The 90,629-nt window shown below is 73.3% G+C and carries 61 protein-coding genes (1 of these 61 cut by a window edge); 30 read left to right on the forward strand and 31 right to left on the reverse strand.

Annotation, left to right across the window (positions count from 1 at the left end; translation table 11 throughout):
* The 10 genes in view from ACZ6JT_RS03125 to ACZ6JT_RS03170 are tightly spaced (at most 58 nt apart) and all read right to left on the reverse strand, a layout consistent with a single transcriptional unit that may run on beyond the window.
* Nucleotides 1-1,373: the 5' portion of an HAD-IIIC family phosphatase gene (locus tag ACZ6JT_RS03125; protein WP_469206597.1), read on the reverse strand. 706 nt of this gene lie to the left of the window's left edge; only the first 1,373 of its 2,079 coding nucleotides appear in the window; the start codon lies at nucleotides 1,371-1,373; its stop codon lies off the left edge, out of view.
* A 2-nt stretch (nucleotides 1,374-1,375) separates the two neighbouring features.
* Entirely contained in the window at nucleotides 1,376-2,362 is a 987-nt protein-coding gene (locus tag ACZ6JT_RS03130) for a 3-oxoacyl-[acyl-carrier-protein] synthase III C-terminal domain-containing protein (RefSeq protein ID WP_469206599.1), read from the reverse strand.
* The gene (locus ACZ6JT_RS03135; RefSeq protein ID WP_469206601.1) at nucleotides 2,359-3,468 is read right to left on the reverse strand and encodes an acyl-CoA dehydrogenase family protein; all 1,110 of its coding nucleotides are present in this window, start codon (nucleotides 3,466-3,468) and stop codon (nucleotides 2,359-2,361) included. The genes ACZ6JT_RS03130 and ACZ6JT_RS03135 overlap by 4 nt, the downstream gene beginning before the upstream one ends.
* Complete coding sequence (locus ACZ6JT_RS03140) at nucleotides 3,465-3,764, reverse strand: acyl carrier protein (RefSeq protein ID WP_469206603.1); 300 nt, start codon at nucleotides 3,762-3,764, stop codon at nucleotides 3,465-3,467. The genes ACZ6JT_RS03135 and ACZ6JT_RS03140 overlap by 4 nt, the downstream gene beginning before the upstream one ends.
* A gap of 49 nt (nucleotides 3,765-3,813) precedes the next feature.
* The gene (locus ACZ6JT_RS03145; RefSeq protein WP_469206605.1) at nucleotides 3,814-4,686 is read right to left on the reverse strand and encodes a 3-hydroxyacyl-CoA dehydrogenase family protein; all 873 of its coding nucleotides are present in this window, start codon (nucleotides 4,684-4,686) and stop codon (nucleotides 3,814-3,816) included.
* Entirely contained in the window at nucleotides 4,679-8,188 is a 3,510-nt protein-coding gene (locus tag ACZ6JT_RS03150) for a thioester reductase domain-containing protein (protein WP_469206607.1), read from the reverse strand. The genes ACZ6JT_RS03145 and ACZ6JT_RS03150 overlap by 8 nt, the downstream gene beginning before the upstream one ends.
* A complete protein-coding gene (locus ACZ6JT_RS03155) occupies nucleotides 8,185-8,508 on the reverse strand; it encodes an acyl carrier protein (RefSeq protein ID WP_030716811.1) in 324 nt (107 codons plus the stop codon). Before ACZ6JT_RS03155 ends, ACZ6JT_RS03150 begins: the two co-directional genes overlap by 4 nt.
* Entirely contained in the window at nucleotides 8,505-13,133 is a 4,629-nt protein-coding gene (locus tag ACZ6JT_RS03160) for an amino acid adenylation domain-containing protein (protein WP_469206610.1), read from the reverse strand. The genes ACZ6JT_RS03155 and ACZ6JT_RS03160 overlap by 4 nt, the downstream gene beginning before the upstream one ends.
* Nucleotides 13,126-15,000, reverse strand: a complete 1,875-nt coding sequence (locus ACZ6JT_RS03165) for a non-ribosomal peptide synthetase (protein WP_469206612.1) — start codon at nucleotides 14,998-15,000, stop codon at nucleotides 13,126-13,128. The genes ACZ6JT_RS03160 and ACZ6JT_RS03165 overlap by 8 nt, the downstream gene beginning before the upstream one ends.
* A 58-nt stretch (nucleotides 15,001-15,058) precedes the next feature.
* Nucleotides 15,059-17,350, reverse strand: coding sequence for an FAD/NAD(P)-binding protein (locus tag ACZ6JT_RS03170; protein WP_469206614.1), 2,292 nt, complete (start codon nucleotides 17,348-17,350; stop codon nucleotides 15,059-15,061).
* A 1,212-nt stretch (nucleotides 17,351-18,562) separates the two neighbouring features.
* Between ACZ6JT_RS03170 and ACZ6JT_RS03175 the strand changes: the two genes are divergently transcribed.
* The 3 genes from ACZ6JT_RS03175 (at nucleotide 18,563) to ACZ6JT_RS03185 (ending at nucleotide 22,856) form a co-directional block, all read left to right on the forward strand.
* Nucleotides 18,563-19,042: a nuclear transport factor 2 family protein gene (locus ACZ6JT_RS03175; protein ID WP_469206616.1), complete on the forward strand. Its 480-nt coding sequence runs from the start codon at nucleotides 18,563-18,565 to the stop codon at nucleotides 19,040-19,042.
* A 242-nt stretch (nucleotides 19,043-19,284) separates the two neighbouring features.
* Nucleotides 19,285-22,359, forward strand: a complete 3,075-nt coding sequence (locus ACZ6JT_RS03180; protein ID WP_469206618.1) for an amino acid adenylation domain-containing protein — start codon at nucleotides 19,285-19,287, stop codon at nucleotides 22,357-22,359.
* A gap of 182 nt (nucleotides 22,360-22,541) precedes the next feature.
* Entirely contained in the window at nucleotides 22,542-22,856 is a 315-nt protein-coding gene (locus tag ACZ6JT_RS03185) for a hypothetical protein (protein WP_469206620.1), read from the forward strand.
* Between the two features lie 50 nt (nucleotides 22,857-22,906).
* On the opposite strand, the gene ACZ6JT_RS03190 is transcribed toward ACZ6JT_RS03185, so the two are convergent.
* Both ACZ6JT_RS03190 and ACZ6JT_RS03195 read right to left on the reverse strand, forming a co-directional pair.
* The gene (locus ACZ6JT_RS03190; RefSeq protein ID WP_469206622.1) at nucleotides 22,907-23,884 is read right to left on the reverse strand and encodes a helix-turn-helix domain-containing protein; all 978 of its coding nucleotides are present in this window, start codon (nucleotides 23,882-23,884) and stop codon (nucleotides 22,907-22,909) included.
* A 244-nt stretch (nucleotides 23,885-24,128) separates the two neighbouring features.
* Nucleotides 24,129-26,603: a SpoIIE family protein phosphatase gene (locus ACZ6JT_RS03195; protein ID WP_469206625.1), complete on the reverse strand. Its 2,475-nt coding sequence runs from the start codon at nucleotides 26,601-26,603 to the stop codon at nucleotides 24,129-24,131.
* 255 nt (nucleotides 26,604-26,858) lie between these two features.
* Here ACZ6JT_RS03195 and ACZ6JT_RS03200 point away from each other — a divergent pair, with 255 nt between their 5' ends.
* Together ACZ6JT_RS03200 and ACZ6JT_RS03205 are read left to right on the forward strand one after the other, a co-directional pair.
* Nucleotides 26,859-27,443, forward strand: a complete 585-nt coding sequence (locus ACZ6JT_RS03200) for a dihydrofolate reductase family protein (RefSeq protein ID WP_469206627.1) — start codon at nucleotides 26,859-26,861, stop codon at nucleotides 27,441-27,443.
* Nucleotides 27,444-27,531: 88 nt separating this feature from the next.
* Nucleotides 27,532-27,726 (forward strand): hypothetical protein, encoded by a 195-nt coding sequence (locus tag ACZ6JT_RS03205; protein ID WP_469206629.1) that lies wholly within the window; start codon nucleotides 27,532-27,534, stop codon nucleotides 27,724-27,726.
* On the opposite strand, the gene ACZ6JT_RS03210 is transcribed toward ACZ6JT_RS03205, so the two are convergent.
* Nucleotides 27,710-31,054, reverse strand: a complete 3,345-nt coding sequence (locus ACZ6JT_RS03210; protein WP_469206631.1) for an AfsR/SARP family transcriptional regulator — start codon at nucleotides 31,052-31,054, stop codon at nucleotides 27,710-27,712. The two genes, ACZ6JT_RS03205 and ACZ6JT_RS03210, sit on opposite strands and share 17 nt — an antisense overlap.
* A gap of 161 nt (nucleotides 31,055-31,215) precedes the next feature.
* Nucleotides 31,216-32,193: a LuxR C-terminal-related transcriptional regulator gene (locus ACZ6JT_RS03215; RefSeq protein WP_469206633.1), complete on the reverse strand. Its 978-nt coding sequence runs from the start codon at nucleotides 32,191-32,193 to the stop codon at nucleotides 31,216-31,218.
* A gap of 263 nt (nucleotides 32,194-32,456) precedes the next feature.
* Here ACZ6JT_RS03215 and ACZ6JT_RS03220 point away from each other — a divergent pair, with 263 nt between their 5' ends.
* The 19 genes from ACZ6JT_RS03220 (at nucleotide 32,457) to ACZ6JT_RS03310 (ending at nucleotide 65,549) form a co-directional block, all read left to right on the forward strand.
* Entirely contained in the window at nucleotides 32,457-32,660 is a 204-nt protein-coding gene (locus tag ACZ6JT_RS03220) for a hypothetical protein (protein WP_469206635.1), read from the forward strand.
* A gap of 8 nt (nucleotides 32,661-32,668) precedes the next feature.
* Nucleotides 32,669-32,941 carry a hypothetical protein gene (locus tag ACZ6JT_RS03225; RefSeq protein ID WP_469206637.1) on the forward strand — a complete coding sequence of 91 codons (273 nt, stop codon included), beginning with the start codon at nucleotides 32,669-32,671 and terminating at the stop codon, nucleotides 32,939-32,941.
* A gap of 247 nt (nucleotides 32,942-33,188) precedes the next feature.
* The gene (locus ACZ6JT_RS03230; RefSeq protein WP_469206640.1) at nucleotides 33,189-33,401 is read left to right on the forward strand and encodes an MbtH family protein; all 213 of its coding nucleotides are present in this window, start codon (nucleotides 33,189-33,191) and stop codon (nucleotides 33,399-33,401) included.
* Nucleotides 33,402-33,405: 4 nt separating this feature from the next.
* Nucleotides 33,406-34,254 carry a dimethylargininase gene (gene ddaH, locus ACZ6JT_RS03235; protein WP_469206642.1) on the forward strand — a complete coding sequence of 283 codons (849 nt, stop codon included), beginning with the start codon at nucleotides 33,406-33,408 and terminating at the stop codon, nucleotides 34,252-34,254.
* Complete coding sequence (locus tag ACZ6JT_RS03240) at nucleotides 34,251-35,372, forward strand: TauD/TfdA family dioxygenase (protein ID WP_469206644.1); 1,122 nt, start codon at nucleotides 34,251-34,253, stop codon at nucleotides 35,370-35,372. Before ddaH ends, ACZ6JT_RS03240 begins: the two co-directional genes overlap by 4 nt.
* A complete protein-coding gene (locus ACZ6JT_RS03245) occupies nucleotides 35,365-37,155 on the forward strand; it encodes a non-ribosomal peptide synthetase (RefSeq protein WP_469206646.1) in 1,791 nt (596 codons plus the stop codon). The genes ACZ6JT_RS03240 and ACZ6JT_RS03245 overlap by 8 nt, the downstream gene beginning before the upstream one ends.
* On the forward strand, nucleotides 37,152-37,970 hold the full coding sequence (locus ACZ6JT_RS03250) for a thioesterase II family protein (RefSeq protein WP_469206648.1): 819 nt from the start codon (nucleotides 37,152-37,154) through the stop codon (nucleotides 37,968-37,970). Before ACZ6JT_RS03245 ends, ACZ6JT_RS03250 begins: the two co-directional genes overlap by 4 nt.
* Nucleotides 37,967-39,049 carry a 4-hydroxyphenylpyruvate dioxygenase gene (gene hppD / locus ACZ6JT_RS03255; RefSeq protein ID WP_469206650.1) on the forward strand — a complete coding sequence of 361 codons (1,083 nt, stop codon included), beginning with the start codon at nucleotides 37,967-37,969 and terminating at the stop codon, nucleotides 39,047-39,049. The genes ACZ6JT_RS03250 and hppD overlap by 4 nt, the downstream gene beginning before the upstream one ends.
* On the forward strand, nucleotides 39,046-40,152 hold the full coding sequence (locus tag ACZ6JT_RS03260) for an alpha-hydroxy acid oxidase (RefSeq protein WP_469206652.1): 1,107 nt from the start codon (nucleotides 39,046-39,048) through the stop codon (nucleotides 40,150-40,152). The genes hppD and ACZ6JT_RS03260 overlap by 4 nt, the downstream gene beginning before the upstream one ends.
* Nucleotides 40,149-41,462, forward strand: coding sequence for an aminotransferase-like domain-containing protein (locus ACZ6JT_RS03265; protein ID WP_469206654.1), 1,314 nt, complete (start codon nucleotides 40,149-40,151; stop codon nucleotides 41,460-41,462). Before ACZ6JT_RS03260 ends, ACZ6JT_RS03265 begins: the two co-directional genes overlap by 4 nt.
* 61 nt (nucleotides 41,463-41,523) lie before the next feature.
* A complete protein-coding gene (locus tag ACZ6JT_RS03270; RefSeq protein WP_469206656.1) occupies nucleotides 41,524-43,050 on the forward strand; it encodes an AMP-binding protein in 1,527 nt (508 codons plus the stop codon).
* Nucleotides 43,051-43,102: 52 nt separating this feature from the next.
* Complete coding sequence (locus ACZ6JT_RS03275) at nucleotides 43,103-44,902, forward strand: condensation domain-containing protein (protein ID WP_469206658.1); 1,800 nt, start codon at nucleotides 43,103-43,105, stop codon at nucleotides 44,900-44,902.
* Nucleotides 44,903-44,969: 67 nt separating this feature from the next.
* The gene (locus ACZ6JT_RS03280) at nucleotides 44,970-52,835 is read left to right on the forward strand and encodes an amino acid adenylation domain-containing protein (protein ID WP_469206660.1); all 7,866 of its coding nucleotides are present in this window, start codon (nucleotides 44,970-44,972) and stop codon (nucleotides 52,833-52,835) included.
* A gap of 58 nt (nucleotides 52,836-52,893) precedes the next feature.
* The gene (locus tag ACZ6JT_RS03285; protein WP_469206662.1) at nucleotides 52,894-60,045 is read left to right on the forward strand and encodes an amino acid adenylation domain-containing protein; all 7,152 of its coding nucleotides are present in this window, start codon (nucleotides 52,894-52,896) and stop codon (nucleotides 60,043-60,045) included.
* Nucleotides 60,042-61,322, forward strand: a complete 1,281-nt coding sequence (locus ACZ6JT_RS03290; protein WP_469206664.1) for an MFS transporter — start codon at nucleotides 60,042-60,044, stop codon at nucleotides 61,320-61,322. Before ACZ6JT_RS03285 ends, ACZ6JT_RS03290 begins: the two co-directional genes overlap by 4 nt.
* Before the next feature lie 274 nt (nucleotides 61,323-61,596).
* Nucleotides 61,597-62,967, forward strand: coding sequence for a lipase family protein (locus ACZ6JT_RS03295; protein WP_469206666.1), 1,371 nt, complete (start codon nucleotides 61,597-61,599; stop codon nucleotides 62,965-62,967).
* A gap of 158 nt (nucleotides 62,968-63,125) precedes the next feature.
* Nucleotides 63,126-63,776, forward strand: a complete 651-nt coding sequence (locus ACZ6JT_RS03300; protein WP_469206668.1) for a hypothetical protein — start codon at nucleotides 63,126-63,128, stop codon at nucleotides 63,774-63,776.
* A 154-nt stretch (nucleotides 63,777-63,930) separates the two neighbouring features.
* Nucleotides 63,931-64,074 carry a hypothetical protein gene (locus tag ACZ6JT_RS03305; protein WP_469206670.1) on the forward strand — a complete coding sequence of 48 codons (144 nt, stop codon included), beginning with the start codon at nucleotides 63,931-63,933 and terminating at the stop codon, nucleotides 64,072-64,074.
* 185 nt (nucleotides 64,075-64,259) lie between these two features.
* On the forward strand, nucleotides 64,260-65,549 hold the full coding sequence (locus ACZ6JT_RS03310) for a YhgE/Pip domain-containing protein (protein ID WP_469206672.1): 1,290 nt from the start codon (nucleotides 64,260-64,262) through the stop codon (nucleotides 65,547-65,549).
* Between the two features lie 80 nt (nucleotides 65,550-65,629).
* Here the strand turns inward: ACZ6JT_RS03310 and ACZ6JT_RS03315 are convergent, their stop codons facing one another.
* Nucleotides 65,630-66,583: a hypothetical protein gene (locus ACZ6JT_RS03315; protein ID WP_469206674.1), complete on the reverse strand. Its 954-nt coding sequence runs from the start codon at nucleotides 66,581-66,583 to the stop codon at nucleotides 65,630-65,632.
* Nucleotides 66,584-66,862: 279 nt separating this feature from the next.
* The gene (locus ACZ6JT_RS03320) at nucleotides 66,863-67,558 is read right to left on the reverse strand and encodes a DUF6308 family protein (RefSeq protein ID WP_469206676.1); all 696 of its coding nucleotides are present in this window, start codon (nucleotides 67,556-67,558) and stop codon (nucleotides 66,863-66,865) included.
* 368 nt (nucleotides 67,559-67,926) lie between these two features.
* Between ACZ6JT_RS03320 and ACZ6JT_RS03325 the strand changes: the two genes are divergently transcribed.
* From ACZ6JT_RS03325 to ACZ6JT_RS03340, 4 genes are all read left to right on the forward strand, one after another.
* Complete coding sequence (locus ACZ6JT_RS03325) at nucleotides 67,927-69,375, forward strand: vanadium-dependent haloperoxidase (RefSeq protein WP_469206678.1); 1,449 nt, start codon at nucleotides 67,927-67,929, stop codon at nucleotides 69,373-69,375.
* Between the two features lie 187 nt (nucleotides 69,376-69,562).
* Nucleotides 69,563-70,129: a DM13 domain-containing protein gene (locus tag ACZ6JT_RS03330; protein ID WP_469206680.1), complete on the forward strand. Its 567-nt coding sequence runs from the start codon at nucleotides 69,563-69,565 to the stop codon at nucleotides 70,127-70,129.
* 306 nt (nucleotides 70,130-70,435) lie between these two features.
* Nucleotides 70,436-71,398, forward strand: coding sequence for a polyphosphate kinase 2 family protein (locus ACZ6JT_RS03335; protein WP_469206682.1), 963 nt, complete (start codon nucleotides 70,436-70,438; stop codon nucleotides 71,396-71,398).
* A 127-nt stretch (nucleotides 71,399-71,525) separates the two neighbouring features.
* Nucleotides 71,526-72,776, forward strand: a complete 1,251-nt coding sequence (locus ACZ6JT_RS03340) for a cation:proton antiporter (RefSeq protein ID WP_469206684.1) — start codon at nucleotides 71,526-71,528, stop codon at nucleotides 72,774-72,776.
* Between the two features lie 97 nt (nucleotides 72,777-72,873).
* On the opposite strand, the gene ACZ6JT_RS03345 is transcribed toward ACZ6JT_RS03340, so the two are convergent.
* From ACZ6JT_RS03345 to ACZ6JT_RS03370, 6 genes are all read right to left on the reverse strand, one after another.
* Entirely contained in the window at nucleotides 72,874-73,191 is a 318-nt protein-coding gene (locus ACZ6JT_RS03345; RefSeq protein ID WP_469206686.1) for a hypothetical protein, read from the reverse strand.
* 88 nt (nucleotides 73,192-73,279) lie between these two features.
* Nucleotides 73,280-73,546, reverse strand: a complete 267-nt coding sequence (locus ACZ6JT_RS03350; protein ID WP_469206688.1) for a DUF4235 domain-containing protein — start codon at nucleotides 73,544-73,546, stop codon at nucleotides 73,280-73,282.
* Entirely contained in the window at nucleotides 73,543-74,049 is a 507-nt protein-coding gene (locus ACZ6JT_RS03355) for a DUF3618 domain-containing protein (RefSeq protein WP_469206690.1), read from the reverse strand. Before ACZ6JT_RS03355 ends, ACZ6JT_RS03350 begins: the two co-directional genes overlap by 4 nt.
* A complete protein-coding gene (locus ACZ6JT_RS03360; protein ID WP_469206692.1) occupies nucleotides 74,046-74,459 on the reverse strand; it encodes a phage holin family protein in 414 nt (137 codons plus the stop codon). Before ACZ6JT_RS03360 ends, ACZ6JT_RS03355 begins: the two co-directional genes overlap by 4 nt.
* Nucleotides 74,460-74,701: 242 nt before the next feature.
* Nucleotides 74,702-75,748 (reverse strand): YihY/virulence factor BrkB family protein, encoded by a 1,047-nt coding sequence (locus ACZ6JT_RS03365; RefSeq protein WP_469206694.1) that lies wholly within the window; start codon nucleotides 75,746-75,748, stop codon nucleotides 74,702-74,704.
* A 144-nt stretch (nucleotides 75,749-75,892) separates the two neighbouring features.
* Nucleotides 75,893-76,891, reverse strand: coding sequence for a magnesium and cobalt transport protein CorA (locus tag ACZ6JT_RS03370; RefSeq protein ID WP_469206696.1), 999 nt, complete (start codon nucleotides 76,889-76,891; stop codon nucleotides 75,893-75,895).
* A 177-nt stretch (nucleotides 76,892-77,068) separates the two neighbouring features.
* On the opposite strand from ACZ6JT_RS03370, the gene ACZ6JT_RS03375 reads away from it, so the two are divergent.
* The gene (locus ACZ6JT_RS03375; RefSeq protein ID WP_469206698.1) at nucleotides 77,069-77,572 is read left to right on the forward strand and encodes a hypothetical protein; all 504 of its coding nucleotides are present in this window, start codon (nucleotides 77,069-77,071) and stop codon (nucleotides 77,570-77,572) included.
* An 82-nt stretch (nucleotides 77,573-77,654) separates the two neighbouring features.
* On the opposite strand, the gene ACZ6JT_RS03380 is transcribed toward ACZ6JT_RS03375, so the two are convergent.
* The 9 genes from ACZ6JT_RS03380 to ACZ6JT_RS03420 form a co-directional block, all read right to left on the reverse strand.
* On the reverse strand, nucleotides 77,655-79,895 hold the full coding sequence (locus ACZ6JT_RS03380; protein ID WP_469206700.1) for a catalase: 2,241 nt from the start codon (nucleotides 79,893-79,895) through the stop codon (nucleotides 77,655-77,657).
* Nucleotides 79,896-79,990: 95 nt separating this feature from the next.
* Nucleotides 79,991-81,175 (reverse strand): zinc-dependent alcohol dehydrogenase, encoded by a 1,185-nt coding sequence (locus ACZ6JT_RS03385; RefSeq protein WP_469206702.1) that lies wholly within the window; start codon nucleotides 81,173-81,175, stop codon nucleotides 79,991-79,993.
* A gap of 221 nt (nucleotides 81,176-81,396) precedes the next feature.
* Nucleotides 81,397-81,627, reverse strand: a complete 231-nt coding sequence (locus ACZ6JT_RS03390) for a hypothetical protein (RefSeq protein WP_469206704.1) — start codon at nucleotides 81,625-81,627, stop codon at nucleotides 81,397-81,399.
* A gap of 93 nt (nucleotides 81,628-81,720) precedes the next feature.
* A complete protein-coding gene (locus tag ACZ6JT_RS03395; protein ID WP_469206706.1) occupies nucleotides 81,721-83,187 on the reverse strand; it encodes an aminotransferase class I/II-fold pyridoxal phosphate-dependent enzyme in 1,467 nt (488 codons plus the stop codon).
* Between the two features lie 42 nt (nucleotides 83,188-83,229).
* Nucleotides 83,230-85,266: a S9 family peptidase gene (locus ACZ6JT_RS03400; RefSeq protein ID WP_469206708.1), complete on the reverse strand. Its 2,037-nt coding sequence runs from the start codon at nucleotides 85,264-85,266 to the stop codon at nucleotides 83,230-83,232.
* 166 nt (nucleotides 85,267-85,432) lie between these two features.
* Nucleotides 85,433-87,214, reverse strand: a complete 1,782-nt coding sequence (locus ACZ6JT_RS03405; RefSeq protein WP_469206710.1) for an N-acetylglutaminylglutamine amidotransferase — start codon at nucleotides 87,212-87,214, stop codon at nucleotides 85,433-85,435.
* A 409-nt stretch (nucleotides 87,215-87,623) separates the two neighbouring features.
* Nucleotides 87,624-88,019, reverse strand: a complete 396-nt coding sequence (locus tag ACZ6JT_RS03410) for an ATP-binding protein (protein ID WP_469206712.1) — start codon at nucleotides 88,017-88,019, stop codon at nucleotides 87,624-87,626.
* A 225-nt stretch (nucleotides 88,020-88,244) separates the two neighbouring features.
* Nucleotides 88,245-88,508, reverse strand: coding sequence for a DUF5133 domain-containing protein (locus ACZ6JT_RS03415; protein ID WP_469208158.1), 264 nt, complete (start codon nucleotides 88,506-88,508; stop codon nucleotides 88,245-88,247).
* A 114-nt stretch (nucleotides 88,509-88,622) separates the two neighbouring features.
* A complete protein-coding gene (locus ACZ6JT_RS03420) occupies nucleotides 88,623-89,894 on the reverse strand; it encodes a PP2C family protein-serine/threonine phosphatase (RefSeq protein WP_469208160.1) in 1,272 nt (423 codons plus the stop codon).
* A gap of 341 nt (nucleotides 89,895-90,235) precedes the next feature.
* Here ACZ6JT_RS03420 and ACZ6JT_RS03425 point away from each other — a divergent pair, with 341 nt between their 5' ends.
* On the forward strand, nucleotides 90,236-90,514 hold the full coding sequence (locus ACZ6JT_RS03425) for a GlsB/YeaQ/YmgE family stress response membrane protein (RefSeq protein WP_469206714.1): 279 nt from the start codon (nucleotides 90,236-90,238) through the stop codon (nucleotides 90,512-90,514).
* Nucleotides 90,515-90,629: the final 115 nt, after the last annotated feature.

Raw genomic sequence — 90,629 nt, forward strand, 5'->3', positions numbered from 1 at the left:
ACGCAGCGGGAGCTGACCGTGTCGATCACGATGGGGTCGCCCGTCATCACGTCGAGGTTGTGCGGCGGGTTGACGGCTTCGCCGGCGGGACCGTCCTGCACCGAGAAACCGAGCCGCACGGTGCGGTTGTGGGCCCCGGTCAGGGCGTCGTCGGCCACGGCCGGGCCGAAGAAGTCCCGTACCACGCCGCTCGCGGCGACGTCGTACGAGCATTCCACGCGGTAGCCGTAGCACTCGTGCACGGAGTGGATCCGCTCCGCGCCGAGCGTCGGGGCAGTGACCCGCATGGTGGTCGAGACGTCCTGCGCGGTGGGGACGAGGTGGAGCCGCTGGATGCCGGCTTGCGCGCCGTCGGCCGTGTCGGATCCGGCTGCCGGTCCGCAGTCCGGGCACGGCTGCTGGGTGAACCCGGCGAACCGGTAGGCCACTTCCATGATCCGGTTGCGGTCGGTGGCGCGGAAGTCGGCGGTCAGGTGCACGCCGGCGCGGTGTGCCTGTGCCATGAGCCAGCGCAGGATCGTCGCGCCGGTGCCGAAGGAGACCACGCGGCAGGACGTGGCCAGGAGCTTGAGGCGCCAGCTCTCCCGGCCGCGCTCCAGCAGCATGACGCCGACGGCGCCGTGGCTGCCGAAGCGGTCGGTCAGGCTCATGACGAGGACGTCGTGGTCCGGGTCGGCGAGCAGGGCGCGCAGGTCGGCGTCCGAGTAGTGCACGCCGGTCGCGTTCATCTGGCTCGTGCGCAGCGTCAGCTCTTCGACCCGTGCCAGATGCTCGTCGCCCGCGTGCTCGATGACCAGGCGCAGGTCGAGGGACTTGAGGAACTCCTCGCTGGAGCCGACGTGTTCCTGCTCGGCCCGCTCGCGCTGGAAGCCCGCCTGGTACATCGCACGGCGGTTCGCCGCGTCCTGGGTGACATGGGCGGGGCTGAACTCGGGCAGCCGCGTCAGCTCCGTGGCGCGCTCCGCCGCGTAGGTCCGCACGGCGGGCAGCTCATGGGTCACCTCGGCGCGCTCGGTCGGCTGGTCGTCGATGAAGGCGACGACGGACTCGGCGAACTGGAGCCGGCTCGCGATGGTGCGGACGGAGTCCGACTTGCGGCCCCAGCCGATCTGCGGGAGGACGAAGTACTCGGCCATCCCGAGCTTCTCCAGCCGCTCCCAGGCGAGGTCGTGGTCGTTGCGGCTGGCGACGGACTGCAGGATGCCCCGCGCGTCCAGCTCCACCACGGTGCGCCGGATCTCCTCGGGCAGCTCGACCTCTTCGTCTTCGAGGATCGTGCCGCGCCACAGGGTGTTGTCCAGGTCCCAGACCAGACACTTGACCAGGGGCTGGTCGGCTTCGGCCGGCGTCGGCCCGGCTGCGGATTGCGACATGGTCAGATCTCCCAGAGTGTGGCGGCCCAGGCGGCGACCGGGCTGTTGTTCAGGACGAGCACGTGATCGCCGTGCCGCAGTCCGCCCTCGGCGAGCAGCAGTTGCAGGTTGAGCACGACGTCCATCGCCCCCAGGTGGCCGAACTCCGTGAGATGGCGTCGGCAGACGGGGTGGATGGGGAGGCCGAGCAGGGTCTCGTAGAAGTCGAACGCCCCCGAGGTGACGTTCTGCATCAGCGTCGCGGCGACGTCCTGCTTGCCGATCCCCGCGTCGGCGAGCACTTCGTCGACCAGGCGGCCCAGGCGCTGCCGGCTGTGCAGGGCCAGCTCGAACCGGTAGCGGTCCGCCGACTGGCACTCCTCCCGCCACTCGTACCAGGGGGCGGACTTGTAGTCGACGCGGAAGAGGTCGTGGAAGGTGCCGTCGCTCTCCATGCGGTGGGCCCGCAGGACCGGACGGCCACCGCGCACCATGGTCATGGCGTACGCGCCATCCCCGATGACGGTGACCGGGTAGCGCACCCGGTCGGCCCCCGTGGGGCGGCTGGCGTGGGCGATCACCGCGCTGTCGCGGCCCGGGTCCGCCGCGATCAGGTCGCGGGCCAGCGCCCACGCCGCGCTGGACCCGGTGCAGCCGAGGCCGTCCACGGTGAAGGAGAAGGTACCGGTCAGACCGGCCTCCGCCTGCACCTGGCCGACGTCCGAACCGAGCAGCACGTCCGGGGAGCGGGGGCTGACCAGGATGAGCAGATCCGGGTGGTCGGTTTCGGCCAGGCCGAGCCCGCGCACGGCCTCGGCCGCGAGGCCCGCGGTGGCGCGCCCCTCGAACACGCCTACGGTCTCCACGCCCGAGCCGCGGGCGAACTCGGCCTCCTCGTGGCCGAGCAGACCCGTCTCGGGCAGGTCGGCCACCTTGGTCCGTTCGTCCGGCAGCAGGCAGTGGATGGCACCCAGGCCGATCTCGTCGCCGTAACCGTCACGCTTCGTCATGCCCACACCGTCATTGCCTCGTCAGCCAGGAGCAGCTGGCTGATCTCGTTGCTTCCTTCGATGATTTCCATCAGCTTGGCGTCCCGGAACGCGCGGGCCACCACGTGCGAGGAGCTGGCTCCCGCCGACGCGAGCACCTGCACGGCGCTGGCCGCGCCGCGCGCCGCGTGCCCGGCGGCCACGTGCTTGGCGAGCACGGCCGCCGACGTGTGCTGCGGCCGCCTGGCGTCCCAGTCCGCGCTGGCGCGCTCACAGGCGTGGGTCGCGGTGCGCTCGCCCACGTGCAGCTCGGCGATGTGACGCCGGATCAGCTGGTGCTGCGCGAGCGGGCTGCCGAAGGTCTCCCGCCGGGCGCTGTGTCGTACGACCTCGCGCAGGCAGGCCCGCAGCATGCCGACGCAACCCCAGGCCACGGAGATGCGCCCGTGGGTCAGCGGCGAGGTCGCCAGCATGGTCACCGGCATCCCCGCACCGCCGAGCAGGTACTCCGCGGGCAGCCGCACGCCGCTGAGGCGCACGGTGGAGTGCCCGGCGGCACGGCAGCCGAGCGGGTCGGGGACGCGCTCGACGCTCACCCCGGGGGCGTCGGCCGGGACCACGGCCATGGCCGCCCCGTTGCCGTACCGGCCGAAGACCACGAGCAGGGACGCGTAGTGGGCGCCCGTCACCCAGGTCTTCACGCCGTCGACGACGATCGAATCGCCGTCCCGGGTGATCTCGGTGGCCATCGCGGCCAGGTCGCTGCCGGCCCCCGGCTCGCTGAAGGCCACTCCCGCGCTCTCGCCGGAGGTGAGGCGCGGCAGGAAGTCCGCCTGCTGCTCGGCCGATCCGAACCGGGACACGGTCCAGGCGGCGATGCCCTGCGAGGTCATGATGCTGCGCAGGGAACTGCACGCCTCGCCCGTGGCGGCGATCAGCCGCCCGTTGTCGAGACTGCTCAGGCCGAGGCCGCCGAAGTGCTCGGGGACGTCGGCGCAGAGCACGCCCTTGGCGCCCAGCTCACGGATCACCTCGCGAGGCAGTTCGGCGCGGCGGTCCCACTCCTCGGCCTCGCCCTCGGCGAGCCCGGTGGCGAGGACGGCCGCCTGCTCCATCGCCTCGTTCACGAACGGGCCCCGTCCCGTAGCCGCTCGACGAGCGCCACCATGGCCCGCACGCTCCGGAAGTTGTCCATGCGCAGCTCGTCCCCCTGGACCGCCACGCCGTACGCCGTCTCCACGTGGACGACCAGTTCGAGGGAGAACAGGGAGGTGATCGCCCCGGAGGCGAACAGGTCGGTGTCGGGGGCCACCGGCACCTTCACGCGGCCCTCCAGGAAGGAGAGCAGCGCGGCCTCGATCTCGGCGGCGGTCGGCTGGGCGGAAGAGGTGGTGGACACGGTGATCAGGGGCCTCTCGGTCATGGGTCCCGAAGGGACGGCGGTGGTCGGGTCGGGGTCCGGACGGGTCGGGTCAGGGTGTGTACGCATAGAAGCCACGCCCCGTCTTGCGTCCGAAGTCACCCGCGGCGACCTTGCTGAGCAGCAGGTCGCACGGCGCGTACCCGGCGTCGCCGGTGCGCTCGTGGAGTACCCGCAGACTGTCGACGACGTTGTCGAGGCCGATCAGGTCCGCGGTGGCGAGCGGGCCCGTCGTGTGGCCGAGGCAGCCCTGGAACAGGGAGTCGACGCCTTCGTGGGAGGCGATGCCCTCCTCGACGATCCGGGCGGACTCGTTGATCATCCGCTGGAGGATCCGGTTGATCACGAAGCCGGGGCCGTCTCCCACCACGATCGACTCCCGGTCGAGGGCGGTGAGCAGTGCCAGGGCCCGGCCGAGCGCCTCCTCGGAGGTGCGCGGCCCTCGGATCACCTCGACGGTGCGGATCAGGTACGGCGGGTTCATGAAGTGCGCGCCGAGGACGTCGGCCGGGCGGGCGGTGTGCCCGGCGAGCTCGTCGACCGGGATGCCGGAGGTGTTGGTCACCACCGGCGTGCCGGGAGCCACCAGTGCGGACACCTCGCCGAGGACCTTGGCCTTGACCTCCGGGAGTTCCACCACGGCCTCCACCACGACGGTGGCGTCCCTCACCTCGTCGAGGGAGGTGGTGGTCACCAGGCGGGGGTGCGTCGTGTCACGCGGCAGCTTGCCGAGGAGCTGCCCCTGGCGGATGCGCAGCGGCACCTCCCGGGCGGCCCGTTCCAGCGCGGCGGCGTCCACGTCGACGAGGACCACCGGAATGCCGTGGCCGAGGGCCAGCGCGGCGATTCCCACGCCCATGACCCCCGCGCCCAGCACGGCGAGCAGGTCGGTCTGCTGTCGTTCCGTCACGTCTTCCTCACTCATTTCGATCGGGTCCGGGTGCGCCACGGCTCCCGAGTAGTTCCAGATAGGCCGGGTCCTTGCCGGCGAGGTGCCGCAGGGCCGTGCGCAGCAGCTCCCCGCTGGGCTCCGGGCTGTGGCCGCTCTCGGCCAGCCAGGGGCGCCAGGCCACGGCTTCGACGGCGCTGTCGCCGCTCTCGTGTCCTGCGAGGTCGTAGAGCGCCATGCTGCTCAGCACCTCGTTGTCGCAGGCGCGGGCGCGCTCGACCACCGCGGAGAGCCAGTCGGACCGGCTCAGCGGCTCGGTGGGCAGTCCGCTCTCGCCGAGCAGGGCGAACAGCCGCTGCGCGCTGACCCCTTCGGGCGCCACGAGGTGGAAGGCCCGCCCCGCCGCACCGGGCGTGAACGCGAGGTCGACGACGGCCCGCGAGACGAGGTCGACGGGGGCCATCGGCATCGGCCGGTCGTCCAGCGGATGCGCGCCCGTGGCGAGGCCGGCGGCCAGCATGCGCCAGAGCATGTCCTTCGGGTTGCAGGCGCCGGTGACGGTCGAGCCGAGGATGAGGCCGGGCCGGAACACGCGTACGCGCATGCCGTCCGTCTCGGCGCGCTCCAGGAGCCGCTCGCAGACCCACTTGCCGACGCCGTAGCCGCCCGCTGCCGGGTCGAGCGGCTGCTCCCTCGTCTCCAGGGTCCGCCCGTCGGCGCCCAGCGCGGCTCCCGTCGCCGCCAGCGAGGAGACGAAGTTGAACTCCCGTACGCCGTGGCGCCGCGCCCAGCGCAGCAGACCGAGGGTGGGGAGGACGTTGTCGTCGCGCAGTTCGCTGTAGGGCTCGGTGAAGACCACCCGGGCGGCGCAGTGCACGATGTGCCCGACCCGGCGCGTCAGTTCGCCGTCGCGGTACTCGTCACAGACCTTTTCGACGTCGCGCAGGTCGCCGGTCACCACCCGTACCCGCTCCGGGTCGGGTTCGGGCAGCCCGTACGAGGCCGCGGCCTCCCGCAGGCGGCGTGCGCCGTCGGCTTCGCCGTCCGCACGCACCAGGCAGTACACGCGGCGCTGCGTCGCGGCGAGGTGCTGGTGCAGGAGGAACGCGCCGAGGAAGCCGGTGGCTCCGGTGAGGAAGACGTCGGTTCCCGGGGCGGTGGCGGATGACGCCTCTCCCAGGGACAGCCCGAGGTCGGCGTCGACGAGTGCGCCCTCGCCGTCCGCGATCTCCCCGTCGGTGTCCTCCCCGTCGGCGGGCGTCGCGTCCTTGGCCTTCAGCCCGGCGCGCACGGTGGCCGCGAGCTTGCGCACGGTGGCCCGGCTGCCCCCGACGCGGTGCAGGTTGACCAGGACGCCGAGGCGCGCGTGGACCTCCAGCCCCATCTTCACCGACAGCAGGGAGGTCCCGCCCAGCGTGCCGAACTCGTCGTCGAGGCCGATGTCCGGGGTGCCGAACAGCTCGGCCCAGATGGCGAGGAGCGTCTGCTCCGTCACGTCGGCGTCCGTCGCACGGCCTTCGGCCGCCGGTGCGCCGGTGCCCGCCGCGGTGGCGGGGGCGGAGACGGCCCGTACGTCGATGCGGTCGAGGGCCCAGTAGCGGCGCCGCTCGTAGGGGTAGGTGGGCAGGGCGAGCCGCCGTCCGCGGGCGCCCCGCGCGAGGTACGCCCAGTCGACCTCGGCGCCGTGCAGCCACGCCGTGGTGACGGCCTCGTCGAGGGCGTCCGGGTCCGGCACGCCCTGCGGGCCGAGCACGAGCAGGTGGGCGCCGGCCGGGGCGTCATCGGCGGACAGCCACAGGACGTGGGTGTGCGGCGCCGGATCGGCGGGCGCCTGCCTGACCACGTCGGCCCGGCCGTTGAAGGCCTTCACCAAGTGGTCGAGGAGCGCCTTGGCCGGTACGGCCTCCCCGCGCTCCGGCGCGACCAGGACGACCTTGCCCGGCGTGGCCCGCACGGTCCGCGCATGCGGCGGACGGGGCAGCCGCAGGGCGGCGGCGAGCCGGTCCGGGGCGGCCGTCACGACCCGGCGCTCGGCGAAGGAGCGGCGGCCGACCCGCAGGGTGTGGGCCACGTCTCCGGCGGGGGCGCCGGCGTCCAGGCTGTCGGCCAGCAGGCGTGACAGCGCGTCCAGTTCGGTGCGCGTGCGCGCGGACAGGACCAGACGCGTCCGGTCGGCGGGCTCGGCCGCGGGGCGGGTGGGAGCGGGCGGCGGGGCGAGCACCACGGTGGCGTTGGTGCCGCCGAGGCCCATCGAGTTGACCAGGACGTGCCAGCCGTCGGCTTCGCCGTCGTCGATCGGCGACGGCTCCCTCGGGATCCGGAAGGGGCTGTCGGCGAGGACGCCCGGGTCCCGGGGGTGCTCGAAGGACGGGTGCGGCGGTACGACACCGGTGTGCGCGACCTGTACGGCCTTGATGAACCCGGCGATTCCCGCGGCCCAGCCGGCATGCCCGATGTTGGCCTTCACGGAGCCGAGGGCGCACCCGCCGGGGCTCGGCTGCGGGGTGCCCGCGCTCTCGGCGGCGGTACGGAACCCCTCGGTGAGGCCGCGGAGTTCGAGGCTGTCGCCCAGCTGGGTACCGGAGCCGTGGGCTTCGACGTACCGCACCGTGTGCGGAGCCGTGTCCGCCACCGCGAGCGCCCCGGCGACGACCCCGGCGAGCCCCGTGGAGCTGGGCGCCGTGAAGCCGGAGCGCTGGGACCCGTCGTTGCCGACCGCGCTGCCGCGCACCACGGCGAGCACGGTGTCGCCGTCGGCGAGCGCGTCGTCGAGGCGGCGGAGCACCACGGCTCCCGCCCCCGCGCCCGCGGCGGTGCCGGTGGAGCGGGCGTCGAACGGGCGGCAGTGCCCGTCCTCGGACATCACGCCGCCGGGCTGGTAGTGGTAGCCGACCAGCGGGTCGCTGACGGCCGCGCCGCCGACGACGGCCAGGTCGCACTCGCCGGACAGCAGGCTGAGGACGGCGTAGTGCACTCCGGTGAGGGAGGACGAGCACGCCGTCTGGACGCCGACCGAGGGGCCGCGCAGGCCCAGCTTGTACGCGACGCGCGAGGCCAGGAAGTCAGGTGCCCCGCCGAGGGTGAGGTCCAGGTCGTCGACCGCGGCCGCGAGGCCGCCCTCACGCAGCTTGGCCGCCTGCAGGGCCACGGTGTAGGGGCTCGGGCCGCCGCTGGCGAAGACGCCGACGACCGGTCCCGTACCGGACTCGCCGGGTGCGTGCCCCGCGGACTCCAGGGCCTCCCAGCAGACTTCGAGGAAGAGCCGCTGGCCGGGGTCGATGCTTTCGGCTTCGGCCGGGGAGTAGCCGAAGAACTCGGCGGCGAACAGTTCCACGTCGGGGACGGTCGCGGCCACCGGGACGAAGTTCGGGTCGTTCAGCTCGGCGTCGGACAGGCCGGTGGCCCGCAGTCTCTCCTCGGACTGGGCTCGCGTGGACACGACCCCCGACATCAGGTTGTTCCAGTACGCCCCGGTGTCGGGGCCGTCGGGGAATCGGCAGCCCAGCCCGACCACCGCGATGTCCGTCGTACGGCTCATGCCCGGTCCTCCACGGTCTCGGAACGGTTGCGGCCGAGCAGCTGGGACCGGGCGCGCGCGCCGAGGCCCGCGTCGACCGCGGCGCCGGCGGCGGCGTCGGGTCCCGCGGCGAGCAGGGCGGCCTGTGCACGGATGGTGGGATGGTCGAAGAGGTCTTCAAGGGCGATCTCGCGCATCGCCAGTTCCTCCAAGTGCTCCTGGAGTACCATGACGAGCAGTGAATGGCCGCCCGCGTCGAAGAAGTTGACGTCGGTGTCCTGGACCTCGGTGCCCAGCACCGTGCTCCAGATCCGTCGTATGTCCTCCGTCGGGTCCGTCACGGCTGTATTTCTCCAGTCTCCGGACCCTGTTCGGGCCGGTCGGCGTGCGCGCCCTGGGGCGCCGGGGTCAAATCGTTCAGGACTCGGAAGTCCGGATGCGTGGCCAGCAGGTCGGCGGCACGCGCCAGGTCGCCCAGCAGGGCTTCCACGGTCGTGCGGTCGAACAGGGCCGTGGAATAGGACAGTTCGAGCTCGATGTGGTCGTCGGTGTCCCGCAGCATCAGTTCCAGCTCGTACTTGATGCGCAGTCCGGGCGGCGTCGCCTGCCGGGCCTCCGTCCCCGGCCCGAGGTCGGGCACGGCGGCCGGACCCGACGCGGCGGTCACGAGGACCGGGGTGACGGGCGGGCGGCCGAGGCCGCGGCCGGGGTCGAGGCCGGCGACGATCTCCTCGAAGGGGACGTCCGCGTACTGGTAGCTCGCCAGGCTCTCCTTCCGTACGGAGGCCAGGAGTTGACGCCAGGTCGGGTCGTCCGTCAGGTCGACCCGCAGCACCAGCGTCCTGATCAGCATGGCGACCGCCTCGGTTGCCGCGGCGCTCTCGCGCCCGGCCCAGGGGAAGGCGAAGAGGAAGTCACGCTGGCCGCCGGGCCGCGCGAGTGCCGCGGCCAGCAGGGCGGGCGCCGCCATCGACGTGGTGACGCCCGCGCCGGCGAGGACCTCGCGCAGCCGGGCGCTGGTGGCCCCGGACAGCCGGACGGCGCAGCTGTCCGCCGCGGTGTCCTGCACGGACGGGCGCTCGCGGTCGCGCGGGAGCTCGATGTCGGTGGGCGCTCCGCGCAGCCGTTCCAGCAACGCCTCGACACGGGCCGCGCGTTGGTCGGCGCCGAGTGCGGCCCAGCCGTCGGGCAGCGTGGCGGGGTGGACCGCCGGGGGCAGGTCGGGCCTGACACCGGCCAGGGCCGCCCGGTACGCCTCGCCCAGCTGCCGCATCAGGAGCTGCTGGGCCCAGCCGTCGGCGACGATGTGGTGGCACACCAGGACCAGGACGGTCCGGTCGCCGAGCGCGGCGATCTCCGCGCGGGCCGGAGCGTCCGTGGCGAGGTCGAACGGCGTCCAGCACATCTCCTTCAGGTGCTCCGCGAACCGTTCGTCGCCGCACCCGGTCCAGTCGCTCAGGCGGACCTCGGGGGCGTCGGCGTCGGTCGTGTAGAAGACCTGCCTGCTGTCGCGGTCCAGGGCGAACCTGGAGCGCAGCGCCGGGTGGTGCCCGAGGACGTGGGTCAGGGCCTGGGCCAGGGCCCGGCGGTCGACCGGGCCGGTGAACTCCACGACGGTGGGCGCCAGATAGGCGGTGCGCTGGCTGGCGAGCCGGTCCAGGAAGACCATGCGCTGCTGGATCGGGGTCGCCGGGTGGCGGCCGTCCCGCGGCGTCGGTGCCGCACCGTCGTGCGGCTTCCCGGGTGCGGTCTCCCGCAGCCGGGCGAGGCCGTCCACGGTCGGCTGGGCGAGGAAGGCCCCGAGCGCCGGCGCGGCGCCGTCCTCGCGCTCGATGGCGGCCAGCATGCGCACGGCCAGCAGCGAGTGCCCGCCCAGCGCGAAGAAGTCGTCGTCGGGGGCGAGCGAACCCGCCCGGAGCGCCTCCGCGGAGGCGCCGAGGCGGCCGTCGGCCCCCAGCGCGGACAGGAACTGCTCACTCGCCCACCGCTGCGCCGGGTCCAGCTCGGCGGTCCGTCGCTCGGCGCGGGGCAGCGGTACGTCCCGCAGCGCGCGCAGCGCCCGGAAGTCGATCTTGTCGTTCGGGGTCATCGGCAGGGCGTCCACCGCGTGGACCGCGCCGGGCAGGACCGCCGCGGGCAGCCAGCGCAGCAGCGGCCCGACCAGCTCGTCATGGTTCGGTGCCGCGCCGGGGTCGGCGAGGACGACGTACGCGACGAGGCGTTCCGGGTCGTCCTCGTCGACGGTGACCGCGGCGGACAGCACCGCTTCGTGCTGCTCCTCGAGGAGTGCGGCGACCTCGGCGGGTTCGATCCGGTTGCCGAGGATCTTGACCTGGTCGTCGGCGCGGCCCAGGTACTCGATCAGCCCGTCGCCGCGGACCACGACGCGGTCCCCGGTCCGGTACATCCGGGCGTCCGGCTCGTCCGCCGGGGCGAACGGGTCCGCGAGGAAGGCCGCGGCGGTGAGGTCGGGGCGGCCGAGATAGCCCCGGGACACGCCGTGCCCCGCGAGGTAGAGCTCGCCGGGCACGCCGGGCGGCAGCTCCTCCCCCGCGGGCCCGAGCACGTAGGCGCGGGTGTTCCACACGGGTGAGCCGATCGGCGGCGCCTGCGGGTCGTCCGGGTCCACCGACGCCGACAGGCTGGTGCACGAGACCTCGGTGGGCCCGTAGACGTTGCGCAGGGACACCTGCCAGCGGCGTGCGCACTCCGCGGCGAGGGCACGGGTGAGCTTCTCGCCGCCGAGGTGGATCAGCCGCAGCGAGGACCCGGGGTGCCCGGCGCCCGCGGTGTCCGTGTCTTCGGCGTCCAGCGCGGCGCGCAGCAGGCCGGGCGTCATGGACACCACGGTGCTGGTGCGCAGGAGGCGGAGCAGGGCCCGGCCGTCCTTGCGCTCGACGTCGTCGGCGTAGACCAGTTCCGCGCCCGAGACGAGCGCGCGGAAGGTCTCGAAGGTCGCCGGGTCGAACGAGGTGCCCACGACGCACAGCAGCCTGTCGTCCGGCCCCAGTCCGGCGTCATCGGCCCACCACAGCACGGTGTTGGCGAGTCCGCGGTGCGGGACGGGGACGCCCTTGGGCCGGCCCGTGGTGCCCGAGGTGTAGATGACCACGGCGGTGTCGTCGCCGGTGAGGGCGGGAGACCGGCGTTCGCCCCGGGGGCCGTGCCGGAGCCCTTCCACGTCGATGACGCGTACGTCGGTGTTCACCCGCCGGAGCGCCGCGGCTCCGGCCGCGTCGGCGAGGACGACCCGGGCGTCCAGGTCGCCGAGTACGTGCTCCAGGCGCTCCACGGGCGTGTCCAGGTTCAGCGGGACGTAGGCGCTGCCCGCGCGCAGGGTGCCGAGCCAGCCCGCCACGAGGGCGGGGCCGCGTGCGGCGAGCACGGGGACGACGCCGCCGGGCCCGCCTGCGCCTTCGGAGCCGAGGCGCGCGGCGACCGACCAGGACCAGTCGTCGAGCTCACCCCTGCTGAGCCGGGTGTCGCCCACGCTGACGGCGGTGGCGTGCGGGTCTTCGGCCAGCCGGAAGGCGAGCACGCCGAGCAGTGTCTGGTCGGCGGGCGGTTCGTTCCTGCTGAGGTCCTTGCGGGGTCCGGTGAAAACGCCCGGGATGGCGGCGCCCGGAGCCCTGCCGGACAGCGGGAGCGCGGCCAGCACGGTCTCCGGGGCGCGCACGGCTGCGGCGAGGAGTGCGAGATAGGCGTCCCGGAAGCGCTCGGCGGTCTCTTCGGAGCAGAGCGCGAGGTCGTACTCGATGGTGCCGACGACCCCGTCGGCGCGCTGCTCGACCAGGAGGAGCAGGTCGTACCGGGCGGTGCCGGTGGGCAGCAGTTCCGGCTGCTCCCAGCGGTGGTGGCCCGACGCGCGGGGGGCCGGCATGTTCTGCAGGCCGAAGGCGACCTCCACCAGCGGGCCCCGGCCGGATCCCCGCTTGGCGGCCGTCAGTGCCGTGAGCCGGTCGAAGGGGAGGTCCTGGTGGGCCAGGGACCGGAAGGACTCCGTACGCGACCGCAGGCACAGCTCTTCGAACGTGATGCCGGGTGCGGGAGTGCACCGGAGCGGAACCGTGTTGACGAAGCAGCCGACCACGCCCTCCAGGGCGGGCTTCGGGCGGTTCGCCATGACGGTGCCGACGACGAAGTCCTCCGCCCCCGACCAGCGGCGCAGCACCTCCTGGAAAGCGGCGAAGAGCACGACGAAGGGGGTCGCCCGCAGCCGGGTGGCCACCTGGCCGGTCTCCTCCCACAGCTCCGCCGGCACGGGGAACGTCAGATGACCCCCCGTGCGGACGTCGTCGCCGTGCGCGCCCCGGCCGGGGAACAGCGGGGAGTCGGCGGCCTCGGCCAGCTCGTCGGCGCGTCGCGCCGCCCGGCCCTCCACGTCGCGCTGCTGCCAGGACTCGCTCTCCCACGCGGCGAAGTCGGCGTACTGGAGCGCCGGTTCGCCGGCGGGGACGCCGCCGTGGGACAGGGCCGCGTCGTACGCCTCGCGCAGGTCGTCGAAGAACGTCGCCAGGGACCAGCCGTCGAAAGCGATGTGATGGATCGTCAGTAGCATGGTGTCGCCCTCGGGCGCTCCCTGCCACAGGTGGCACCGCAGCAGCGGCCCGCTCTCCAGGTCGAAGGGGACCCGCGCGACGGCGTCGAGCTCGTCCCGACCCGGCCTGGCGTCGAGTGCGATCACCGTGACGTCCACGGCACGGGGCGGGCCCACGACCTGCACGGGCCGGCCGTCGTGCGACCGGTACGTGGTGCGCAGCGCCTCGTGGCGGGTGGTCAGATGCTGTAAGGCCCGCCGCAGGGCGGCCACGTCCACCGTCTCGCTCCAGCGGAGCAGCAGCGGCACGTTGTAGGCGGCCGTGCCCGGATGGGCCTGCTCGATGAACCACAGGCTCTGCTGCGCCGCGGACAGGGGCGCCCGGGAGGCACCGCGCCGACCGAGGACCGGGTTGCTGTGATCAGCCATTGTCGTCCCCACCCGTCCCGCTGCCGGACATCGAGCGCCGCACCACGTCGATCAGTTCGGTCAGGTCGGCCGCCAGCAGGACGTCCGCGGGGCCGAGGTCGACCGACGCGGCCTCGCTGATGCGCGACGACAGCTGGATCGCGAGGATGGAGTTGCCACCGGACCCGATGAAGTTGTCGTCGACGCGGGCGTCGGGCACGTCGAGGACCTCGCACCACAGGCGCAGGACGTCGCGAGCCACGGAGTCCGCGTCGGGAAGTCCGTCCTCGGCGGAACCGGCGGAACCGACGGGTGCCGGCTGCGGCGCTTGCGTCTCGGCACCGCCCGCCAGCAGTGCGGCACGGTCCACCTTGCCGGTGGGGCCGAGCGGCAGCCGGTCCAAAACGCTCCACCGGGCCGGAAGCATGTAGTCGGGCAGCACCTCGGCGAGGGCGGCCTGCAACTTCTCCACCACAGCCGCGTGTTCGAGACCGCCGTGTGCCGCGGCCGTCACCGCGAAGCCGACGAGCACGGCCGAGGCGCCCTCGCCGGTCTTCTCGACCACCGCGGTCTCGACGAGTCCCGAGGCGACGGCTGCCCGCTCGATCTCCTCCAGCTCGACGCGGAAGCCCCGTACCTTGACCTGCCGGTCGAGGCGCCCGAAGATCTCCAGTCGGCCGTCCCGGCCCCTGCTCACCACGTCGCCCGTGCGGTACAGCGTGCCCAGGTCCTCGGCACCGGGAACGGTGACGAACCGTTCGGCCGTGAGGTCGGGGCGGCCTTCGTAGCCGAGCGCGACGCCCGGTCCGCCGATGCACAGTTCGCCTCGCTCACCGTCCGGGACGGGGAGCAGGTCCGGTCCGAGCACGTGGAGCGTGGTGTGCTGGATGGCGTGGCCGATCGGCACCCGGTCCATGTGGTCGAGGCGCTCGGGCGTGAGGTCGTAGTACGTGGCGAAGGTGGTGACCTCCGTCGGTCCGTACACGTTGACCAGGCGCTTGGGCGGTCCGGCCGCGAGCACGCGGCGCGCCGCCTCGGGCGTGAGGGCCTCCCCGCCCACGAGGAGGGTGTCCAGGACGCCCAGGGCGGCGGGCCGCTCATGGGCGATCATGTGGAACAGCGCCGTGGTCAGGAACAGCGCGTCGACCCGCTCGGTACGCAGCAGTTCCAGCCAGCCGTCGAGGCCGGCGGCGACCACGGGCGGCAGGACCACGACGGTGGCGCGGGCGGACAGGGCCGCCCAGATCTCGAACGTGGTCGCGTCGAAGCTCGGGTTGGCGACGTTGCCCACGCGGGTGCCCGGCCCGATGGTGCAGTACGTCGGGTCGTCGACGAGGCGGCGCACGGCACGGTGGGGCACGACGACCGCCTTGGGCAGGCCGCTCGTGCCGGAGGTGAAGTTCACGTACAGCGCGTCGTCGGGTCCGCTCGCGTGACTCGGGCCCGGAGCGTCGCCCGCGTACTCACGGACCACCTCGATCACGGGCAGTCCCGGAGCCAGCGCCTGCACACGGCCGACGTCGCCGGGGGCGCCGATGACGGCGCGCGCCGCGGTGCCGGTCAGCTGCGCGGCGGAGCGTCGCGACGGCGCGCCGTTGTCCAGTGGTACGTAGCGTGCTCCCGAGCGGGCCACGGCGAGCATGGCCACCACGAGGTCCGCACTGCGGTCCAGGGCGATCCCGCAGGCGTCGCCGGGGCCGACGCCCGCGGCGGTCAGCCGCGCGGCGACGGACCCGGACAGGTTCCACAGGTCGCGGTAGGTGAGGCGGCGCCCGGTGGCCGCCTCGTGCACGGCGAGCGCGTCGGGGTGGTGCTGCGCGTGCTGTCCGATGGGATGGTGCACTCCGGCCACGTTGTCGGCCCGGGAGTAGGCATTCTGGGTGTCCATGACGAGTGGCGTCTCTTGAGAGGTCGGATACGGGCGAAGGGCCGGCGCGTGGGCCACGTCAGACTGCTTCGGTCTGCTTCCAGAAGGTGCGCAGCCAGCAGAGGACGTTGCGCATGGCGTGGTGGTTCGCGTCGGGCTTCATCGCACCGCCCTGGAAGAACCGCTGGCCCTCGACGGCGGGGCCGAGCACGGAGATCCGGTCGTCGACGGAGCCGTCCTGGCGGATCACCCGGAAGTCCTCGGTGAGGTCGAGGCCGCCCGGTTCGAAGGCCTCGCCACCGCCGGTGTGCGGGTTGCGCCAGACGCGTACGAGCCCGCGGCGCAGCAGGTTCGGGTAGAGCGGCGCGATGTCGGCCGAGGCGTCGAAGGAGGGGACCCGGCCGTCGACCAGGACGTCGATCGGGCGGACGGCGCCGGTGCGCGGGCCCCGGACGACGAGGGTGTCGCCGTCCGTGTCCACCTGGGCCCCCGGCCCGGGCGACACGTCCAGGATTCCGTGCTCGATGAGCGCCTGGATCCGCTCCATGACCTCCGGCACCGGACCGTACGCCAGTCGGTTGTGCTGGCGCAGCCAGCTGCCGAGGAAGGTGCGGTGCGCGTCGGCGTGCAGGCCGCCGAAGTTGACGGCGTGCACGACGGCGGGACGCAGACCGCGCCAGACGCCGTCCGCCGCGGTCTTGGCGGGGTTGGTGAACGTGCCCTGCCGCGCCCAGATGTGATCGACCGTCATGAACTCGACCATCGCCTTGCGGTACTGCTCGGGCGACGTCTGATCACTCGGCGCGATCGGTTCGAGGGTGCGTTCCCAGGAGAACAGGTTGCCGGAGGGAAGGACGGCGTGCCGGCTCGGCGACTCCAGGCCGGCGACGAGCGAGGCCACCTCGGCCGGGTCGTCGAGCGCCGCTTCCAGCCGCTCCCTGGCGCTGTGTCCGAAAACCACGTCCACGTAGCGCCACAGCAGGGTGTCGAAACACCAGGGCCGCACCTCGGCGCGGAGCGAGGCGTACGGGGAACGGCCGAGGAGGAACGACTCCAGGGCGTCGACGGCCTCCGCGACCGCGCGCTCGATCGGGGCCGTCAGCATGCGGACCGATTCCCCGGTGGACGCGGTCTCCGCGGTCCGGTCGAGGAAGTCCCGCCGGGCGTCGGCCGTGACCTCCGCGAGGTGCCTGCCGAAGTCCTCGCCGAACAGCGTCTCGTAGTAGAGCAACCACATTTCGGCCACGATGAGCGGATACAGGTGGCGCTCGTAGTCAATTTGGCGCGATATCGATCGTCCCACGCCGACCGGGGCGCTGCCGAAGTTCTCGCGCAGCCGGTCAACGGATTCCACGGTAAGGAATATGCCTTTCCGCTTTTTCTTCTTCGCACCGGACGAACCGGACTCGTGGGGCCGCGCGAAGGCGAACAGACCGGATTCACTGAAGGCGACGATGGAACGCGGCTCCCGCCCGGACGGCACATAGCGCAGTTCACCGGTGGCCTCCCGCCGGAAGAGCCCGCCGCGGCCCTCCGTGAGATGCAGGATGACGTCGATGCCCGTGAGCATCGTTCCGGCACAGCCGACCACCCGGCCGGGTCCCGCATTCTCCGTGGTGAGTCGCTCACGCAGCGGATAGGCGCTGGGCACGAATAGGGAACCGGGTGTGCGCGCGGCGGACTCGGCCCACTGCCGAGTGCGCTCCGAGCGCATGGGATCGTTGTAGGAGTGACCGGTCAGGAGGAGTACCTGGTCGACCGCCGTCCGCGTCACGGCACCGCTTTGCACGCCGTCCACGGGGGCCGACGTGATGAGGAGCCGTCCGCCTTCTCCCTTTTCGGCGAGATCCTCGATGTCGGTGACCTCGCTGTGGTGCAGGGTCACCGTGACCGAGGGCTGGGACCGCAGAATGTCCACGTACTCGGAGAAGTGTTCGCGCAGGGCGAGACCGTGCAGATAGCGCTTGGGCCAGCTGTCCGGATCGATGTCGAACCGGGGATCCCCGGTGGCCTCGAACTTTCGCCTGCACCAGTCGTACAGGTTGGGGCGGAGCTCTGCGGGAAGCAGCGGACCTGCCCCTTCGACGCTCTCGTCCGCGCCGAAGGACACGTGCCTGGCGATGCGGTTGAGGAAGCTCGTGGGAGCCTGCGCGTCACTGTGCACCCCGCCGGCACCGAAATGACCGGTGCGGTCGAAGACGTGGACGTCGAGTTCGACGGAGCCGTCACGAGAGGCCACGGAAGCGGCAAGTCGCTCCATTGCGTAGGTGCAGTACGGGCCACCCCCGACAATTGCCAGGCGTATCCGGGCCAGACCTCCCCCTCTCCCCTCAACTCCTCCAAGTTCCCCATGAATACCGGATTCGGACATACTGGCCGGTTTGGCCAGATCCTCCGCAGGCTGCACTGATTCCTACTCCCCCGTTGCACGAACAGCTGTCGGCGGCCGGCGCCGACCAATCCCCGTGTCGCGTCAATCCTCGACGTCACAGCCGACATGACCCTCGGCTTGCGAATAGCCGGGCAGAACGACGACTGCGCAAACCTACACTCCCGTGAAGCGCACGGCACCCTCCGGCCATTCAGAATTAACCGGGGAGCCGTTCAAGATCCATCGAGTGTAGCCCTTCGAATTATCTCTGACTACCCTAATTTTCAGGTCCTATGGAGCCGAAACGGACGGAAGTACCCCCAACCCGAAGGTTCGATGACACCTCGTCAACCTTCAGCGGGTGCTACGACAAAGACCACCGCGACCCAAAGGAGCCCGCCGGCTATTCGAATGCGGGCTTTGTCTTCTCCGGTCCGGGATTCACGGCCACATACGGCTCGCCGCGAGCCGGCTGCCGCGCCCCGCACCTCTGATGGCGGACGGAGCGGCTCCACGGCGAGCGGCCGGGAAGGCCGACATCACGACGGGTCCGCGCGGAAGAGTGCAGAAGCGGCAGCCTTGGCACAGCACTGCCAGATCGCGGCACTCGCGCCTGCCGCCACCCGGCGGCCGTCCCAGCCGTACGGCTGTCGAAGTCGAGAGCCCACGGGCCTACGCGCCGACCGCACACCCCGGCAACCGGGCCGGGCGGAAGCCGGCCTGGGTCAGGCCCAACGCAGGCGGCGTGCGGTCGAGTTCACTGCACCAGTACTCCCCCCATGCTGAAGCGGATCGGAAGTCGGAGTGTGCTCGGCACTCGCGATCTGTTGAACTGCCGGGATCGCAGGGGGTGTTCGGCATCAAACACCCGGCGGCCGGCCTACGGCTCCCGAAGATCCTGCCACAACATGCATCGGCCAACTATCGCGCAGATCACATGGTCCGGCACCGCCCGCAGGACCTCCGCAAGTGGAGTGAAAGGGTCCGTCGCCTCGACCCCCGGAACAGAGGGGGAACAGCGGCCTCGGGGAGGGTGCGCAACCGACGCGGGCACTGCCGAGGTCGCGGCCCTTCACCACACAACCCCCTTGCCACCAGCGGCGATACGGTCTCTACCAACCTCGGGCAAACACCCCCCAACGCGAAGAAGAACACCTTCGAACTGAACGGCGAAGCCTGCTAGCCTTCCGGATGCATGTGCGGGGGCCATGTATGTTTTGGCATGCCGCGCTGGAGTACCGCGCCATCTTCTGCCCCGCCGCCCGAACCGACCGGGCCGGCCTCATCGGCGGAACCAAGGACGGAGACATCCCCAAAATGACGGCCTCCAACAATACGGCGGAGGGTCTGATCCCCCGCTACTACGACTGCGTCGACCGCCAGGACCCGGCGATGTTCGACCTGTTCCACCCCTCCATCCGCTACAAGCGACCGGGCTACCCCCTGATCCGGGGAATGGCCGAATTTCGCGAGTTCTACGCCACCCGCCGTGTCATCGTGGAGGGCCGGCACCAGGTCGACACGATGTTCCACTCGGACCGACAGGTGGCGGTCGAGGGACGGTTCACCGGCCTGCTCCGTGACGGTTCACGCGCCGACCTGACCTTCAGCGACTTCTTCGACCTGGTCGAGGAGGCGGGCACCGTCCTCATCGCGTCGCGCCGCACCTACTTCGACGACACGCGAGTGTGACGGACCGTCGCAGCAAGGCCCGCGCGTGCCCCAGAGCCGTGACCAGCCGGGTTCACCCGGCTCGCGGCGCTCCCCCAGCTACCGCTGGGAGGTGCCCCCAGGCACGGCGCCCCGCCGCGTTGACGGACCGCCCGCGTACGTCCCGTACGCACGGCGGCCCTCCGCCTTGCGACGTACCGCACCGGACACCGCGACCCGGCACACCTTCCCGGCCACGGCACTAGCTGAAAGACCGATGACCCATGGACATCCACAGCCCCTATGCACGTGGTGAACGCATCGAACGCGTCATCGCCCACCACGCCGAGCGCACGCCCGGAGCGATCGCCCTCCGCCAGGGGGACCGTACCTTCACCTACGCGGAACTACGGCAGCGGGCCGCCACCATGGCAGAGGGGCTCCACGCCGCGGGAGTGCGGCACGGGGACTGTGTCCCCGTACGCATGGAACGCTCGCCGGAGCTGGTCGTGACGCTGCTGGCCGTGCTCGAGGCGGGGGCGGCCTACATCGCCGTCGACACCGCCTGGCCCCCGGCTCGCACCGACTCGATCATCCGGCGCTCCGGGGCGTCCTTGGTGGTGTCCGAGGACAACTACGCGCACTTCGCGGCCGGCGCACCCGAGCCCGTCTCGCTGCAGCCCCTCGACGACGGCAGCGAAGCAGCGTGCGTCTTCTTCACCTCCGGCTCGACCGGGCAGCCCAAAGGTGTGATGTCACCGCACCGCGGCACCCTCCGCACCCTGGTCGGCTGTCCGTCCATTCCCCTCGACGCCGACAGCGTCTTCCTGCAGTCGGCGCCCCTGCCCTGGGACGGCCTGTCCCTGGAGCTGTGGGCCCCCCTGCTCAACGGCGGCTGCTGCGTCCTCCTCGACCGGGGCCATCCCGCCCTGGACTCGGCCACCCTGCGGGAAGCCGTGCGGAGCGGGGTGAACAGCCTGTGGCTGACCAGCTCCCTGTTCAACGTACTGACCGAGGAGGACGTCGAGGTCTTCCGCGGCATCCGGTTGCTGCTCGTCGGCGGCGAACGCGTCTCGCCGGCCCACGTCCGCCGGGTCCTGACGGCCCTTCCGGACCTGCACGTCGTGAACGGTTACGGGCCCGCGGAAAGCACGATCTTCGCCACCACGCACGTCGTGCGCGCCCAGGACGTCGTCGAGACGGCCACCGAAGTCCCCATCGGCCGGCCGGTGCCCCGGACCGGCGTGGCCCTGGTGACCGCCTCCGGAGAACGCGCGAAGCCGGGCGACATCGGGGAGATCGCCATCTCGGGCGACGGCCTCGCCCTGCGCTACCTGGCGGACCCCGAGGCCACGGCGCGCGCCTTCTTCGAGCTGGACGGTGTCCGCCACTACCGCACGGGCGACCTGGCCATCCTGGACGAGGACGGCAACTACCGCTACCGGGGCCGCGCCGACCGCGAGTTCAAGGTGCGCGGTGTGCGCATCGCCCCCGGAGAGGTCGAAAAGGCGCTGGAAGCACACTCCCATGTCGCCACGTGCTGCGTGCTGCGCATCGAGACCACGCCCGGCCGCCCCGAACTGGCCTGTGCCTACACCACGCTCGACGAGGCGCCGCTGGACCCGCGCGAACTGCGCGAGTTCGCGGCCCGTACGCTGCTCGGCTCCATGGTACCGACGCGGCTCCTGCACCTGCGGCGACTGCCCCTGACCGCCACGGGCAAAGCCGACTACGCGGCCGTTCGCGTCCTGGTCGAGCAGGACGCCGCTCCGGCACCGGCCTCCGGGGCCGCCCCGGCGTCCGCCGCCGCGGCCGCGTCCTCCGACTCGGTCGCCGACCAGCTGCTCGCCGAGGTCGGAGAGCTCCTCGGCCGGCCGGGCACCACACCCCACGACGACCTCTTCCACGCCGGGCTCACCTCCCTGGACGCGGTGCGGCTCGCCTCCCGGATCACCGTCCGCACCGGAGCCCACATCACGGCGGCCGACGTGTACCGGCAGCGGACCCTCGACAAACTTCTGACCCTGAGCGGCGATCGGGAGCAGTCGGCCGATGTCGGCCCCGGACCGCTGGACGCGCCGGACGCCGACCACGGCGACGCGCCCCTGTCGCGGGCCCAGGAACGGTTCTGGCTGTCCGAGGAGTTCACCCCCGGCGACGCCGACAACGTGGTCGTGCTCGCGTACGCCCTGAAGGGCTCTCTGGACGCCGAGCGGTTCGAGGCGGCGCTCGGCCAGGTGATCGCGCGGCATCCCGTACTGCGGACCGTGTATCCGTACGAGGGCTCCGGCGCGGTACAGCGCGTCCTGCCGGCGGACGACGCCCGCGTGGCCCTGGAACGCACGAGCGCGCCGCACCACCCGGGTGGCGACGATCTGCGAGCGCTCGCCGAGCAGGTCTGCGCGGATTGGTGGGGCGGAGCCACGGATCTGGAGAAGGAGCCGCCCCTGCGGCTGCGGCTGTGCCACGTGGACGAGCAGACACACCTGTTCTGCATGCGCGTGCACCACCTGGCCTTCGACGGCTGGTCGGAGACCCTGTTCATGGAAGACCTCGCCGCCGCCATGGACCCGGACGTGACACTGGCCGAGCCACCCCGCGTCACTTACACCGGCTACGGCAAGTGGGAGCGGGACCGGCTCGACACCTGGCTCGGGCACGATCTGCCGTACTGGCAGGAGGCGCTCAAGGACGCGCCGCGCCCCTTCCTCCCTCGCCCCTCCGGGGGAACACAGGCCCGCCGCGTCGAATCCGCCCTGCATGTGCCCGCCGAGGTGGTCGCCCGGCTGACGCGCACCGCGGACACGTTCGGCGGGACGCCGGTCGCCGCACTGCTGGCCGCGGCTGGCAGGTCGTTGTCCCGGGTGTTCGGCGTGGAGGACCTGTGCCTGGGCACCGTGTCGACCGGTCGGCACAGTCCCGAGCTGGAGTCGATCATCGGCTGCTTCGTCAACTCCCTCCCGATCGCGCTGACTTCTGTGCCGGCACAGGACGCCACGGAGCTCCTGGCCACCTGCGCCCGGACCGTCGCCTCGGGGTTCCAGCACGCCCGCACGCCGTTCGACGAGCTCGTGCGGTCCCTGCAGCCGAAGCGGGACCGGCACCCGTGGTTCCAGGTCTGGGTGATCCTGCAACGTCAGCCTCCGCGGGTGCGCCTCGGCGCAGGGGTGACGGCGCGGGCACTGCGCATCCGTCCGCCCCACACCGGTTTCGAGCTGCTGATCGAGGCTGTACCGCAGCCCGAGGGCGCCTGGGAGCTCGTGGTGAGCAGACGCGCGGACGGGATGTCCGAAGCCGAAGCCGAGCGGCTGCTCGGTCAGCTCACACTCGCCCTCGAGGAGTTGTCCACCGCCACCTGACGTCGGCCTCCCCGGTACGACGACGCACCCCTGCTTCGTTTTCCGGCTGGACGCGGGAGGACCTTTTCGCGCAGCGGCTTTCGCATGCGCCGCGGGGTCGCTGAAGTAGACGCATGCCATCCACGCCGTCCGGACCGACCTCCGAAAATCCCGAGGACGGAAGCAACGATCATTGCGAACGGGTGCGGCGCATCCTCACGCGGGCCGGATTCGACACGGCGTCGCAGTGGGGTAACGGCCTGCGCGTGTGGACGGCTCCGGAGGGGGTCATGGTGGGGTGGGCCGCGCGGGAGGTGCTGCGGCCGACCGTTCAAGTCCACGGGCACAAGGAGGACCTCTCCCGGTTCACTTCGCTGACCGGCCTGCACAAGGCGCTCCAGACCGCCCTCGCGGTGATTCTGCGCGAAGCGGGCCTCGATGTGGACACCCGCGGGAACCATCTCGTGGCCGTCTGGCCCGGGACGGCGCCGCCGGCGGGCGACGCGGCGGACGCGTAGACCAGGGGGCCCGGGCAGGATCGGCACCGCGGCCGGCCTGTCATCCCTGTTCAGGACTCGGCCAGCGTGCGCCGCGGAGGGCCTCCGTAGGCGGTGCGGTAGGCGGCCGAGAAGCGTCCTTCGTGATGGAAGCCCCACCGGTGGGCGATGGCGGTCACCGTGTCGCGCGAGGGATCCGCCGCGAGCAGGTCGGCATGGGCGAGAGCCAGCCGTACGCGGCGCAGGTAGGCCGTCGGAGTCGTCCCGAGGTGGCGCCGGAAGGCGTACTGGAGGGCCCTCGGGGTGACACCGGCCGCTGCGGCCATCTCGCTGAGACCGATTTCGCCATCCGGCTCCGCCTCGATGAAGGCGACCGCCCGGCGGACCGTCTCCGGCGTCGCGTCCCGGGTGTCCGCGAGCACGGGCTCGGGGCGGGCGTTGCTGGGGAAGACGGCGAGGGCGGTCGCGGCGACCATCTTGGCGACGGCGTCGATCATCAGGGGTTCGTTCTCCCCCGGCAGGGCCAGGATGGTCTCCTCGACGTAGTCGACGGTCCTCTTCCACTGGGTGGCGAGGGCTTCGGAGGCCGGCGTGAAGCGGGTGAAACGCAACGGGCGGGCGGACCGTCCGGGCATGCGGCCCGCGAGCTGTTCGAGCAGGGCGAGCGGGATGGACACGGCGCGCAGCTCGGCCGCTTGCACGCGGCCCGCGTAGGGAAGGTGGGGCTGCGAGATGGCCAGGACGTCGCCGGGCCCGGCTTTGGTGACGTCGTCCGCGCACTCCCGCGCCATGCGGCCGCTGACCACGTGCGTGATGGCCACCGCTCCCAGGGGGTCGGTGGTGTAGGCGTAGTCCGTCGGCAAGGACAGGCCGCTGAGCGATACGGGACCGGCGGCGGTGCGGGTGTACCAGAAGGAACTCCGCGGGGCCGGTGCCTTCATGCGCAGGCTCGTTCCGTACGCGGCCTTCAGCCAGTCCCGGGCCACGTCCACGTCGGTGGTGCGAACGCTCTGGGCGCCGGGTGGGTCCGCGGGCGGCTGATGAGGCATGGTGAGGGACTTCCTTCGGCGGCGAGCGCGGCACGGCCGGCACGGCGAGCAGTGCGAGCCTCAGCGTACGTCGCGGAACGGGGCGCAGTGTACGTTCCGGGCGTCCTCCAGGGGCAGCCGCAGGTGCAGGTGCCCTGCCTCGACGCGGCCGCGTCGGCTCCCGAAAACGTCGTCGTCCCCGTCGCCGCCATGGGGATGACCAGGACCATCCCGGCCTTCGCAGCGGCCCTCGGGGAGGCCCGGGTCACCCGTTCCAGGCGAGGTTCGCCGGGGCCGCGGAGTGCCCCTCCGCTGCGGCGGCAAGGGGGAACTCGGTCCAGACCGACTTGCCGTCCCGGGTGTAGCGGGTGCCCCATCGTTCGGTGAGCTGGGCCACCAGGAAGAGGCCGCGCCCGCCCTCATCGGTGGTGCGGGCCCGTCGCAGGTGCGGAGCGGTGCTGCTGCTGTCGGAGACCTCGCAGATCAGGCTGCGGTCGCGGATGAGCCGCAGGGTCAGCGGCGCGCCGCCGCCGTACCGGTAGGCGTTGGTGACCAGTTCGCTGACGACCAGTTCCGCGGTGAAGGCCAGCTCCTCCAGGCCCCACCCGGTCAGTGTGGTCTCCGCCAGGTGCCGTGCCCGGGCGGCGGCGGCCGGCTCCGCGGGCAGTTCCCAGGAGGCCACCTGTTCCGGCGCCAGGACGCGGGTGCGGGCGAGGAGCAGGGCGACGTCATCGGGTGGGTGCTCCGGCAGCAGGGCGTTCTGCACGTCCGTGCACGTCTCGGCGAGCGAGCGGCCGGGCCGGGACAGGGCTTCGCGCAGCCGCTCGAGCCCTTCGTCGAGGTCGAGACCACGGGCCTCGACGAGGCCGTCCGTGTACAGCGCCAGCAGGCTTCCCTCGGCGAGTTCCAATTCGGCGGACTCGAACGGAAGTCCCCCCAGTCCCAACGGCGGCCCCTCGGGAAGGTCGGGCAGGCTCACCGTGCCGTCGGAGGTCACCACGGCCGGGGGCAGGTGACCCGCCCGGGCCAGGGTGCAGCGCCGGGAGGTGGGGTCGTAGACCGCGTACAGGCACGTGGCGCCGACGATCTGCTGCCCCCGCCCTTCGGCCGGCTCCTGCTCGGCCGCCAGGCGGTTGACCAGGTCGTCCAGGTGGGAGAGGACTTCGTCCGGGGCGTAGTCGAGGCTGGCCAGGGTGTGCACGGCCGTGCGCAGGCGGCCCATGGTGGCCGCGGCGTGCAGACCGTGGCCGACGACGTCGCCGACGACGAGGGCGACGCGCGCTCCGGAAAGCGGGATGACGTCGAACCAGTCTCCGCCGACACCGGTGGCGGGATCGGCCGGGAGATAGAGGTGCGCGACCTCGACCGCGCTGTGTTCGGGCAACGCCTGCGGGAGCAGGCTGCGCTGCAAGGTCAACGCGGCCTGGTGCTGCTGCGTGTAGCGGCGGGCGTTGTCGATGCACACGGCGGCCCGCGCGGCGAATTCCTCTGCGAGCGTGAGGTCGTCCTCCTCGAACGGCTCGGGCCGCTCGGCGCGCCACAGGCTGAGCAGGCCGAGGAGCAGACCGCGGGCCGTCAGCGGTACGACGATCAGTGAGTGGGCGCGCAGACCGAAGGCGCGCTGGGTGCGCTCCGGATCCTGGAAGTACCAGCCGGGGCTGCTCTGGAGCACGGGTTCGAGGATGGGCTGCTGCTCGGCGAGGCACCTGGCCTGGGGGGTCCGCGGGTCGAAGTGGAAGACCTCGCCGGCGGGGTACATGACCTGCAGCGCTTCTGCCACGACCGAGTGGACGGCCATTCTGCGGACCGGTCCGATCGTCTCCTCGGCGGTCTCGTCGCCTCGGGCGACCGACTCGAGCAGATCGATGGAGACCGCGTCCGCGAGGTCGGGGACGGCGACGTCGGCGAGTTCCCGGGTGGTCTGGCCGAGATCCAGCGTGGTCCCGATGCGGGCGCTCGCCCGATTGAGCAGAGCGAGCCGCCGCCGGGCCCGGTAGCCGTCGGTGACGTCCTCCACCAGTTGGGTGACTCCGAGGATTCCGCCGGCGGGGTCCTCCATCCGGAACGCCGACACCGAGACCACCCGCTCGTGGGAGGGGTCACTCCTCAGTCGGCAGGGTTGCTCGGTGAAGATCAGGGGGGCTCCCGTCTCCAGCACCCGTCGCAGCCGGGTTTCGATGGTTTCCACGTCCGGACCGATGAGGAAGTCGCCGATGCTCCGGCTCCGGATCTCCGCCGCGGGGAGTTGCGTGAACCGGGCCAGCGCCCGGTTGATCCGCAGGATGCTCAGATCGGGGGCGTGCACGGACAGACCGATCGGGGAGCGCCGGAACAGACCGTCCAGGACCGACCGGTCCGTCTCCCACTGGCGCACCTCCTCCGCCGGGGCGACGACGAGGAACCACTCGCGGGCGGAGCCGGGGCGGAGGACGGCGCGGGCGCGAAAGCCCAGTTCCACCCGCCGCCCGCTGCGGTGCAGGACGGGCAGCAGGCCGGACCAGCCCCGGTCGCGCGCGCACGCGGCCGCGGCGTCCCGGACCGCCTCGCGGTCACGTGCATCGACCATGAATTCCAGGGCCATGCGGCCCAGCACCTCTTCGGGCAGGTAGCCGAGGTGTTCCTGTGCGCGCTCGCTCCAGCCGACGACCCTGCCGTGGTCGTCCACCACCGCCGAGGCGGAGTTGTGCAGCGCGAACGGGTCCTCGGGCACCTCACCCGGTCCCGGCGCCGGTGCGTGCATCGCTGCCACCCTTCGACCTGCTCGACCTGCCGAACGGACCGCGCGACGGGCATTGCCGCGGCGACTACCCAGAGTGATCGGAGATCCCTTGTTGAGCAGTCGGCCTACCTTCAGTATCACCGCGCCGCCGCACGTCGGCAGAGGGTGCGCCCTGTCCGTGGGCGACTTCGCCGTCGTCGCCGTCCTGCGAGCCTGACGAGTCCTGCGGCGGCCGACGGCCATAAGGTCGGATTCCGTTCCCGAGGAGGACTACTGATGCGCAGCGTTACCTACTCGATGAATGTCTCCCTTGACGGCTACGTCGTCGGGCCGGACGGCGGCATCGACTGGACGACACCCGACGAGGAGGTCTTCCGCTTCTGGATCGACGAGATTCGCCAGGTCGGCGTCCACCTGATGGGACGACGGCTCTACGAGACGATGCTGTACTGGGAGAGCGCCGACCAGGATCCCTCGCTCGGCGACGCCGAGCGGGAGTGGACCTCTCTCTGGAATCCGCTCCCGAAAGTGGTGTTCTCCACGACGCTGTCGACGGTGCAGGGCCATGCCCGCCTGGCCTCGGGCGGCCTGGCGGAGGAGATCGCGCGGCTGCGGGCCGAGCCCGGGGAGGGCGACATCGCGATCGGCGGTGCGACCCTCGCCGCCCAGGCGGCCGCGGCGGGTCTGATCGACGAGTACCGGGCCGTGGTCTACCCGGTGCTGATCGGCGGTGGCGTTCCGTTCTTCGCCCACGACGAGCGCCGGGTCGATCTCGAGCTCGTCGAGACGCGCACCTTCAGGTCAAAGGTCGTCTACCTCCGCTACCGCGTGGCGCGCCCGGCCGGCGTATATGAAACGTAGATGGACTGCTGCGAGTCTCCTCGGCAGAACCGCCCGCAAGCCAGCCAGGGGCCGCACACGGCACCTGGACCAACAGACAGGATCCACCGTGCCGCACATCCGCCCGTCCGTCACGCGCCGTCTGGCCTTCCTCGTGCCCGCCGCGCTCGTCGCGCTGCTCGCCGTCGGTGCCACGGCCGGAACCCCGGTCCTCACCGCGGACCGCGGCACGAGCGTCTCGGCCGACGAGGCCACCGGGCCCCGCCCGCGCCATGACCACAACGAGTTCAACAGCCGGGCCTGACCGCCACGGCCGTCTTCAGCAGGGTGCGGGCCTCCTCGGCCTCCGGGAGGCCTGCCCGCTCGAACACCTCCAGCGCCTCGCCCGCGTGGCTCAGCCCCTCCTCGCGCCGGCCCGCCGCCAGGCAGACCCCGGCGTGGACCAGCAGGGCGTAGCCGCGGTCCCGGCCCCGGCCCGGCACCGTGCGCAGATGGGCCACGGCCCGGGCTGAGGCCTCCAGCGCCTCCCGGTTCCGGCGGAGGTCGCTCAGCGTCCGTGCGCAGCGGTAGTCGGCCTGCGCGCGCTGGCCCGGGATCCGGACCGCGTCGCACAGGTCGAGGCACTCCTCGTACGCGGCCAGCGCCTCCTCCAGCCGGCCGAGCTCGTGCAGGGCCTGCCCGCGCACGCACAGCGCGTGGGCGACCCCGTGGTGGTCGGCCATCTCGCGCAGCGCCTCCAGGGCCTCCTCGCACGCGGGCAGCGCCTCGACCGCCCGGCCGCCGCGGACGCGGGCCAGGGCGGCGTTGAGGGTGATCGTCAGGGCGCCCGAGCGGTGGCCCTGCTCCCGCGCCAGGACAAGCGCCTCGTCGAAGCACTCCGCCGCCTCGCCGAAGCGGTGCTCGAACTGGGCGATCACCCCGAGGTCGTTGTACGCCTGCTGCAGGATCGCCCGGTCGCCCGCCCGGCGGCAGGCCCGCACGGCCAGCTCGGAGGCGGCGCGGGCCCGGCCCAGATCGGTGGCCTGGAGCGCCGCGTTCCCGATGAGGAAGTGGGCGCGCCCGGCCGCCCGGTCGTTGCCTCGCGGCGTCGCCGCCCGGGCCAGTTCGGCGGCGGTCGCGGTGATCCGCGCGTACGGGATGTCCTGCCCGAACGAGCTGAGCGCGACCAGCAGGTCGGCGGCCGTCGTCAGCTGCTCCGTGTCCGTGGCGTCCGGCCGCCGCACCACGAGCTGGACGGCGTGCAGCGCGCAGTCGAACTCCGCGACGACCCAGTCGCGGGCCTCGGTCAGGTCCGCGAGCCGCCCCTCCGCCGGTTCCGCGGCCGCCGCGACGATCGAGCGGTGCACCGGGTCCCCGGGGATCATCCACTGGAAGGCCTCGGCCGCCATGCCCAGCAGGTGGCGCAGGAGGCGGTGCTGCACCGGCGGGCCGGGCTCACCGGCCGGGGCGGGCAGGTTGAGCGCGAAGTCCCGGCCCAGCTCGTGGTGGCGGTAGCGGCCCGGCTCCGGTGATTCGAGCAGGGCGGCGTCCACCAGGGCTTCGAGCAGTTCCTCGGCCTCCGTCTCGGCCAGGTCCAGGGCGGCGGCCGCCGCGACGAGCCCGATACCGGGCCGGGAGACGGGGGCGAGCCGGCGGAACACGCTCGCCTGGGGACCGGTCAGCTGGCGGTGGCCCAACTCGAAGACGGCGGCGACGGCCAGGTCGTCGGCCCGCAGTTCGGTCAGCCGGCGCCGCTCGTCGGCGAGGCGGGCCACCAGGTGCGCGACGCTCCATCCGGGCCGGGCTGCGAGGCGGGCTGCGACGATGCGGACCGCCAGCGGCAGCCGGGCGCAGGCCTCGACCAGCGCGGCCGCGGCCTCCTCCTCCCGGTCCACCCGGTCGGCGCCGACGATCTGGCGCAGCAGCCCGAGCGCTTCCGAGGGGGTGAACTCCGCGAGCTGGACGTGGCGTCCCGACAGCAGCCCGCCCAGGCGGGCCCGGCTGGTGACGACGACGGCGCAGCCCGCGGCGCCCGGGAGCAGCGGCTTGACCTGGGCGATGTCCCGGGCGTCGTCGAGCAGCAGGAGCAGCCGGCGGCCGTCGAGGACGGTACGGAAGAGCCGGGCGCGGTCCTCCGTCGAGGGCGGCACCTCACGGCGGGGCACGCCGAGGGCGCCGAGCAGGCTGGCCAGGACGGTGCCGGGGTCGGCGGGGTCGCTGCCCGTGCCGCGGAGGTCGGCGTAGAGCTGGCCGTCGGGGTAGGCGTCCTTGACGTGGTGCGCGACCCGCAGGGCCAGGGCGCTCTTGCCGATGCCGCCCATCCCGCTCACGGCGGCGACGGCCAGGGCGGTGCGGTCCGGGTCGCTCAGGACGCCGGTGAGGGCGGCGAGTTCGGCGCGGCGGCCGCTGAAGTCGGCGATGTCGGCGGGGAGCTGGGCGGGTCGGACGTACCCGGCCGCGCCCTGCCCGTGCGGGAGGTCGGGCGCTGCGGCAGCCCCCGACACCGCGGCCCGGGCCCCGTGCCGCATCCGCGCAGGGCCGGCTCCCGGGTCCCCGGCCCGCGGAGCCCCGAAGGCCTCGGGAACCCCGGTGGCCGCCGCGGCACCGGGCCCGTGCGCCCCCGCCACGGTGGTCCCCGGCGCCCCGGCCGGACCGGTGCCGTGCGCGCCCGTCGGCTCTGCGGCGGGCGCGCCGGCGAACCCGGCCGGTGCCCCGGCAGCCCCGGCGGACGCCGTCGGGAACCCCTCGGGTCCCGCGGGCGCGCCGCCGGAAGCCGGTGCGCCGCCCGGGGCGAGGCCGTGCGCGTCCGCGGGTGCCGTCGCGGCGCCCGAGGGCGCGGCCGGGAGGCGTACGGGCGGCTCGCCTTCGCGGCGGGCGGCCGGGGAGGCGGCGGAGAGGAGGGCCGGGTCGCCCGACAGGATGCGGGCGTGCAGGGAGCGGAGGTCCGGGCCGGGGTCCAGGCCGAGTTCGTCGGCCAGCACCTCGCGGGCCCGGCCGAAGACGGCGAGGGCGTCGCCCTGCCGCCCCGCGGCGTACAGCGCGCGCATCAGGAGCCCGTACGGGCGCTCCCGCAGCGGCTCTTCGCGGATGAGGGCGGTGAGCTCGGGGACGGCCCGCTCGTGCCGCCCGAGCAGCAGGTCCACCCCGAGGCGCTCCTCCAGCAGGTGCAGCCGCAGCTCCGCCAAGCGCGAGCGCTGGCTTTCGGCGAACGGCCCCGGTACTCCGGCCAGTGGCTCGCCCCGCCACAGGGACCCGGCCTCGGCCAGGGCTTCGGCGCAGACCTCCCACTCCCCGGCCGCGTGGGCGCGGGCGGCCTTCGCGGCCAGCTCCTCGGCCCGTACGGCGTCGACGGAGCCCGGCGGCACCGCGAGCCGGTAGCCGTCGTTCGCGGACTCCAGGATCCGGGCCCCGGTCTCGCCGGACTCCCCGCTCTCCAGCAGCTTCCGCAGCCGCCAGACGTAGGTCCGCAGGATCATCACCGCGGAGCCCGGGGCGGACTCCCCCCAGACCGCGGCGGCCAGTTCGTGCAGCGGCACGACGTGGCCCGCGCGGAGCACCAGGACGGCGAGGGTGGCCTGCTGCTGCGGTGGTCCACCGGCCAGCACCGGGCCTCCGTGGGACACGCCCATGGATCCGAGCACGAAGAATTTCACGAGTTCCCCCTGTGCGCACGCACAGCTCCACACGGCGGTAGGTCCCCAGTTGTCCTGGCCCGCCGATGTACGGAGCGTCATCCTAAGCGGTTCACATGACCATCCCATCGGAACGGGTCGCGGCGGCGGCCCGGGCGGCGGAGGGAGGGACCGCGTCCGCGTCACACCCATCCGAGGCGGGCCGCGCGCAGACCCGCCTCGAACCGGCTGCGGGCGCCCAGCCGTTCGATCAGCGAGGCCATGATGCGCCGGGCGGTGCGGGCCGAGATGTGCAGCTGTCCGGCGGCGGATTCGTCGGTGTGGCCCTCGGCCAGCAGGACCAGCAGGGAGCGCTCCTGCTCAGTGGGTACGTACACGGCCTCCGACGGATCCGCGCCCAGCGGCACGGCCGCGCCCCACTCCCGCTCGAACAGCGCGACCAGCGGGGCGATCATTCCGGGCGTGGAGAGGAACAGCGCGCCCTGGCGGCTGTCCGCCGGGTCGATGGGGACGAGGGCGTGGGTCCGGTCGACCAGCACCATCCGGGTCGGCAGCGCGGCGACCGTACGGAAGGCGCCGCCGCCCGCGAGCAGCCCCCGGCTGTAACGCAGGGTCCCCGGATCCTCCCGTACGAGGTCCAGCCCGATGGTGCGGATGGCGACGCCGCGGCCGAGCACGAGGGCGTTGTTGCGTTCGGCGGCCTCCAGCGCGGCCGCGGACTGGGGACCGCCCGGCATGAAGGTCAGCACCTCGGTCCTTGCCTCCAGCGCCAGGCGCTCCAACCGCCGCTGCACGGCGTCGAGTCCGGCCAGCCGCTCGACGCCCTCGGCCGGGCGGGCGCCGGAGCCGGCGCCCGCGAGGATCCGGACCAGGGCCTGCTGGTGGTCCGCGGCCTGGCGGTGCCGGCGCACCAGTTCCTCGTGCTGCTGGTCCAGGAGCCGCTGCATCCCGAGAACGGGGTCGACGACGGTGAAGCGGCCGGGCGCCTCGAAGGACGCCTGGACCAGGCGCAGCGCGAAGAGCCGGTCGAGGCAGGCGCGGACCCGCTCGGGCTCCACCCCGAGCCGGGCGGCGAGTTCGACCAGTCCGAGTTCGGGCCGGGCCAGCACCTCCTCGTACACCGTCTGGTCGAGCTCCTCCAGGTCGAGCGTCACGGACATCGGTTCCCCTCTTGGCATGCGGTCGTCCCCCGTCGATCTGTCAGCAGCCTGCCTGCCGGAGATCTACGTGACATAGACGCGCCCTCTACGCGCGTCAACGCGGCTTCGGCCGGCCGTCGGCGGGGGTCCGGCCGGGGGCGGCTGTCCCAAAGCGTCCTGGCCGCTTCCGCCACCCCTTGATCTGTTCCCCCAGGTCAACACCTTGGCCAGGATGGAGGCGTGCCGCTCGGCACCCCTTCCCCACTCCCGATGAGGGCACCTCCATGACTTCTCGCGTCCACACCACCGTCCGGCCGGTCCGCACCGCTGCCGTGGCCGTCGCCGCGGCCGTCGCCTGCGCCGCGCTCGCGCTCACCGCCGGCGGGCCGTCCGGTGCGGACACGGCCGGGGCCGCCACCGTCCAGGCGGCCCCGGCGCCCCTCCCGGCCACCCCGGACGCGGTCGCGTACGGCCTCATCTGGGACTGACCGGGCGCGTGGAGCTGACCCTCGTCTCTCTCGTCCCGCCCGGGCCCGGTCCCGGTCCCGGGCCCACGGACGACGGACGCCTGCTGCGCCTGCTCTGGGGCGCGGCCCGCCCGGAGGAGCGACTGGAGCACATCAGCGTGCGGAGCGGTCCGCACGGCGTGGACCTCGGACTCTTCACCGTCGCCACGCCCGCGACGACCGCCGCGGAGGCAGCCCTGGCCATCTGCCGCCGCGTGCTCGCGCCTCCCTCCCCCTTCCACGGTTGGCACCTGGTGCTGTGACCGGAAAGGTTCACCGGCTCGCGACGCTCCCCCAGCTACCGCTGGGAGGTGCCCCCAGGCACGGCACCTCGCCGCGTTGTCGGACCGCGCACGTACGTCCAGTACGAGCCCCGGGCTCCGCCTTGCGATCCACCGCACCGGACGCCGCAACCCGGCAAACCTTCCCGGCCCCAGCACTCGCCGCCGAACCCACCAGCCTCGCGCGATCCGGCGCGATCCCCACCACCACGACGTGACAGGAGCACCCGTGACCAACCCCTTCGAGGACGACGAAGCCACCTACTTCGTCCTCGTCAACCAGGAGAACCAGCACTCCCTGTGGCCCGCCTCGATCGAGGCGCCCGCCGGCTGGACCGCCACTCATGGCCCGGCCCCTCGCCAGGACTGCCTGGACCACATCGAGAAGACCTGGACCGATCTGCGTCCGGCCTCTCTGGTCGCCGCCCTCGGGGAGGTCTGAGCCGATGACCGTCCCGCGCACCGCCCGTCCCCGGCACTACCTGATGTGCCGCCCGTCCCACTTCACCGTCGACTACCGCATCAACCCCTGGATGGACCCGGCCAAGCCGACCGACACCGACCTGGCCGTCCTGCAGTGGGAGCGGCTGTACGCCCTCTACCGGGAACTCGGGCACACCGTCGACCTGATCGACCCGGTTCCGGGGCTGCCCGACATGGTCTACTCGGCCAACGGTGCCACCGTGCTCGGCGACCGCGTCCTGATGGCCCGTTTCCGCCACCCCGAGCGCGCCGCCGAAGCCCCCGCCTACCAGGCCTGGTTCGAGGCCAACGGCTATGCCGAGGTGGTCGCCCCGGAGCACGTCAACGAGGGCGAGGGCGACTACCTGGTCGCCGGGTCCCGGATCCTGGCGGGCACCGGTTTCCGCACCGACCCGGCCTCGCACGCCGAGGCCGAACGGGTGCTCGGCGCCCCGGTGGTGGGCCTGACCCTGGTCGACCCGCGCTTCTACCACCTGGACACCGCCCTCGCCGTACTCGACGACGACGAGATCATGTACTTCCCCGGTGCCTTCTCGGCCGAGTCGCAGGCGGTGCTGCGCGAGCTGTACCCGGACGCGCTGCTGGCCACGGAGGAGGACGCCGAGGTCTTCGGGCTGAACGCCCTTTCCGATGGCCGGAACGTCCTGCTCGCCGAGGCCGCCCGCGGGCTCGCGGACCGGCTGGCCGAGCGCGGTTTCACACCGATCGGCGTCGACCTGTCCGAACTGTTCAAGGGCGGCGGCAGCGTCAAGTGCTGCACCCTGGAGCTCCGTCACGCCGCGCAGGCGCCGGCCGCGGGTGGTGCCGCATGAGCGCCTACCCGACCACCCCCGCAGCGGCCACCGCCGCCGGAGCCACCGCTGCCGGAGCCACCGCTGCCACGGCCACCGCCGCCGAGGCCGTGCCCTTCGCGGGCGTCCTCGACTGGCTGATCGAGCCCGGCGCCCCGGCCACCGTACGCGCGCCCCAGTTGGCCGACGCGGCCGCCGCGCGGGACTGGCTCGCCGAGCACCGCGCCGAACTGCGCGCCGGACTCGACCGGTTCGGCGCCGTGTACGTGAGCGGGCTGCCGGTCCGCGGCGTCGACGACTTCGCCGTCGTCCGCGACGAGCTGGTCCGCCGGGCCACCCCGTACCGCGAGAAGGCCACCCCCCGCAGCGACTTCGGTTCCGGCGTCTTCTCCTCCACCGACCTGCCCGCCGCGCAGGCGATCCGCCCGCACAACGAGAACAGCTACACGCTGACCTTCCCCGGCTTGCTGCTCTTCGGCTGCCTGACCGCCCCCGAGGAGGGCGGCGCGACACCCGTCACCGACTGCCGCGAGGTGCTGCGCTCGCTCCCCGCCGCTCTGGTCGAGCGGATGCGCGCCTCCGGCTGGATCCTGACCCGCACCTACTCCCAGACCCTCTCGGTCGCCTGGCAGTCGGCCTTCGGGGTCACCACCCGCGCGGAGGTCGAGGCGTACTGCGCCGAGAACGCCATCGGCTGCGCCTGGGACGAGGAGGGCACGCTGCGCACCAGCCAGGTCCGGCCGGGAATCGTCCGCCACCCGCGGACCGGGGACGAAGTCTGGTTCAACCACATGGCGTTCTGGAACAGCTTCTCGCTGGACGAGGAGCTGCGCGAGGTCCTGCTCGACGAACTCGGCCCCGGTGGGCTGCCCTTCGACACGGGTCTCGGTGACGGCGTCCCGCTGACGGAGGCGGACCTCGCGGTCGTCAACGCCGCCTACGAGCGGGCCACCGTACGCCGCGCCTGGCAGCCGGGGGACCTGCTGATCGTCGACAACGTCCTCACCGCGCACGGCCGGGACCCCTTCCGCGGCGACCGCCGGATCGTCGTCGCCATGGGCGACCCGGTCGCGGTGGCGGACTGCGCCCCGACCGTCGCCCCGCGCGCCGGAACCGTGGCGGCGGTGTCCCGTGGCTGAGCCGACGAACCTGGTGGAGCGGTTCCTGGAGACCGCCCGGACCTTCCCCGACCGGGCCGCGGTGCACGGCGCGGGCGGTGCCCTGACCTTCGAGGAACTGGCCGGGCGCACGGCCCGGCTGGCGGCGGCGCTGCGCGCGCTCGGCGTCCGCCCGGGCGACCGGGTCGGCGTGAGCCTGCCCCGCGGCACGGGCTGGGCCGTGGCCCCGCTGGCGGTGTGGCGGGCCGGTGCGGCCTACGTCCCGCTGGACCCGGCGTACCCCGGGGAGCGGCTCGCGCACATCGCGGCCGACGCCGGGCTGCGTGCGGTGGTCGCGCGGCCGGGTGCCGCGGCCGAGTGGGCCGAGGGCCTGCCGGTCCTGGACCCGGACACGGCCGCCCGGGACACGGCCGCCCCGGACCCGGCGACGCCTGCCGCGCAGGCCGACGCGGAGCCGTCCGGCCGTGCCGGGCACCCGGCCACCGCGGCCTACGTCATCCACACCTCGGGCTCCAGCGGACCGCCCAAGGGGGTGGAGGTCACCCACGCGAACGTCGCCGCCCTCGTCGCGGGCCTGGAAGAGCGGGGCGTCTACCCGTGCGGCCACCGGGTGGTCGCCTGGAACGCCAGTCTGTCCTTCGACGCGTCCGTGCAGCAGTGGGTCCGCGTGTGCCGCGGCGACACCCTGGTCGTCCTGGACGACGAGGACCGTACGGACCCGGCCCGGCTGGACGCGCTGCTCGACGCGCACGGCGTCACCGACCTCGACTGCACCCCCTCGCACTGGCGGCTGACCGGTCCGCGGCTGCGGCCCGGGCGTCCGCTGCGGCTGCTGCTGGGCGGCGAGCCGGTGCCGGCAGCGATGTGGCGGGCGCTGGCCGAGGACCCGGCCGTGGAGGCCTGGAACCTGTACGGCCCGACCGAGTGCACCGTCGACGCCACCGCGACCCGGATCACCGGGGCCGCCCCGCGCCTGGGCGAGCCGCTGGCCGGGGTCCGCGCGCAGGTCCTCGACGAGCGACTGCGGCCGGCCGCCACGGGCGAGCTGTACCTGGCCGGTCCGGGCGTGGCCCTCGGCTACGTCGGCCGGCCCGGGCTGACCGCCTCGCGGTTCGTCGCGGACCCGTTCGCCACCGACGGCAGCCGGATGTACCGCACGGGCGACCTGGTGCGCTGGCGGGCCGACTCCGGCCTGGAGTTCCTGCGCCGCACCGACCGGCAGCTCAAGGTCCGTGGCTTCCGGGTGGAGCCGGGCGAGCTGGAGGACCGGCTGCGCGGCCACGCGGCGGTGGAGGCGGCCGTCGCCGTGGCCCGGACCGGGCCGGACGGGGACACCCTCCTCGCGGCGTACTGCGTCCTGGCCCCCGGAGCCCGGGTGAGCGACGCGGAGCTGCGCCGGCACTGCGGGGCCGCGCTGCCCGCGTACTTCGTCCCGTCCGTCTTCGTCACGGTCGACGCGCTCCCGCTGACGCCGAACGGCAAGGTGGACACCGAGGCGCTGCCGCCGCTGCCGACGGCCCCCGCGGCCGGGCCGGAGTCCTCCGGGCGCGCCCCCGAGGGCCCGCTGGAGGAGCTGATCGCGGCCGTGTGGGCCGAGGTCCTCGGCCGGGACGGCGTCGACGCGGAGGCGAACTTCTTCGCGCTCGGCGGCCATTCGCTGCTGGCGCTGCGCGTGGTGTCCCGGCTGAAGAAGAACGCCGGGATCGCGCTGCGGACCAAGGACGTCTACCGCTTCCCCGTCCTCGCGGACCTGGCCCGGCACGCGCGGTCGGTGCACGCCTTGACCGTCGGGGGGGCCTCGTGAGCGTCCTCGACACCACCGCGGTGCGCCTGAAGGAGACCGCGGAGGGCGCGCCCACCCTGGTGTGCCTCGCCTTCTGCGGCGGAGGCACCGCCACCTTCCACGACTGGATCCCGGCCCTGCCGGACGGCGCCGGCCTGGTGGCCGTCTGCTATCCGGGGCGCGAGGGGCGGTTCGCCGAGGAGTTCGCCCGGACCTGGGACGCGCTCGCCACGGACGCCGCCGCCGGGGTCGCGGCGGTGGCCGGGCAGGGCCCGTACGTCCTGTTCGGGCACAGCATGGGCGGCTGGATGGCCTTCGACGTCACCGTACGGCTCGCGGCGGCGGGCGCGCCGCCGCCGCGCGCCCTGGTCGTCTCCGCCTGCAACGCCCCGGACCGCGGGGTGACCGATCAGGACCGGTTCCTGGCACAGGGACAGCGCGACGACGAGCTGCTCGGCTGGATGACCACCCACGGCCTGCTGCCCGAGCACGTCCTCTACGAGCCCGAGCTGACCGAGATGGCCGTGGAGCTGATGCGGGCCGACCTGGCCGCCCGGGACACCTTCACCCACACCCCCGGTGCCCGCACCGGCGTCCCGCTCCAGGTCTTCTCAGGGGACGCGGACCCGGTCATCGGCGAGGACGTGCGTGCGCGCTGGGCGGCGCTGACCGACGGCCCGTTCCGCCACGACGTCCTGCCCGGCGGCCACTTCTACACCCCGGAGGTGTGGCGGGGCCTGCCCGCCCGGATCGCCTCCCTGACGACCGGGGCCGCCCCGGCCCCCGCCCCCGGCCTCTCCGTGTCCGCCGCCCCTCGAGGGACGGCGGCCCCATGACGAACGGCAGCTCCATGACCTTCTCCCCCGCCTTCGGCATCAGCCACGTCGAGTCCTACGTCGCCGACCTCGCGTCGGCGACGGCCGAGATGACCGGCCGCTTCGGTTTCCTTGCGGTCGCCCGCGCCGCGTCCGCCGACGCGGAGTCCCTGCTCCTGCGCCAGGGCCGGATCTCCCTCGTCCTCACCCAGGCCCGCTCGCCGCACCACCCGGGCGCCGCCTACGTCCTGGCCCACGGCGACGGCGTCGCCGACATCGCGCTGAGCGTGCCCGACGTGGCCGCCGTCTTCGACGAGGCGGTCTCCCGCGGCGCGGTCCCCCTGACCGTGCCGCGCCGGCACCCCGACGGCCGCACCCGGGCCGTGATCGCCGGGTTCGGCGACGTCGTGCACACCCTCGTCGAGCCGGACCCGGCCGGCCTGCCCCCGGGCTTCACCCCGCTGCCGGACGCCGCCGCACCGGACGCGGACGGCGAACTCCTGGAGGAGCTGGACCACTTCGCGATCTGCCTGGCCGCCGGACAACTCGAGCGGACCGTGGAGTTCTACACCCGCGTCCTCGGCTTCCGCATGATCTTCCAGGAGCTCATCCGGGTCGGCGCGCAGGCCATGAACTCCAAGGTGGTGCAGAGCGCCTCCGGCGAGGTCACCCTGACCCTGATCGAGCCCGACACCGCCCGCGAGCCGGGGCAGATCGACCGGTTCCTCGCCGAGCACGGCGGCCCGGGCGTCCAGCACGTCGCCTTCGCCTCCCGGAACGTCGTCCGGGCGGTCTCGGCGCTGCGCGAACGCGGCGTGGAGTTCCTGAGCGTCCCCGACACCTACTACACGATGCTCGCGGACCGGCTCGACCTGGCCCGGCACTCCACGCAGGAGCTCCGGCGCATCAGCGTCCTGGTCGACGAGGACCACGACGGGCAGCTCTTCCAGATCTTCACCCGCTCCACCCACCCGCGCCGCACCCTCTTCCACGAGGTGATCGAGCGGTTCGGCGCCCGCACCTTCGGCAACGGCAACATCAAGGCTCTGTACGAGGCCGTCGAGGCCGAGCGGCTGGGCGCCGGAGAGGTCCTGCGGTGAGCGCCGGTCACGACACCGCGCAGGTCCCGGTCCGGCTGGAGGACTTCGCCGGACCCGCCCGCCGGGCCCTGCCCCCGGAGATCTGGGACTTCGTCGCGGGCGGCAGCGGCGAGGAGCTGACCCTGGCCGCCAACCGGGCCGCCCTGGACCGGATCCGCGTCGTCCCCCGCGTCCTGTCGGGCCCGAGGGTCCTCGACACCTCGGCCGAACTGCCGGGCGGCCGGGCGGCCCTGCCCGTGGCGGTCGCGCCGATGGCCTACCAGCGGCTGCTCCACCCCGAGGGCGAGCTGGCCACGGCCCGCGCGGCGGCGGCCGCCGGGGTGCCGTTCACCCTGAGCACGCTGAGCAGCGTGCCGGTGGAGGAGGTCACTGCGCTGGGCGGGGTCACCTGGTTCCAGCTGTACTGCCAGCGGGACCCCGGGCTCACCGCCGAGCTGGTGCGGCGCGCCGAGGACGCGGGCTGCGCAGCGGTGATGGTCACGGTGGACGTCCCCTCGATGGGCCGGCGCCTGCGCGACCTGCGCAACGGCTTCGCCCTGCCGGCGGGCGTGGCGGCCGCGCACCTCGACCCGGCCACGACCCGCCGGGCCGCCGAGCGCCGGGCCGGCACGTGCGCGGTGGCGGAGCACACCGCCGAGTCCTTCGCCCGCACCCTGGGCTGGGACGACCTGGCCCGGCTGCGGGAGCAGACGGAACTGCCCCTGATCGTCAAGGGGATCCTCGATCCGGGGGACGCCGCGACCGCGACCGCGGTCGGTGCGGACGCCGTCGTCGTCTCCAACCACGGCGGCCGCCAGCTCGACGGCGCGGTCGCCAGCGCGGACATGCTGCCCGCGGTCCGCGAGGCGGTCCCGCCGTCCTGCCGGCTGCTGCTGGACAGCGGGATCCGCGGCGGGACCGACGTCCTGAAGGCCCTGGCGCTCGGCGCGGACGGGGTGCTGCTGGGCCGGCCCGTCCTGTGGGGCCTGGCCGCGGACGGCACGGAAGGCGTGGCCGGGGTGCTGGGGCTGCTGGCGGCCGAACTGCGCTCCGCCCTGGAGCTGTCGGGCTGCGGCACCCCCGCGGACGCACCCTGGCTGACGACGCTGGGAGCGGGCCGGTGAACCGCACGGCCGTGGCCCTGGACCGGGCCGATCTGCACGCGTCCCTCGCAGACCCCGCGCTGCTCTCCATGACCTTCCTCAACGAGATCGCGGGACGGTTCCCCGAGGCGGTCTCCTTCGCCCCCGGCCGGCCGACGGAGGACTTCTTCGACCCGTCCGACCTGCACCGCTACCTCGACACGTACATCCGCCACCTCACTGCGGACAAGGGCTGCGACGAGGCCGGGGTGCGGCGGGAGCTGTTCCAGTACGGCCGCACCAAGGGCGTCGTGCACGAGCTGATCGCCCGTCACCTGGAGCAGGACGAGGGCATCGTCTGCGACCCGGAGGCCGTCCTGGTCACGGTGGGCGCCCAGGAGGCGCTGTGGCTCGTGCTGCGCGCCCTGAAGGCCGGCCCGCGGGACGTGGTGCTGGCCCTGGACCCGACGTACGTCGGACTGACGGGCGCCGCCCGGCTGCTGGACCTCCCGGTGCGGTCGGTGCCCGAGGGCCCCCGCGGGGTGCGTCCGGAGCAGGTGCGCGAGCGGATCCGCGAGGTCCGCGCGGCCGGGGAGCGGCCCCGGGCGCTGTACCTGGTGCCGGACTTCTCCAACCCGAGCGGCCACTCCCTGGACCCGGGGACGCGCCGGGAGCTGCTGGAGGTCGCGGAGCAGGAGGACGTGCTGCTGCTGGAGGACAACCCGTACGGGTACTTCCGGGTGGCGGACGACGACTCCCGGCCGCCGACGCTGAAGGCCCTCGACACCGGGCAACGGGTGGTCTACCTGGGCTCGCTGTCCAAGACCTGCTTCCCCGGCGCCCGGGTGGGCTTCGCCGTCGCGGACCAGCGGGTCACGGGGGCGGGCGGCCCGGCGCTGCTGGCCGACGAGCTGGCCCGGGCCAAGAGCATGCTGACCGTCAACACGTCGCCGGTGACGCAGGCGCTGGTCGGCGGCATGCTGCTGGAGCACGGCGGCAGCCTGCTGGAGGCCAACCGCCGCCAGATCGAGGTGTACCGGCGCAACCTGCGCTGTCTGCTCCAGGGGCTGCACCGGCGGTTCGCCGGGACGCCCGGGATCCGGTGGATCAGTCCGGCGGGCGGCTTCTTCGTCGTGCTCGACGTGCCGTTCCCGGTGACCGACGCCCTGGTCGAGGAGGCCGCCGTCCGGCACGGGGTGCTCTTCACACCGATGCGCCATTTCAGCGACCAGGACCGGGCCCGGCGCCAACTGCGCCTCTCGTGCAGCTCCTTGGACCCCGACCGGATCGAGGACGGGCTCGACCGGCTGGCCGCGCTGATCGACGAGCACGGCGCGGCACCGCGTGCCTGAACCCCTCGCCCCGCCCGCACCCCTCCCCGCTCTCCTCGCACCACCCCCAGAAGGGATTTCCATGCACACCGACGACGACCGCGGACCGCGGCATTCGCTCGTCCGGCCCCTGATCCGAGCCGTCCGGCGCGACCCCGCGGCGGTGGCCGTCGTCGACGGCGGCGTCGCCCGCACGTACGGCGAACTCGACCGCCTGTCGGCCGAGATCGCGGGCGGGCTCGCCGCCCGCGGCCTGGGACCGCACGACGTGGTCGCCGTCCACGGCGAACGGTCCTGGGAGCGCTGCGCCGCGGTGCTCGGCGCCTGGCGGGCCGGCCTGGGCGTGGTCTGCGTCGACCCGGGCATGCCCGCGCCGCGGGCCGCGCGGATCGCCCGGCTCTGCGCCCTGCTGGTCCGTCCCGACCACACCGCGCCGACCGGGCTCGGCCCCGCCGAGGTCGCCTTCGGCGAGCTGCGGGGCGCCCCGCTGGAGGAGCTGCGCGAGGGGACCGTCGGGTACGTCATCCCCACGTCCGGATCGACCGGTGAGCCCAAGTCGGTCGCCGTTCCCCCGTCGGTGCTGGCCGCGCTCGGCGACTGGCACGTGCGGCACTGGGCCCACGACCGCCCGCCGCACACCCTGCAGGCGGCCTCGATCGGCTTCGACGTGGGCTACCAGGAGATCGTCACCACCTGGCTGGCCGGGGCCGCGCTGGTCGTGGTCTCCGACGAGGAGCGCCAGGACCCCTTCGCGCTGATGGACCTGATCCGCGAACAGCGCGTCGCCCGGCTGTTCCTGCCGGTGGTGGGGCTGCACGCGCTGGCCACGGCCGCCGTGTTCGAACCGGACGCGATGCCCGACCTGCGGGAGATCGCGGTCGCGGGCGAACGCCTCGTCGTCAACTCCGAGGTGCGGGAGTTCTGCGCGGCCGCCGGGGTCTGCCTGGTCAACGAGTACGGGCCCAGCGAAACCCACGTCGTCACGCAGTACCGGCTGGACCCGCGGGAGGCCGCGTCCTGGCCCGAGCACCCGCCGATCGGCGGTGCCGTCGCCGGGGCGGAGCTGCTGCGCGAGGCGGACGGAGTGCTGCGGCCGTTCGCGGCGGGCGAGGAGGCGGAGCTGGTCGTCGGCGGGGGCAGTGTCGGCCTCGGCTACCTGGGCGACCCGGAGCTGACCGCGGCCCGCTTCCGGACCCTGCCCCACCGCGACGGGACCCCGCGCCGTACGTACGCCACGGGGGACGTCGTCCGGTTCGACGGGGCGGAGTTCCACTTCGTGGCGCGGGCCGACGACCAGCTCAAGGTGAGCGGGTACCGGGTCGAGCCCGGCGAGGTCGAGGCGGTCCTGGGCGCGGTCCCGGGGGTCCGCCGGGCCGTGGTGGTGACGGTGGAGGTCGCGGGTTCGCGCAGGCTCGCGGCCGTGTGGACCCGGACGGGGGCGGACGGTCCCGGGCCCGAGGAGCTGGCCGCGGCGTGCGCGGCGCACCTGCCCGCGTACATGGTGCCCCGGCACTTCCGGCCCGTGGAGGACCTGCCGGTGACCGCCAACGGAAAGGTCGACCGGGCCGCCCTGCGGGCGCTGTTCGCCCCGGCCCGCGCCGCCGTCTGACCAGCACGCGCAGGCCCGTGGAGGCCCGCGGCGAACGAGAACGAGGAAGACCATGAGTGGAATCGACGTGACCGAGGCGGAGCGGATCCTGTGCGGTGTCCTGGCGGACCTGTTCGCGCTCCCCGAGGTCGGCCCGCAGGACGGCTTCGTCCGGCTCGGCGGTGACAGCATCATCGCCGTGCAGGTGGTCGGCGCGGCCCGCCGCGCCGGGCTGCGCATCACCGTCCGGGACGTGCTGACCCTGCCGGACACGGCGGCGCTGGCCGCCGCCGCCCGGCCGATGGCCGGGCCCCTCCGGCCGGGCGGCGACGACGGGGTCGGGCCGCTCCGGCCGACGCCGGTGATGCACTGGCTCGACGAGCGCGGCGGACCCGCCGACCGCTACTACCAGTACCTGGTGGTGCGGACCCCGGCCGCACTGACCGGGCAGAGCGCGGCCGAAGTGCTCCAGGCGATCCTGGACCGGCACGACATGCTGCGCGTGGTCCGGGACGGCTCCGGCTGGCGGACCCGCCCGGCCGGATCGGTGCGCGCCGCACAGTGCCTGCGCCGGGTGGCGACGGAGGGCCGCGAGGCCACCGTCGAGGAGGTCGGGCGGGAGGTGCACGCGGCCCGCGACCGGCTCTCGGTGGGCGGCGGGGTGATCGGGCAGGCCGTCTGGTTCGACGCCGGGGCCGACCTGCCCGGGGCGCTGGCCCTGGTCGTCAACCACGTGGTCGTGGACGGGATCTCCTGGCGGGTGCTGACCGGCGACCTCACCCGGGCCTGGGAGGCGGTCGCCGCCGGACGGGCCCCCGCCGGCGCCCTCGACCCGGTGGCCACCTCGTTCCGTCGCTGGTCCGAGCTGCTCACCGCGGAGGCGGCCGGGGACCGGACCGCGGCCGAAGCCCCGTACTGGCGCGATGTGGTGCGGCCGGGTGCGGGCATCACGGGCCGCCGTCCGCTGGACCCGGCCCGCGACCACGAGGACCGTGCCGGGCACCTCGCCCTGAGCCTGCCCGCGGCGACGGCCGGGCCGCTGCTGACGTCGGTGGCCGACCGGCTGGGCGCCGACGCCAACGAGGTGCTGCTGACCGGGCTCTCCCTGGCCCTGGCCCGGTGGCAGCCCTGTGGCCCTGAGGTGCTGGTGGAGCTGGAGGGCCACGGCCGCGAGGACATCGGCGGCGAGGCCGACCTCTCCCGTACCGTCGGCTGGTTCACCACCCTCTTCCCCACCCGCTTCGCCCTGGACGGCCTGGGCACGGCGGACGCCGAGGACGGCGGCCCCACCGCCGCCGAGGCACTGCGGCGGGTCCGGGAGCAGCTGCGGGCGATCCCGCGCAAGGGCATCGGGTACGGCCTGCTGCGCCACCTCGACCCGGTCGTGGGCAGGGAGCTCGCCGTGGCGGCGCCCGCGGGCCTCGGCTTCAACTACCTGGGCCGGCTGGGCGGTCCGGGCGGCGGCGACTGGCAGCTGCTGCCGGCCCACGGGGCCCGGCTCGACGCCCCCGGCCCGGGCATGCCGATGGCGCACGCCGTCGAGGTGAACGCCTTCGTCCTGGAGTCGGCGGACGGACCCGTCCTACACGCCGACTGGGCCTGGGCCGACGGCGTCCACGACGAGGCGGAGGTCCGGGCGCTGGCCGAGGGCTGGTTCCGGATGCTCGGCGCCCTCGTCGTCCACGCCGACCGCACGGGCCCCGCGGTCCCGTCCACCGCCCGGCCCACCGTCGCGTCCGCCGTCCCGGCCGCCGTCCCGGCCGCCGTCCCGTCCACCGTCGCGTCCGCCGTCCCGCCCGCCTCCGGCCTGACGCTCGACGCGATCGGCCAGGACGAACTGGACGACCTCGCGGCCTCCCTCGACCTCCTCTGACCCCGACCGGACCGCACCCCCGCCCCGCCGCCGTTCTCCGACGGTCTCCCAGAAAGCGACATCACCCATGAACACCACCCGGCCGGCCATCGAGGACGTCCTGCCCCTCTCCCCACTGCAGGAGGGCATGCTCTTCCACTCCGGGTACGACGAGGACTCCAAGCACCTCTACATCGCCCAGTTCACCGTCGACCTGGACGGGGCGCTCGACGCGGGACGGCTGCGCCGGGCCGCCGGGGAGCTGCTGCGCCGCCACGCCAACCTGCGGGTGGTCCTCACCCACCGCAAGAACGGTGATCCCGTCCAGGTGGTCCGCCGGGACATGGAGCCGGCCTGGCAGGAGCACGACCTCGGCGCCCTCCCGGCCGGGGCGGCGGAGGAACGGGCCGCCGAGCTGACCGAGGAGGACTGGGCACAGGGCGTCGACAGCCGCCGCCCGCCGCTGCTGCGGTTCACGCTGCTGCGGCTGGCCGACGACCAGCACCGACTGCTCGTGACGGCCCATCACATCCTGCTGGACGGCTGGTCGTTCGGGCTGCTCTTCCGCGAGCTGTTCACCCTGTACGCGGGTGGCGAGCCGGAGCCGGTGCGGCCCTACCGGGAGTACCTGGCGCACCTCGCGGGCTGCGACCGGCCCGCCGCCGAGGAGGCCTGGCGCACCGCCCTGGCCGGTCTCGACGCGCCCGGGCGGATCGCGGACGGCGCCGGCCGGGTCTCCCCCGGCGCCACGCCCGAGGACGTGGTGGTGCGGCTGGACGAGGAGCGGACGGCGGCGCTGACCGCGCGGGCCCGGGAGTGCGGGCTGCTGCTGACCAGCGTGGTCCAGGGCGCCTGGGCGGCGCTCATGGCCCGCGCCACCGGTCAGGACGACGTGGTCTTCGGCCTCACGGTCAGCGGCCGCCCCGCCGAACTGCCGGGTTCCGAGCGGATGATCGGCATGCTGATCAACACCGTGCCCGTGCGGGCCCGGATCGACGCGGCCGCCCCGCTGCGCCGGGTCTGCGCGGAGCTCCAGCGCGAGCGGGCGGAGCTGGTGGACCACGACCACCTGGGGCTGACGGAGATCCAGAAGGTGGCCGGCTCCCCGTCCGCCCTCTTCGACACGAACCTGGTCTTCGAGAACTTCCCGATGAGCGACTACGCGCTCGACCTCCCCGGCTTCGACCTCGGGGCGCGGATCCGGTTCCGGGACACCACGCACTTCCCGCTGACCCTGGTGGTCGAGCCGGGCGCGACGCTCGGGCTGCGGCTGAGCCACCACCCCGGGCTCGTAGCCACCGAGCGGGTGCGGGAGCTGGGCGAGCGGCTGGTGCGGCTGCTGGAGCGATGGACGGCCGACCCGGACGCGCCGGTGGAGCTCCTGGACGCGCTGACCGCGGCCGAGCGCCACCGGGTCCTGGCCGAGTGGAACGACACCGCCGCCGCCCTCCCGGAGTCGACGCTGACCGCGCTGCTCGCGGAGCAGGCGGCCCGGACCCCGGACGCCACCGCCGTCGTCTTCGAAGGCGAGTCCCTGACCTACCGGGCACTGGACGAGCGGGCGGGCCGCCTCGCGGACGTGCTCGCGGCCCGCGGCATCGGACCGGAGAGCCTGGTCGCGGTCGCCGTACCGCGCTCCCTCGACCTGATGGTCGCCCTGTGCGGGGTGCTGAAGGCCGGCGCCGCCTACCTGCCCGTGGACCCCGGCCAGCCCGAGGAGCGCAACCTCCAGATCATGGCCGACGCCGCCCCGGCGCTGGTGCTGAGCACCGGCTGGGCGGCGCCGGGGACGCCGACGCTGCTGCTGGACGCCCCGCTGCCCGCGGCGGAGCCCGCACCGCGGCCGGTGGTCCTGCCCGACCACCCGGCGTACGCGATCTTCACCTCCGGTTCCACCGGCCGCCCCAAGGGCGCGCTGGTCCCGCACCGGGCCATCGTCAACCGGCTGGAGTGGATGCAGCGGGAGTACGGTCTGGGGGCCGGGGACCGGGTGCTGCAGAAGACGCCGAGCGGTTTCGACGTCTCGGTGTGGGAGTTCTTCTGGCCGCTGCTGACCGGGGCGACCCTCGTCGTCGCGAAGCCCGGCGGCCACCAGGACCCCGCCTACCTGGCCGACCTGATCGCCCGGGAGTCCGTCACCACCGCGCACTTCGTGCCGTCCATGCTCGACGTGTTCCTGCGCGAGCCGGCCGCGGCGGACGCCCGCTCGCTGCGCCGGGTGATCGCCAGTGGCGAGGCGCTGCCCCCGCACACCCAGGACGCCTTCTTCCGGGTCCTGCCCGGCGCGGAGCTGCACAACCTGTACGGGCCGACCGAGGCCGCGGTCGACGTCACGCTCTGGCCCTGCCGGGCCGGTGACGCCACCGTCCCGATCGGCCGGCCCGCCGCCAACACCCGTACGTACGTCCTGGACGGCCGGCTCGCCCCGGTGGCGCCCGGTACCGCGGGCGAGCTGTACCTGGCCGGCGTGCAGCTGGCCCGCGGCTACCTCGGCCGGCCCGCTCTGACCGCCGACCGGTTCGTGGCCTGCCCCTTCGAGCCGGGGGCCCGCATGTACCGCACGGGCGACCTGGTGCGCTGGCGGGCCGACGGCGTCCTGGAGTACCTGGGCCGCACCGACGACCAGGTCAAGATCCGAGGCTTCCGCATCGAGCCGGGCGAGGTCCGGAACGCCGCCGCGGGCTGCGCCGGCGTCTCCCACGCGGCGGTCGTCGTCCGCGAGGACCGCCCGGGCGATCCCCGGCTCGTGGCGTACGTGGTGCCCCGCCCGGGCGCCACGCCGACCCCCGCCGGGGTGCGCGGCGAGCTGGCCGCCGCGCTGCCGGAGCACATGGTCCCGGCCGTGGTCGTGCTGGACGAGCTGCCGGTGACGCCGAACGGCAAGCTCGACCGGCGGGCCCTGCCCGCCCCCGCCGTGCGCGCCGGCGGCCGCGGCGGACGCACCGAACGGGAGCGGATCCTGACGGGTCTGTACGCGTCGGTGCTGGGCCTGCCCGAGGTGGGCGCCGACGACGACTTCTTCGAGCTGGGCGGCCATTCCCTGCTGGCGATGCGGCTGGTGGCGCAGGTGCGCGGGGCGTTCGGTGCGGAGCTGGGCATCCGTGAGGTGTTCACCGCCCGCACTCCGGCCGCGCTGGCCGCGCTGATCGACGGCGCGGACCGGGCCCGTCCCGCGCTGCGGCCGCAGGAGCGCCCGGCGCGGCTGCCGCTCTCCCCGGCGCAGCGCCGGCTGTGGTTCCTGGACCGGCTCGAGGGGTCGAACCCCGCCTACCACAGCGCGGTCGCGGTCCGGCTCGCCGGTCCGCTCGACGTGGAGGCGCTGCACGGGGCACTGGCGGACCTGACCGGTCGTCACGAGATCCTGCGTACGATCCACCCGGGGGCCGACGGCGAGCCCCGGCAGGTCGTCCTGCCTCCGGCCGCGCCCGTCCTGGAACTCCTCGACGCGGCCGGCGCGGACATCGATGAGATCGCCGCACGCCCCTTCGACCTGGCCACCGACACGCCCCTGCGGGCCGCGCTGCTGACGGCCGGGCCCGAGAGGCACACGCTGGTGCTGGCCCTGCACCACATCGCCACCGACGGCGAGTCCTGGGGGCCGCTGCTGGGCGACCTCTCGTACGCCTACGCGGCCCGCACGGGCGGCGGCGCCGAGCCGCGCCCGCCGCTGGCCGTGCAGTACGCCGACTACACGCTCTGGCAGCGCGCCCTGCTGGCCGGCGCGGCCGAGGAGCAGCTGTCGTACTGGCGCACCGCGCTGGCCGGGCTGCCGGAGGAGCCGGTGCTGCCCACCGACCGGCCCCGGCCGGAGGTGGCCGATCCGGCGGGCGCGGCCATCGCCTTCGATCTGGACGCGGCCCTGACCGCGCACGTGGAGGCGCTGGCCCGGGCGCAGGGCTGCACCGTCTTCATGGTGCTCCAGGCGGCTCTGGCGGTGGTGCTGTCCCGGCTCGGCGCGGGCACCGACGTGCCGATCGGGACGGTCGTCGCGGGCCGTACCGACGAAGCCCTGGACGATCTGGTGGGCTTCTTCGTCAACACCCTGGTCCTGCGCACCGACCTGTCCGGGGACCCGACCTTCGCGGAACTGCTGGAGCGGGTGCGGGAGAGGGACCTGGTGGCCTTCGCCCATCAGGACGTGCCCTTCGAGCAGGTCGTCGAGGCGGTCAACCCGCGGCGCTCGCTCTCCCACCACCCGCTGTTTCAGGTGGCGCTGACGATGCGCCGGGCGGCCGCCGCCGGCCCGGAGCTGCCCGGGCTGACGGCGGTGGCCGAGGAGGTGGACGTACCGCAGGCCGAGTTCGAGCTGGCGCTGCAGTTCACGGAGGCGGCCGGGGCGGGCGAGGGGCTGAGCGCGGTGGCCAAGTACCGTACGGAGCTCTTCGACGAGACCACCGTGCGCGCCCTCGTGGAGCGGCTGCGCGGGGTCCTGGCGGCGGCGGTACGGGCGCCGCGCGGCCGGGTCTCGGCCCTGGAGGTGCTGCTGCCGCGGGAGCGGCAGCGGCTGCTGGCCGACTGGCAGCCGCCGGCCCCGCCTCAGACGGGTACGGCGGTGCACCTGGAATTCGCCCGGCGGGCCGCGCTGCACCCGGCCACCGTGGCCCTGGTGTCCGGCCCCGACGCCGTCACCTACGGGGAGCTGGACCGGCGCGCCGACCGGTTGGCGCGGCGGCTGACCGGTCTCGGCGTCACCGCCGAGACCCCGGTGGGCGTGCTGATGGGGCGCTCCCCCGAGGTGGTCGTGGCGATGCTGGCCGTCCTCAAGGCGGGCGGTGCGTACCTGCCGCTGCACGTCGGCCAGCCCGCCGCGCGCACCCGGCGGATCCTGGACGCCGCGGGCTGCTCCGTGCTGCTGGTCGACGAGGCGCACGCCGGGCTCGCCCCGGAGGGCGTGCGGACGGTCCCGGCCGGCGCGGCGGAGGGCGGCGCTCTCGCGGACGGCGGGGAGTTCACGGCCGCGCCGTGCCCGCCCGGCCGGCTCGCCTACCTGATGCACACCTCGGGCTCGACCGGCGAGCCCAAGGGCGTCGCCGTCACGCACCGGGACGTCCTCGACCTCGTGGCCGACCGGGGCTGGCACACCCGGGGCGCCGAGCGCGTCCTGTTCCACGCGCCGCACGCCTTCGACATCGCCGACTACGAACTGTGGGTGGCGCTGCTGTCGGGCTGGCAGGTCGTCGTCGCCCCCGAGGGCGAGCCGACGGTCGCCGGACTGGGCGCCCTGATCCGCGGGGCGGGCATCACCGCCGTGCACCTGACGGCCGGTCTGTTCCGCGTGGTCGCCGAGGAGGACCCCGGCCTGCTGGCCGGTGTCCGCGAGGTGCTGACCGGCGGCGACGTGGTCAGCCCCGCCGCTGTCCGCGCCGTGCTGGCCGCCTGCCCGGACACCGTGGTCCGCCACCTGTACGGGCCCACCGAGGCGACCCTGTGCGCGACCAGCCACCTGATCACCGGGGCCGCGGACGCCGACGGCCCGGTCCCCATCGGCCGCCCCCTGGACGGCACCCGTGCGTACGTGCTGGACGAGCGGATGCGGCTGGTGCCGCCGGGCACCCCGGGCGAGCTGTACCTCGCCGGCGCCGGAGTGGCGCGCGGCTACCACCGACGTCCCGCGGCCACCGCGGAGCGGTTCGTCGCCGACCCGTTCGGCGCGCCCGGGACGCGCATGTACCGCACCGGCGACCTCGCCCGGTGGCGGGCCGACGGGCTGCTGGAATTCCTCGGCCGGGCCGACGAGCAGGTGAAGGTCCGCGGCTTCCGCGTGGAGCCGGGCGAGGTCGAGGCCGCGCTGGCCGCCTGCCCAGGCGTCCGCCAGGCCGTGGTCGCCGTACGGGCCGCCGCGGACGGCGAGAGGCGGCTGGCCGGGTACGTGGTCGGGGAGGTCTCCGGGCCGTCGGTGCGGCGTCGGCTGGAGCGGCTGCTGCCGGATTACATGCTGCCCTCGTACGTCCTGGTCCTGGACGCGCTGCCGCTGACCCCCAACGGCAAGGTGGACTACCGGGCCCTGCCCGAGCCCGCGCTGCCCGCCTCCGGCGGACGTGCCCCCCGTACCCCCCGGGAGGAGATCCTGGCCGGGCTCTTCGCCGAGGTGCTCGGCCTCGACGCGGTCGCCGCCGACGCGGGCTTCTTCGACCTGGGCGGCCACTCGCTGCTGGCCACCCGGCTGGTCAGCCGGATCCGTACGGCCCTCGGGGTCGAGCTGCCGCTGCGCGACGTCTTCCGCGCGCAGACCGTGGCCGCCCTCGCGGAGCTGGTCGGGAGCGCCGACCGGGCGCGGCCGCCGCTGCGGCGTGCGGAGCCCGGGGAGGGCGCGCCGCTGTCCTCGGCGCAGCACCGGTTGTGGTTCGCGCACCAGGCGGAGGGTCCGTCCGGCCACCACAACGTGCCCTTCGCCTACCGGCTGACGGGTCCGCTGGACGCGCCGGCGCTGCGTGCGGCGCTCGGCGACGTGGTGGCCCGACACGAGGTGTTGCGGACGGTCTTCGACGAGTGCGGGGGCGAGCCGGTGATCCGGCTGCTGGAGGGTGCGGCGGCCGACGTGCCGCTGGAGGTCGTCGCCGTCGCGGAGGCCGGTGCCGTCGCGGACGCGGTACGGGAGGTGACGGGCCACTGCTTCGACATCTCGGCCGAACTGCCGCTGCGGGCCAGGCTGCTGGAGCTGGGGCGGGACGAGTGGGTGCTGGTGCTGGTGGTGCACCACATCGCCACCGACGGCTGGTCGTGGGGGCCGCTCCTGGCCGACCTGGCCGCCGCCTATGCCGCCCGCCTGGCGGGCGCGGAGCCCGCCTTCGAGCCCCTGCCGGTGCAGTACCGGGACCACACCGTCTGGCAGCGGTCCGTGCTCGGCGCGGAAGGCGACCCGGACGCGCCGATCACCCGTCAGCTCGGCTTCTGGGCCAAGGAGCTGGCCGGCGTCCCGGCCGAGCTGGCGCTGCCCTACGACCGGCCGCGCCCTGCGGTGGCGAGCTTCGCGGGCGGCTCCGTCCCCCTGGAGCTGGACGCGGAGCTGCACGGGCGGCTGCTGGAACTGGCCCGCCGGCACGGCTGCACCCTCTTCATGGTCCTCCAGGCCGGCCTGTCGGTGCTCCTGTCCCGCCTCGGGGCCGGCACCGACATACCGATCGGGACGGTCGTCGCGGGCCGTACGGACGAGGCACTGGACGACCTCGTCGGCTTCTTCGTCAACACCCTGGTCCTGCGCACCGACGTCTCCGGCGACCCGACCTTCACGGACCTCCTCGCCCGGGTCCGGGAGACCGACCTCGCCGCCTACGCCCACCAGGACGTGCCCTTCGAGCGGGTCGTTCTGGAGGTGAACCCGGAGCGGTCCCTCGCCCGGCACCCGCTCTTCCAGGTGCTGCTCCAGGTCCAGAACGAGCCCCTGGCCCTGCCCCGCCTGTCGGGCCTCACGGCACAGCCGCACCCCGTCGAGTGGGCGGTGTCCAAGTTCGACCTCGGCGTGGACCTCGGGGAGCGGCGCGCCGCCGACGGCGCCCCGCTGGGCCTCACCGGTGAACTCAGCTACGCCACCGAGCTGTTCGACCGTACGAGCGCGGAGCGGCTGGCGGCGGACCTGGCCCGAGTGCTGCGCGCTCTCGCGGCCGCCCCGGAGCGGGCGGTCGGCTCGGTCGACGGCCCGGCCCCGCGCACGGCCGCGGCCGCTCCCGCCGCACCGGAGCCGGCCGCGGACCCGGGCGGCAGCACCGAGGACCGCGTCCGCGCCCTGTACGCCGAGGTCCTCGACCGGGCCGAGGTCGGCCCGGACGACAACTTCTTCGCCCTGGGCGGCCACTCCCTGCTGGTCACCCGCCTGATCAGCCGGATCCGGGCGGAGCTCGGCAGGGAGCTGAAGATCCGCCAGCTCTTCCAGCACCCGACCCCGGCCCGCACCGCCGCCCTGCTCGCCGACGCGCCGAAGGCCCGTGCCACGCTCCGCCGCGCCGCCGATGCCTGAGCCGACCCCCGCCCCCGCCCCCGCCACCCGCACCACCCCGCACGCCCCTGGAGGTCCTGTGTTTCCCGTTTCGTTCGCCCAGCGGCGGCTTTGGTTCCTGGGCCGGCTCGGCGAGACCGGCGCCGCGTACAACTGCCCGCTCACCACCCGGCTGCGCGGTCCGCTGGACCCACGGGTGCTGGCCGCGGCCCTCAGTGATCTGACCGGGCGGCACGAGGTGCTGCGGACGGTCTTCCCCGAGGTGGACGGCGAGCCCGTGCAGCAGATCACCGAGCGGGCGCCGGAGCTGCCCGTCGTCCGCCTCGGCGAGGCGGAGCTCGCCGACGCGCTGGCCGGCGAAGCCGGGTACGTCTTCGACCTCACCACCGAACTCCCGCTGCGGGCGCGCCTCTTCGACCTGGGCGACGGGGAGTGGGTGCTGGCGCTGGTGATCCACCACATCGCCACCGACGGCTGGTCCTGGGGGCCGCTCCTGACCGACCTGGCCGCCGCCTACGCCGCGCGGTGCGCCGGCGGGGCGCCCGCCTTCGAGCCGCTGCCGGTGCAGTACCGGGACTACGCGCTGTGGCAGCGCGAGCTGCTGGGCGCGCAGGACGACCCGGACAGCCTGGTCGCGGAGCAACTGTCCTACTGGACGCGGGAACTGGCCGGATCACCGGCCGAACTGGCGCTGCCCTACGACCGGCCGCGCCCTGCGGTGGCGAGCTTCGCGGGCGGCTCCGTCCCCCTGGAGCTGGACGCGGAGCTGCACGGGCGGCTGCTGGAACTGGCCCGCCGGCACGGCTGCACCCTCTTCATGGTCCTCCAGGCCGGCCTGTCGGTGCTCCTGTCCCGCCTCGGGGCCGGCACCGACATCCCGATCGGGACCGTCGTCGCGGGCCGCACGGACGAGGCACTGGACGACCTCGTCGGCTTCTTCGTCAACACCCTGGTCCTGCGCACCGATCTCTCCGGCGACCCGGCCTTCACCGAGCTCCTGGAGCGGGTGCGGGAGAGCGACCTCGCCGCCTTCGAGCACCAGGACGTGCCCTTCGAGCAGGTCGTCGAGGCGGTCAACCCTGAGCGGTCCCTCGCCCGCCACCCCCTCTTCCAGGTGATGATGACCCTGGACAGCGGCGAGGGCCCCGCCTTCGCCCTGCCCGGCCTGGAATGCGCGGAGCAGCCCGCCGCCTGGGACGTCGCCAAGTTCGACCTCACCGCCGACTTCCAGGAGCGGTGGGACGCGGGCGGCGCCCCCGCCGGGATCGGCGGAGCCCTGGAGTACGCGACGGACCTGTTCGACCGGGCCACCGCCGAGGACCTCGCGGCCGCCCTCGCCCGGGTGCTGGAGCGTCTCGCCGCCGACCCCGCCGCCCCGGTCGGGCAGGCCGATCCGCTCTCCGCCGAGCAGCGCGCACAGGTCCTGTCCGGCTGGAACGACACGGCCGCGCCGGTGCCCGCGGGGACCCTGCCCGAGCTGTTCGAGGAGCGGGCCGCCCGCACCCCCGGCGCGACCGCCCTGGTCTTCCGGGACACCGCGCTGACCTTCGCCGAACTCGACGCCCGCGCCGACGCGCTGGCGCACCGGCTCGCCGGGCACGGGGTCGGCCCGGAGCACCTGGTGGCCCTGGCGCTGCCCCGGTCCGCCGACTCCGTCGTGGCGCTGCTCGCGGTGCTCAAGGCGGGCGCCGCCTTCGTCCCCGTCGACACGGACTACCCGGCCGAGCGGATCGCCCGGCTGCTGTCCACCACGACCACCGTCGTCACCGACGCCGCGACCGCCCCGGGGCTCCCGGACACCGGCGCCGTCCGCGTCCTCGTCGACACGCCGGTCCCGGTCCCGGCGGCCGCCGCCGGGCCCGTCCCGGGCCGCCGGATCCTGCCCGGCAGCGCCGCGTACGTGATCCACACCTCGGGGTCGACCGGCGAGCCCAAGGGCGTCGTCATCGACCACGCGGGGCTGCGCAACCTGTACGCCTTCCACCGGGCCGGGGTCATCGCCCGCGCGGAGGAGTCGCACGGTGGGCGCCGGATGCGCATGGCGCTGACGGCCGCGCTGTCCTTCGACACGTCGTGGGAGGGGCTGCTGTGGATGGTGGCCGGCCACGAGCTCCACCTCGTCGACGACGACACCCGCCGCGACGCGGCCGCGCTGGTCCGGCACATCGCCCGCGCCGGCATCGACGCCCTGGACGTCACCCCGACCTACGCCGAACAGCTCGTCGAGGAGGGCCTGCTGGACGATCCCGCGCACCGGCCCAAGGTGCTGCTGCTCGGCGGCGAGGCGGCGGGCGCGGCCCTGTGGACGCGGGTCCGGGCCGCCGAGGGGATGCTCTGCCACAACCTGTACGGGCCCACCGAGTGCAGCGTCGACACCCTGTGGTGGGACGCCGCCCTGAGCGAGGAGCCGCTCGTGGGCCGCCCGCTCGCCAACACCCGGGCGTACGTGCTGGACGCCGGGCTGCGGCCCGTCGCCCCGGGCGTCCCGGGCGAGTTGTACCTGGCCGGACCGAGCCTGGCCCGCGGCTACCTGAACCGGCCCTCGTTCACCGCGGGCCGCTTCGTGGCCTGCCCGTTCGAGGACGGGGCCCGTATGTACCGCACGGGCGACCTCGTCCGGTGGGACCGCGAGGGCCGCATCGAGTACCTCGGCCGCGCCGACGACCAGGTCAAGATCCGCGGCTTCCGCATCGAACCCGGCGAGATCGAGGCGGCCTTGCGGGCCTGCCCGGAGGTGGCGCAGGCCGCGGTGCTCGCCCGGGACGGCGGGCCCGCCGGAAAACGCCTCGTGGCGTACGTGGTGGCGGCCGCGGGCCGCGAGCCCGAGCCGGGCGCGCTGCGCGGGTGGCTCGCCGCACGGCTGCCGGACCACATGGTGCCCTCGGCCGTCGTGGTCCTGGAGGCCTTCCCGATGAACCGGAACGGCAAGCTGGACCGGGCGGCGCTGCCCGCGCCGGACTTCGGCGCGCTGCTTTCCTCCCGCGCCCCGCGCGGGCCCCGCGAGGAGGTCCTGGCGGCGCTGTTCGCGCAGGTGCTGGGGCTGCCGTCGGTGGGCGCCGAGGACAACTTCTTCGAGCTGGGCGGCCATTCGCTGCTCGCGACCCGGCTGCTCTCGCGGATCCGGGCCGTCCTGGGCGGCGACCTCGGCATCCGCCGGCTGTTCCGGCACCCGACGGTGGCCGGGCTGGCCGCCTGCCTGGCGCAGGGCACCGCGGCCGGGGCGGCCCCCCGTCCGGCCCTGACCGCGACGGCGCGGCGGCCCGAGGCCCCGCCGCTGTCGGCCGCCCAGCGCCGGCTGTGGTTCCTGAGCCGGGCGGGCCAGTCCGCCGGATACCACTGCCCGTTCGCGCTGCGGCTGCGCGGCCCGCTGGACACGTCGGCGCTGGCCGCGGCCCTGGGGGACGTCACCGACCGGCACGAGGCGCTGCGCACGGTGTTCCCGGAGGCGGCGGGCGAGCCGTACCAGCGGGTGCTGCCCGCGGGGAGCGGCGTACCGCTGGACCTGGTGGAGTGCGGTCCGGAGGGAACCACCGGCGCCCTCGACGCGCTGCTGGCCCGCCCGTTCGACCTGGCCGCGCGGCCCCCCGTACGGGCGGCGCTGCTCGCGGCCGGGCCGCAGGAGTGGGTGCTGGCCCTGGTGGTGCACCACATCGCGCTCGACGGGTGGTCCTGGGGGCCGCTGTTCCGAGACCTGTCCGCGGCGTACGCCTCCCGGTGCGCGGGCGCCGCGCCCGGTTTCGAACCGCTGCCGGTGCAGTACGCCGACTACACGCTGTGGCAGCGGGAGCTGCTCGGTTCGGAGGACGACCCGGCGAGCCCGGTCTCCCGCCAACTCGCTTTCTGGACCGGCGCGCTGGCCGGTGCGCCCGCCGAGCTGGCCCTGCCCCACGACCGGCCGCGTCCGGCGGTGGCGGACTTCACGGGCGGCTCCGTCCCCGTCGCCTTGGACGCCGAGCTGCACGGACGGCTGCTGGAACTGGCCCGCGCACACGGCTGCACCCTCTTCATGGTGGTGCAGGCGGCGCTGGCCGTCACCCTGTCCCGGCTCGGCGCGGGGACCGACGTACCGATCGGGACGCCCGTCGCGGGCCGCGGCGACGAAGCCCTGGACGACCTCGTCGGCTTCTTCGTCAACACCCTCGTCCTGCGCACCGACGTCTCGGGCGATCCGACCTTCGCCGAACTCCTGGGCCGGGTCCGGGAGTCCGACCTCGCGGCGTACGAACACCAGGACGTGCCCTTCGAGCGGGTCGTGGAGGCGGTCAACCCCGAGCGGTCCCTCGCCCGCCACCCCCTCTTCCAGGTGCTGCTCCAGGTGCAGGACGGCGAGGACGGGACGCTCGCGCTGTCCGGCCTCGAGGTCCGCCCGGAGCCGTTCCGCTTCGACGTCGCCCAGTTCGACCTGACGCTCGACGTCCAGGAGCACCGGGACGCCGAGGGCCGCCCCGCCGGCATCTCGGGCTTCCTGGAGTACGCGGCCGAGCTGTTCGACCACGCCACCGCCGAGGACCTCGCCGCGGCCCTGGTACGGACGGTCCGGCTGCTCGCGGCGGCGCCGGAGCTGCCGGTCGGGGCCGCCGACCCGCTGACCCCCGCCGCCCGCCGACGGGTGCTGACGGAGTGGAACGACACCGCGCTGCCGGTGCCGGACGCCACCGTGCCCGAGCTGTTCGCGGCGCAGGCCGCCCGCACGCCGGACGCGACCGCGCTGGTGCACGGCGCCGAGCGGATCGGCTTCGCCGCCCTCGACGCCTGGTCCGGCCGGCTCGCCCGGCGCCTGGTCCGGGACGGGGCGGGTCCGGAGCGGGTGGTGGCCATCGCCTTGCCCCGCTCCCCGGCGGCGGTGGCCGCGATCCTGGCCGTCCTCAAGGCCGGTGCGGCGTTCGTCCTGGTGGACACCGGATACCCGGCCGAGCGGATCGCGCACATGCTGGCCGACTCCGACCCGGCGCTGCTGGTCACGGACTCCGCGACCGCCCCGCTGCTGCCGCTCGAGGAGTCGGCGCGGATTCCGCTCGTCCTCACCGAGGAGGCGGACGAGGAGGATGCGGCCGGCGCCGTTCCGCCGGCTCGGCCCCGGCCGGACGACGCCGCGTACGTCGTGTACACCTCGGGGTCCACGGGCCGTCCCAAGGGCGTCATCGTCGACCACGCGGCGCTGCGCAACCTGTACGCCCACCACCGCGCCCACACCATGGCCGGGGCGGAACGGACCGCGGGCGGCAGGCAGTTGCGGGTGGCGCTGGTGGCCTCGCTGTCCTTCGACGCCTCCTGGGACGCCCTGATGTGGATGGTGGCCGGGCACGAGCTCCACCTGATCGGCGACACCATGCGCCGCGACTCCGCCGCCTTCACCCGGCACGTCGCCGACGCCGCCCTCGACGTCGTCGACACCACCCCGACGCACGCCGAGCACCTGATCGAGGAGGGCCTGCTCGACGCCCCGCCGCGGCTGCTGCTGATCGGCGGGGAGGCCGCGGGCGAGGGTCTGTGGAGTCGGCTGCGCGCCACGGAGGGGATGCTCGCCTACAACCTGTACGGACCCACCGAGTGCACGGTCGACGCCCTGTGGTGGGACACCGCGCGCAGCGAGCGACCGCTCATCGGCACTCCGGTCGCCAACACCCGCGCCTACGTGCTCGACGCGGCGCTGCGCCCGGTGGCACCGGGGGTGCCCGGCGAGCTGTACCTGGCGGGTGCGGGGCTGGCGCGGGGCTACCTGAACCGGCCGTCGCTCACCGCGGGCCGCTTCGTGGCCTGCCCGTTCGAGGACGGGGCCCGCATGTACCGCACCGGCGACCTCGTCCGCTGGGACCGGGAGGGCCGCATCGAGTACCTCGGCCGCGCCGACGACCAGGTCAAGATCCGCGGCTTCCGCGTCGAACCCGGCGAGATCGAGGCCGCGCTCGCGGCGGCGCCCGGGGTGGACCGGGCCGCGGTGACCGTACGGGAGGACGGCCCCGGCGGCGCGAAGCGGCTGGTCGGGTACGTGGTCCCGGCCCCCGGCGGCGGGACCGGCTCCGTGGTCGACGCGGCGGACTTGCGTACCCATCTGGCGGGGACGCTCCCCGCGCACATGGTGCCGTCGGCGTTCGTCGTGCTCGACGCCTTCCCGCGCACCCCGAACGACAAGCTCGACCGAGCGGCGCTGCCGGCGCCGGACCCCGGTGCGGCCGGGGACGGCCGGGTGCGCCGGGCGCCGCGCGGCCGGCGGGAGGAGGTCCTGGCGGGCCTGTTCGCCGAGGTGCTGGGGCTGCCCGCCGACGCGGTCGGCGCCGACGACGGCTTCTTCGACCTGGGCGGCCACTCCCTGCTGGCGGCCCGGCTGATGGCCCGGGTGCGCGAGGCGCTGGGCGAGGAGCTCGGGGTCCAGGACCTGTTCGCCGCGCCCACGGTCGCCGCTCTCGCCGCCCGCTCAGGCGGCGCCGTACCGCGCGGGGACGCGGACCCGCTGGCGCCACTGGTCACGCTGCGCACGGGGGCGCCCGGTGCGCCCGCCCTGTTCTGCGTCCACCCGGGAGCCGGCACCGGCTGGGTGTACCGGGGGCTGCTGGAGCACCTGGACCCGAAGCAGTCCGTGCACGCCCTGCAGTCGCGGGCGCTGAGCGAGCCGGGGGCCCGGCCCGGCAGCGTCGCGGAGATGGCAGCGGAGTACGCGGCGCGGATCCGCGTGGTGCAGCCGCACGGCCCGTACCACCTGCTGGGCTGGTCCTTCGGGGCGTTGGTCGCGCACGAGGTGGCCGTGACGCTCCAGCAGTACGGCGAGGAGGTGGCCGGGCTCACCCTGCTGGACGGGTATCCGGCGGCCCCCGGCGAGAGCGCGGCCCCGGCCGCGGATCCGCTGCGGGACCTGCTGGAATCGCTCGGCTATCCGCCGCGGGAGGAGAGCGGCGCGGCCGACGGGGCTCCGCTGACCACCGCCGAGCTGGTGGCGGCGGCCGAGGAGGGCCCGCTGTCGGTCTTCGACGGGGACACCGTCGCCGCCCTGGGCGAGGCCTACGTCCACCACGACCGGCTGGCCGCCGATCACCGTCCGCGGGTGTTCCGCGGCGGGGTGACGCTGGCCGCCGCCGCCCACGAGCCGGACGCGCCGGGCCCGCAGGTGTGGGAGCCGTACGTCACCGGCCCGGTCGCCCACCACGAAGTACCCTGCGTACACGGCGAGATGATGGCGTCCAAGCCCGCCGCCGAGATCGCCGCGCTGCTGGGACAGGGCACGGTGGGCCGGTGAGCGCCGGTCGCGGCGCGCTGCGCCGCCGGGACTTCCGACTGCTGTGGGCGGGCGAGTCCGTCAGCCAGTTCGGGAGCGCGGCCACCCGGGTGCTGCTGCCGCTGATCGCGGTGAACACGCTGGACGCGGGGCCCTTCACCATGGGGGTGCTGAACGCCGCGGCCTGGGTGCCGTGGCTGCTGTTCGGGCTGCCCGTGGGAGCGTGGACCGACCGGATGCGCCGCCGGCCGGTGATGATCGTGTGCAACGCGGCGTCGGCGCTGCTGATGCTGTCGCTGACCGCGACGGTCTGGCTGGAGCTCCTGACGACCTCCCAACTGATGCTGGTGGCCGTCCTGGCGGGCACCGCCGACGTGTTCTTCCGGGCTGCCTACAGCGCGTACCTGCCGACCGTGTTGCCGCACGAGGAGCTCGCCGACGGCAACGCCAGGCTGCAGACCAGCGAATCGGTCGCGGAGGTCGTCGCACCCGGGGTGGGCGGCGCGCTGGCCCAGGCCGGGAGCGCGGCGGCCGGTTTCCTCGCCGACGGGCTGAGCTACCTGGTCTCGGCGGCGCTGCTGCTGCGGATCCGGACCGCGGAGGGCCCGCCGGGCGGTGAGGAACGAGCCGCCGCTAAAAGGTCGTTGGTCAAGGAGATCCGCGAAGGCGTCTCCTTCCTCACCCGGGATCCGTTCCTGCGGACGATCCTGCTGTGCGACGCCGCGATGAACCTGTTCCTGGCCGGGGCGCAGTCCCTGTCCATCCTGTTCCTGAGCCGGACGGTGGGCGCGCCGGGCGCGCTGATCGGTGTCCTGATCGCACTGGCCGGGCTGGGCGGGGTCCTGGGCGCGGTGGTCTCGCCGCGCCTGGCCCGCCGGTTCGGGACGGCCCGGGCGGTCCTGCTGTGCGCCTTCTGCGGGGGCCCGTTCGGGCTGCTGATCCCGCTCACCACGGACGGGGTGGGTCTGCTGGCCTTCCTGGTCGGGGAGTTCTTCCTGATGACCGGGGTGGTCGCCGGGAACGTCATCATCGTGAGCTTCCGGCAGGCGTACTGCCCGCCGGACATGCTGGGCCGGGTCGGTTCCACCATCCGCTTCGTGATGTACGGGACGATCCCCGTCGGCAGCCTCCTCGGCGGCGCCCTCGGCACCCTCCTCGGCGAACGCGACGCCCTGTGGCTCCTCTACGGCGGCAACGCACTGTGCGCGCTGCTCCTCCTGACGGGCCCGCTCCGCGCCGGTCAGAACCTCCCGCCGGCCCCGGAGCCGACCAGAAGGGCGGACGAGGTCACCCCGTGAACACGGGAGGCGCTGCCGGAGGCGCACGGGGGCGCGGGGTCCGACGGGTCGGTGCGCCTTGGCGCGGTGCGCGCGCCCGGTGTCGCTGCCACCCGGACCCGAGCAGCGCACATACCTTCCCCGTGGGCAGGACCGCGCAGGCCGTCGGTGGTGCGACACCGGTGCGGACGCCAGGCGTACCCGGGCAGCCAGAACCACCACCGGGCACGGCACCACCCGGCCGAAGGCGGTCCCTGCGGTGACTCATCCGACTGACAAGGCAAGGCGGCAGTACATGGCTATGCGCAGTGGCGAACCGAGGGTCGACGTCAGCACCGATGCGTGGACGGACGCGGTAGGCGCCGACGAGTCGCAGGGCAGCGCGCCGGAACCACTCCGGCAGGGAGTGCTGTTCACCCCCGCGCTGCGGGCGGACACGGCCCGCAAGGTGAACAAGCCGAACACGGTGTGGCAGCTCACCGGCGCGTGGGAGTACGAGGGCGAGACGGCCACCGGCACCGCCGCCGTCTACTACGGCCTCGCCCCCGACGGCACGCCCCACCAGGGCCTCGTCAACCCGATGATCTTCGCGGACGGGTTCAACTACGGGGAGAGCGAACTCGGCGATCTCTACGCCCACCTCGACGCGCCCTACAGCGCCGACGGCAAGCGGCTGCTCAGCCGGCTGCTCGCCGCGGGCGTGGACGTCATCCTGCTGGGCTTCAAGGAGCGCCACACCCACATCCAGGCCAACGCCGCCGTCGCGGTCAGCGCCATCCGCAAGGCCATCGCCGACCGGCAGCCGGGCGGCGCCCCCCTGATCGTGGGCGGCGTCAGCATGGGCGGACTCATCACCCGATACGCGCTGACCTGGATGGAGAACGAGGGCGAGGACCACGAGAGCCGCATCTACCTGTCCTACGACTCCCCGCACAACGGGGCCTGGATCCCGATCGCGCTCCAGCAGCTGGCGTACTTCTTCGAGTCCGTCCCGGACCCCTCGGGCAAGCCGAAGCAAGCCGAGCTGATCAGGAGCGCCGCCGCCCAGCAGCTCCTGTGGGCCTGGGTACCGAACGCCAAGGACTCCGGCGCCGTCGCGACCTGGAGCGAGAAGCGCGTCCGGTTCCTCCAGGACCTGAAGGACATCGGATGGTTCCCGTCCAAGCCGGGCCTGCGCAGGATCGGCGTCGCCAACGGCACCGGCGACGGCACCCAGGGCCCGCTGCTGCCCGACGAGCTGGTCTTCGACTGGACGGCCCCGGGAATCGCCCGCGCGGTACTGCGCACCCAGCCGGCCTTCGGCCGGCTCCAGGAAGTCGTACGGATGTCGGCCCTGTTCCTCGGCTACCGTACGAGCCGCACCAGCGAGATCCCCCCGCTCGACGGCGCGCCCGGCGGCACCCTCGCCTCCTACGGCATGCTCGCCGACGCGCTCGGCGCCACGATCGACGAGCGCCACCGCTCCGGCTGCTTCGTGCCCTCGGTCAGCGCCGTCGCCCTCAAGTACGACCCCGTCACCTGGGACGTCGACCCCGCCACCCCCCTGAACGACCTTCCCGCCGGCCGTAGCGAGCTGGACGCCTTCCACTGCGACGACACCAACTCCGAGCACAGCCTCGTGACGGAGCGCCTCGCCGAGTGGATCCTCGCCGAACTGATCGGCTGACCGCACGCGCCGCCACCGGGCCCCCGCGCACGCAGCGCGAGGGCCCGTCGCGTCAACCATCTCGGTCCGCGGGGGCGCGCGTTCCGTTCGGCGGCGCACCCCCTAGGCTGAGCGCCGGGCCGACCCCAGGGGCGGGGTCCGAGGGGGCGAGGAACAGGATGTCCGTAGAACGTCACACAGCGGGACTGCTCCAGCAGATCGCCCGTCAGCAGGACGCCGTCGAGATCGCCCCCCAGGGCACCACGGCGAAGGCGGCCGCCCTGGCACTCGTGGCGGAGCAGTACGGCTACACGTACGGCACGGCGTACAAGACCGGGTACAAGAACTCGCTCGTCCAGGTCCGGATGTACCGGGACCCGCGGCCCGACGCGCGCGTCCGCGAGGCGGCCACCCTCACCGCCCATCCGCAGGCGGGCAACGGCGGGACAGTGCCCGGGCTGCAGCAGGGCTCGCTGACACCGCTCCCCGAAGCGGTCGGTGCCGCGGCCGTGCTGAAGGACCTCATCACCTTCGACGTCATGGCCCTGTACGTCGCCAACCGACGCCAGAAGGTGGCGGGCTACCTCGCCTGCGCGGTCCTGACCGTCCTCATGCTCTTCGACAAGTCGCCGTTCGAAGCGGTGGCCTCCGGCGGGGCGGTCGCCCTGCTCTTCACCGTGGCGTTCCAGGTGGGCGCGATCCGCCGCAGGAAGATCGCCCAGCGGCTGACGGCCGCCGGTTTCCACGCGGTGCGCGACGAACAGGGCAGCCAGCGGTTCCTGCGCCCCGGGCAGCAGTTGCCCGGCCACGCCAACCCGTTCGCCGCCTGAGACCCCGACCCGCGGCGCAGCCGTAGCGGCGGTTCACCCATGGGAGCCGTCGGGCCGTCCCCGGCTGCCCGACGGGCACCTGCGGGCCCCCGCGGCGAAGGCGGTCCCGGATCCCTGAGGCGCCGAGGCCGCCACCAGGGTCATTGTCGCCGCAGTGGCGCCCAGCCGGCTTCGGTCGCTGTGCGACATCGACGTGGACGTGGACGTGGGCGTGGGCGTGGAGTCCGTGCGCCGGGGGGCTCGACGCTTCGCCCCCGCCCTCGGACACGTGCCGGCGGGCTTGCGCGAGACCTGGTAGGACGCCGGCGCGTCGGGCACCGCGGGGTGGGAGGTGGGCTGTTCCGGTGGTCCGCCGGGCGGGTTCGGGGGACGTTGCGCGAGGTGTGCGGCGGCCTTCACCGGTACGGGAGATCCTGGGATCCCGTGCGGCGCGGCCGCCTCCACCGACGTCGAGCCCGGCCCGCCGGGAAGCTACGGAGACCGATGCCCCCGACCGTCGCCCCCGAAGCCACCGCCGCTGCCCTCGTGCGCCGCCCCCAGCTGTGGCTGGTGCCGACTCTCCTCACGGGGTTGCTGGCCCTGCTGCTGTCCCTCCTCTACATGGGCGGCATCGTCAATCCCAACGCGGAGCTGCGGGACCTCCCCATCGCCCTGGTCAACGAGGACACGGGCAAGCCACCGCCGGGGCAGCAGCAGAACCTGGGCGCGCGGATCACCGCCTCCATCGCCGCCGACCCGGCGGGCGGCAAGGCGGACTGGCGCGAGCTGAGCCTCGAGCAGGCGCGGGACCAGCTGGACTCCGGCAAGGTCTACGGCGCGCTGGTGGTCCCCGCCGGATTCACCGACGCCGTCACGGCGCTGCCCACGGCCTCGGCCACCCGCCTGCCGACGCTGACGGTTCTCACCAACCCCGGCAAGGGCAGCCTCGGCTCCTCGCTGGCCAGTCAGATCACGACGCAGGCCGCCCACCGCGCGTCCCGCGCGGTCGGAGAACAACTCACGGCGGCCGCCGGCTCCTCCGCCACTCCCACCGCGAAGTTGCTGCTCGCCGATCCGGTGGACGTGGTCACACAGGTCGGGCACCCGATCGGCACCCACAGCGGGCTGGGCCTGACGGCCTTCTACTACACCCTGCTGCTGGTGCTGGCCGGATTCATGGGCGGCAACGTCATCGGCAACGGCGTGGACACCGCCCTCGGCTACGCCGACAACGAGATCGGCCCCTGGCACACGCGCCGCCCGACGGTCCCGATCAACAGGACCCAGACGCTGCTCCTGAAGATGCTGATGACGGCCGGCATCACGCTCGTCAGCACCACGCTGGTCATGGTGGCGTGCGTCGGCATCCTGGGGATGGACGCCTCCCATCTGCCGCTGCTGTGGGTGTACTCGTACTGCGCGGCGCTCGCCGTGGGGCTGGGCGTACAGGCCATCAACGCCGCGTTCGGCGGCATCGGTCAGCTCGTGTCGATGTTCGTGTTCATCGTGCTGGGCCTGCCCTCGTCGGGCGCGACGGTCCCACTACAGGCCGTCCCGGCCTTCTACCGCTTCCTCTCGCACTTCGAACCGATGCGTCAGCTCAGCGACGGCGTACGGGCGATCCTCTACTTCGACGCGCGCGGCGACGCCGGCCTCACCCGCTCCTGGATCATGATCGCCCTCGGTACGGTCCTGGCGCTCCTCTTCGGCTTCGCGATGACCGCCTACTACGACCGCAAGGGCCTCAAGCGGCTCACCCCCGAGCCGTCCCCACCCCAGCCGGTCCAGGACTGACGTGCGTCGGTCAGGTCGCGGCCCTCGCACATCAGCGAGCCAGCCTCGTCGGGCCGCCCTCCGGCTGCCGCGTCGGCGGGTCAGTTGGGCAGCTGTACGTTCCAGGTGCGGTTGCCCGCCGCGTGGTGGTTGACCCGCACGGCTTCCTCCGGGTTATCCGCGTCGAAGGCGGACGTGACGCGGTGCACCATCTCGTCGCTCTCCCAGAACGGCTCGGCCTTGGTGAAGCGTCCGCCCTGCTTCTTGCGGACCTTCCAGCGGAACCGGACGGTGTAGTCGACGAGGAAGTAGCCGGCCGACATGCGGGTGTTGGTGGAGAAGCCGGGGTTGTCGACGAAGGTGATCCGGTCGGCGGCGTTGATGATGTTGCCGTCCTCGTCGTTGTACGGAGGGCGGAAGGGGCCGTCCACGCCCCACGCGCGGCGGGGGGCCTTCTTGGGCTGGTAATTCACCGACGTCGGAACGATTTGCCGGCTTTCGTCGGAGACCTCCTGCCAGAAGTCGTACGCGTCTGCCGCCGGCGTCTGCATCCCGTCCGCGCGGCGCAGCGTTGCCGTCTGTTCGAAGCCGATGTCGTTGTTGCCGTTCAGCGACTGCTCCTCGTCGCCGTCGTAGCCGGAGGTGAAGACGAGGGTCGGATTGCCGATCTCTTCTTCGACCCTCTTTTCCTTGCCCTTCACCGAGGGCGTCGCCCCGGCCTTGCCGCTGCGGGTGGCCCGGGTGGCCGCTCCCGCCTCGGTCTTCTGCTGGTTGGCCGGCGGGCTGTCGCCGCGCTCGACGACCTCGTCCTGGGTGCGTTTTCTGCTGCGCGCACCGGGAGCGGCGTGCGGCACCTTCGGCCCGGCCGGGGCCTGCGCGATCATCCGCCCGAGCGTCGCATTGCCCACCGAGCGTTGCATGGCGGGGGCCATGGCCGGACTGACTTGCCGGAGTTCCGGCGCGACCCGCCGGCCACTGTCCGGATCCGCTGCGCGTCGGTTCGCCTTCGTCGCGGCCTCGGCCTCGATCTCTTCCCGGTCCTTGCGTAGTGGCACGGCGCACCCTCCCCGCGTGTAGACGGCCTACGACAGGACGCTACTGGTACGGCCATGGGCGCAGGAGGGGCACAACGCCACTGCCGGGGGCAGCAGGAATGCCCGTGAGGGACAACCGGGCTGGGATGCGGCAGGAGCACGTCGCCTCCTGCCCCACCGGCACGTCCACCCGACCCGGGCAGTCCCGGTAGACCTCTCGGTGGATCGACCAGCACGTCATGGTCCGGACGGCGCACCGATTCCCGTCCCGGGGAGCACCTCGTCACCCCGCGGCGGTCCTCAGGGGCAGCGGTGGCCCGGGGTGGGGTGGGCCATCCATACCGCGACATCGGCGACCCGCAGCGCGCTGACCGTCTCGGGCAGGCCCGCACTCTGCCGCAGACCGAGGAGCCGGTGGTGCAGGGCCGCGTCGTGCTCGCGCAGGGCGGTGCGCAGATCGGTCCAGAACGACGACGGGTGGCCGAGCGCACAGCGCACGACCCGATCGTAGACCGGCAGTAGCCGCGGCCGCTTACGGGCCAAGAGCTTCCCGGCGATCACCCATCCCACCTTGTGCTGGTCCTCCAACAAGCACCAGGCCCGGTACGCCGGCGAGCCCGGGGCGACGACCGAGGCATCGGCGTCGGCCAGATCGGTGTCTGAAGGGATGTCTCGCAGCAGCTCGGACAGTCGGGTGCCCAGCGGGCCTTCCAGCAGGTCGAGGGCGACGGGCGCGGGAACGGTCACCGACAGGGTCTGCACCGCCACCAGGTCCTCCGCGGTGAACCGGTCCGCGACCTGCCGGCGGTCACCCCCGCCCGCCAGGTGCTCGAACCGGCCGCCCGTGAACGCGCCGGCACCCGGGGGCAGGCCGATCCCGAAGTAGCGGCGCAGGTCGTCCAACACCCGCTCCGCATCCAGAACGACGTGCAGACGCCGCCCCACGAGGGACGACTCCCGGCCGGAGGTGGCAGACCCCGCGACGAGCTCGTTCATCTCAGACACCTGCGCCCTCATCCGTGCCCGTCGCGGCGGCGGGAGGCCATTTTAACCAGAAGTCATCTATGTGTGATCGCAGTTGATGTGTCGTCAGGTGTGCGCACCAGCGCACTCCGCCGCGAGGTCCGCGAACCCCTCAGGCGGCGACCGCACACTCCCGGGCACGAAGGGGCCGGGTCCGAACCCGACAGAAGAGCCGACATGGGCGCTTTCGGGTACGGCGGCTTCGCGCCTCGTGGTGGGCGGGACCGGCCATTCCGCGATGACCGCCGTTTTTTACAAGTCCGGATTCGTCTGCGGCCGCCATGATCACGCCGCCACCGTCCGTGGCGATCAACCCACTTGCGATCAGGGGGAGTCGAGCCATGTTCGAAAACACCCGCACCACCCGACGACGCAGGGCACTCCGGCACCGCGCGCTGGCTGCCGGCGTGGTCCTCGCGGCCACCGGATCCATCCTCACCGCCGCCCCGCAGCCCGCCCAGGCGGCGCTGCCGGCGCAGTCGATAGCCGACCCCGTGCACTACTGGAACGACGTCCTGCAGAACGTCTTCCGCAGAGTCGGCGGCGGACCCGTCCCCATGGCACGGGCGGCGGCGATGATGAACGCCGCGATCTACGACGCGGAGTCCTCGTACCAGCTGAAGTGGAAGGGCAAGATCACCTCGGAGCCGTACATCCACGCCGAGAACTACGCGGGCTGGATCGAGGGACCGGACGAAGAGGAGCGCGTGGTCGGCCGCACCGCCTACAACATCCTCCTCGGCCTGTACGGCAACAAGCAGACGCAGTACTCGGACCAGACCTCCTACCTCGACGCCCGGTTCCGGGAGCGCTTCGGGACCGAGCCCACCGCCGGCGATGTGGTCGACCTCTCCGTCGTCGGCAGGATGGTCAAGCAGATGACCGACGCCCGCACCGGCGACGGCTCCGCGAACCCTCAGGTGTACGTGGGGGACAACAAGCCGGGTGCCTGGCGGGCCACGAGCTACCCGGACATGGTCGACGCCTCGTGCGACGAGGACAGCGACGCGGTCAACCCGTTCTATGGGCAGGTCAAGCCGTTCTCGCTGGCCTCCGGCTCCCAGTTCCGCCCGACCACCCTCGCCCAGTACGGCACGTACGAGAACCTCATCGCGAGCGACGAGTACAAGCGCCAGGTCGACGCCGTGCGGACGGCCGGCGCCGACAAACCGACGGCAGCCACCCCGGTGATCAACCGGACCCCGGACCAGCTGGCCGCCGCATGGTTCTGGGCCAACGACAACAACGGCACCTACAAGCCGCCGGGCCAGATGCTCCAGGCGACCCGCGAGGTCGCCAAGGCCCGCGGTCTCGGTGTCTACGCCAACGCCCGGCTCTTCGCGCTCGTCTCGATCGCCCTCGCCGATACCGGCATCGCGGTCCGTGACGCGAAGTTCGCCACCCCCATCGACCTGTGGCGGCCCGTCTCCGCGATCCGCGAGGGCGGCCTCGACCCCCAGTGGAAGCCGCTCCTGAAGAACCCCGCCGGGGTCAACGTCAGCCCCTGCTTTCCCGCGTACGTCTCCGGCCACGCCTCCTTCGGCGCCGCCTGGGCCGGAGTCATGAAGCGCTACTTCGGCAGCGACAACATCTCCTTCGACCTCACCACCGACGAACCGCAGGCCCCGGTGAAGACCCGCCACTTCACCAGCTTCAGCGCCGCCGCCAAGGAGGACGCCGACAGCCGCGTCTGGCTCGGCGTCCACTACCCGTGGGACGCCACCGACGGCCTCGTCCTCGGCGACAAGGTCGCGCACCAGGTCTTCACCACCAAGCTCCGCACCCTGTGACGTGAACGGAGGGGCGGGGTCCCGTCCCCGCCGCTCCCGGACCGGACGGCGGACGGCGGACGGCGGACTGCGGACTGCGGACTGCGGACTGCGGACGTAAGCCTTTCGTCATCAGCGCCGACCTGGTGGCGTCCTGTTCCGGTCGCGTTGAATACGAGCGACGCACCGACGAGGAGAGGCATCCGCAGTGACTGAGACGAAGCGACGCAGCCGACTGTGGGGCGGGGTCATTGTCGCGGCAACGCTGGCGCTGGGCGCCGGCCTGTACTGGTTCCAGCCGTGGAAGTTGTGGCAGGACGCGACCGTCCACGAGGCCCTCCCGGCGGTATCCCCGGCCGCCGCCGCACCCGGGCCCACCGGCTCACCCACGACCCCGGGGGCTCCGAGCGCTCCGGCCGGCCCGACGACCCTGGCCCAGGGCAGCCTGATCAGCCACGAGCACACCACCACGGGTACGGCGAAACTGATCCGCCTCCCCGACGGCTCGCGCACCCTCCGTCTGGAGAACCTCGACACCAGTAACGGCCCGGACCTCCGGGTGTGGCTCACCGACGCCCCGGTGAAGGAGGGTGCCGCCGGCTGGACCGTCTTCGACGACGGCAAGTACGTGAGCCTGGGCAAGCTCAAGGGCAACAAGGGCGACCAGAACTACGAGATCCCGCCCGAGGTCGACCTCGCCGACTTCAGCAGCGTCACCATCTGGTGCGACCGCTTCGACGTCTCCTTCGGCGCGGCGGCCCTGACCTCGGCGTGACACCGCCGCCGATCGGTGGCGGTGTCAGGCGGGCGGGCACCCGTACCCCGCGGGACACCGCCGCCCAGAGGCGGCGTCCCTCGTCGGCGCGCTCCTGGAGGGCGATCTTGTCGAGTCGAGCAGAGAATGACCACGAGGGACATCCTCAGGCGATGCCGGAACGCGCGGATCGGCACTCCGAAGGTCGTGGACTTCCGGCAGGACCGGGTCAGGGCCTGCATCCCGATCCTGGCGGAGCGCCGGTCCCGCAGGACGCTCGGCGCCGTCTGCCGCACCGTGTCCGGACCGGAAAGTGGGTGACGGGTGATGTCGGGCGAGAGAGCCGAACGCATCGCGGAGTTCATCGAGCCACTACGGGTACGACCGGGTTCGAAGGTCAACCTGGAGCGGGACTTCGACCCCCGCTTCAAGGCCGGCATGAAGAAGCGGGACGGGGCCGAACTGCTGCGGTCGGGGGTGTCCTTGCTCGCCGAGTACCAGCAGCGGCTGGCGGCCCAGGACACGTACGGCGTGGTGCTCTGTCTCCAGGCGATCGACGCCGGGGGCAAGGACGGGACGATCCGGCACGTGATGAGCGGCGTCAACCCCCAGGGCGTCCGGGTCAGCAGCTTCAAGGTGCCCTCCTCCGAGGAACTGGACCACGACTACCTGTGGCGTTACGCCCGGCGGCTGCCCGAGCGCGGCGAGATCGCGATCTTCAACCGCTCGCACTACGAGGAGGTCCTCGTCGTACGGGTCCACCCTGAGCTCCTCCTGCGCCAGAAGCTGCCGGCCGACCTGCTCGGTGAGGACATCTGGAACCGCCGCTACCGGGAGATCAACCGTTGGGAGCGCTACCTCACGGACAACGGGTTCAAGGTGGTGAAGATCTTCCTGAACCTGTCCAAGGAGGAGCAGCGCGCCCGCTTCCTGAAGCGGATCGACCTGCCGGAGAAGAACTGGAAGTTCTCCGCCGCCGACGTCCGGGAGCGGCGCCGGTGGGACGACTACCAGGACGCGTTCTCCGCCATGCTGTCCGCCACGAGCACGCGCTGGGCCCCCTGGTACGTCGTACCGGCGGACCGGAAGTGGTTCGCGCGGATCTGCGCGGCGGCGGTCCTCGCGAACACCCTGGTGGAGATCGACCCGCAGTACCCCGAGATGCCGCAGGAGGCGCGCGAGGACCTCCTCGTCATGAAACGGAGGCTGGAGCGGGAGGCCCCTGCCGGGGCCCAGGCCGATCCCTACGCCGCCCGGCACGGAAAGAAGCCGGACGGGAAGCGCCCCTAGTCACGACCTCCGTGCGGCGGAGGACCGACCGGCAACGAACTCACCCGGGGTCATCCGTACCGAGGCTGCGCGTCGCAAGATCGGGTAGGCGGTCCCAGGAGAGCTTCGTACGGGAGTGGGGATCGGTTTGACGGGGATCGACGTGGTGTACGCCTGCGCGGGTCTGGGGGCTTTGTGTGCGGCGGTGCTTCCGACCGCCCTGGCGAAGCGGCCCCTGTCCTTGCCCATGGTGTTCCTGGTGGCGGGGTTCCTGGTGTTCCTGCTGCCGCTCGAAGCGCTCCCGGCACTGGATCCCGTCCGGCACCGCAGCCTGGTGGAACGCCTCACGGAGGTCTGCGTCGTGGTCGCGTTGATGGGCGCGGGACTGGCCATCAACAGGCCTCCGGGCCGGCGTGCCTGGTCGACGACATGGCGGCTGCTGGGCCTGGCCATGCCCCTGACGATCCTGCTCACCGCGGTGGTGGCGGGGTGGCTGGTGGGGTGGCCGCCGGCCGTCGCGCTCATGGTCGCGGCTGCCCTCGCTCCTACGGACCCGGTACTGGCCGCGGAAGTACGCGTGGGTGAACCGACGGACGAGGAGGACGACGAGGACGAAGTCCGCTTCGCGCTGACCAGCGAGGCAGGGCTCAACGACGGGCTGGCCTTCCCGTTCGTCCTGGCGGCCGTCGCACTGGCCACGGCCTCGACGCCGGGGTGGTCCACGGACGGACTCTGGCACTGGGTGGGGAGCGACGTCCTGGTGCGCAGCGTGGTGGGACTGGCGGTGGGGGTCGGCGTCGGACGGCTCCTCGGATGGATGTCCTTCCAGGCCTCCTGGAAGGCGCTGCGGCTCTCCGAACACCGCGAGGGCTTCGTCGCGCTCGCCGCGACCTTCACGGCGTACGGGCTGACGGAACTCCTCCACGGCTACGGGTTCGTCGCCGTGTTCGTCGCGGCCTGCACGATCCGCAACGCCGAGCGCGCCCATCGGTACCACCGCGTCATGCACGCCTTCACCGACCAGGTCGAACGGCTTCTCACGGCCGTCATCCTCTTCCTCGTCGGCGGCTTCATCGCCGACGGTGGCCTCGCCGCACTGACCTGGCGCGGAGCGGTCCTGGGGCTCGTGCTGTTCCTGCTGATCCGCCCGGCCGTCGGCTGGGCCGTCCAGATGCGGGGCGTTGCCACGGGGAAAGAACGCGTGGTCATCGCGGTGTTCGGCATCCGGGGCATCGGCTCGTTCTTCTACCTTGCGTACGCTCTGGGGGAGGCCGATTTCGCCGCCCCCGCGCGCGAGCTGTGGGCAGTGGTGACGTTCACCGTGTTGCTCTCGGTACTCGTGCACGGCGTCGCGGCGACACCCGTCACGGCCCGGCTCGACCGCTCGTCCCCGGCTTGATGTGACCGACGAGGGTGGCGGCCGTGCCCTGGGCCTTCCCGACTCGGGTCGGGAAGGGCCGTATGTCCAGGGGCTCCGGCGCACACGGCCGCAGCCGTCAGCTCTGGGTGCGGCCTGTGTCCGAGCGCGGGTAGAGCGGGGCGATGCTCGCCCAGTACCGGTCGAGGTGCGCGTCCGCTGCTTGCAGCGTTTGATCGCCTGTCAGGTCGAGGTAGGCGGCGTGCAGACTGACCACACGCTCGTGACCCGCGCCGGCGTCGGCCGGGGCGGGTGCCGTGCGGCGCCAGGGGGCGCGGGCGGGGCCGGCGCCGTGCCCGTGGTGGTGTCGGGCGCGGGTGAAGCACCACCGCCCCGCGAGGACGCCGGCGGTGACAGCTGCGGCGGCCAGGACGGGCAGACCGTGTCGCACGGTCATGGCTTCCTCCACGAAAGGAGCGTCGTCGGTAAGGGGTCCGTCGGGCGGTGCCGGCCGGCCCGGGGTGGGTGGCCGGCACCGCGGCTGATCAGCTCGGCCAGGTGCCCGTCACACGCCGAACCGTCACGGCCCCCGACCGTTCGACCGAGGCCTTGACCACGGCGAAGATCGCCCCCTGGATGGCCGCGGCGAGCAGGATCTGCTTCCAGGTCCGGTCCTGGTCGGTGGCGTCGGGAGCATCGCCCTCGCCCTCGATGAGCTTCCACGCCTGCTTGAAGGCGGCGCCTGCGATCACACCACTGAGGGCGCCGAGCGCCAGCCCGACGGGCTTGTAGGCGATCTTGGATGCCTTCATCGGCGACCTCCCCGACCGCCCCGACCGCCCCGACCGCGCCGGACCAGCAAGAGGACGACTGCGGCCGCTCCGGCCACCAGGAGCGGGGTGCGGTTGGCGCGTGCAGCGGTCACCGCCTGACCGGCCTTCTCCAGGAGCGGGTCGGGTGTCTTGTCCGTCGCGTACTGGCCCGCCTTGGCGGCACTCTCCCGTACGTGTGCTGCGGCCTGCGCGGTCTTCTCCAGGAGCGGGTCGGGGGTCTTGGCCTTCACCAGCTCGACGGCCTGTCCCGCCGTCTCGCGGATCTGTTCGGAGACCAGCGCTGCCTTCTCGGCGGCCTGGCCCTTGACCGCGGCCGTCTTCTCCTTGGCCTGTGCCTTGATGTCGGCCTTCGCGGCGAGGGCCTCGACGGTCTGGCCGAGCTCGTCCCGGGTGCGCTCGACCTGATCGCGCAGTTCGGCGGAGCCGGGGCCGGCAGGGGTGGGGGCGGGGGTGCCGATGTTGGTTCGGGCGTCGTCGTTCATCGGTGTGCCTTCTCCTTTATCTCGGCCAGGTCGGCCTTGACGCTGTCGATGGTCTGCTCGGGGGCAGGGGTACCGGCCCGAGCGATCTGCTTCTTTCCGGCCAGGGCGGCCCCGCCTGCCACGATCGCCAGGACGACGGTGAGGACGAGGGCGGAGGCCCACACCGGCAGAACGAGCGCGAGGGCGGCGATGCAGGTCGCCACCAGGGCCTGGAGCGCGAGGAAGCCGGTGACTCCTGCGCTCCCGAAGAGGCCGCCGCCCTTCCCGTAGCGCTTGCCCTTCTGGGTCATCTCCGCCCGGGCCAGGCGCATCTCCTCGCGTACCAGCTCGGAGATCTGCTGCGAGGCGCGTGAAACCAGGACGCCCACCGAGTCGTCGGCGGCGTGGGGCTGCCGCTCTACCGTGCTCATGCTGGGGACACCTTGCCTTTCTTCAATCTGCCGGAACGGGCGACACGTCAGCCGGGTGCTCTGCTCGGCTCCGACGGTGTCCTGGATGAGGGCATCGGCGCTGCGTTCGACCGAGTCGATGCCGTTCCGGGGTCGAGGGTGGCCATGTCGTCGTCACGGCTCGCCTACCCCGCAACCGTGCCGGCACCCACCCGGCAACCAGCGTTGTACGAAAGGTGACTCGACAGCGGCCCGGAGGGAGGTCAGTGCTCCGTCCGGCGGCGGTCGTCCTCGCTCCACGCACGGGTGTCGCGGGGCTCGACGTAGGGTTCCTCGTCCTCGGGCAGTCCGCCGGCGATCGCGCGCTGCCGGGCCATTTCCGCGTCGAACTCCAGCCCGAGGAGGATCGCGAGGTTGGTGATCCACAGCCACACGAGAAAGACGATCACGCCGGCGAGGGTGCCGTAGGTCTTGTTGTAGGAGGCGAAGTTCGCGACGTAGAACGCGAAGCCCGCCGAGGCGGCCATCCAGATCGCCAGTGCCAGGAGGCTGCCCGGCGTCACCCACTTGAAGCCGCGGCCCTTCGCGTTCGGGGCGGCCCAGTAGAGGATCGCGATCATGATCGTGACGAGGAGGAGCAGCACCGGCCATTTCGCGATCGACCACACGGTCAGGGCGGTGTCCCCGATCCCCAGGGCGGTGCCCGCCTGCCGGGCGAGGGAGCCGGAGAAGACGACGATGAGCGCGCTGGCACAGGCCAGGACCATCAGCGTGACGGTGAGGGCCAGACGCAGCGGAAGGACCTTCCAGACGGGGCGGCCCTCCGGCATGTCGTAGACGGCGTTCGAGGTGCGGATGAACGCGGCGATGTAGCCGGACGCAGACCACACGGCGACGACGAGGCCGACGACCGCCATGAGCGATCCGACGCCTGAGCGGCCCTGGAGCTGCTGCACGGCGTCGGTGATCACGTCCCGCGCCGAACCCGGTGCCAGTTTCTGCAGGTTTTCCAGGACCTGCGCGGTGGCGGACTTCCCCGCGAGGCCCAGCAGGGACACCAGCACGAGCAGGGCGGGGAAGAGGGCGAGGACTCCGTAGTAGGTCAGCGCTGCGGCCCGGTCGGCGAGCTCGTCGTCCTTGAATTCCTTCATGGTGCCGCGCAGCACGGCCTTCCACGACCGTTTGCGCAGCTCGGTGGGCCGGTCGGGGGCCCGCTCCTCCACCTGCGGGTCCGGGCCCGCCGTGTTCTCGTGGCGGGTGTCCCCGCGATCGTCGTCTCTGCCGGGTCCTGGCTTGAATGTGTGTGTCATACCCTTCGGCTTTCCACCACGGCGCCACTCATGTCCGCCAGGGCACACGAGAACCCGGGCTTTGCCCGCAACCTGCTACCGCACCTCCCCGCGGCGCGGCACCGGGACGGGGAGCCGGCAGGGCCGGGGGCCCCGTGCCGGCGGCTACAGCCAGCCGTTGCGGCGGAAGGCCCGGTAGAGGGCGCCGGCCGCGATCGCCATGAGGCCGATGGCCAACGGGTAGCCGTAGGTCCAGCCGAGTTCCGGCATGTGTTCGAAATTCATGCCGTAGACGCCGGCGACCATCGTGGGGATCGCGAAGATCGCCGCCCACGCGGAGATGCGTCGCATGTCGTCGTTCTGCCAGGTGCCCACGCGGGCCTGCTGCGCGCCGAGGACGGAGTCCAGCAGTTCGTCCAGGGTCCGCACCTCCGTGTCGGTTCGGTGCAGGTGATCGGCGACGTCACGGATGTACGGGGCGATCTTCGGCTGGTGGTCCTTCTCGCCCGGGTCGCCGGACAGGAGGCCTTGGACCACCGGCACGAGCGGCTGCACGGCGTCACGGAACTCGCGGACCTCGCGCTTGAGGGAGTAGATGCTCTCGGTGTGGTCGACGCGGGAAGTCGAGAACACCTGGTCTTCGAGCCGGTTGAGCGTGGCGCGCACCCTTCGGGCGGCGTCGCTGTACGCATCGACGGCGACGTCCAGCACGGCGTGCAGCACGGCCCTGGGGCCGTGGCGCAGCATGTCCGGATCGGTGTCCAGCCGACGGGCGGCTTCGGCGCAGGGATCGATCGTTCCATGGCTCACGGTGAGGACGCTGCGGGGTCCTACGAAGATCATGAGGTCGCCGGTCTCCACCGCCGTCTCCTCCTCCACATACCGGAGGGTCTTCAGCGCGATGGCCAGTACGTCGCCGTATCGCTCGCGCTTCGGACGCTGTCGCCCGTGGAGCGCGTCCTCGACGGCCAGCGGGTGGAGGCCCAGCTCCTCGGCCAGCTCCACCAGCTCACCTTCCGAGGGGGCTGCCAGCCGGACCCAGGCGAACTCGCCTTCGCCCAGGCCCCGCAGCCGCTTGAGGGCAGACTGGCAGGCATCGTCCGGCAGCTCGCACTCCACGTGCTCCGACCGGCCCGTGCCCTGGTGGTAAATGACGCATTCCATTTCCCGCGCATGCTTCACCGGCTTCATTTCATGCGCCCGCGGCCGGCTCTCGTCTTCGCGGCGCCGTCCGTCGGACCACCTCACGCCGTCCGTCGGACCGCCTCACCACCACAGGAACCCATCGCGGGGGACGCGTCCCGGCGCGTACCGCTGCGCGGTCTGGGAACACGCGCGGTCATGCACGGACAACACGCGCGTACCGCGAGCAATCCGTTCGGCCCGGCACCCGCAGCCCAGACGTCTCCATCTGGCCGAGCCGGCCCCAAACACTCGCGCCGAAGCCGGATCAGCAGCCGGCTTCGCCGCCGCATCCTGGCGTACCGGGCGATCGATTTCCTGTCCGCGCACGTCCCGGACCCCTCGGGGTCGGGCGAGGAATGCCTGCTCCTCGTCCACATCCGCCAGGTCGTCGGCCAGGTCCGCTACAGGATCTGCCCTGACTGCGCCCGGGGCGTCATCACCGCGGTCATCATCGACGAGCGCTTCCACAGCTCCGGCCTGGGAACGCGGGCGCTTTCCCACCTTCGTTCCCGCCACCCGACGACTGCCTGGCGCAGCGCGGCGACCAGGCGCACCGCACGCGACCTCCTGCGCCGCATGCGCATTCCCGCAACCACTTCCGGCACGGACTGCGACCACATCCGCCGGCCACGGCTCGACCCGACGCCGGCCGCTTCCTGAGCGACGACTTGCCAGGGGCGGGAACGGGCCCACCGCGCAGGGGGCGCGGTGGGCCCGTTCTCGTCGTTCCCGCCTCCGGCCCTCAGGCAGCCGGCGGGAACCTGTCCCAGGCCCGGTGCTCGGCCAGGGCCGCGGCAACCGTGCCTACGACGGCCGTACCGTCCTCCTCCAGCGCGATACCCGGGTCGTCGGCTGTGATGCCGGCGCTCTGGAGGAGCTGCTCCGCGCCGTTCCAGCCGCCGATCGCCTTGCCGTGCCGGTACGCCTCCGTGACGAGCAGGAGCACGCGCGGGTCGGCGGCTTGCGGGGGCCGGGCCGTACCCGCCTTGGCGTCGCGGGCGCCGTACGCGTCCGCTCCGGCCCGGGGCACACCGGCGAGCAGGACGGCGTCGAATTCGGTGGAGCGGGCGGTGGCGTAGGTCCGCTGGACGGTGATCGGATCGCCGTCGGGGCCGAGGGCGCCGCCCGTCGGGGCGACGACGAGGGGCACCATGCCCGCGTCGAGGATGGCTTGCCGGGCGGCCCGTACGCCGTCCAGGTCGGCCTCCGCGTCGGCGATGACGCCGATGACGCGGCCGTCGATCGGCCAGGTCCCGCCCATCTGGGAAAGGGCCGGGCTGGGGTCGGGGTCGGCGAGCGGCTCGATGGCCGCGGGGGCCGGCAGACCGAGTCCGGTGGCGACCTGTTCGCACAGCTGGGGGTCGATGTTCGCCAGGACCTGGAGGGCGCGCTCCTTGACGGCCTGTTCGTAGCACTTGTTCAGTTCGAAGGTGTACGCGGCGATGATGTGTTCGCGCTCGGACGCCGTCATGCTGAGCCAGAACAACCGCGGTTGGGTGAAGTGGTCCGAGAACGAGGCGGGCGCTTCGCGGACCTTGCTCGCCGCCGGGATCTTCACGGGTGTTTCGATGAAGGCGCCGGTGTCGGCTCCGGCGAAGAAGGGGCAGCCTCCGTCGAGGCTGTTGGGGTGATAGGGGGCGACCCCGGTGTGGACGGCGGTCTGGTGCATGCCGTCGCGGAGCATGTCGTTGACGGGGGCCTGCGGCCGGTTGATCGGGATCTGCCCGAAGTTGGGGCCGCCGAGGCGGCTGATCTGTGTGTCGAGGTACGAGAAGAGGCGGCCGGCGAGCAGCGGGTCGTCGGTGACGTCGATGCCGGGAACCAAGTGGCCGGGATGGAAGGCGACTTGCTCGGTCTCGGCGAAGTAGTTCTTGGTGTTGGCGTTCAGGGTCATGAGCCCGATCGGCTGGACCGGGGCGAGCTCCTCCGGGACGATCTTCGTCGGGTCGAGGAGGTCGATGCCTTCGAAGGTCTGGTCGTCGGTGTCGGGGAAGACCTGGATGCCCAGTTCCCACTGCGGGAAGGCGCCGGATTCGATGGCGTCGAAGAGGTCCCGGCGGTGGAAGTCGGGGTCCATCCCGTTGATCAGCTGCGCTTCCTCCCAGACGAGGGAGTGCACGCCCAGCTTGGGCTTCCAGTGGAACTTCACCAGCACGCTCTCGTCGGAGGCGTTGACCAGGCGGAACGTGTGGACGCCGAAGCCCTCCATCATCCGGTAGGACCGCGGGATGCCGCGGTCCGACATGTTCCACAGCGTGTGGTGCGTGGCCTCGGTGTGGAGCGAGACGAAGTCCCAGAACGTGTCGTGCGCGCTCTGCGCCTGCGGGATCTCCCGGTCGGGGTGCGGCTTGCCGGCGTGGATGATGTCGGGGAACTTGACGGCGTCCTGGATGAAGAACACCGGAATGTTGTTGCCGACCAGGTCGAAGGTGCCTTCCTCGGTGTAGAACTTCGTCGCGAAGCCACGTGTGTCGCGCACCGTGTCGGCCGAACCGCGCGAGCCGAGGACCGTGGAGAACCTGACGAACACCGGTGTCTCCACGTCCTTCGCCAGGAAGGCGGCACGCGTCACCTCGCCCGCGGTTCCGTAGCCCTGGAAGACTCCGTGAGCGGCGGCGCCGCGCGCATGCACCACTCGTTCCGGGATCCGCTCGTGGTCGAAGTGCGTGATCTTCTCGCGCAGATGGTGGTCCTGGAGAAGGACCGGCCCGCGCGGTCCGGCCTTCAGTGAATGGTCGGTGTCGTACAGCCGTGCCCCTTGGGCGGTGGTGAGGTAAGCGCCGCTCTGCGCCATGCGCGCCTGATCCGCCCCGGTGGGCTGCCCGGTGGGGCTGACGGTCTCCGGCCCTTCCTGGTCCGCTTTCGGCGGGAGGGGTTCGGAGGGCTGCGTCGGCTCGGCGACGGCCGGGGAAACCGGTCCCGGCTTGCCCGGCACACCGTTCCCTTCCGGCTCCGACGTTGCAGGGCTGTGCTTCGTGGTCATCAAATGTCTCCAAGGAGTGGGCTGCTGAACCTGTCGGCCCGCGCGCGCCGCGATGCGATCGGCGACGCATCACCGCGGGCGGCCGCGCGGCCGGATCAGGGTGTGAAGAGGACCTTGACGGCGCCGTCCTGCTTCTTCTGGAACATCGCGTACGCGTCCGGCGCCTGCTCCAGGGGCAAGCGGTGCGTGGCGAAGTCCTCGACGCCGAGGGGGTCTCCGTCGGTGAGCAGAGGGAGGATGTCGTCGACCCAGCGCCGAACGTTGGCCTGGCCCATGCGCAGCGTGAGCTGCTTGTCGAACATGGTCAGCAGGGGCAGCGGATCGGCCGCGCCTCCGTAGACCCCGGACACCGAGATCGTGCCGCCGCGGCGGACGAGGTCGATGGCGGTGTAGAGCGCGGACAGCCGGTCGATTCCCGCGCGCTTCATCATGGCTGCGGCCAGGGCGTCCGGCAGGAGGGTGGTGATGCCCTGCACGGCGGCGGCAATGCGGCTGCCGTGGGCCTCCATGCCGACGGCGTCGATGACGGCGTCGGGGCCCCGCCCTCCCGTGAGCGCGCGGACGGCGTCCGCCAGGCCTTCGCCGTACTGCTGGAGGTCCAGGGTGTGGACACCTCGGCGGCGTGCCCGCTCCAGGCGTTCGGGGACGAGGTCGATGCCGATGACCGTACCGGCGCCGCGGTGAGCGGCGATACGGCAGCTCATGTCCCCGATGGGGCCCAGGCCCAGGACGGCGACGCTGCCGCCCTGCGGGACGGCCGCGTACTCGACGGCCTGCCAGGCCGTGGGCAGCACGTCCGACAGGTAGACGAAGCGGTCGTCGGGAGGCCCTTCCGGGACCCGGATCGGGAGCGAGTTCCCGAAGGGGACGCGCAGGTACTGGGCCTGCCCGCCCGGGACCTGGCCGTAGAGCTTCGTGTAGCCGAAGAGCGACGCGCCGGTGCCGTGCTCGTGGACCTGTGTCGTCTCGCACTGGGACTGCAGCCCCTGGTCGCACATGAAGCACGACCCGCACGAGATGTTGAAGGGGACCACCACCCGGTCCCCCGGCTTCAGGGAGGTGACGTCCGGTCCCACCTCCTCCACGATGCCCATGGGCTCGTGGCCCAGGATGTCGCCGGGGTCCAGAAAGGCACCGAGGACCTCGTAGAGGTGCAGGTCGGAACCGCAGAGGCCCGTAGTCGTGATCTTGACGATCACGTCGTCGCGGTCGCGGATCGTGGGGTCGGGCACGGAGTCGACGCGTACGTCCCGCTTGCCGTGCCAGGTGAGTGCCCGCATGACGCCTCCTCGCAGCCTGTGCTGCTTCGTTTTCGTCGCTTCTTGCTGTGGCCGTGCCCCCACCGTGCGCGTGCCCGGTGACGGGCCCGCGAACCGGACGGCGGGCCTTCCATTCCGGTGCCCGAGTGAGCACAGCGCGTGACCGACGGGAGGGAGAGCACATCGAGGCGGTCTCAGCCCGTGGGGGAAACCGGCCCGGCGCCGGCAGCTTCGGACCCGGGTCAGGGCTTCTCGTCCTGTGCCGCTGCCACGACCTTGCCGGTGCCGGGGTCGACGACCGACACCGTGTCGGAGTGGAGGTCGGCCACGTAGACGAGGGCATCAGGCCGCGGGAGCGGCCCGGCTGCCCCCGTCCAGGTGGCGGCGCCGGCCAGGCTTCCCGGTCCCATCAGCGCCGCTGTCACACAGAGCACCACGACCGCCCGCCGCCCCACGTCCTGATGTCTCGTCATGGGGCCACGCTAGGGCTCCGGAGCGGAAAGCTGCGTGAGGCTCACGCTCAGGCTGCCCGAACGGCACCCGTCCACCGGGGCCGCCTGCGACGCTCACTCTTCGCGCAGCACGCGGACGCTCGTGACCTCCGTGTCGACCGCGTCCGGCACGACCATGCCCGCCTCCACCCCGCTCCGCAGGTAGCGCAGAACGTCCTTGGTGAGGCGCTCGCCGGGCAGGGCCGCCGGGATGCCGGGCGGGTACGGGGTCAGCATCTCGGCCGCGATCCGCCCGTCCGCCTCCTGCCAGGGCACCTGCTCCGTCCGGCCGAAGAAGGCGTCGCGGGGCAGCGCCGCCTGCTCCAGCCTCAGCCCCGACGGCGGCGGGACCTTCACGGGCTGTCCGGTCCGAAGGTCCGCGGCATGCGCGGCCAGGTCGGTCAGGGCCGTCAGAAGCAGCTCCACCGTGTCGCCGTCGTCGGCGTGGGTGAGTTGTGCGCTGATGCGGCGGTGGTCGGCGATGTGGAGGTTGATGCCGTGCTGGGCCCGCAGCCAGTCGGCGGCGCGGTAGCCGGTGACCTCCCACGCGCTGATGTCGACGATGATCTGAAGGGGGTCCATGTCCGCCGCCCGGCCCGGCCCGCAGAAGTCCTCGCGGCCGTGCACGTGCATGCCGTCGATGCGGGAAATCCGCTCGCGGGTCTTCTGGGCGAGGGTGAGTGCGTGGTCGTAGAGCGCCTCACCCTGCTCGACCATCTGCCGGCGCCAGCCGTCCAGCGCCGCGTAGACGAGGCACGAGGGGCTGGTGGTCCCCAGCAGGTCCTCACGGCTCTTGAGCACCTCCGGGGCGACCAGGTCGCCCTGGAGGTGGAAGACGGAGCTCTGTTCGAGGCCGGAGCCCATCTTGTGCACGGAGGTGACACACACGTCGGCGCCGGCGTCCATGGCCCAGGTGGGCAGGTCCGGGTGGAAGGGCAGGTGGGCACCCCATGCCTCGTCGACGATCAGGGGCCGGCCCCGGCGGTGGCAGACCTCGGCGATGGCGGCCAGGTCCGAGCAGGTGCCGTAGGGGGTCGGGGTGGTCACGAGTGCGCCACGGGCGTCGGGGTGCTCGGCGAAGGCCGCCTCGAACGCCTCGGCTGTCGGCGGATGGGCGAGGTGGCGCTCCGCGTCCCACTGCGGATCCACCCAGATGGGCCGTATGCCGGAGAGGACCAGGCCTGACACCACGGATTTGTGCGCGTCCCGGCCGACCAGCAGCTTCTCGTGCGGTCCGGCGACCGACAGCATGGCCGACTTCACCGACAGGGAACTGCCGCAGGTGGAGAAGAACGCATGGTCCGCTCCGACGGCGTCCGCCATCAGCGCCTGTGCTTCCTCCAGGACGCCGTGGGACGACGTACGGTCGTCCAGGCCGCTGGTGGCGAGGACATCGGACCGGAACACCGCTTCGCCGAGCACGGCCCGCACCCTTGGGTCGGCCCCCCGCCCCTGCTTGTGCCCCGGGGGCGTGAACGGGGTCTGCCCGCTTTCGTGGTAGGCGGCCAACGCATCGAGTACCGGCGCTTTCGACTGGTCCATGCCGCGCGCCTGCCCCGAGACCGTCGGCGAAAACGGACCTCTTCACGGGGCCGGACGGAGATGCCGCTCCAGCCAGTCCGCGGCAGCGCGCCGGTAGAGTCGCCGGTTGTCCGCCCGCAGGAATTCGTGGCCCTCGTTGCGCAGCGTCAGCTGTCGTGCCGGCACGCCGCGGTCGCGTGCCGCGCGGACGAACTGCTCCGACTCCGTCGGCGGCACGTTGGTGTCGTGCTCCCCGTGGACGGCCAGCACGGGGGCGCGGAGTTGGTCGATGCGGCTCATCGGGGAAAGGGACCGCAGCAGTTCCCGGTCATGTTCGGGGTGCCCGTACTTGGCGGCGGCGGACTGCGCGATCCACGGCTCGGTTCCGGCGAAGAAGGTGGCGAAGTCCGACATCCCGCAGACCGCGACCCCCGCGCGGAAGAGGTCCGGATGCCACACGAGGGAGGCCATGGTGAGGTAGCCGCCGTACGAGCGGCCCATCACCCCCAGCCTCAGGGGGTCGGCGTAGCCGAGCGAGACCACGTGGGCCGCACAGTCCGCGACGTCGTCGATCGCCGCGAACCGGCCGGCGCCGAGGTCGGCGTCCACGAAGGAGCGGCCCCAGCCGGACGAGCCGCGGACGTCGGGGGCGAACACGTCCAGGCCCCTCCCGAGGAGTTCGTGGTAGAGCGGATTGAACACGGGTCGTTCCTGTTCCTCCGGTCCGCCGTGGAGGTGGATGACGCACGGGGCCGGGCGGCCCGCGTCCTGCTCCGGCGCCCGGTAGTACCAGCCACCGAGTACGAGCCCGTCCCGGGCCTCACACCGCAGGGGCACCGGGCGTACGGGAGGCCGCCCCGGCGGGACCGCGTCCTCGTCGCGCGCCGACCAGCCGGTGCGGGCGGCGACGAGAGCCTCGTCCAGTTCCCAGATGCCCGGCCTGCGCCGGGAGCCCGAGAGGGCTGCGAACAGGCCCCCGCGCTCCACGGGCGCGATCCGGGTCACCACCTCGTGGGGCAGGACGGGATGGTGGCGCGGTCCGATGTCACCGTCCGTCAGGCCGGGGGCGAGGCCGACGCTTTCCAGCTCGGTGGCGCCGTGCGCGTTCCAGGCGAGCACGGCCCACTGGCCGTGGTGGGGCACGCTCAGCAGATCCAGGGCGGAGCCCTCCCGCTCGGCGGCGACGGACAGTCCCCTGGACCTGCCCTCCTCGTCCAGACGTACCTTCAGCAGGGCCGCGAACTCCCGTTCCGCGTCGCTGCGCAGCCAGAGCGTCCGCGCGTCGGCGGAGAACCGGCCGATCCAGGGGTCGCCGTCGGCGACGTGCAGGTCGAAGGTGGTGCGGCCCGCGGCGACGTCGAGTACGAGGGCCTCCCGACGGCCGCGCGGACCGCGGCGGACGAGTGCGAAGCGGCCGTCCGCGCTCATGTCGCACACCCGGAGGGAGGCGGCTCCCTCCTCGCTGAACAGCAGGACCGGTGCGGTGGCCGCGTCCGGGTCGACCAGGTAGGTCGCCAGCCCGCCTCTGCGGGCCGGGCCGAGGGCCGGGCCGTCGCGTTCGGACGGCGCCGCTCCCAGTGCCTTGCCGCCGGCCGGCGACGCACCTTCCGCTTCGGACGGCAGGTGTCCCGGTCCGGCGTGCTCCGAGCGCACCGGGGACGGATGGGCCACCGTGACGGCGAGGGCGGTGCCGTCACGCGTCCAGCACCCGAGGTGGGCCGAACTCCCCGGCTCCGCGCCCGCGAGGACCTGGCGTCCGGTGCCGTCCGGGCGCACCACCAGAACCCGGGTGTGCTCACCGCCCCCCGGCGCCGAGGTGTAGGCGATCCAGCGGCCGTCCGGCGACCACGACACCTCGGTCACCGGGTCGGGGTCGCCGTCCAGGACGTGCACCTCCGTCTCCCGGGCGGGCCCGCTCCACAGTTGGGGGACCCCGGCCCGGTCGCAGATGAACGCCACGTGCTCGCCCGTCGGGTCGGCGGACGGGTACCAGCATCCGTGGGCGGGCAGCAGGGTCGGCGGGTCGACGCCCACATGGGCGGGCATCGCGACCGGCGCGGGGGCCGGGGCCGGGGCCAGTACCGGGTCCGGGGTGGGCACCGGGTCCGGGTCCGGTACCGGGGTCGGGGCCGGGTCCGGCGGGCGAGCTCCGGCAACGGGGGGAACGGCTGCCCCACGGGGCGCTCCGTGCGCGGGCCTCAGGGGTGTCGTGTGCTCCAGGGGCATGGGCCGCCTCTCCCGGGCTTCCGCTTCAGGCGTCGGCCGCTCACTTGATTCCGTGCGTCTGCAGCCAGATTTCCAACGACGCCACCTGCCAGAGGGTGTTGGCCCCGCGTTTGGTCCGATGGCGGTTGGGCGCCTCGAGCAGCTCGTGGACCAGGCGCTGGTCGAAGATTCCGCGCCGGCGTGCTTCCGGGGCCGTGAGGGCGTGGCGTACGCGGGCGAGCACGGGTTCTGCCATGTGCCGGACCGCGGGGACCGGGAAGTAGCCCTTCGGGCGGTCGACCACTTCAAGGGGCAGGATCTTGCGTCCGATGTCCTTGAGCACGGCCTTGCCGCCCTGTGCGAGTTTGAGCTGCGGAGGGCAGGCCGCGGCCAGTTCGACGAGCTCGTGGTCCAGGAAAGGCACCCTGGCCTCCAGGCCCCAGGCCATCGTCATGTTGTCGACCCGTTTGACGGGGTCGTCGGCCATGAGCGCGTGGACGTCCATGCGGAGGGTCGCGTCGAGGGCGGTCGTGGCTCCCGGCGCGGCCATGTGCGCCCGGACGAACTCCATCGAGGCGTCGTGGTCGGCGGTGAAGCCGGGGTGCAGCATGGCGGTGAGTTCGGCGTGCGTCCGGTCGAAGTACGCGTCCGCGTACGCGCCCTCGGCCTCCGCCCGGGCGGCCGCGGCGATCTGCGGGTACCAGTGGTAGCCGGCGAACACCTCGTCCGCGCCCTGTCCGCAGAGGACGACCTTGACCTCCTTGGAGACCTGTTCGGACAGCAGGTGGAACGCGACCGCGTCGTGGCTCACCATCGGCTCGCTCATGGCGCCGATCGCGGCTTCCAGCGCGGACGGCAGCCGGTCGGAGGGGATCATGAGCTGGTGGTGTTCCGTGGAGAACCGTCGCGCGATCAGGTCCGAATACCGGAACTCGTCCCCGTCCTCCCCGTTCTCCGCCTCGAAGCCCATCGCGAAGGTCGCCATGTCCTCCTGCCCCGCCTCGGCGAGCAGCGCCACGATCAGGCTGGAGTCCAGCCCGCCCGACAGGAGCACGCCCACGGGGACGTCCGCGACCGTGCGCCGCCGCACCGCCGTGCGCAGCGCGTCGTGCACCGCCTCCTGCCAGAGCGCCGGGTCCTCGCCGAGCTCGGAGTGCCGGGTGTACGACGGCTGCCAGTAGCAGTGGTCGCGGTGCGTACCGTCCCGCTCGACGATACGGACGGTGGCCGGCGGGAGCTTCCGTACTCCGTTCAGGACGGTGCGGGGCGCCGGGACCGTGCCGTGCCAGCTCAGGTACTGGTGCAGTGCCGCCGGGTCGAGGGAAGTGTCGACACCTCCGCCCGCCAGCAGTGCGGGCAGGGTGGAAGCGAAGCGCAGCCGGTCGCCGTCCTGCGTGACGTACAGGGGTTTGATCCCCAACCGGTCACGCCCGAGTACGACGCGGCCGGTGTGGTGCTCGACCACGGCGAAGGCGAACATGCCGATGAGGGCTTCGACGCACTCCGGGCCCCACTCGGCGTAGGCCTTGACGACCACCTCGGTGTCGGAGCGGGAGAAGAAGCGGTGCCCGAGCCCTTCCAGGCGGTCGCGCAGCTCGCGGTAGTTGTAGACACAACCGTTGAAGACCGCGGTGAGTCCCAGCTGCGCATCGGTCATGGGCTGGGAGCCCCGCTCCGAAAGATCGATGATCTTCAGACGCCGGTGCCCGAGCGCCACAGCGCCCTGCGACCACATCCCCCTGCCGTCCGGCCCCCTGGCCTTCAAGGCGTCGGTCATGCGTTCGACAGCGGCCAGGTCCGGTCTTCGGCTGTCGAAACGCATCTCCCCGCTCAACCCGCACACGGGGAACCCCCCACATGTACGGCGCCCCGGGGGCTGCGCCTCCGGAGGGCCTCGCTCGTCGAGGAGCATCTGGTCACGTACGCCATCACTACACTCCCGGGTCACTTCGGCCGACGATGGGGAGTCGGCCCGAACAGGCAATCGACATAGGAGGCGCCTGCCCACCCGCGCGCGCCTTAAGCGGTCGCTCTCCGGCGCCGGTCCCACGACCCGCGCCGGCGGAGGTGGACGGAGAGGACGACCAGGGCGGCGCCCCGCCAGGAGCTCGGACTGCCATTCTGCCGGGCGCGGCTCCAGAAGTCCGGCAGGCTCGGGTACGCGCCCCGTCCCCCGGGGCCTGGAGCTGCCGCAGCCGCCGCCCCAGGGCTCATTGGCCGTGCGGGCTGAGAACCCGTTGACCCCACCCGCCCTACCAGGGGGCGCGGGCGCAGATGGTCTTGCCGCCGTCGAGGGTGGGTTCGATGTGTACGTCGGTGGTGAGGTGGTTGATCAGTTGCCATCCCCATCCGCCGGTTCCGTCGAGGTGGGGCGGGCGCGGCTCGGGCGGGTCGGGACTGGTGTCGGTGACGCGGATGTCGATGTGGTCGCCGTCCAGTTCCAGGTGGAGCGATGCGGGCCCACGGGTGTGGCGCATGGCGTTGGCGACCAGCTCCCCGACGACCAGGAGCACGGCGTCGCCGCTCCCCGGTTCGGCGGGCGGACGGATGCGCGCGGCATGGTGGAGGAAGGCTCGGGTGGCGTCGCGCGCCGTTGTGGTGGGCTGCCCGCTGCGGGGCAGGGACCGATCAAGGACGGGTGCGTCCATACGTCCTCCTTCCGCCGGGCTCTACGTCGCACCTGCCCGGTACGGGGAGAACAAATCCGGCGAAAGCCCCCGGCGATGCTTCTTGGGCCAGGCGTCGGCTCAGAGGCCGAACGCGGCAGCTTCGCGGGAGGGGGCCGAAGGCGCCGTCCGACCGCCCCGCCGCCCGCGCCGCAGTGCCGTACCGGCCCGACCGGGGCCGGTACGGCACGGCACGGCGCGGGCGGACTAGCCCGCCGCAGCGCTCGAGGTCCGACTGTCCTGTGCCGCCGTCTCCGGGTCGTACCCGTCGCCGAGCCATGCCGTGTGCAGCCGCTCCCGCGCCACCGCCAGCGCTGCGTCTATGTCACGTGTCCCGGTCGACACGCACAGCGTGTAGATCACGTCCTCCATCTGCTGCCGTACGGGCCCGTGCGGACCCGCCGCGGCCCGGAGCTCCGACTCCCTCTCGTACTCCTCCACCAGACGTGTCAGCACCGCGGGGTGAGTCATCAGCACGATCTCGCTCCTTCACACACGTCTCAGTCACCGGCAGCCGGCGGCCGCCCAGGCGTCGCCTGCCCCGGCACTGGCGTCCCATGCGCCCCAGGCACCGTCGCGAAACCCTCAGTGACGACCGGCTGCGTCCTCCGGTGTGGCTGCGCCGGGACCGGTCGGCGGAAGTCCGGCAAGGGCCGCGGCCCGCACGGTCGGCTGCGGGTGGGGACCGAGCCATTCGCAGAACAGCACGGTGGCGTCGTCCTGGAGGTGGCCGTCGTGGTGTTCGAGAACGGCGTGTATGAGGCGGCGCAGGGTTTCGGGGACGGGCAGGCCGGCAGCATGGTGGCGGGTGAGGAAGTCGGCGAAGCGGGGCAGGCCGAATTCCTCGTTGCCGGCCCGGCGGGCCTCGGTGATGCCGTCCGTGTAGAGCACCAGACGGTCACCGGGTTCCAACTGGTCCCGGCACAGGAGGGCGGGAAGGCCGAGAGCGGTGCCCATGGGGTGGGCGGGCGGGCAGTCCAGCAACGTGACCCAGCGGCCGCCGCGAATGACCAGCGGGGGGTGATGACCGCGATTGACCCACGTCAGGGCCCCGTTGCGGGTATCGAGGTCGGCGAGGATACCGGTCACATAGCGGGTCCGACCGTACTGTCCGATCAGAACCTCCTCGATCCTCTCGCTCGTCTCCACCAGCCCGGCGCCTGCGCGCCGCGTATTGCGGCAGGCGCCCATCGCCAGGTTGGCGGTGAGTCCGGCGGCCGTGTCGTGCCCCATCGCGTCGAACAGCGACAGGTGCACCACGTGTCCCGCGATCGCGTAGTCGTACGCGTCACCGCTGATCTGGTACGCCGGCTCCATCGCTGCGGAGATCATCACGCGGCCGTCCGCGTACGTGGGCGGCGGCATCAGGTGCCACTGCATCTCCGCCGCGACGTTGAGCGGCTTGACCCGCGTCAACCGGGCGTAGGAGTCACTGCTGCGCCGCTTGCTGTCGAGGATCAGGGCGATCAGCGCGGACAGCAGCTCCATGTCCTCCATGGCCCGCTGATCGCCGTGGACGGTGGTGATCCGCAGGACGCCCAGACGTTCGGTACCGTCCAGCAGCGGCACCCACCAGTGGATCCCCGCCCCACCCGTCTCGGCGCCGGCCACGATCTGCCCGTACTGGAAGGCGCGCCCCGCCACGGTGCCCTCGATCTTCAGCTCCGTCTCCTCCCCCACCGCGCCCTGCCCGGCGTCCAGGCCCTGCCCGGTCAGCAGGCGCAGCACGTCACCCTGAAGATCGGCCACGTAGATGAGTACCTGGGTGAAACCGACCTCGGCCGCGTGTTCGGCCGCCTTCGCCGGAAGGAGTTCCAACGGCATCAGGTGGCTCGCCGCGAGCAGGCTCCCCAGCATGCGCCGCCCTTGTGTGTCCCGGTACCGGTCGTCCACTGCATCACCCTTCGTCCTCGCCTCGTGCCGGCAGACTGCCGATGCCGATGCGCAGGTGCTTGCACCTCCACTCTCCTCTTGCGCAGCTCGGAGAGACAGGCCGGCCGTAGCCATCGGGGGCCGCATACTCCCCAGTCTCTGTCATTCGGGGCGACGCCGCCGAAGGGGCGCGTCGGCGGGTCCACCACCGTCGTGCTCGAGCCGCGGCCGCCGGGGCCCGCGGCGCGCTGCGCACGTTTGAAAGCGCGACCCGCGTGAAGAAGCGACGTGACCCCGACCTCATCTCACGGAGCAGGAGACGCACCATGGGCATCATTGCGTGGATTCTCATCGGTCTGTTCGCCGGCCTCATCGCCAAGGCGATCATGCCGGGCAAGGACCCGGGCGGCATCATCGTCACCATGCTCATCGGCATCGCCGGCGGCCTCCTCGGCGGCTGGCTCGGCAAGGTCATCTTCGGTGTCGATTCCATCGACGGCTTCTTCGACCTTTCCACCTGGATCGCCGCCATCATCGGTTCTGTCATACTCCTGGCCCTGTACCGCCTGGCCAGCGGTGGCCGGCGCTCTCACCGGCATGCCTGATGCCTGGCTGGGGGGGGGGGGGGAGGAGGGGGGGGGAGGGGGGGGGGGGGGGGGAGGACCCCCCCTCCTCTTGGCCACTTCAGGACAAACAGACAGGGAGGGTGACCAAAGCCAG

The sequence above is a fragment of the Streptomyces sp. NPDC046308 genome (genome assembly GCF_055588065.1).

Excerpts from the sequence above, each read along its gene's own strand:
- ACZ6JT_RS03350 (WP_469206688.1), bottom strand. The coding sequence starts at position 73,546 with ATGAAGGCATCCAAGATCGCCTACAAGCCCGTCGGGCTGGCGCTCGGC.
- ACZ6JT_RS03390 (WP_469206704.1), bottom strand. The coding sequence starts at position 81,627 with ATGACGAGACATCAGGACGTGGGGCGGCGGGCGGTCGTGGTGCTCTGT.
- ACZ6JT_RS03165 (WP_469206612.1), bottom strand. The coding sequence starts at position 15,000 with ATGGACACCCAGAATGCCTACTCCCGGGCCGACAACGTGGCCGGAGTG.
- hppD (WP_469206650.1), top strand. The coding sequence starts at position 37,967 with ATGACGAACGGCAGCTCCATGACCTTCTCCCCCGCCTTCGGCATCAGC.
- ACZ6JT_RS03215 (WP_469206633.1), bottom strand. The coding sequence starts at position 32,193 with ATGTCCGTGACGCTCGACCTGGAGGAGCTCGACCAGACGGTGTACGAG.
- ACZ6JT_RS03415 (WP_469208158.1), bottom strand. The coding sequence starts at position 88,508 with ATGACTCACCCCGCGGTGCTGACACGTCTGGTGGAGGAGTACGAGAGG.
- ACZ6JT_RS03270 (WP_469206656.1), top strand. The coding sequence starts at position 41,524 with ATGCACACCGACGACGACCGCGGACCGCGGCATTCGCTCGTCCGGCCC.
- ACZ6JT_RS03300 (WP_469206668.1), top strand. The coding sequence starts at position 63,126 with ATGTCCGTAGAACGTCACACAGCGGGACTGCTCCAGCAGATCGCCCGT.
- ACZ6JT_RS03355 (WP_469206690.1), bottom strand. The coding sequence starts at position 74,049 with ATGAACGACGACGCCCGAACCAACATCGGCACCCCCGCCCCCACCCCT.
- ACZ6JT_RS03420 (WP_469208160.1), bottom strand. The coding sequence starts at position 89,894 with ATGCTGGGGAGCCTGCTCGCGGCGAGCCACCTGATGCCGTTGGAACTC.
- ACZ6JT_RS03180 (WP_469206618.1), top strand. The coding sequence starts at position 19,285 with ATGGACATCCACAGCCCCTATGCACGTGGTGAACGCATCGAACGCGTC.
- ACZ6JT_RS03365 (WP_469206694.1), bottom strand. The coding sequence starts at position 75,748 with ATGACACACACATTCAAGCCAGGACCCGGCAGAGACGACGATCGCGGG.
- ACZ6JT_RS03160 (WP_469206610.1), bottom strand. The coding sequence starts at position 13,133 with ATGGCTGATCACAGCAACCCGGTCCTCGGTCGGCGCGGTGCCTCCCGG.
- ACZ6JT_RS03345 (WP_469206686.1), bottom strand. The coding sequence starts at position 73,191 with ATGACCGTGCGACACGGTCTGCCCGTCCTGGCCGCCGCAGCTGTCACC.
- ACZ6JT_RS03310 (WP_469206672.1), top strand. The coding sequence starts at position 64,260 with ATGCCCCCGACCGTCGCCCCCGAAGCCACCGCCGCTGCCCTCGTGCGC.
- ACZ6JT_RS03195 (WP_469206625.1), bottom strand. The coding sequence starts at position 26,603 with ATGCACGCACCGGCGCCGGGACCGGGTGAGGTGCCCGAGGACCCGTTC.
- ACZ6JT_RS03170 (WP_469206614.1), bottom strand. The coding sequence starts at position 17,350 with ATGTCCGAATCCGGTATTCATGGGGAACTTGGAGGAGTTGAGGGGAGA.
- ACZ6JT_RS03380 (WP_469206700.1), bottom strand. The coding sequence starts at position 79,895 with ATGACCACGAAGCACAGCCCTGCAACGTCGGAGCCGGAAGGGAACGGT.
- ACZ6JT_RS03395 (WP_469206706.1), bottom strand. The coding sequence starts at position 83,187 with ATGGACCAGTCGAAAGCGCCGGTACTCGATGCGTTGGCCGCCTACCAC.
- ACZ6JT_RS03150 (WP_469206607.1), bottom strand. The coding sequence starts at position 8,188 with ATGAGCCGTACGACGGACATCGCGGTGGTCGGGCTGGGCTGCCGATTC.
- ACZ6JT_RS03145 (WP_469206605.1), bottom strand. The coding sequence starts at position 4,686 with ATGAGTGAGGAAGACGTGACGGAACGACAGCAGACCGACCTGCTCGCC.
- ACZ6JT_RS03320 (WP_469206676.1), bottom strand. The coding sequence starts at position 67,558 with ATGAACGAGCTCGTCGCGGGGTCTGCCACCTCCGGCCGGGAGTCGTCC.
- ACZ6JT_RS03130 (WP_469206599.1), bottom strand. The coding sequence starts at position 2,362 with ATGACGAAGCGTGACGGTTACGGCGACGAGATCGGCCTGGGTGCCATC.
- ACZ6JT_RS03175 (WP_469206616.1), top strand. The coding sequence starts at position 18,563 with ATGTTTTGGCATGCCGCGCTGGAGTACCGCGCCATCTTCTGCCCCGCC.
- ACZ6JT_RS03385 (WP_469206702.1), bottom strand. The coding sequence starts at position 81,175 with ATGCGGGCACTCACCTGGCACGGCAAGCGGGACGTACGCGTCGACTCC.
- ACZ6JT_RS03220 (WP_469206635.1), top strand. The coding sequence starts at position 32,457 with ATGACTTCTCGCGTCCACACCACCGTCCGGCCGGTCCGCACCGCTGCC.
- ACZ6JT_RS03410 (WP_469206712.1), bottom strand. The coding sequence starts at position 88,019 with ATGGACGCACCCGTCCTTGATCGGTCCCTGCCCCGCAGCGGGCAGCCC.
- ACZ6JT_RS03295 (WP_469206666.1), top strand. The coding sequence starts at position 61,597 with ATGGCTATGCGCAGTGGCGAACCGAGGGTCGACGTCAGCACCGATGCG.
- ACZ6JT_RS03360 (WP_469206692.1), bottom strand. The coding sequence starts at position 74,459 with ATGAGCACGGTAGAGCGGCAGCCCCACGCCGCCGACGACTCGGTGGGC.
- ACZ6JT_RS03335 (WP_469206682.1), top strand. The coding sequence starts at position 70,436 with ATGTCGGGCGAGAGAGCCGAACGCATCGCGGAGTTCATCGAGCCACTA.
- ACZ6JT_RS03325 (WP_469206678.1), top strand. The coding sequence starts at position 67,927 with ATGTTCGAAAACACCCGCACCACCCGACGACGCAGGGCACTCCGGCAC.
- ACZ6JT_RS03240 (WP_469206644.1), top strand. The coding sequence starts at position 34,251 with ATGAGCGCCTACCCGACCACCCCCGCAGCGGCCACCGCCGCCGGAGCC.
- ACZ6JT_RS03375 (WP_469206698.1), top strand. The coding sequence starts at position 77,069 with ATGCACGGACAACACGCGCGTACCGCGAGCAATCCGTTCGGCCCGGCA.
- ACZ6JT_RS03140 (WP_469206603.1), bottom strand. The coding sequence starts at position 3,764 with ATGACCGAGAGGCCCCTGATCACCGTGTCCACCACCTCTTCCGCCCAG.
- ACZ6JT_RS03425 (WP_469206714.1), top strand. The coding sequence starts at position 90,236 with ATGGGCATCATTGCGTGGATTCTCATCGGTCTGTTCGCCGGCCTCATC.
- ACZ6JT_RS03370 (WP_469206696.1), bottom strand. The coding sequence starts at position 76,891 with ATGGAATGCGTCATTTACCACCAGGGCACGGGCCGGTCGGAGCACGTG.
- ACZ6JT_RS03200 (WP_469206627.1), top strand. The coding sequence starts at position 26,859 with ATGCGCAGCGTTACCTACTCGATGAATGTCTCCCTTGACGGCTACGTC.
- ACZ6JT_RS03280 (WP_469206660.1), top strand. The coding sequence starts at position 44,970 with ATGAACACCACCCGGCCGGCCATCGAGGACGTCCTGCCCCTCTCCCCA.
- ACZ6JT_RS03190 (WP_469206622.1), bottom strand. The coding sequence starts at position 23,884 with ATGCCTCATCAGCCGCCCGCGGACCCACCCGGCGCCCAGAGCGTTCGC.
- ddaH (WP_469206642.1), top strand. The coding sequence starts at position 33,406 with ATGACCGTCCCGCGCACCGCCCGTCCCCGGCACTACCTGATGTGCCGC.
- ACZ6JT_RS03275 (WP_469206658.1), top strand. The coding sequence starts at position 43,103 with ATGAGTGGAATCGACGTGACCGAGGCGGAGCGGATCCTGTGCGGTGTC.